The following is a 95203-nucleotide window of genomic DNA, read 5'->3' as shown; positions in this document are numbered from 1 at the left end:
CAACGCCATCAACATCATCGACGGCTTCAACGGCTTGGCGTCCATGTGCGCCATGATCATGCTGGCCGGATTGGTGGTGGTGGCGCTGCAGTTGGGAGACAACTGGATCGCCGCCGCAGGGCTGTTGCTTATCGGCGCGACGCTGGGTTTGTTTACCCTGAACTACCCGATGGGCCTTATCTTCTTGGGGGATGGTGGTTCCTATTTCTTGGGCTTCATGGTGGCCGAGTTGGGCATCTTGCTCATCGGTCGGCACCCTGACGTGTCACCGTTGTTCCCCTTGGTGCTGTGCGCCTACCCGGTGGTGGAGACCCTGTTCACCATGTACCGCCGCAAGGTGCTGCGGGGTCGCCCAGTGCACGCGCCCGATGGCGTGCATTTGCACAGCTTGATCTACCGACGCTTAGTCCGCTGGGCCTTGGGGTCGCGCAATGCGCGGTTGCTGGTGCGTCGCAACTCCTTGACTGCACCCTACCTGTGGGTGGCCTGCAGCCTGAGTGTGGTGCCCGCCATCATTTGGTGGGATTCGTCGGCCGTGCTGGCGGGCGTGCTGTTGGCCTATGTGGCCGGTTACATCGCGCTGTACCGCCGGATCGTGCGCTTTCGCACCCCGCGCTGGCTGTTGCGTCGCTGAGTCGGGCTGTGCTCAGGGCAGAGGCGACAATGGCACCATGATTGACGTTTCCCCGCCGGCTGACAGCGCCGCCCCCGCGCCGCGCTTCGACACCCTCCCGCTCGACCCCAAACTGCTCCGCGCCGTGGCCGACTCTGGCTACACGGCGATGACGCCCATCCAGGCCAAGGCGATCCCGATCGTGTTGGCGGGCAAGGATGTGATGGGGGCGGCGCAGACGGGGACGGGCAAGACGGCGGCGTTTTCGATCCCGCTGCTGCAGCGCATGCTGAAACACGAAAACGCCAGCATGTCGCCAGCCCGTCACCCGGTGCGGGCCGTGGTGCTGGCGCCCACGCGAGAGCTGGCCGACCAGGTGGCGCAGAACGTGTTGGCCTATGCCAAGCACACCAACCTGCGCGTGGCCTGTGTGTTCGGCGGGGTGGACATCAAGCCCCAAGCCGCGCAGTTGAAGGCGGGCGTGGAGGTGTTGATTGCCACGCCGGGTCGCTTGCTGGATCACATCGAAGGCAAAAACTGCGCGTTGCACCAGGTCGAGTACGTGGTGCTCGATGAGGCCGACCGCATGCTGGACATCGGCTTCTTGCCGGACTTGCAGCGCATCCTCAGCTACTTGCCCAAAACCCGCCAGACGCTGCTGTTCTCGGCCACTTTCTCGCCCGAGATCAAGCGCTTGGCGTCCAGCTACTTGCAAAGCCCCGAGCTGGTGGAGGTGGCGCGCCCCAACGCCACGGCCAGCACCGTGGAGCAGCGCTTTTACGCCGTGGGCGATGACAAGAAGCGCGCGCTGCTGTTGCAGCTGTGGCGCGAGCGGGGCAGCACGCAGGCCATCGTGTTCATGAACAGCAAGCTCGGCGCCGCACGCCTGAGCCGTGCGCTGGAGCGCGAGGGCATCAAAGCCAGTGCGCTGCACGGCGACAAGAGCCAGGACGAGCGCCTGAAGACCTTGGCGGCCTTCAAGGCGGGCGAGGTGGACCTGTTGATCGCCACCGACGTGGCAGGCCGTGGCTTGGACATCGCCGAATTGCCGCTGGTGTTCAACTTTGACGTGCCGTTCAACGCCGAGGATTACGTGCACCGCATCGGTCGCACCGGTCGTGCGGGCGCGTCGGGTGTGGCCATCACCTTTGTGTCGCCCAGCGACGCGCGCTTGGTGGCCGACATCGAGAAGCTGATCAAGCGCAAGATGGACTTGGAGCCGGTGTCGGCGGGCCTGGTGGGCGACGACGAGCGGCCGCGCCGGCCCCGCCGCGACGCGGACGAGGCCGGGGAAGCGCCGCGCCGCGAGCGCACGGAACGCAGCGACCGCGGGGAACGAAGCGAAAGGGCCGAACGTGGCGAGCGTGGCGAACGGAGTTGGGGCTCGGCGGCCGGCACGCGGCGCGGCCCGGCCGACCCGTTCTTCGACCGCCCTTACGAGCCACCGGCCCACGCCGGCGAGCCGCCCGCTTGGGAGCAGGCGGCGGCCAAATCGCTGAAGCCCTCGGGGCCGTCGAAGTACATCAAGCCCAAGCGCCAGACCGCGGCCTTGTTCGGGCCGAAGCGCGTGGCCGAACCGTTGCCCGCTTCGCTTCAGCCCGAAGCCGCAGCCAGCCAGGAAAACATCGCCGGCTGATCGGTCGGCAGTTCGCTGGGCTGTTGACGCCACTGCGCCACGGTGGCGCTGCGCGTCCACTCTTGCGGGGTGGTCAACGCCCGGCTCACCGCCAACACCGTGCTCGGTTGCAAAGCCTGCACGAGGGCTTGCAACAGCGCTGGGTTGCGGTACGGGGTTTCGATCAGCACCTGCGTTTGCTGCAGTTTGCGCGATTGGGCTTCCCACTCGCGCAAGCGCTGCAGGCGTGCGGTCGACTCGGTGGGGGCATAGCCGTGGAAGGCGAACGACTGGCCATTCAAGCCGCTGGCGGCCAAGGCCTGCACGATGCTGGAGCTGCCCGGCAGACCGTGAACCGCAAAGCCCGCGCGATGCGCGGCGGCTACCAGCGCGGCGCCCGGGTCGGCCACGGCGGGCAGGCCAGCTTCGCTGAGCAAGCCCAGGTCGTGCCCGGCGCGCAACGGGCTCATGAGAGGGGACAGGTCCACGCTGGTGCGGGCTTGCCCCTTGGGGGGGCGAGGCAGCTCGACGATGGCCAGTTGCTGCAGAGGCAGGGCCAGGGGGATCACCGCGTCCACCCGCTTGAGCAAGGCCCGTGCCGTCTTGGCGTTTTCCACCACCCAGTGCTGCAAGCCGGCGGCTTCCTGGAGCGTGCGTTTCGGCAGCACTTCGTCCAGCGGGGCGCTGGCATCCAGGCCGAAGTCCAACGGCGCTGGCACCAGCAGCAGGCGAGGGCGGCTCATCGCGCGGTTTGCCACAGCGGGTAGCCGGCGGCGCGCAAGAGTCGGCTGGTGGCGATCAGCGGCAGGCCGATGAGCGCGGTCGGATCGTCGGACTCGATGGCTTCCAGCAGGCTGATGCCCAGGCCTTCGCTTTTGGCGCTGCCCGCACAGTCGTAGGGCTGCTCCAGGCGCAGGTAGTGTTCGATTTCGTCGTCGCTCATGTCGCGAAAGCGCACGGTGACCGGCACACGGGCCACCTGCGCAAAGCCCGGGGCCACGACCGCCACCGCGGTTTGGAACACGATGGCGCGGCCCCGCATGGCCCGCAGTTGGGTCACAGCCGCCGCGTGGTGGCCGGGTTTGCCAATGGGGCGTCCCGCCAAGTCGGCCACTTGGTCAGAGCCAATCACCCAGGCCAGCGGGTGCTGGTGTGCCACCGCCTGGGCCTTGGCCAGCGCCAGGCGCTCGGCCAAGGCGGCCGGCCCTTCGCCATCGTTTGGGGTTTCGTCGACGGCGGGCGAGGCAACTTCGAAGGGCACGCGCAGGCGATCGAGCAGCTCGCGGCGGTAGCGGGACGTGGAGGCCAGGATCAAGGGTTGGGCGGGCATCGGGCGATTGTTTCATCGCCCCGGCGGTGGGCCTTCCTACACTCCGGGCATGGCCACCGATCGTTCCATGTCGCCGCGCAGCCTGGATGTGGCTGCTTTTGCCCAAGCGGAGGGCGTACTCGCTGGCGAGTGGCCGGCCAGCGCGTTGGCTCGCTTGGCGGAATCGGGGGCGCCCGAGGCGCCTGTCGCGTCTTGGGATCCGGTGCGCTGGCGCGTCAGCGGCCACCTGCGATCCGTGTTGGGCAGCGAGTCGGAGGTGTGGCTGAACCTGCAAGTGCAGGCCCAGGTGCGTCCCACGTGTCAGCGCTGCTTGCAGCCGGTGTCGATCGAACTCGACATCGACCGGCCTTTCCGCTTCGTGCGCGACGAAGCGCAGGCCGCCGAGTTGGATGCCGAGAGCGAGGACGATGTGCTGGTGCTCAGCCGCCGTTTCGACGTCCAGGAGTGGGTGGAGGACGAGCTGCTGCTGGCTTCGCCCATCGTGCCCTTGCACGACGCCTGCCCCCAGCCGCTACCGGTGTCGGATGCGCCGGCGATCGAAGAGGTCTCAGAGCGCCCCAACCCGTTCGCCGTGCTGCAGGCGCTGAAGGACAAAGCACCCGGCACCGGCTCGACTTGATCGAGCTCGCACCTTTGCACTAGAATCGCGGGCTTTTCCGGCGTTAGCCCTTTGCCACCGCAGCCTGAGCGCTGCCTCGATGTGGGTTTGGAGGGGTTGGCGCGATGGTGTGGTGGGCTGACATCGACAGCGATGGCGCCAGCCGCGCCACCCACCCTCACCGACCTGGAGCCGACCATGGCCGTTCAACAAAACAAGAAGTCGCCGTCCAAGCGCGGCATGCACCGCTCGCACAACGCCCTGACCAACCCGGGCACCGCCATCGAGCCGACCACCGGTGAAGTGCATCTGCGCCACCACATCAGCCCCAACGGCTTCTACCGTGGCCGCAAGGTGCTGAAGACCAAGGCCGACGCTGCCTGATCGGACTGGGTCACGGAACCACGCGTTGGCGTGTTCCAAACCCTGACTGCCAAACACTCCAAAGCCCGGCGCTGCGCTGCAGCCTCGGGCTTTGCTGCTTGAGCCTGCGATGACCTTGCCTGTCTTGCCTCGGGTGCGATTGGCTGTGGATGCCATGGGTGGCGACCACGGTGTGCGCATCACCCTGCCGGCCTGCGAAGCCTTTTTGCGGCGGCACCCCGACGCGGCCTTGTTGCTGGTGGGGCAGCCGGACGCGCTGGCGCCTGCCAAGGCTTGGCCGCGCACCGAGGTGGTGGCAGCCACCGAGGTGGTGGCCATGCACGACCCCGTCGAGGTGGCCCTGCGCAAGAAGAAGGACTCGTCCATGCGCGTGGCCATCGGGCTGCTGAAGGCGCAAGGCGATGCCCCACTGCGTGCCGATGCTTGCGTGTCGGCCGGGAACACCGGCGCTTTGATGGCACTGGCCCGCTACGTGCTGAAGACCATGGAGGGCATCGACCGCCCCGCCATCGCGGCGTCGCTGCCCAACCAGACCGGTGGCTTCACCACCGTGCTGGACTTGGGTGCCAACGTCGACTGCGGACCCGAGCACCTGCTTCAGTTTGCGGTGATGGGCAGCGCCCTGGTCACGGCCGTGACGGAGAACGAAGCCCCCACGGTGGGCCTGCTCAACGTGGGCGAAGAGGTCATCAAGGGCAGCGAGGTCATCAAGCGCGCGGGCGACTGGCTGCGCGCGGCCGATGCCGCCGGCCAGATCCGTTTTCACGGCAACGTCGAAGGCAACGACATCTTCAAGGGCACCACCGACGTGGTGGTGTGCGACGGTTTCGTCGGCAATGTGCTGCTCAAGACGGCCGAAGGCCTGGGCAGCATGGTCAAGGGCAAGCTGAAGGCGGAGTTCACGGCGTCTTGGCTGTCCAAGCTGTCGGCACTGTTGGCGCTGCCCGTGTTGAACCGATTCCAAGCCTCGATGGACCACCGTCGCTTCAACGGTGCGGCCCTGTTGGGCTTGCGCGGCCTGGTGTTCAAGAGCCATGGCTCGGCCGATGCCTTCGCCTTCGAGCGCGCGCTCGAGCGCGCCTACGAGGCAGCCCGCCACCAATTGTTGGACCGCGTGCACGACCGCGTGGCCGCTACCTTGCAGGCCGGTGCGCCGGCTGCGGAGACGTCTGAATGAGCTTGCCTGCGTACTCGCGCATCCTCGGCACGGGCAGTTACTTGCCCGAACGCCGGGTGTCCAACGCCGACTTGGCTGCCCAACTGGCGGCCCATGGCGTGGAGACCTCGGACGCTTGGATCCAAGAGCGGACCGGCATTCAGGCCCGCCACTTTGCTGCCGAGGGGCAGTGCAGTTCTGACCTGGCCCTGCCCGCCGCTCAGGCGGCACTGGCGGCCGCGGGCATCGCGGCCGAGGACATCGATCTCATCGTCGTGGCCACCACCACGCCCGACATGACCTTCCCCTCCACGGCGGCTTTGTTGCAGGCCAAGCTGGGCGTGCACGGTTGCGCGGCGTTTGACGTGCAGGCCGTTTGCTCGGGCTTCCTGTACGCCTTGGGCGTGGCCGACGCCATGATCCGTGCCGGCAGCGCCCGCCGGGCGCTGGTGGTGGGGGCCGAGGTGTTTTCGCGCCTGCTGGATTTCAAAGACCGCACGACTTGCGTGCTGTTCGGCGATGGCGCCGGTGCCGTGGTGCTGGGCGCATCGGACGAGCCTGGCATCTTGGCCACCGCCCTGCATGCCGATGGACGCCAAGCCGGCGTGTTGTGCGTGCCCCAGGGCGACTACGTGCACATGGACGGCCAGGCGGTGTTCAAGCTGGCGGTGGGGGCCTTGGAGAAGGCGGCGCACGAGGTGCTGGAAAAGGCCGGTCGCACGGCCGATGCCATCGACTGGTTGATCCCCCACCAGGCCAATCTGCGCATCATGAAAGGCACCGCCAAGAAGTTGGGTTTGCCCGACGAGCGCATGGTGGTGACCGTGCACGAGCACGGCAACACCTCGGCGGCCTCGGTGCCGCTGGCGCTGGACCACGCCGTGCGCGCCGGCCAGGTGCAGCGCGGCCAAACCCTGATGCTGGAAGGCGTGGGCGGCGGTTTCACCTGGGGTGCCGCCCTCGTCGTTTACTGAGGACTGTTGATGACCACTCCGTTTGCTTTCGTTTTTCCTGGCCAGGGCTCCCAGGCCGTGGGCATGCTCGACGCTTGGGGCGATCACCCGGCGGTGCGCGCCACCCTCCAAGAAGCCAGCGATGCGCTGGGGCAGGACATGGCCGCGCTGATTCACGCGGGCCCCAAAGAACAACTCGACCTGACCACCAACACCCAGCCGGTGATGTTGACGGCCGGCATCGCCTGCTACCGCGCTTGGTTGCAGGAGACCGGCCTGACGCCGGCCGTCGCCGCGGGCCATTCCTTGGGTGAGTACAGCGCCCTGGTGGCAGCTGGCGCCTTGACCCTGGCCCAAGCCCTGCCGCTGGTGCGCTTGCGCGCCCAGGCCATGCAGGAAGCCGTGCCCGTGGGGCTGGGGGGCATGGCTGCCATCCTGGGCCTGGACGGCGAGGCGGTGAAGGCCGGTTGCGCCCAGGCCCGTGCCGAGAGTGGTGAGGTCGTCGAGGCGGTGAACTTCAACGACCCCAAGCAAACCGTCATCGCGGGCTCGAAGGCGGGCGTCGAAAAGGGCATGGAGGTGCTGAAGGCCGCTGGCGCCAAGCGCGCGCTGCCGCTGCCCGTGTCGGCGCCCTTCCACAGCAGCCTGATGAAGCCCGCGGCCGAACGCCTGAAGGTCGCGCTGGCCGAACTGGCGTTCCAGCCGCTGCAGTTCCCCGTCATCAACAACGTCGATGTGGCCGTGGTCGATGCGCCCGAGGCCCTGCGCGACGCCTTGGTCCGCCAGGCCTACCAGCCGGTGCGCTGGGTCGAGCTGGTGCAGGCCCTGGCCGGTCGCGGGTTGACGCATGTCATCGAGTGCGGCCCAGGCAAGGTGCTGGCCGGCATGGTCAAGCGCATCGACGCCAACCTCGTCAGCACCACCGTGTTCGACCCTGCGAGCCTGACCGAAGCCCGCGCCCTGATTGGAGCCTCCGCATGAGCACCCCCACCATCGCCCTCGTCACCGGGGCCACCCGCGGCATCGGCGCTGCCATCGCCGCCCGGCTGGCGGAAGCCGGCCATTTCGTGATCGGCACCGCCACCAGCGCCGAAGGCGCCGCCAAGATCCAGGCGGCCCTGGGCGATCGGGGTCAGGGCGTGGTGCTGAACGTCACCGACGCCGCCGCCAGCGAGGCCCTCGTCAACCAGATCGTGACCGAGCGCGGCGGCTTGCACGTGCTGGTCAACAACGCCGGCATAACCCGCGACACCCTGGCCCTGCGCCTGAAGGACGAGGACTGGGACGCGGTGCTGGACACCAACCTCAAGGCAGTGTTCCGTCTTTGTCGTTTGGCTCTCAAGCCCATGATGAAACAGCGCAGCGGTCGCATCGTCAGCATCACCTCGGTGGTGGGGGCGTCCGGCAACGCCGGCCAAGCCAACTACGCCGCGGCCAAGGCTGGGCTGGCTGGCATGAGCCGCGCCCTGGCGCGCGAGGTGGGCAGCCGAGGCATCACCGTGAACTGCGTGGCCCCTGGCTTCATCGCCACCGACATGACGGCGGTGCTGCCTGAAGCACAGCAGGCTGCGCTGATGGCCCAGATTCCCCTGGGTCGCCTGGGCGAAGCCCGTGAAGTGGCCGAGGCGGTGGCCTTCCTGGCCAGCCCGAACGGTGGCTATGTCACCGGCAGCGAATTGCACGTCAACGGCGGCATGTACATGTGCTGACTGTCACCCGGCGCCCCCAGTTTTAGGGGTGCCGCCCTAAAGCCCGTAGAATGGCGGGCTATTTTGTTTTGAAACCCCTCCCGGAGGAGTCATGAGCGATATCGAAGCCCGCGTCAAGAAGATCGTTGCCGAGCAACTCGGCGTGCCTGAGGCGGACGTCACCAACGAAAAGGCCTTCGTGGCCGACCTGGGCGCTGATTCGCTCGACACCGTGGAGCTGGTGATGGCTCTGGAAGATGAGTTCGGCATCGAAATCCCCGACGAAGAAGCCGAGAAGATCACCACCGTGCAATTGGCGATCGACTACGCGCTGAAGCACCAAAAGGCCTGAGCACCAGGCCCCGAACGCGCCCGGCCTGGGCGCGTTGTTGTTTGTGGCAGGGGCCGAAGCCCGATGCGGCTCGGCGTCCCTGGACTTGCTGAGAGTTCTGCATGACCCGTCGTCGCGTCGTCGTCACCGGCTTGGGCCTCGTCTCCCCGGTGGGCAACACCGTGGCCGAGGGCTGGGCCAACATCCTGGCGGGCCGCTCTGGCATCGCCAAAGTCACCCGGTTCGATGCCTCCATCCTCGCTTGCCACTTCGCGGGGGAGGTCAAGGGCTTCCGCGTGGAAGACTACATGCCGGCCAAAGAAGCCCGGCACATGGACACCTTCATCCATTACGGCATGGCCGCCGGGCTGCAGGCGGTGGCCGACGCCGGCTTGCCGCAGGGCGAGCAGTTGAGCGAAGCCCAGGCCGAGCGCATCGGCTGCATGGTGGGTTCGGGCATCGGTGGCTTGCCTCTGATCGAAGAAACCCACGCCGAGCTGGTGGCCAAGGGGCCGCGGCGCGTGTCGCCCTTCTTCGTGCCGGCTTCGATCATCAACATGATCTCGGGTCAGTTGTCGATTCGCCTCGGCTACCAAGGGCCCAACCTGTCGGTCGTGACGGCCTGCACCACCGGCCTGCACTGCATTGGCCTGGCTGCGCGCCTCATCCAGATGGGCGACGCCGATGTGATGGTGGCCGGCGGCGCGGAGTCCACCGTGTCGCCCCTGGGCATTGGGGGCTTTGCCGCGGCGCGCGCGCTCTCGACCCGCAACGACAGCCCGGAAACCGCGTCTCGGCCCTGGGACAAGGGTCGAGACGGCTTCGTGCTGGGTGAGGGGGCGGGTGTGTTGGTGCTGGAAAGCCTGGAGCACGCTCAGGCGCGAGGGGCCAAGATTTACGCCGAGTTGGTGGGCTTTGGCATGGGGGCCGACGCCTTCCACATGACCGCGCCCAACGTGGACGGCCCCAAGCGTTCGATGCTGGCCGCCTTGCGCGATGCCGGCTTGAACGCCGATGCGGTGCAGTACCTGAATGCGCACGGCACGTCGACGCCGCTGGGCGATGTCAACGAGACCAATGCCGTCAAGAAGGCGTTCGGCGATCACGCCAAGTCCCTGGTCATCAGCTCGACCAAGTCCATGACCGGCCACCTGCTGGGTGGTGCGGGCGGCATCGAGTCGGTCTTCACCGTGCTGGCCCTGCGCGACCAGATCGCGCCGCCGACGATCAACCTGGACGATCCCGATCCCGACTGCGATCTGGACTATTGCGCCAACCAGGCGCGTGAGATGCGCATCGACGTGGCCGCCAAGAACAACTTTGGCTTCGGCGGCACGAACGGCACCCTGCTGTTCAAGCGGTTCGGCTGACATCCGCCGCTGGGCATGACCCGCCGCCTGCCTGCGCTGAGCTGCCCTGTGCAGACCCGGCGCTGGCAGGCGCTTTGTTTTGACGGGGAGGCCTGGGCGTTGCTGCCGACCAACCCCGGGGCCGATGCCTTGCCGCTGTTGGGGCTGGATGTGGTCGCTGACTTTGGCTCGGCCCTGTGGTTGCGAGCACGGTGGCGCGGGGACGCCAGCCGGTGGGGCTGGCGTTGGCCGGCGGAGCAGCACCTGTGGCTGCGCCGGGGGCGAGACGCGGTCGATTGGCCCTTGCTGCGCGCAGCGCTGGCCCAAGGTCGGCGCTGGTTGGGGGATGGTGCACCGACGGACGCGTCAACCCGGGGGTGACTTCCGGTCGTTGAGGGGCCTTGCAATCCACGATAGGGCCCTCATTTCCACCGTGCTTTGTCTGTGGTGCAAGCTCCCTCGTCTTCTTTGGACCTACGAACCATGCGCAACTTGTTCGCTTTCTTGCCTGGGCTGGCCGCTGCCGGCCTGTTGACTGGCGCCCTCTGGGCGGCTGCTCCTGCGGTGCAAGCGCAGCCCCAGCCCCCCAGCGTTGCCCTGCCCGATTTCTCCGAGTTGGTGGAGCGCGTTGGACCGGCGGTGGTGAACATCCGAACCGCCGAGCGGGTGCGCGCCAACCCGTCGGCCGAGATCGACCCGCAGATGCAGGAGTTTTTGCGGCGCTTCGGTCTGCCGGTCCCGCGCCGAGGCGGCCCGCGGGGCGGTGACGACGACGAGGCGCCCCAGCGCCGCGGGGTTGGATCGGGCTTCGTGGTCAGTGCCGAGGGGGTGGTGCTGACCAACGCCCACGTGGTGGACGGCGCCGACGAGGTCACCGTCACCTTGGTGGACAAGCGCGAATTCAAGGCCCGCGTGCTGGGCACCGACCGCCGCACGGACGTGGCGGTGCTCAAGATCGACGCCAGTGGCCTGCCCACCGTCAAGATCGGCGATGTGGGCGCGCTCAAGGTGGGGGCGTGGGTGGTGGCCATCGGCTCGCCCTTTGGCTTTGACAACACGGTGACCGCCGGCATCGTCAGCGCCAAGTCGCGCGACACCGGCGACTTCTTGCCCCTGATCCAGACCGACGTGGCCATCAACCCGGGCAACTCGGGCGGGCCGCTGCTCAACCTCAAGGGCGAGGTGGTGGGCATCAACTCGCAGATCTACAGCCAGAGCGGGGGCTTCATGGGCATCTCCTTCGCGATCCCCATCGACGAGGCCATGCGCGTGGCCACCGAGCTGCGCGCCACCGGGCGTGTGGTGCGCGGTCGCATCGGCGTGCAGCCCGACGTGGTGACCAAGGAGGTGGCCGAAGCGATCAAGTTGCCCAAGGCGCAAGGCGCGCTGATCCGCCGCGTGGAACCCGGCAGTCCGGCGGAAAAGGCAGGCGTCGAGGGGGGCGATGTGATCACCAAGTTCGACGGCAAGACGGTGGAGCGTTTCACCGACCTGGCGCGCATCGTGGGGGCCACCAAGCCGGGGACGAAGGCCACGATGCAGATCTTCCGCAACGGCAGCTTCCGCGACTTGAGCGTGGTGGTGGGCGAACTGCGGGAGCCCGCGTCCGCCGCCAGCGAACCCGGCGAGCCCAAGGCGGCCAATGCCTTCGGTTTGACGCTGGGCGACCTGCCCGCCGACCAGCGCAAAGCCCTGAAGTTGCGCGGTGGGGTGCTGGTGGAGCGCGCCGACGGGCCCGCCGCGCGTGCGGGTTTGCGGTCGGGCGATGTGATCGTGAGCATCGACAACACCGACGCGATCAGCGCCAAGCAGGCCACCGCTTTGCTGGGCAAGCTGGACAAAGCCAAGGTCGTCAGCATGGTGGTCCGGCGAGAAGAGCAGTCCAGCATCGTTTTGGTGCGCCCCGGTAAATAATCATCTATGAGGTTGGAATGGCCGCCTGCTTGGCGGCCATTCTTGTTTTTTGGTCATGGCTGAGGCTTGATGCTGTGGGCCGGCTGTGCGTAGCCTGTGGATAAGTGGCCTGTGGGGCCGCCGCCACGCGGGTTCGACGGCGGAGCGGGGGCTGCTCCCAACGGGTGATTTCGCTACAATCGCCTCCCCAACAAGCAGTTGCCATACGTTTTGTTGGAAGGCGCGTCTGCCCCTTGGACGTGCCTTTTTTTTAGGCTCGGCTCGGCCCTCGCGGCTCCGCTTCTCCAGTGATGGCGCTGACGCGCTGGCGCTGGCAACACGACCCGCCATTTCGTCCGCCTGACTGCGGGCGTGGCACCCAGGCTTGCATGGATCACATCCGCAATTTCTCGATCATTGCCCACATCGACCACGGCAAAAGCACGCTGGCCGACCGACTCATTCAACGCTGTGGTGGCTTGGCCGACCGCGAGATGGAGGCCCAGGTGCTCGACTCGATGGACATCGAGCGCGAGCGCGGCATCACCATCAAGGCCCAAACGGCGGCCCTGAAGTACACGGCACGCGATGGCAAGACCTACAACCTCAACCTGATCGACACCCCGGGCCACGTGGACTTCTCTTACGAAGTCAGCCGCAGCCTGAGTGCCTGCGAAGGCGCGCTGTTGGTGGTGGACGCCAGCCAGGGCGTGGAGGCGCAAACCGTGGCCAACTGCTACACCGCGCTCGACCTGGGCGTGGAGGTGGTGCCCGTGCTCAACAAGATGGACTTGCCGGCCGCCGACCCGGACAACGCGAAGGCGGAAATCGAGGACGTCATCGGCATCGATGCCACCGACGCGATTCCCTGCTCCGCCAAGTCGGGCATGGGCATCGACGAGATCCTGGAGGCCGTGATCACCCGCATGCCGCCGCCGCGAGGCGTGGCCGAAGCGCCGCTGCGCGCCATGATCATCGACAGTTGGTTCGACAACTACGTGGGCGTGGTCATGTTGGTGCGCGTGGTGGATGGGACGCTGCGCAAAGGCGAGCGCATCCGCATGATGGCGACCAACGCCGTTTACCCGGCCGACCAATTGGGCGTCTTCACGCCCAAGAGCGAGGCGCGGGATCAGCTCAACGCGGGCGAGGTGGGCTTCATCATTGCTGGCATCAAGGAGCTGGCGGCGGCCAAGGTGGGCGACACCATCACGCTCGAGAAGAAGCTGCCCAACAACCTGGGGCCTGCGACCGAGGCCCTGCCGGGCTTCAAGGAGATCCAGCCGCAGGTGTTTGCGGGCCTGTACCCGACCGAGGCCAGCGAGTACGACCAGCTGCGCGACGCCTTGGAAAAGCTCCAGCTGAACGATTCGTCGCTGCGGTTCGAGCCCGAGGTCAGCCAGGCCCTCGGGTTTGGCTTCCGGTGCGGGTTCTTGGGCTTGCTGCACATGGAAATCGTGCAGGAGCGTCTCGAGCGCGAGTTCGACCAGGACCTGATCACCACCGCCCCCAGCGTGGTGTACGAGGTGGTGTTGGGCGATGGCACGGTGCTGGAGGTGGAAAACCCCAGCAAGATGCCCGAGCCGGGCAAGATCGAAGAGATCCGCGAGCCCATCGTGACCGTGCACCTGTACCAACCGCAGGAGTACGTGGGCGCCGTGATGACGCTGGCGAACCAAAAGCGCGGCGTGCAGATTGAGATGGCCTACCACGGCAAGCAGGTGCACCTGACCTACGAGATGCCGCTGGCCGAAATCGTGCTGGACTTCTTCGACAAACTCAAATCCGTCAGCCGCGGTTACGCCTCGATGGACTACGAGTTCAAGGAGTACCGGGCCTCCGACGTGGTGAAGGTGGACATGCTGATCAACGGCGATCGCATCGATGCGCTGGCCATCATCGTGCACCGCAGCCAGAGCCAGTTCCGCGGCCGCCAGGTGGCGGCCAAGATGCGCGAGATCATCCCGCGCCAGATGTACGACGTCTCCATTCAGGCGGCCATCGGCGTCAAGATCATCGCCCGCGAGGACATCAAGGCCTTGCGCAAGAACGTGATCGCCAAGTGCTACGGCGGTGACATCACCCGCAAGCGCAAGCTGCTGGAAAAGCAAAAGGCCGGCAAGAAGCGCATGAAACAAATCGGCTCGGTGGAGGTCCCGCAAGAGGCCTTCCTGGCCATCCTTCAGGTGGAAGAATGAGTGCCAACCCCCCGAATGAAGCCCAGGTCGATGGCATCGCGCGGCTGATGAGTTCGCTGACTGCGGCTCTGTTTGCCGCCTTGGCGGTGTACGCCTTCGGCTGGATTCGCGACCTGTGGACCGGCAACTTCGCGCTGCTGCTGTTCGTGTTGTCCTTGGTCACGTTCGCGTATTGGCTGGCCGAGCGTTTTTGCTTTTTGCCGCAACGCCGCCGCGCGGCCGAGGCCCTGGTGGCCGCTGACGCCGAACGCCGGGCCAAGTGGGCGGCTCAGGGGCTGAAGGCCGATGTGACCGACATCGAAGGGGCGCGCCAGGCGCTGCTGCGTCAGCCCTGGTGGCTGGATTGGACGGCGGGCCTGTTTCCCGTGCTGCTGGCGGTGTTCTTGCTGCGATCCTTCGTGTTCGAGCCCTTCCGCATCCCCTCGGGCTCCATGGTGCCCACCTTGTTGGTGGGCGACCTGATCGTGGTGAACAAGTTCCACTACGGCATTCGGCTGCCGGTGATCAACAAGAAGATCGTCGACAACCACCCGGTGCAGCGCGGCGACGTCATGGTGTTTCGCTACCCCAAGAACCCGGCGGTGGACTACATCAAGCGGGTGGTCGCCGTGCCGGGTGACGTCGTGACCTGGCGCAACCAGAAGCTGTACTTGAACGGGCAAGAGGTGCCCACGACACTCCAGGGGCCGTTTTACGACCGCAGTGGGGCGGTCTCGCGCACCCGCTACACCGAGCAGTTGGGGGCCTTGTCCCACGACATCCTGGTGGAGCGGCACCTCCAGCCCCTGATCCCAGGCGATCCCACGCGGCCGCACGCCGACCAGTGCCAGCACACGTTGGAAGGCCTGACCTGCACGGTGCCACCGGGCCACTACTTCATGATGGGCGACAGCCGCGACAACTCCGAGGACAGCCGCTTCTGGGGTTTCGTGCCGGACGAGAACATCGTGGGCAAGGCCTCGGCCGTGTGGATGCACTTCTGGGATTTCAGCCGCATCGGTCCCATCCGCTGAGCGCTTGAGTAAGCTTGTACCTTCTTCAACCGGGAGCGAAGACATGACCATCTCGAACGGGGCGAAAGGCCAACGTGGCATCACGCTGATTGGTTTGTTGTTCTGGGGCGTGGTGATCGCTTTCTTGGCCGTGGTGGGCATGAAGGTCGTGCCCACGGTGTTGGAGTACTTCACCGTTCAGAAGACGGTCAACACGATCGCGCAGACCAACCCGGCGACGGTGGCGGCTGCGAAGGCCGAGTTCGACCGGATCAAGTCGGTCGAGTACTCCATCCTGCTCGACTCGAGCGATCTCATCGTGACCAAGGAAAACGAGAAGGTGGTCATCGAGTTCGCCTACCAGCGCGAGATCCACATCGGGGGCCCGGCCTACCTGGTGATGAAGTACGAGGGCAGGTCGCGCTGATGGCCGGTGCGCCCGAGGCGGTCGCGCAGGCGGTGGGGTACCGGTTCCGCGATCCGCAACTGCTCACCCGGGCGCTCACCCACCGCAGCCATGCGGGCACGCACAACGAACGCCTGGAGTTCCTGGGCGATGCGGTGTTGAACCTGGCGGTCAGCCAGCTCTTGTTCGGACAGGCGTCTGAGGCCGACGAAGGCGAGTTGTCGCGCATGCGGGCGCATCTCGTGCGCGAGGCGAGTTTGCACGCCTTGGCGGTTCAGATTGGCCTGCCCGCCTGCATCCGCTTGAGCGAAGGCGAAGCCCGCTCGGGCGGTGCCCAGCGGGCGTCCATCTTGGCCGATGCCCTGGAGGCCCTGGTGGGCGCCATCCACTTGGACGGGGGCTTCGACGCGGCGCACACCGTCGTCACGCGGCTGTTTGCGCCCTTGGTGGCGGGCGCCCCCAGCGATGCGCGTTGGGCCAAGGACGCCAAGACCGCTTTGCAAGAGTGGCTGCAAGGCCGCAAGCACCCGTTGCCTCAGTACCGCATCGTGGCCACCCAGGGTCAGGCGCACCGGCAGCAGTTCGAGGTGGCGTGCGCCGTGTCGGCCTTGGCGGTGCAAGCCACCGGTCGAGGCACGTCGCGCCGGGCCGCCGAACAAGACGCGGCCGCCCAGGTGCTGGCCGTTCTCAACGCCTCCCGAGAAAGTTCGTCATGAGCCCCGCCCCCGCCGATTCACCCACCGCTGCCCAGCGTTGCGGCCTCATCGCCATCGTGGGCCGCCCCAATGTGGGCAAGTCCACGCTCTTGAATGCCTTGGTGGGCCAAAAGGTGTCGATCACCAGCAAGAAGGCGCAAACCACGCGCCACCGCATCACCGGCGTTCGCACCGTGGGCGAGACGCAGTTCGTGTTCGTCGACACCCCGGGCTTTCAAACCCGCCACAGCAACGCGCTCAACCGCACGCTTAACCGCACCGTGCAAGGGGCCCTGAGCGACGTGGACATGGTGCTGCTGGTGGTCGAAGCCGGCAAGTTCGGGCTGGATGACGCCAAGGTGCTGGCCTTGTTGCCGCGCGACAAACCCGTGGTGCTGGTGGCCAACAAGCTCGATGCCATCCACCGCCGCGCCGACCTGCTGCCCTGGCTGAAGGACATGCAGGAGCGCCACCCCTTCACCGAGTTCGTGCCGCTGAGCGCCCGCAAGGCGGCCGACGTGGAGCGCTTGTTCGGCATCATCGCGCCCCACCTGCCGGAGCAACCCTGGTTCTTCGAGGAAGACGCGCTGACCGACCGCAGCGAGCGCTTCCTGGCCAGCGAGCTCATCCGGGAAAAGCTGTTCCGCCTGACCGGCGATGAACTGCCTTACAGCTGCACCGTCGTCATCGAGAAGTGGGACGAGGAGGCCGAGCCCGACCCCGAGCCCGCGGCCGCGCCGCAAGCCGGGCTGCGTGTGCCCAAGGCCCCGGTGCGGCGCATCGCGGCGGCCATCGTGGTGGAGCGCGAGGCCCACAAGGGCATGGTGATCGGTCAGGGCGGGGAGCGGCTCAAGCGCATCGGCAGCGAGGCCCGGCAAGAGCTGGAGAAGCTGACCGAAAGCCGGGTCTTCTTGGAGTTGTGGGTGAAGGTGCGCGGCGGTTGGGCCGACAACGAGGAACACTTGCGCTCTTACGGCTACGAGTGAACGGCGGGCCATAGGCCTGCTGCGCAACCGCAGGGCGGCCCTCCGGTACTCACCGTACGGGTGTACGGTTCCGTTCCTCCTGCCACCCTGCGGCCGCTCGCGACGGCCCCTGGCCCACAGTTTCGCGGCTTCGACCTGAACCCCATGGTGACGAAATCCCCCGGCCTCCACGCCTTCGTCCTGCACGCCTACGACTGGAGTGAATCCAGCCTCGTGCTGGACGTGTTCACGCGCGAACTGGGGCGCTTGGCGGTGGTGGCGAAGGGCGCGAAGCGACCGACCTCGCAGCTGCGCGCGGTGCTGCTGCCCATGCAGCGCCTGCACTTGCAGCTGGCCAAGACCAAGGCGGACGAGGCGGCCGACATTCACACCCTGCGGCACGCCGAGTGGGGCGCCGAGCACCCGCTGCCTGCCGGCGGCGCTTTGCTCGCGGCCTACTACTTGAACGAACTGTTGATGCGCTTGCTGGTGCGCGCGCAGCCGCACCCGGTGTTGTGGGACGCCTATGCACAAACCGTGCTGGCGCTGTCGCACCCCGGGCAGGCGGCCGAGCCTTGGTTGCGGGCGTTCGAGTTGGCGCTGCTGGAGGATTTGGGCTGGCTGCCGGCGCTGGACGTGGACTCGGTGACGCAGGCAGCGCTTCAGCCGGGTCGGCGCTACGCGCTGTCGCCCGAACTGGGCTTGGTGGGCAGCGACGAAGGGGTGAGTGGGGCGCTGTGGCTGGGCCTGCAGGGCCCTTTGACGCAGCGTGCCGAACTGCTGGCGCACAGCGGCGAGCGATCGCTTTTGAAGAGCGCGCTGCGCGGGGTGCTCCACTACCATTTGGGCCATCAGCCGCTGCGCAGCCGCGCGGTGCTGCACCAGGCGCACGATTTGCTGTCTTCATGAACCCCCTCATCGCCCCTTTCGCCCACGACGCCCGCTGTGCGCTGTCGGTCAACGTCAACAAGGTGGCCCTGCTGCGCAACACGCGGCATTTGGGTATCCCGAGCGTGGTGAAGGCGGCGGAAGCGTGTCTCCTGGCGGGGGCACAGGGCATCACCGTGCACCCGCGGCCCGACGAGCGCCACATTCGCGCTCACGACGTGCACGACCTGGCCGCGCTGCTGAAAGCCTGGCCGCAGGCCGAATTCAACATCGAGGGCAACCCCACGCACAACCTGATGGAACTGGTGCGCGCCACGCGCCCGCACCAGGCCACCTTCGTGCCCGACAGCGTCGAGCAGTCGACCAGCGACCACGGCTGGGACTTGCCCGCCGATGGCGAGCGCTTGCGCCCCTTGATCGCGGAGTGCAAGGCCCTGGGCGTGCGCGTCAGCCTGTTCATGGACCCGCTGCCCGAGGCGATGGCCCATGCCGCGGCGCTCGGTGCCGACCGCGTGGAGCTCTACACCGAGCCCTACGCCGCAGCGCATGGCACCCCCGACCAGGCGGCGCAGTTGCAGCGCTACGCCGCTGCGGCCCAGGCGGCGCTTCAGGTGGGCTTGGGGGTCAACGCGGGCCACGACCTGAACCAACGCAACCTCACCGATTTCCTGCGTGCAGTGCCCGGTGTGCAAGAGGTGTCGATCGGTCATGCGCTCGTCGCCGATGCGCTCGAAGCCGGCTACACCCAAACCGTGCGCGCTTACCTGCGGGCCATCCAGGCGGCCTATGCCTGAGGTGGTCGGTCTGGGCACCGACGTGTGCGAGATCGCCCGCATGACCGAGGCCCTGGCACGCCATGGCGACCGGTTTGCCGACAGGATCCTGGGGCCGCAAGAGCAGGTTCTGTTCCGGGCCCGGCGCGCGGGTGCACCCGCCCGGGGCGCTGCCTTCCTGGCAACGCGCTTTGCCGCCAAAGAGGCTTTGGCCAAGGCCCTGGGCACCGGCATGCGCCCACCCATGGCCTTTCAGGCCTGTGAGCTCTTGCCCAACGACGCGGGACAGCCCACTTGGCAATGGCATGGCGCCTTGGCCGACATGATGCGCACTCGACGCTTGCACGCCTGGGTCAGTGTGAGCGACGAACGCACCGTGGCCGTGGCCACCGTGCTGCTTCAACAGGAGGATTGAATGCTGGAAGCCACTCCCCACGCGCCCTTGGTGCTCGACGTTGCAGGCACCTCGTTGAGCAGCGCCGAGCGCCACCGCCTCAAGCACCCACTGACGGGCGGGGTCATCTTGTTCGCCCGCAACTGCGAAAGCCGGGCGCAGATCACCCAGCTTACCGCGGACATCAAGGCCGTGCGGCCCGACGTGCTCATCGCCATCGACCACGAGGGCGGGCGTGTGCAGCGTTTCACGCGCGATGGGTTCACCCACTTGCCCGCCATGCGCACCCTGGGCGAGGTGTGGATGGACGACCCGATGAAGGCCACCGCAGCCGCCAGCGCGTGCGGCGAGGTGCTGGCCTTGGAGTTGCGCGCCTGCGGCATCGACTTCAGCTTCACGCCCGTGCTTGACCTGGACCATGGCCACAGCGCGGTCATCGGCAACCGCGCGTTCCACCGCGACCCGCGCGTGGTGGCTTTGCTGGCCAAGAGCCTGATGCACGGTCTGTTGCGGGGCGGCATGCAGGGTTGCGGCAAGCACTTCCCGGGGCATGGCCATGTCAAGGCCGACAGCCACCATGCCATCCCGGTGGACCGACGCAGCCTCAAGGCGATCCTGGCCGACGACGCCGCTCCCTACGGTTGGCTGGGGGGCGTGATGGGGGCGGTGATGCCAGCCCATGTGGTCTACCCCAAGGTGTGCGCGCGGCCGGCGGGCTTCTCGTCGGTGTGGCTGCGGGACATCTTGCGCGAGCGACTGCGCTTCCAAGGCGCCATTTTTTCGGACGACCTGGGCATGGCCGGTGCACGGGTCATCGAAGGGCGACCGGTCAGCCATGCCGAAGCCGCCGTGGCGGCTTTGCAGGCGGGCTGCGACTTGGTGCTGCTGTGCAACGAGTCGCCCGTCCAGGCCGGCGCCGCCATCGACGACCTGCTCGTGGGGCTGCAAGCCGCGCATGCCAGCGGGCTGTGGCGCCCGGACGAGGACAGCGAATTCCGGCGCCTGGCCTTGCTGCCAGCCACGCCGCCGCTCGGTTGGGACGAGTTGATGGCCGACCCGGCTTACCACGCTGCGTTGGAGCGCTTGCCTGGCTGACCAGGCGAGAGGCCATCGTTCATGGCCGCTCTCTGCCCCCCAAGCCCCGCACTCGGCGTTGCAAACCCCCGCCGTGGCCCGATTCCCTCCTCCCCTCTGAAGGCTCGGGGCGGCCGCCCACGGCCCGTGGGCCGATGCAGCGGAGCATCGTCTTGGCGTTTACCCGGGATTGACGAAAACCCCTCCCGAATTTGTGGGAAAGCAACGCCTAACTTGCGAACAATTCACGCACCGATCGTGCGAGCTGTCATCCGCCACTCGGGTTCCTTCATCCCTTCATCTTCAGGACCCTCACGATGTTTCGCAAACCCGCCCACGCCCCTTTGATCGCCTGCTTGGTTGCCTTGGGAGCGGCCGCTCATGCCGAGCCGCCCACGGTCGAAGGCCAGGCACGCCTGCACTTGAAAGGTTTCCCTGGCTTCACGTTGGACGATGCCGACCACAGCTACGAGCGTCGCGACACGATCCAGGATGCCGACGGCCAGTCGCACGTTCGCTTCAACCGCCGCGTGAAGGGTTTGCGTGTGATCGGCGGCGACATCGTCATGCACATCGACCCGCGCGGCCAATTCCGTGGCACCACGCACAACCTGCGGTTCAACCCGAAAGCCGACACCGCCGGGCGACTGAACCCCGCCGAAGCGCGGCGTGCGGCACTGGCGGTGCACCCGGGCACCTCGGAGGGCGCGCCAAAGAAGGTGATCTATGCCCGCGGTGCCGCGCCGCGACTGGCTTATGAGGTGGAGGTGCAGGGCGCGAAGGCCGACGGCACGCCGATGGAAAAGCACGTGATCGTGGATGCCTTGACCGGCGGGGTTCTCGAAGCCTGGGACGACATCCACACCGCCTCGGCGCAAGGCACGGGCCGCAGCTTTTTCAGCGGCAACGTGACCCTGACCACCGATCTGGTGAGCGGGAGGTACTACCTGCGTGACCCGTCGCGCGGCAACACCTACACCACGAACATGGCCAACAAGACCAGCGGCTCGGGCACCGTCTTCAGCGATGCTGACAACACCTGGGGCGACAACACTTTGGCCAACACCCAGACCATCGGGGTGGATGCTCAGTACGGGACGGCCACGACCTGGGACTATTACAAGGCCGTGCACGGACGCTTGGGCATCGCCAACGACGGCAGGGGTGCTTACAACAAGGTCCACTACAACAGCAAGTACAACAACGCGTACTGGTCGGACAGCTGCTTTTGCATGACCTACGGCGACGGCGATGGCACGACCTTCAACCCCTTCGACTCGCTCGACGTGGCCGGTCACGAAATGACGCACGGCGTGATCAGCCGCACGGCCAACCTGACCTACTCGGGCGAGTCGGGTGGCCTGAACGAAGCGACCAGCGACATCTTCGGGACCCTGGTGGAGCTTTATGCCCGCAATGCCAGCGATCCGGGCGACTACCTGATTGGAGAAAAGCTCTACAAGAGCGGCGGCGGCAAGGCACTGCGCTACATGAACCAGCCCAGCAAAGACGGCTCCAGCGCAGATTGCTGGTACAGCACCTTGGGTTCGCTGGATGTTCACTACAGCTCGGGCGTCGCCAACCACTTCTTCTTCTTGTTGGCCGAAGGCACCGGCGGCAACGGTTTTGGCGCCAGCAAAACCTGCCAAGCCACCGACACCAAGACCGCCACCGGCACCGGAACCCTGACGGGCATCGGCCGCGATGTGGCCGGCAAGATCTGGTACCGCGCCTTGACGGTCTACATGACGTCGAGCACCAACTACGCCGGGGCCCGCTCGGCCACGCTCAAGGCAGCGGCCGATTTGTACGGTGCGGGTTCGGCCAACGTGAATGCCGTTGCCGCCGCCTGGAAGGCCGTGAACGTCAACTGACGCCCTACTGCTCACGGACACGGGCCCTTCGGGGCCCATGTTTTTTCCGCAGCCCGTCTCATGTCCAATGGACTCGACGCAGCGCTTTCGTGTCGCGGTCGTCCGTGCGTTGCGGCCTCAGGGCTGCTCTGGCCCGAGGCGTGTGGCCGTGGGCATGAAGTCGGCCAGATCGCGGTTTCGCCACGCGGCTTGGATGGCGGGCAGCATCACCAAGCCGCTGAGCACGACCAAGCCCAGCAGCAACGGGCCTCGTTGGGTGATGCCGGCCATCGCCAGCACGGCGCCCATGAGCAGCCACATCAGCACGATGCCCACGGACATCAGCAGGCGTTGCAATGGGCGGGCCTTCCATCCCCGCAACCACACCGCAGCGGGCAGGGCCAGCAGCCAGTACAGCGTCCAGGCCGCAGCCACCTGGCCGGCGGACTGGAGGTTGGCCACACGATCGCCCCAGGGCCACAGGGCCACGACCCCGCCCACCAGCAGCAACAGCACGCAGCCCACGCGCGCATGGGCGGCCGCGCTGTGGGCCAGCACGCGCAGGCCCAAGGCACGGCGCAGCTGCCCCCTCGGGGCCAACCACTGCCGCCAATGCAGGTCGGCGCTGAACAGGTTTTGGTAGGTCAACGTGAAGAAAAGGGCGGCCAAGAAGAGGCTGCCCACCGTTGCGGCGATCGTTTCCCAATTGGCAATGCCGAGGCTTTGGGTGAAGTCGATGGCCCCCAGGCTGGGGTAGGCAAAGCCCCCCACCCACCAGGGGGGGGTTTCGGCTTCGCCGCGCTCCCGGATGCCGCGGTAGCCGCGGCGCCACCCGTGCTGCCACTGTGCCCATTGGTGGGCCCACACCAGGGCGGGGACGACCGCACCGCGCCGGGTGCGTGCGGCCAGCAGCGGCGGAAGCCCGGCCACACCGACCAGCATCGCCAGGGCGTGCATCTGCCAGGGGCAGGCGGTCCACGCGGCCCATAACGTCTGGGGACCGATGGCCAGCGCGGCGACCCCCACCAAGGCGCCGGGTGACAAGGCGAGCCAGGGCAGCCGGCCTTGCCATGCGCCCGCCCAGGCGGCCGTGATCAGCATCAGCGCGGCGAGCAGACCGGCACCCGCCAGGGCGTTGCCGATGTGGCCCTGTGCGGCGCCCAGCAGCAAGAGCGGCAGGGCGGTGACGGCCCCGGCCACCATCAACCCATGGCCGACGGCCGTCGTCACCCGGCGTGCTGCCGACAGCGGGGCCAGGCGGCTGCTCCAGATGCGCTGCACGCGCGCCTGCCGATGCACCGCCCAGGCAGTCACGCACAAGGCGAGTGCCGCGCCCCCCACGCCCAGGGTGCTGAAGAGGCCTTGAACCAGGGTCGCGTCGTGTCGGCTGGCGGCGGCGAACATCAGGGCGAGCCCCCCCGGAAAGGCGAGGATCAGGAGCAGCAAGGGCCAGGCGGGGCCCCACACCGCCTCCAGGCCGCTGCGGGCTGGGGCCCAAAGGGAAGGGGGCTTCATGCGTGCAAAGCCTCGAACAAGTCGTCCATGGCCATGGGCTGGGCGCCGTGCAGCGCGCCGGGCCAGTGGCGCGCGTCCACCACCGCTTGCTTCGCGTTGGCGCTCCAATGCACGAGGCCGGGCGCGGGGCCAGGGTGGGTTTGCAGGGGCAGACGCACCAAGTGCTCGCTCAACTCGTCCCAGGTGCCGAACAACTGCACCCGCCCTTGCCGCAGAAACAGGACGTGGCTGACCACGCGCTCCAAATCGCTGAGCAAATGGCTGCTGATGAGCACGGTGCGTGGCGTGGCCTCAGCGGCCCGATCGGCGAACAAGGCGCGCATGAAAGCGCGGCGGCTCAGGGGGTCCAGGCTGGCCACGGGTTCGTCCATCAACAGCAGGTCGGGGTCGTGCGCCAGGGCCAGCACGACGGCCAGTTTCTGTTGGTCACCCACCGACAGCTTGTCGGCCCGTTGGCCCAGGGGCGATTCCAGGCGCAGCGCCAGCTTCAAGGCGCGCTTCATGTCGAAGTGGGCGTAGACCTGGGCCATCTCGTTGAGGTGATCGTGGCCGTTGAGCCAACCGAACAGGTCGGGCGTTTGCGCCACGTAGCCCAGGCGCTCGAGCACCGAGTCCGTCAAGGCTGTGCTGGGGCAACCCATCAACTGAGCATGACCGCTGTAAGGCACGCTCAGGCCCAGCAAGCAGCGCATCAAGCTGCTTTTGCCGGCGCCGTTGCGGCCCACCAGTCCCACCACGGCGCCGGTGGGGATGCGCACGCTGATGTCGTCCAGCAGCCAGGCGGATCCGCGGCTGAAGTCGGGATGCAGCAGGGACAGCGCGTCGGTTTCGATGGCGAAGGGCGGGTGTGGCTCGGTCATGGCGAGGGGTCGGTGGGGTGACAGGGGTGCGCCAGCAAGTGGCGGTGAAAGCTGGCCAGGGCGGCGTCGGCGGCAATGCCCAGTTGTTGGGCCTGCTGCGCCGCGGCTTCCAGCGCTGGTGCCAGCAGCGCCAGGCGGTCGTCCGAGCTGCTGGCGCGGGCAGCGCCCTCGGCCACGGCCATGCCCACGCCGCGGCGGCGCGTCAGCAGGCCTTCGGCCTCCAACAGGCTGTAGGCCTTGCTCACCGTCATCGGGTTGATGGCATGGCGGTCGGCCACGCTGCGCACGCTGGGCAACTCGTCGCCCGCCCGCAGTTGCCCGCCGGCAATGAGACGGCGCACTTGGTCGACCACCTGGCGGTAGATCGGTGTGGTGCTGCTGGGTTGGATGTCGAACATGGTGCATTAGTGTATTAATAAGATAATACACACCAAGGGACGTGTTGGGGGCAGACGCAAAAAAGCCGCTGGGCCCCGAGGGGCGCAGCGGCTGTGCCGAGGGTTGTCGGACGAACTTACTGGTCGAAGGGCAGCTTGATCTGCGACAGGTCCTTCTTGGTCTCGACCAAGACCAAGGGGCCTTCGTCCAGCACCACCATCGGCGCTCGCTCGCGCGGCACGCGCACGGGGCGGGCTTCGGCGGCGATGGCCGCTTGGGCGGCCGCGACCTTGTCGGCGTCGGAGTGCACCCACGTCAGGCCAGCGCCTTCGGCCAGCGCCTTCAGGTCGCTCAGCGGCAGTTCGAAGGTCGCTGGTGCTGGTGCGGCGGCCACCACGATGGGGTCGGCCGCCTGGGGTGGCGCCAGCGCTTCGGCGCTGGCCGAAGCCGCCGTGGCCTCGGTTGCCTCGGCGCTGGCGTCGGCACGGGCATGGATGGGCTCAGCGTCGGCTGCCGAACTGTCGGCACCCGTTTCCGCGGCGGAAGGCTCTTCGCTTCCACGGTCACGGCGCGGGCCGCGCCGGCGACGGCGGCGCCCCTCTTCCTGGCTGTGGCCCTCGGCAGGCTCGTCGGCCTCGGCGTCGACTGGCAGGGCCTCGGGCAGGTCCGATGGGCGGCTGGCTTCGCTGGCGCCGGTTTCTTCAGAGGCGGGTGAGGCTGAGCCCTCGTCGATCGGTCCCTCGGCTTCGGTGCCGTCGCCCCCGCGGCCACCGCGGCGGCGGCGGCGGCGGCGACCTTGTTTTTCTTCGGCCAAGGCATTGCTGACGGGTTCGCCGTGCAGCGGCTCGATGCGCTCGTTCGCGTCGACCGCGGCATCGCCCACGTAGGCAGGCGGCGCGTTGTGCAGGTCGGTCGGGACGGCGCTGGCGCCCATGAGCTCTTGGGCCTGAGCGGCTTGCTCGTCGCTGTGCTCGCGGCGCGGGGCGCGATCGCTTCGTTCGTTCCGCTCGCCCCGCTCGCTCCGGGAGCCGCGCTCGCCCCGCTCACGGCGGGCGCCTTGGCGATTGTCGGCCTCGGCCCCCTCGGCGCGAGCTGGTTTGTCGGCGCGCTCGGCGCGGTCGCCTCGGGCTTGGCCGTCGCGTTGGCCGTCGCGCTGCCCTTCGGGTTTGCCGTCGCGGCGGCGGCCTTCGCCGCTGCGCTCACCCCGGCGGTTGCCATCGCCCCGTTCACCGCGCTCACCGCGGCGGCCATCGCCCCGGTCACCCCGGTCGCCACGCTCGCTGCGCGGCCGGCGCTCGCCCGGCTTGCCCTCGGCCGGCTTGGCCTCGGCGGGGGCAGGAGCCGCTGGCGCAGGCGCGCTGCCGCCACCGAACAACGACTTGATCCAACCGAAGAAGCCGCCGCCCGCGGCGGGAGCTGGCGCGGCGACGGGGGCGGCCACCACGGGCGCTGGCGCCGGGGCCGGTGGGGGTGGGGCGATGGGCGCCGGCTGGTCGGGCAACACGCCCTTGATCAGGGGCTCCTGGCGCGGCTTGGCCTTCTCGCGGCGGGTGATGCCCACCTCGTCTTCCGGCTCCTCGATCATGGTGTAGCTGGCCTTGAAGGCGTCCAGACGCGGGTCGTCGTGGCGCAGGCGTTCCAGCTTGTAGTTCGGGGTTTGCAGGTGCGGGTTGGGGATCAGCAGCACGTTGACGCGCTGCTTGAGTTCGATCTTGCTGATCTCGGCGCGCTTTTCGTTCAGCAGGAAGGAGGTCACCTCCACCGGCACTTGCACGTGCACGGCGGCCGTGTTGTCCTTCATCGACTCCTCTTGCACCATGCGCAGGATTTGCAGCGCGGAGCTTTCGGTGTCGCGGATGTGGCCGGTGCCGTTGCAGCGCGGGCAGGTGATGTGGCTGCCTTCGCTCAGCGCTGGGCGCAGTCGCTGGCGGCTCAACTCCAGCAGGCCGAACTTACTGATGGACGAAAACTGCACGCGTGCGCGGTCGTGGCGCAGCGCATCGCGCAGGCGGGTCTCCACCTCGCGGCGGTTCTTGCCCTCGTCCATGTCGATGAAGTCGACGACGATCAAGCCGCCCAGGTCGCGCAAGCGGCACTGGCGGGCGATTTCGTCGGCGGCTTCCAGGTTGGTGCGGGTGGCGGTTTCCTCGATGTCGCTGCCGCGCGTGGCGCGGGCCGAGTTCACGTCCACCGAGACCAACGCTTCGGTGTGGTCGATCACGATGGCGCCGCCCGAGGGCAGGTTCACCGTGCGGCTGAAGGCCGTTTCGATCTGGTGCTCAATCTGGAAGCGGCTGAACAGCGCCGCGTCGTCGCGGTAGCGCTTCACGCGGTTGGCCGTTTCCGGCATCACGTGGGCCATGAACTGCTTGGCCTGCTCGTAGATGTCGTCGGTGTCGATCAAGATCTCGCCGATGTCCGCGTGGAAGTAGTCGCGGATGGCGCGGATGACCAGGCTGCTCTCCTGATAAATCAGGTAAGCGCCCTTGCCGCCTCGTGCCGCTTCGTCGATGGCCGTCCAGAGCTTGAGCAGGTAGTTCAGGTCCCACTGCAATTCGGGCGCGCTGCGGCCGATGCCCGCGGTGCGGGCGATCAGGCTCATGCCCTTGGGGTAGTCCAGGCTTTCGAGGTTTTCTTTGAGCTCTTCGCGGTCCTCGCCCTCGATGCGGCGGCTCACGCCACCGCCGCGCGGGTTGTTGGGCATCAGCACCACGTAGCGACCGGCCAGGCTGATGAAGGTGGTCAGGGCGGCACCCTTGTTGCCACGCTCTTCCTTTTCGACCTGCACCAACAGCTCTTGGCCGTTGTGGATGACGTCCTGGATCTTGGCGTCGCGGGCCGAAACGCCTTCCTTGAAGTACGTCTTGGCGATTTCCTTGAAGGGCAGGAAGCCGTGGCGGTCTTCGCCGTAGTCGACGAAGCAGGCTTCGAGGCTGGGCTCCACGCGGGTGACCACCGCCTTGTAGATATTGCCCTTGCGCTGTTCGCGCCCTTCGATCTCGGTTTCAAAGTCGATGAGTTTCTGGCCATCGACCACGGCCAAGCGACGCTCTTCGGGCTGCGTCGCATTGATGAGCATGCGCTTCATCGTCGGTATCTCCTATCGCTTTCAACGGGGCGCCGCCGGCCGGGAGGCCAGTGGCAAACGACGCCGTGCGGTGGAGTGAACCGAAAGGGAAAGGAATCGCCCTGGGTGCAGGGGGCTCAGCGTTGTGGGCTGGCCGGTGGCACGTTGGCACGGGCGCTCGCGAAGCAGTCCCGCCGGCCCGACGACGCGCCGCCCGGCCCGGCCCAGCGGCAACGCCCGGCCCAGCGCCGCGTCATGCGGGCGGCGTGGTCGGGGCGGCGGCTGCAAACCGTGGCGGGACGGGGTAGCGACATGGCGCACAACGGGGCGCTTGGTGGGCGCCAGGCGCGGTTGCCGCCCCGCTTGGGGGCTTCAACCACGCGCAAAAACCTTGTTCGGGGTGTCCGGTCAACCTGCAGCAACGCAGATGGCCTGACGCGGTTCATTCACACTGCAACGCCAGCGGTTCTCGCGGGCCGCGCGCACCACCTGGGGGTGCGGCCTGCCTGCCCAAACCGCCGTGGCATCACGGGGTGCCAGAAGGGTCGGCGCATAAAATCTTGAAGATCAACGACTTACGACACCAATGGCAAGCGGCATTATAGAAGGCAAACCCCAAGCGCCCAGCCGCCTGCCCTCTGGGACAAGCCCCAATGCGGTCGTGCGTCACGCCACGGTGGACGAGGGCAGCGACGGCCAGCGGCTCGACAACTTCCTGCTGCGCGAACTCAAGGGCGTGCCCAAGACCCACGTTTACCGCGTGATCCGGGCTGGCGAGGTGCGCGTCAACAAGGGCCGCGCCCAGGCCGACACCCGCCTGAATGTGGGCGACGTGGTGCGCATCCCGCCCGTGCGTTTGCCCGAGCGCGCAGCCGACAACGCCCCCGCCGCGCCGCCGCGCGAATTCCCCGTGCTGTTCGAAGACGAGCACCTACTGGTGATCGACAAGCCCGCCGGCGTGGCCGTGCACGGCGGCTCGGGCGTGAGCTTCGGCGTGATCGAGCAGCTGCGCCGCGCCCGGCCTCAGGCCAAGTTTCTGGAATTGGTGCACCGCCTGGACAAGGAAACCAGCGGCGTGCTGGTGCTGGCCAAAAAGCGGTCAGCACTCACTCACCTGCAAGACCAGTTCCGTGGGCGCTCCACCGGCAAGACCTACGCCGCCCTGGTGTGGGGCGACTGGCCCGAAAGGCTCAAGGTCATCGACGTGGCCCTGCACAAGTACCTGGACGCCGACGGCGAGCGTCGCGTGCGCCAGGTCACCACCTCGCACGACCCCGCGGCCGAGCAGGCCAAGCGCTCCATCACCCTGGTCAAAGTGGCGCAGCGCCTGGGCTGGGCCAGCCTGCTGGACGTGACCATCAAGACCGGCCGCACCCATCAGATTCGGGTGCACTTGGCCGAGGCCGGCCACCCCATCGTGGGCGACCCGAAGTACGGCGACTTCGCCAAGAACCGCGACCTGGCTCGCGGCCCCAAGCGTTTCGAGCGCATGTTCCTGCACGCGCACCGCCTGGTGTTCGCGCATCCGGTGACGGGGCCCGAGGTGGTGTGCGAGGCCCCATGGCCGGTGGAATGCCGCGCCTTGCTGACCCCGGCTCTTTAGAATGGGGTCCATGCCCAAGGCCTCGATGGACCTCACCAACCAGTTCCTCATCGCCATGCCCGGCATGGCCGACGAGGTGTTCGCCGGCGCGGTCGTCTACCTTTGCGAGCACAACGACCAAGGCGCCTTGGGCTTGGTGATCAACAAGCCCATCGACCTCGACCTGAACGGCCTGTTCGAGAAGGTGGATCTGCGCCTCAACCGCGACGACTTGCACGGCTCGCCGGTGTTCTTCGGCGGGCCGGTGCAGACCGAGCGCGGCTTTGTGTTGCACGAGAAGCTCAACGAAGAGGGCGGGCACTACAACGCCAGCCTGCCGATTCCCGGTGGCCTCGAGATGACCACCAGCCGCGACGTGCTCGAAGCGCTCAGCCACGGCGCAGGGCCGCGCAAGCTCCTGATCACGCTGGGCTACAGCGGCTGGTCGGCCGGTCAGCTGGAAGAAGAGATCGGCCGCAATGGCTGGCTGACCGTCCATGCGACGCCCGAACTCATCTTCGACACCCCGGTCGAAGAGCGCTACCAGCGCGCGCTGGCACTCTTGGGCATCGATCCCCGCATGCTCAGCCAAGAGGCGGGCCACGCTTGAAGCCTGGGGACGTGCAAGCGGCGCTGGCCTTCGACTTCGGGCTGCGCCGCGTGGGCGTGGCCACGGGCGCGCGCCTGGCCGGGGCCCGGCCGCTGACGACGCTGACCGAGCCGGGCAAGGCCGTGTTCCCGGCCATCGAACGCCTGCTGAAAGAGTGGCAGCCCGACGCCCTGGTGGTGGGTGTGCCCCGCCACCCCGATGGCGCGCCGCACGCGATGACGGCGGCGGCCACCCAGTTCGCCGCCACCCTGCGCGGCCGCTTCCACAAGCCAGTGTTCGAGGTGGACGAGCGCTACACCAGCGTGGAGGCCGAATCGATGGGCGCACGCGACGTGGACGCCACCGCGGCCGCCTTGATCCTGGACCAGTTTTACCGAGAGAGTTCGCCATGAGCGCCTTGGCCTTGGACGCCGAAACCCTGTACGCGGAGCTGCTGGCGCAGACCCGCGCCTTGTTGAGCCGCCCCGAGTGGGTGGGCGCCCAGCTGGTGGGCATCTGGAGCGGCGGCGCCTGGTTGGCCGAGCGCCTGCATCGCGACCTGGGTCGCAGCGGCAGCCCGGGTGTGATCAGCAGCCGCTTGCACCGCGACGACTTCGGGGCCCGCGGCCTGTCGGCCACGGCCGACGCGACCAAGCTGACGGAGTCGATCGACGGCGCCCCCGTGCTGCTGGTGGACGACGTGCTGTGGACCGGCCGCACCACGCGCGCCGTGATCAACGAGCTGTACGACTTCGGCCGCCCGGCCCGCGTGGGCCTGGCCGTGCTGGTGGACCGCAACGGCCGCGAGTTGCCCATCGCGGCCGACCTCGCCGCTGCCCGCATCAGCCTGGCGGCGAACCAACGCCTGCACCTGCGTCGCGAGGGCGACGCCTTCACCCTGGACGTGGAGACCGTCTGATGCTCAGCAAACGCCACCCCCAACTCAACAAGCACGGCGAGCTGATCCACCTGCTCTCCATCGAGGGCCTGCCCAAGGCGGTGCTGACGCACATCCTGGACACCGCCAGCACCTTCGTTTCCGTCAGCGACCGCGACGTGAAAAAGGTGCCCCTGCTGCGCGGCAAGTCGGTGTTCAACCTGTTCTTCGAAAACAGCACGCGCACGCGCACGACCTTCGAGATCGCCGCCAAGCGCCTGAGCGCCGACGTGCTGAACCTCGACATCGCGCGCAGCTCCACCGCCAAGGGCGAGACCTTGCTGGACACGGTGGCCAACCTGAGCGCCATGCACGCTGACATGTTCGTGGTGCGGCACAGCGAAAGCGGTGCGCCGTACTTGATCGCCCAGCACTGCGCGCCGCACGTGCACGTGGTGAACGCGGGCGACGGTCGGCACTCGCACCCGACGCAGGGCCTGCTCGACATGTACACGATCCGCCACTACAAGCGCGACTTCACGCAGCTGTCCGTGGCCATCGTGGGCGACATCGTGCACAGCCGCGTGGCCCGCTCCGACATCCATGCACTCAGCATCCTGGGCGTGCCCGACATCCGTGCCGTCGGCCCCAAGACCCTGGTGCCCGGCGACCTGCGCGAGATGGGCGTGCGCGTGTGCCACGACCTGGAAGAGGGCATCAAAGATGCGGACGTGGTGATCACCCTGCGCCTGCAAAACGAGCGCATGAGCGGGGCGCTGCTGCCCAGCTCGGGTGAGTACTTCCAGCACTACGGCTTGACCGAAGAGCGGCTGGCGCTGGCCAAGCCCGACTGCATCGTGATGCACCCCGGCCCGATCAACCGCGGTGTGGAAATCGACTCCCGCGTGGCCGACGGCGCGCACAGCGTGATCCTGCCGCAGGTCAGCTTCGGCATCGCGGTGCGCATGGCGGTGATGGCCATCCTGGCAGGGAACGAAGCATGAGCAACCTTCTGATTCAAAGCGCGCGCTTGGTCGATCCGGCCACCGGTCTCGACCGAGTGGGAGACCTGGCGGTGGCCGACGGCCGCATCGTGGGCGTGGGCGCTGCACCGGCGGGATTCGCTGCCACCGACACGATCAACGCCCAGGGCGCGGTGCTGGCCCCGGGCCTGGTGGATTTGCACGCCCGCTTGCGCGCCAGCGGTGCCTCGCTGGAAGGTGGCATCGAAACCGAGTTGCGCGCCGCTGCGGCCGGGGGCGTCACCACCTTGGTGTGCCCGCCTGACACCGACCCGGTGCTGGACGAACCCGGCCTGGTGGACATGCTGCACTGGCGCTGCGAGCGCGCCGCGCTGGCGCACGTGCTGCCCCTGGGCGCGTTGACGCGGGGCTTGGGCGGCGAGATCCTGGCCGAGATGGGCGCGCTGGTGGAAGCCGGCTGCCTGGGCCTGTCGCAGGCCGAACAGCCCATCCGCAACACGGCGGTGCTGTGGCGCGCGCTGCAGTACGCGGCCAGCTTCGGCCACACGGTGTGGCTGCGCCCCAAGGACTCGTTCCTGGGCGGCGGCGTGGCCGGCAGCGGGCCTTTGGCCACGCGCCTGGGTCTTGCCGGCGTGCCGGCCATGGCCGAGACGATCGCCATGCACACGGTGTTTGAGTTGATGCGCGCCACGGGCGCCCGCGTGCACCTGCAGCGCTTGTCCAGCGCGGCCGGCGTGGCCTTGCTGCGCGCTGCCAAGGCCGAGGGCTTGGCCGTCACGGCCGACGTGTCGGTGCACTCCCTGCACCTCACCGACGTGGACATCGGTCACTTCGACAGCGCCGCCCGCTTGGAGCCGCCCCTGCGCCAAGCCCGCGATCGCGACGCGCTGCGCGTCGCCTTGGCCGATGGCACGATCGACGCGCTGGTGAGCGACCACGCGCCCATCGACGACGATGCCAAGGTGCTGCCCTTTGCCGAAGCGGCCCCCGGGGCCACCGCCGTGGAACTGCTGCTGGGCTTGGCCTTGCATTGGGGCGAGCAGAGCGGCCTGGGCTTGCCCCAGGCCCTGGCGCCGGTCACCCAGCGCGCCGCTCAGGTGGCCGGGCGCCAGGCCCGCTTGATCGAAGGCGCCGCCGCCGACCTCGTGCTGTTCGACCCCGCACAGCGCTGGGCGGTGACGCCCGAGGCGCTGGTCAGTCGCGGCAAGAGCACGCCCTTTGCGTTCGGACGCAGCGGCCTGGAGTTGCCCGGCCGTGTGCTCGGCACCTGGGTGGCCGGTCGGCGCGTGCACGGGTGAGCTCGCTGCGCGCCGTTTGGCGCCTGCTGCGCGTGCTGCTGCATGTGCTGCACGGCCTGCTGGTGCTGGCCCTGCTGTTCCCGCGCCGCGATGCGGTGCAGCGGCAGGGCTTCATCCAGCGCTGGAGCGCGGGCCTGCTGCGGGCCCTGGGCTTGGCCTTGACGGTGCACCAACGCGGTCCGGTGCCGCGTGCCGCCTTGATCGTGGCCAACCATGTGAGCTGGCTGGACATCGCCGTGGTGCACGCCGCGTTGCCGCAGGCCCGCTTCGTCTCCAAGGCCGACGTGCGCGCTTGGCCGCTCATCGGTTGGATGGTGGCCGCGGCAGGCACCTTGTTCATCGAGCGCGAGCGCAAGCGCGATGCGCTGAGGGTGGTGCACCACTGCGCCGAAGCGCTCAAGGCGGGCGACACCGTGGCCCTCTTCCCCGAGGGCACCACGGGCACCGGCCCGGCGCTGTTGCCCTTCCACGCGAACCTGCTGCAGGCGGCTGTCAGCGTGGACGCCCCGCTGTTGCCCTTGGCCTTGCGCTTCCATGCGCCGGGCGAGCGCTTCGCGCAGGCGGCTTGCTACGTGGGGGAGACGACGCTGCTGCAGTCGATTTGGCGCATCGCCAGCGCACGCGGGCTGGCGGCCGAGCTGACGATCTTGCCGGCGATCGACACCCAGGCCCTGGAGCGACGGGTGCTGGCCGACTTGGCGCGCGAGCGCATCCAAGCGGCCTTGCAAGACCCCTGTTGAGTTACTTTTTGCCCTGGTTGGCCACCGCCGCAGCGGCGGCGGCGATGGCGTCCTGGTCGCCCAGGTAGTAACTCTTGATGGGTTTGAGTTGCTCGTCCAGTTCGTAGACCAACGGCACGCCGTTGGGGATGTTCACGCCCACGATGGCGTCGTCGGCGATGCCGTCGAGGTGCTTGACCAGCGCGCGGATGGAGTTGCCGTGCGCGGCGATCAGCACGCGCTGGCCGGCCTTGATGGCCGGGGCGATTTCGCCTTCCCAGTGCGGCAGCACGCGGGCCACGGTGTCCTTCAGGCATTCGGTCAGCGGCACGTCCACGCCGGCGTAGCGCCGGTCGCCGCGCTCGCTGCGGGGGTCGTTGGCTTCCAACGCGGGCGGCGGCGTGTCGTAGCTGCGGCGCCAGATCAGCACCTGCTCGTCGCCATACTGCTTGGCCATGTCGCTCTTGTTCAGGCCTTGCAGCGCGCCGTAGTGGCGCTCGTTCAGGCGCCAGTGGTGGTGGATGGGCAGCCAGGTGCGATCCATCCCGTCCAGGCAGTGCCACAAGGTCCAAATGGCGCGGCTCAACACCGAGGTGTAGGCCACGTCGAAGTCGTAGCCCTCGGCCTTGAGCAATCGGCCCGCGGCCTGCGCTTGCGCCACGCCCGTGGCGGTGAGCGGCACGTCGGTCCAGCCGGTGAAGCGGTTTTCCAGGTTCCAGGTGGATTCGCCGTGGCGGAGCAAAACGAGCTTGGTCATGGTGCGGTGCAGCAAAGTGAAGGCGGCATTCTAGGAAGCGCGATGACCCGCGCCGGAAAGCCAGCATTCGCCGCTCCCTAAAATCCGAGGTTTTCTCGAACACGGTGCACGCGGTGGACTTTCTGATTCAGAACTGGTTTTTGGTCGTGATGGCGGCCGGCTCGGGCTTGATGCTCTTGTGGCCCACCCTCAGCGGCAAGTCGGCCGGGGTGTCGCCCGCCGAGGCGGTGCGGCTCATCAACCGCGAGAAGGCCGTCTTGCTGGACGTGAGCGAGCCGGCCGAGTACGCCGCCGGCCACGCGGTGGGCTCGCGCCACCTGCCCATGGGCCAGATCGAAGCCGGTGCCAAACCGCTGCCCACCAACAAGGCCTTGCCCTTGGTGGTGGTGTGTCCGTCGGGCCTGCGCGCGGGCCGCGCCGCGGGACTGCTGCGCAAGCTCGGCTTCGAAAACGCCGTCTCGCTCAGCGGCGGCCTGGCCGCTTGGCGCGAGGCCAACCTGCCCATCGAAAAGAGCGCCTGACCATGCCGGCGCTCGTGACCATGTACACCACGCAGGTGTGCCCGTTTTGCATCCGTGCCAAGCAGTTGTTGAAGGCGCGAGGGGTGGAGTCGATCGAGGAGATTCGCATCGACCTGGACCCCGCCCAGCGCGACGCCATGATGGCGCGCACCGGGCGGCGCACCGTGCCACAGATCTACATCGGCGACACCCATGTGGGGGGCTGCGACGACCTCGTCGCCCTCGACCAGCGTGGCGGCCTGCTGCCGCTGCTGCAAGGCTGAGACAATCGCGCCGCTCGACCGGCCCGCGTGCACAACGCGGGCCTTTTTTCACCGACCCCCATCCCTTCGCGAGAGCCCCATGGCCGACGAACAAAACCAAGCCGTCCCGACCTTCAACATCCAGCGCATCTACCTGAAGGACCTGTCGCTGGAGCAGCCCAATTCCCCTCAGGTGCTGCTGGATACCTCGCAGCCGCAGGTGGACATCAACCTGACTTTGGCGGGCGAGCCCATCCAAGACGGGGTGTTCGAAGTCTGCGTGACGGCCACGGTGAACACCAAGGTCAGCGACAAGACCTTGTTCTTGGTCGAGGCCAAGCAAGCGGGCATTTTCGAGATCCGCAACGTGCCGCAAGAGCAGGTCGAGGGCATTCTGGGCGTGGTGTGCCCGCAAATGATTTACCCCTACCTGCGCGCCATCGTGAGCGACGTCTGCACCCGTGCCGGTTTCCCCCCGGTGCTGTTGACGGAGGTCAACTTCCAGGCCATGTTCGAGGCCCAGCAGGAGGCGCGTGCCCAACAACTGGCGGGCCAGCAGCCGAACTGAGCGCCCATCGCCCGGTCACAATGAAAGCGCGCCCATCCGGCGCGCTTTTTTCTTGCCCATGCAACTCACCGTTCTTGGCGCCGGAGCCTGGGGCACGGCGCTCGCCATCCAGGCCGCGGCGCGCCACACCGTCACGCTGTGGGCGCGCGACGCCGCCCAGGTGGCCCAGATGCAGTCCGACGGGCGCAACGCCCGCTACCTGCCCGAGGTGGCGCTGCCGCCGGCCCTGCGCTTGACGGCCGACTGGGATGCCGCGTTGGCGGGCGCCGGGTGCATCGTCGTGGCCTGCCCGATGGCGGGTTTGCGCGAGGCGCTGCAGCGCTGCACGGGCGCCACGCCGTTGTTGTGGCTGTGCAAGGGCTTCGAAGCGGGCACGGGCCTGCTGGGGCACGAGATCGCCCGCGCCGTGGGGCGGGAGCGGGTGGGCATCCTCAGTGGGCCCAGCTTCGCGCAAGAGGTGGCCCGGGGTCAGGCCACGGCCTTGGTGGCCGCGAGCGAATGGCCCGAGGTGGCGCAACTGGCGGTGGACGTGTTCCATGGCGAGCGGCTGCGCGTCTACACCAGCACCGACCCAGTGGGGGTGGAGGTGGGGGGGGCCGTGAAGAACGTGATGGCCATCGCCACGGGGGTGGCCGATGGGCTGCGCGAGCGTGCCGAAGCCGCGGACGATTGGGCCCACGCACCCGGGCTGAACGCCCGTGCGGCCTTGCTCACCCGCGGCCTGGCCGAGATGACCCGCTTGGGCCTGGCCCTGGGGGCTCGAGCGGAAACTTTTCTCGGCTTGTCGGGCCTGGGCGACCTGGTGCTGACGGCCACGGGCGATCTCAGTCGCAACCGCAAGGTGGGTCTGCTCTTGGCGCAAGGCTTGCCCTTGAACGAGGTGCTGGCTCGCCTGGGTCACGTGGCCGAAGGCGTTTACAGCGCGCAAACGGTATTGGCTCGGGGCGAGGCTTTGGGCTTGGACTTGCCCATCACCCGCACCGTGGTGGACTTGCTGGCCGCTCGACTGACACCGCCCGAGGCGCTGGCGCGCTTGATGGGGCGCGATCCGCGGGCCGAGGTGGATGCGGCCGGCGTCTCAGCCCGCTGACCCGCTGGCGCACCGACCGGCGGGGCCGAACACCTCGAACGCGGCGGGCTCGCCGTACAGCGCCGCCCAGCCGGGCAGAGCCAGCGGCCGCAGGAATTGCAACTCCAGGTGCTGGAGCGCTTGCCCGCCGGCGCGAGCCCATTCGGCTTCACAACGGGCCATGGTGTGCATGCCGTGGATGATGGGTTGGGCCATGCCCAGGCGTCGCGCGGTCCAGGGCCACAGGTGGATGGGATTGGCGTCGCCAGACATCCAGGCGTAGGCCACGCCGGCATTCGCCGGCAAGTCCCAGCAGGCTTGAAGCTCCGTGTCGGGGGCCGGTTCGGGGGCGCGGTCGCGCAGCGGTCGGGCGCCGGGCTCGCGCGGTGGCCGGTACAGGCTCCAGGCGCGGACCACCGGAACGCCGTGCTGCAGCAGTTCGGCGTTCAAGCGCACGTTGCGCTTGCCCTCCGACCGAGCACTCAACAGCACCTCGAACGGGGCCTCGAGCGTCCACGGCGCCAAGGCGGTGATCGACTGCGCCATGTGCACCATGCCGACCACCCGGTGAGGGAAGGCGGGCCTGAGCATCCACTCCAGTTGGGCGCGTTGTAGCGACAGGTAATGCAGGCACAGGGGCACGGGGGTTTCGGGGCCGTAGCCCAGGTGCCGGTGAAAGGCGGCGACGGTGCTGGGGTTCAGGGCCGGGGCGTGCCAGTGCGCCACGTCTTGGGGCAGCGCCGCCCCCGGCGGTCGCTCGCCCGACAGGCCGGCGCGCAGCACCAGCCACCACGCATGGCGGGGCAGGGGGTTGGAGCTCACACCGCGCCCTCGTAACCGTGCTGTCGCCAGGCTTCGAACACGGCCACGGCCACGGCATTGCTGAGGTTCAGGCTGCGCTGCTGGGGTCGTATGGGCAAACGCAGCCAGCGGGCGACGTCGATCTGGCTCTGGATGTCGGCAGGCAAGCCCGCGCTCTCGGAGCCGAACACCAACCAATCGCCCGCCTGCCAACTCACCCGATGGAAGCCGGTGGTGCCGCGGGTGGTGAAGGCGAAGACGCGCTCGGGTGGCGGCTGCTCGGTCGCCAAGAAGGCGGCCCAATCGTCGTGCACGCGCAGGTCGGCGTACTCGTGATAGTCCAGCCCGGCGCGTTGCAGCAGCTTGTCTTCCAGGCTGAAGCCCAGCGGCCGCACCAAGTGCAGGCGGCAGCCGGTGTTGGCCGACAAGCGGATGGCGTTGCCCGTGTTGGGTGGGATCTCGGGGTGGACGAGGACGATGTTGAACATGCGGAGGGTCAGTCGGTCGGACGCGGGGTGCGCGCCACGCACCATGCCTGGACCGACGCGGCGCCGTGGCGCCGGAGCAGCGCGGCCAAAGCCGACATCGTCGCACCAGTCGTCATCACGTCGTCCACCAATGCCCAATGTTGTCCGGCCACGGAAGCGCCGGCGCGCAGCGCGAAGGCCTCCCGCAGGCGCTGTTGCCGGGTTTGCCGATCGGGCGCCAGTGCCTGCGACGGCGTGTCGGCCAGGCGCTGCACGAGCGGCGATGGCAGGCGCAGACCCAAGGCGCGCGACAGGTGGCGGGCGATCTCGTGCGCTTGGTTGTGCCCGCGCTCGGCCAAGCGCTGGGGGTGCAGCGGCACCGGCAGCAACTGCACGCCGTCCATGGCGACCCCGGAACGCCGCACGGCGGCAGCCAGCAAGTCGGCCAGCGCCATGCCGGCGCTCAGCCGGGCGTGGTACTTCAGGCCATGCACCAGGCCGTCCCAGGGCGCGCCGTAGTCCACCGCGGCCACGGTGGCGTCCAGCGGCAGCGGCTCGCGCAGGCAGTCGGGGCAGGCGCCGGCACGCAGGACCAAGGCGCACCGTGGGCAGCGGTCCAGCGCCGGCGCAAAGCGGGTCACGCAGTCCCGGCACAGCCGGTCTTGCCCCCAGGCCAGGCAGATCTGACAGCCCCCAGGCAAGGGCCACCGGCGGGGGTCGAGCACGGCGCGCAGCATGGCGGCACGATACTGCGTTGCCATGTCCATCCTTGCGCCGTTTTCCGATGCCGACCCCGCGTTGCTGAGCGCGACTCGCTTGCACCCGCAGGCCCTGGCTCGGCAAGCGCGGCGCTGGCAGGCCCTGGGAGAAACGCCTTGGCTGCACGCCCAACTGGCCGAGCGCATGGCCGAGCGGCTGGATTGGATCAAGCTGGCGGTGCATCGGATCGTGCAATGGCAACCGCTGTGGGGCGGTGGCGATGCGGCCTTGCGCCGTCGCTACCCCGAGGCCCAACACAGTTGGGTGGAGGCGCATGCCGATGCGGCACGCCGCCTGCGTCCGGCTTGGTGGCAGCCTTGGCGCGCGCCGCTTGCCACGGTGGTGGCCCCTCAGGCTTTGCCCGAGGGGCAGGCGCAGTTGCTGTGGGCCAACTTGGGCTTGCACGGCGCGGCGAACCTGAGAGCCGCCCTGGCCACTTGGCACCGGGCGCTCGCGGTGGACGGCTTCGTGCTGTTCTCCTGCTGGGGCCCCGACAGCCTGCTGGAGTTGCGCCGCGCCTACAACGCCGAGGGCTGGGGCCCGGTCACGCCCGCTTGGGTGGACCTGCACGACATCGGGGACCTGTTGGTCGAGGCCGGGTTCGCCGAGCCGGTGATGGACCAGGAACGCTTGACCCTGACTTGGCCCGATGCCGATGCGCTGTGGCGCGACTTGGCGGCCTTGGGGGGCAATGTGCACGCCGACCGCCACAAGGGGCTCCGTACGCCACGCTGGCGCCAGCGCTGGCGGGACGCCATGGCGGCGCATTTGACGGGCGCGGACGGCCGCCTGGCGCTGACCTTGGAGTTCGTCGTGGGGCACGCCATCAAGCCGGCGCCACGCGTGGCGGTGGCCCCCGAGACTCGGGTTGGCCTCGACCGATTGCGCGACGAATTGCGCAGGCCGCGCGGCTGAGTTGCGGTAGCGTCGGCGCACGAAAGGACCCGACATGACGCTCGCCCAACCCCTTGCCATTCCGCCCAGCGCGGAGACCTTCTTTGCCAACCACGCGCAGTTGCGGCCGATGCCCGAGGTGGCGGCGCGCTTGATCAAGAGCTTCGACGATCCCAACGTCAGCCTGCGGGCCCTGGCCGATCTCATCGAAAAGGACCCCACGCTCAGCGCACGCGTGCTGCGCCTGGCCAACAGCGCGCGCTTCAATCCATCGCACAACGTGTCCACCCTCATGGACGCCGCCAACGCCTTGGGCCTGACCATGCTGCGCAACCTGAGCATGGCTGCCGCCATCAGCGGACGCTTCCCCGAGGTCCAGGGCTTGGATCGCCGCCACGTTTGGCGGCACGCGGCCATCACCGCCACCTACGCGCGCATCCTGGGCAAGTTGGTGCGTTTGGAGGCCGACGAAGTGTTCGTGGCCGGCATGATGCTGCGTACCGGTCAGTTGTTGATGGCCTTGAGCGCGCCCGAGCAAGTGGCCGAGGTTGAGCGCCTGGCCGGTGAGCCGGGCAGCCGCTACTCGCTCGAGCAACATCGATTTGGCTGCACCCATGCGCACGTCACGGCCTCGCTGGCGGCGCATTGGCACTTCCCCAACGAGATGGTGAGAGCCTTCACGGATGCGAGCGAACCGCTGGAGCGGCGCCCGTTCTCTCGCATGGCGGCCGTGTTGCACTTGGCCGAGGTGTTGGCCGATGCCGCGGTGAAAGGGCTGGACCCCGTGGAGGCCCTGCAGCAGGCCGTGCCTGAATTGGTGGCGCACATGCACCTGGACCTGGACGACCTGCGAGATCGCCTGCTGGCCGCAGGCGACCCGGGTCAGGACGTGGATGCGTTGCTGCACTGAGCCTGAGAACGGCAGTTGACCGCTTCACGCCGCATGCACGTCCAGGTTCCAACCACCATGGGCGCTCCCGAGAGGTTGCATGGCGAAGGGGTGGCCGGACGAAACAGGTGGACCAGGCTGGGCATGCGGCGCGTCTTGCGCCGGCCGGAGCGAGCGCGGCATGCCCCATGGAGGGGCTCCCCTCTCAACCCGAGGAGGGGGCCAGCCGCTGACGTGCAAAACGCACCAGCGCCCGCGCGGCTTCGCTCACCAAGGGGTGCGGCAGGGTCAGGGCCATGAGCTCACTGCCCTCGGCCAAAGGCAGGTGCCAGGCGGGCAGGCGGTTCACCAGGGTGCCGGCTTGCACGTCGTGGGCCACGCAGTAGTCGGGGGCCAGCACCACGCCAAAGCCAGCACGCGCCAAGCCCACCAGGCTGTCCAGGTCCACGCTGAAGGTGCACAGCCGGCCTTCCAAGACCTGCGCCAAGCGGCGCCCGTCGGCGGCCTGCCAGGCCAGGGGGAGTTCGTCGCGGGCTTGTCCCAGCACGAGCAGGGTTCGGCTCGCCAGGGATTCGGGGCTGTCCCAGGGGCCGGTCGCTTCGGGGGCGGAGTAGGCGCCCACGCGCAGGGGCATCAGGCGCTCCGCCACCCAGTCTTCGGGCGGCTGGTGCGTGATGCGAAACGCCACGTCCACCCCTTCGCTGAGCAAGTCCACGCGGCGATCGGTGAACAGCAGCTCGAACTGAACCCCGGGATGCTCGCGCTGGAACGCCGCCAGCAAGGGCACCAACACGGCGCGGCCAAAGCTGGGCACGGCGGTCAGCCTCAGGCGGCCCGCCAACGCCGCACCCGATGCCCGCAGCGCGGCGCGGGCGGCCTCGCTGGCGTCCAAAACCGCCTTGGCCCGCTGCGCCAGGCGCCGACCCGGCTCCGTCAGCCCCAGCGAACGCGTGGTGCGCGCCAGCAATTTGTGCCCGGCTTGCGCCTCGATGCTGGCCATGCGGCGGCTCACCGCCGCGCGCGTCAGCCCCAATTGCCGGGCCGCTTGCGCAAAGCTGCCGGCTTGCACCACCCGGGCAAACAGCTCCAGCGCATTGGCGTCCAGCCCGAGCTGCGGCCGAAACTGCGACAGGCCTGCGGCCATTGGTGAGGTTTTAGAACCGGTGTGTGCCATTTCTCTGTTCTAGTCAACAAAACATTGACTTTCTAGCATGGGCTCCTCGATGTTTTTGCCGGAGTTGCCCCGATGTCTGCCCTGTTGACCGCGCCCCAGTCGCCCAACCTGGTCCAACTGCATGCCAGCCTGGGCTTGGAAGACGATGCCCTGCACGATGAGGTGCCCGCATGGCTGCCCGTGGGGGGACAACACCACCTGGCCCTGCGCTGGTTCGAGCCGCGGCGTGCTTGGCGGGCGGCCGCCCTCATCGCCCCGGCCACGGGTGTTCCGCAGCGCTTTTACGCGGCTCTGGCGCGTTGGATGGCCGCCCGGGGCTACGCCGTCCTGACCCTGGACTACGCCGGCTTGGCCGACTCCCGCGCGGCGATGGCCGAGGGCGCGAGCATGCGGTCGTGGATGCTGCGCGACCTGCCGCTGGCGTTGGACGCCGTGCAGGCGCGGGCGCGCGTGGCTGGGGTGCCGGTGGTGTGGGTGGGTCACTCCCTCGGTGGCCATGCCTTGCCCCTGCAACCGTCGCTGGCGGGCGTCGACGCCGCGCTGTGCGTGGGGGCGCAGTTGCCCTACTTCGAGCACTGGCCCTCGGCCCATCAGCGTTGGGGCGCGCGGTTTTTCTTTCGCCGCTATGTGCCCGCTTGGGTGTGCTGGACGGGGCGCCTGCCCGGCGTGGCGTTGGGCGGTGGCGAGGACCTGCCCGCCGACGCGGCGCTGGATTGGTCGCGTTGGGGGCAGTTGCCCAACTATTACCTGGGTGACCCCGACATGGCCCAACGCCTGTGCACCCGCGACTGGCGCGGCGTGGCGCACTTCTGGTGCATCAGCGACGACTGGGTCTTCGGGCCCGAGCGGGCCGTGCAAGCCTTGGTGGACGCCTTCGCGAGTGCGCCCGGTCGCGCGGAAATGCGCCGCTTGCACCCGCGCGACATTGGTCAGCGCCGCGTGGGGCACTTCGCCCCCTTCGCCCGCCACGTGGGCGAACGCCTGTGGCCGAGCTGGTTCGACGAGTTGGAAGCGGCCGTGCCGGCGCTGCGCGCACGGCGGTGACTCGCGGCTGGCGCGTCCCCCGGCCGCTGCCCTCGCGTGCCACTTGCTTCAGAAACGACAACGCCGCTGATGCGGCGTGGTGGGTCGGGCTTCAAGGGGCCAGCCGGTTCTGGCTGTGAAGGGGTCTGGAGCGGGTGAAGGGAATCGAACCCTCGTATGAAGCTTGGGAAGCTGCCGTTCTACCATTGAACTACACCCGCAGCAGGGCGCGGATTATGCACCGCGCCTGGGCCGCGACGGGTGTGTTTCAGCGGCGGCGGCGCTGGGCCAGGCCCAGCAGGCCGAGCAGCAGCAGACCGGCGGTGGTGGGTTCGGGCACCTCGGCCGTCAGGCGTTGGAAGTTCAGGCCACCAAAGCCGTCCACGCCGGCGGCGTTGCCGTAGGCGAGGTAGGCCTCGCTGAGGTCGAAGAAGCCGGCCATCAGCGTCACACTGGGCATGGCCGAACCGCCGATGGACCGGTAGTCGATGCCCAGAAACTGCCCTGCCGCGAACCAGGCCACGGGCGTGGCGGTGGGGTCGGCGTCACTCAGGCCGAGGTCCAGGCCGAAGCCCATGAACCGAAAGTCGGTGAGCAGGGTCCAGCCGTCGAAATCGGCGGCCACGTCGTCGAAGCGGAACTCGCCTTCGTAGCTGCTGCCGGTCAAGCTGCCGGAGTCGGCGCCGCCGTTGAAGCGGTAGATGGCTTCGGCTTGGGCGCTCGCGCTCGCCAGGGTCAGGACGAGGGCGGCCAAGAGGGTTTTCAGGAGGGACATGGTGCTGGGTCTCGGTGCGTTCAGAAGACGAAGTTGCTGGGGTGCAGCACGGCGCAGGGCTGGCCTTTGATGAGAAGCATGGCGCGGGGCAGGGCGGGTCCGGCGGCATCGGGGTCGAGGCTGATGACGGCGTCGCCCCCACTGCTGCGGCAGCTCAAGTAACCCTGTGCGATGGGCGTTGCGCTGGCGATGCCCAGGGCTTGCAGCACAGCGCGCAGGTGGATGGTGTCGGCACCGGGTTGGAAGTCGGTGAGGGTGGCGCCGCCGGTGAAGCTGGCGCTGAACTGGAACTGGTCGTTGCCGGCGCCGCCCGTCAGGGTGCGGCGGCCAGCGCCGCTGACCAGGATGTCATCGCCCGGCGTGCCGGTGAGGCTGGTGCTGCTGGGGACGGCCACCAAAGTCTTGTAGATGTTCAGGCCGGCGACGATCGGGTCGTGGTCGGAAGAGCGGTAGGGGCCAGCGGCGTACAGGTCCGGCGGGCAGGTCTGGCCGCTGCACAAGGCGGGGGCCTTGTTTTCCAGGTTGTAGTCGGTCCACTCGCCCTCGTCGGCATTGATGTGCCAGTGGGTGGCGCCAGCGGCCTTGGCGGCGAGGCTGGGCGTGGCGATGAGGTGGTCCAACCGGCCCGCGGCGGCGTCGAAGACGTACGAGTAAGCCCCGGGCTCGTAACGCTCGATCAGGTCCACGTAGCCGTTGCTGGTCAGATCGTGGATCGGGTCTTCCATGGCGTAGGCGTTGAAGTCGCCCACCAGCAGCGCGTCCTGGATGCCGGTGGCGGTTTGCACCTCGGTCACGAAGCTGCGCAGACGCTGGGCTTGCTGCACGCGCCGGGCGTTCCAGCAGCCTTGGCCGTCGCCGCTGTCGGTGTTGCCGACGCTGCTGCTGCCCGGGCAGCTGCCCTTGCTCTTGAGGTGGTTGACCACCAGCACGAAGCGCTCGCCGTTGGGCATCACGAAGGGTTGGGCCAGCGGCGGGCGCTCGTGGACGGGGTTGGCGTCGCTGGTGGGTGTGAGGGCCGTCATGCGCGCCGGCTTGTAGATGACGGCGGTGCGGATGGCGTCGGTGCCGGTGCCCTGCGCGGGTGTCGGGGCCACGGCATAGGTGCCTGCGCCCACGCGGGCGTTGAGCGCATCGACGAGGTTTTGCAGCGCCACGGTGCCGTTGTTTTGCACCTCCATCAGGCCGAAGGCGTCGGCATGGATGGCCGCCAGGGCTTCGACGATCTTGCTGCGTTGGCGCTCGAACTCGGCCACGTTGTCGGCCCCGCGGCAGTTGCCGGCGCTGGTGCTGCTGCCGACCGTGCAGCCTTGGCCCGTTTGCCCGGCCACGTTCTGGCCGTTGGTGAAGGTGGTGAAGTAGTTCAGGACGTTGAAGCTGCCCACCTTCACGTTGCCGCCCACGGCCGCGGGCGAGGGCGTGCGCGGGTTGGCGACGCCGAACTGCGGGGCCACGGTGGGGTGCAGCTTGTAGTCGGCGGGGCCGGCGTTGGAGGCGGTGGCCAAGCCGAAGTCGACGACGCCGGTCAACGGGCCCACGAGGACGTCACCGGTGCGCGGCAGGGCGCTGGCGTTCAGGTAAGGGGTGGTTGCGGGGTATTGCGCGCTGCTGCCATCGTCCAGGATGAGGCGCCGCGCCGCGTTGGCTTGGGCCAAGGCCAAGGCTTGGGCGCTGCCGGGGCGGTGGCGGTTGGTGGGGGTCTCCAGTCGCGTTCCAGCGGCCAGGGTGATTTGGCCGTAGCGGGCCTGGAAGGCGTTTTGGCTGATCGTGAACGGCCCTGAGATGCTGACCAGCATGCCTTCGTAACGCTCCAAGTCGCCTTGCCCCAGGGGCAAGGTGATGGGGGTGGGCACCACGCTGCCGGTGCCCAGCAAGCTGACCTCGCTGAGGTTGGTCAACTCGGTCAAGGGGCGGGCCAAGGTTTGGGCGTTGCTGGTGGAGCCGACGTTGAACTCGGTGACGCGGCCGACGACGCGCAGGCGATTCCCCACGACCGCGGCGGGGTAGCTGGTGCTGCCGGTGTACACGAAGATGCCGTCGGACGTCGCGGGGTTGCCGTCACCGGCCGGGTCTTGAAGGAAGAAGCCGTTGCTGATCAGGCGGGTGACCACGCCTTGCACGGCCACGTTTTGCCCTTCCAGCGGGCTCTTGGCGCCCGTGCCTTGCACGGCGGGGATGGAGGTTTCCAGCGGCGCATCGGCAGGCGGAGGGGCCGGCGGCGGGGGCGGGGGCGGAGGCGGCGGTTCGACCGCACCGCCGCAGGCTGGGGCGGCGGTTCCGCTGTGGCGGGGCGCGGGCGTGACGACGCTGAAGTCGCTGCCGTTGACCTGGGTGTCGGTGCAGCCTGCGTTGGCGCGGGTCAGACCCGTGGCGTTGGCCGTGCCCGGGGCGGGGGTGCCGCCTTCGCTGCAGTTGGCGCTGCCGTAGCCCACGAAGTCGAGCACGGTGGCGCTGGGGATGGGGCAGGTGCCGCTCAAAGCGGTGGTGTTGGCGACCAAGGCCAGCTTGCCTGCGGTGCCGCTCATGTTGATGGCGGTGCCGGTTTGGTCGGGCGCCACCGGCAGGGGCGAGCCGTTGGCCCCGCCAGCCAGCTGCACCAAAAAGAAGCCGCCCGCCGGGATGCTGCCGCTCAGGTTGAAGCGGCTCCAGGAGCTGCCGGTGGCCGAGGCGTACTGCAAGGACCAGCCGGTCAGCGTCACCGGGCTGCTGCCCGTGTTGCGCAACTCGACGAAGTCGGCGTTGAAGGGCGCGCCCGAATTGCCGCCGCCCCCGTACAACTGGCTGATGACGACCGCGGCGCTGGCGGGCGCCAGGGCGCCGGCCAGGGTCAGGGACAGGGCCACGGCCAGCGTGGTGCGGGGGCTGCGGGGGGCAGCGCGGAATCGGTTCGGGTGCATGACGCTCCAGCAGGCAAAAACAAGGCCAAGGCGGCCACGAGGCCGTCTCGGCAAGGTCAGGGGGTGGGTGCGGCCCAGAGCGTGCGGGGGTGGGCACGCGGGCAACGGGCTCGCAGCCTACGCAGTTGGGGTGAATGTTTCGTGACATTTGTCGCACTTTCGTCCCAGGGGACAACCCGAGGGCGGGCCAAAGCCTTGCGCCGTGCAGCGGCGCCGGACGCTGGCCAGAATGCAGCCATGCACAACGTTCCTTCTCTGTGGTCTCTGGTGGGTCGGCGTCTGTGGCGAGACGCCCGGGCGGGCGATCTGCGCCTGCTCATCGTGGGGGTGGCCTTGGCGGTGGCGGCCGTCACGGCCGTCGCCTTTCTCGGGGATCGGCTGGACCGCGGGTTGCAACGCGACGCCGCGGCCCTGATCGGCGGGGATCTCGTGCTGCTGACCGACAAGCCGGTTCCCGCCTCGGTGCGCGCCGAGGCCGAGGGCAGCGGTTTGGTGCACAGCGACACGGTCAACTTCCCCAGCATGGTGCGGGCCGACGACGCCCACGGCGGGGCCAGCCGATTGGCGGCCTTGAAGGCGGTGGATGCGCAGTACCCTTTGCGCGGTGAATTGACCTTGCGCGGCGGGGAGCGGGGTCGGTTCCCGGTGCCGGGCACCGTTTGGGTCGACCCCGCCGTGCTGGACAGCCTGAACTTGGCGATGGGCGACACCCTGTGGGTGGGCGAGGCGCCCCTGCGCATCGCCGGGGTGATCAACAACGAGCCCGACCGCGGGGCGGGCTTCCTGGCCTTCGCGCCCCGGGTGATGTTCCACCTGGACGACTTGGCGCGCACGCAGTTGGTGCAACCCGCCAGTCGCGTCAGCTACCGGCTGGCCCTGGCCGGCACGCCCGCCCAGCAAAAAGACGTTCAGGCGCTGGGCGAGCGCTGGCGGGCCGAGATCGACGCCGGACGGCTGCGCGGCGCGCGTGTGGAAAACCTCGAAGGGGGGCGGCCCGAGCTGAGCCAAACCTTGTCGCGTGGGCAGCGATTCCTCAGCCTCGTTGCCCTGTTGGCGGCGGTGCTCAGCGCGGTGGCCGTGGCGTTGGCGGCGCGTGACTTCGCCCAGCGGCATTTGGACGAATGCGCCATGTTGCGTGTCTTGGGCCTGAGCCGGGCCCGTGTGGCCGCGGCCTACGCGATGGAGTTCTTGTTGGTCGGGCTGGGCGCGACCTTGCTCGGTCTGCTGGGCGGCTTGGCGGTGCAAGCCTTGCTGCTGCAACTGCTGCAAGGCCTGGTGTCGGCAAACTTGCCCGCCCCGGGCGCCATGCCGGTGGGCCTGGGCTTGGGCTTGGGCTTGTGCCTGTTGGTGGCCTTTGGCTTGCCGCCGGTGCTGCGTTTGGCGGGAGTGCCGCCGCTGCGCGTGCTGCGCCGCGACTTGGGCGAGGTGGCGGGCGGCGCCTGGTGGGTGGCCTTGCTGGGGCTGGCCGGTTTTGCCGGCTTGCTGATGTTGGTGGCGGGCGACGTGAAGCTGGGCGGCATCACGCTCGCAGGTTTTGCTGTGGCCGCGGCGGTGCTGAGCGGGGTGGCTTGGCTGGCGCTGTGGGTGCTGCGCCGCGCCGTGGGGCGGCACGCCCCCGTTTGGCTACGGCTGGCGGTGCAGCAGTTGGCCTCGCGACCCGGCGCCGCCGTGGCGCAAGTGGCCGCGCTGGGCACGGGCTTGCTGGCGCTGGTGATCTTGGTGATGGTGCGAACCGATCTGCTCGACAGTTGGCGCGCGGCCACGCCCGAGCGTGGCCCTGACCGCTTTGTCATCAACCTGCTGCCCGAGCAAGGCGAGCCGTTTCGCGCCACGCTGGCTGCTGCCGGCGTGCAGCCGATGGACTGGCACCCCATGTTCCGCGGGCGCTTGGTGGCCATCAACGACGAGGCCGTGGCCGGCCGGCGTTTCGCCACCGAGCGCGCGCAGCGCCTGACCGACCGCGAGTTCAACCTGAGCCACGCCGACGCCATGCCCACCCACAACCAAACCGTGGGTGGCACCTGGCGCCAAGGCGGGCTGAGCGTGGAAGAGGGGCTGGCTCAAGAACTGGGTTTGAAGCTCGGCGACCGTCTTGCCTTCGACGTGGCGGGGCAACGCGTGGAAGCCCCCATCACCCACCTGCGGCACGTGGACTGGAGCTCCATGCGGGTGAATTTCTTTGTCATCTTTCAGCAGGCCGAGATGGCCGTGCCCAGCACCTGGATCGCCACCTACCGTGCGCCGCCCGATGCCAGCTTGGACCGGCGGCTGAGTGCGCAGTTCCCCAACCTCACCCTGGTGGATGTGTCGGCACAGATTGCGCAAGTGCAGCGCGTGCTGGGCCAGGTGGCCGATGCGGTGCAGTTGTTGTTCGGCTTCACGCTGGCGGCTGGGCTGGTCGTTTTGGTCAGCAGCGTGACGGCCAGCCGCGAGGTGCGTCAGCGCGAAACGGCCCTGATGCGCGCGATGGGCGCCGAACGCACCCTGCTGGCGCGCATGCAGCGCAGCGAGTTGCTCGGGCTGGGGGCCTTGGCCGGTTTGCTGGCAGGCGCTTTGGCCTTGGTCGTGGCGGCGTTGCTCGCCACGCAAGTGTTCCAGTTCGCCTGGCGGCCGCAGCCTTGGGTGCCCTTGGGGGCGGTGGTGGGCGGCGCCTTGTTGGCGTGGGGTGCGGGTTGGTGGGGCTTGCGCGGCGTCCTGCGCCGCCCCGTGGTTCAAACCTTGCGCGAGGCCAGCGTGGAGTGAAGGTGTCGCTCAACAGGGGCATTCGGCGGAATGCCCGTTTGTTGGCGCCGAACTGCAGCGGCACTGGCCACCACGGTGGCGTCTTGCGCGGCGCTCGCCCCAAGAGCCGGCGGTGAAAGCGGTGCCGGGTGGCCTCAGGCGATGGCGCTGATGAGCCCCATGTCGGAACTGCTCATCAGGCCTTCGATGTCCATGAGGATGAGCATGCGATCGTTGACCGTGGCGATGCCCGTGATGTAGGTGGTGTCCACCGCGGCGGCCGTCATCTCGGGCGCTTGGCGGATCTGTTCCTTGGTGAGTTCGAGCACGTCGCTCACCGAGTCGACCACCGCCCCGACGACCCGGCCTCGCACGTTCAGCACGATGACCACGGTGAAGCTGTTGATCTCGCAGCTCGGGCAATTCAGCTTCACGCGCAGGTCGACGATGGGCACGATGACCCCCCGCAGATTCACCACGCCCTTGATGAAGCCTGCCGCGTTCGCGATGCGCGTGGGGGCTTCGTAAGAGCGAATCTCCTGCACCTTCAGGATGTCGATGCCGTACTCCTCGGTGCCGAGGCGGAAGGTCAGGTATTCGCCGCTGTGGGCCATGGTCAGCATCCGACCGGCTGGGGCTGCTTGCACGAGTTCCATGGGAGTCCTTGTGGGCTAGAGAGGAGAGGGCTCAGTGGCGGGAGCGGCGAACCAGGCTGCCGATGTCCAGGATCAGGGCCACGCGACCGTCGCCCATGATGGTGGCGCCCGAGACGTCGCTCACCTTCCGGTAATTGGCTTCGAGGTTCTTGACCACAACCTGCTGCTGGCCGAGCAACTCATCCACCAGCAGGGCCACGCGCCCGCCTTCGGCTTCCACCACGACCATGATGTTGGAGACGTGTTCGAAATCGAATCGCGGCACGTCGAAGATTTTCTCCAGCTCGATGACGGGCATGAACTCGTCCCGCACCTCCACCATGCGGCCCGAGCCGGCCACGGTCTTGATGGTGTCGGCCTTGACCTGGAACGACTCGACCACCGACGACAGCGGCAGGATGTAGACCTCTTCGCCCACGCCCACGCTCATGCCGTCCATGATGGCCAGGGTCAGCGGCAGGCGCACCGACACCTTCATGCCGTAGCCTTCGGCCGAGTCGATCTCGACGTGCCCGCCCAAGCTGGTGATGTTCTTCTTGACCACGTCCATGCCCACGCCGCGGCCCGACACGTCGGTGACTTGGTCGGCCGTGGAGAAGCCCGGCGCGAAGATCAGGTTCCACACTTCGGCGTCGCTCATGCCGTCGTGCGCATCGATGCCTTTTTCCTGGGCCTTGCTGATGAGCTTTTGGCGATTCAGGCCACGGCCGTCGTCGCGCACCTCGATGACGATGCTGCCGCCTTGGTGGCTGGCCACCAGGGTGATGGTGCCCATCTCGGGCTTGCCCTTGGCCATGCGGTCGGCGGGCATTTCGATGCCGTGATCGCAGCTGTTGCGCACCAAGTGGGTCAGCGGGTCGGTGATCTTTTCCACCAAGCTCTTGTCAAGTTCGGTGGCTTCGCCTTGGGTCACCAGGTCGACCTTCTTGCCGAGCTTGGCCGCCAAGTCGCGCAACATGCGCGGGAAGCGGTTGAAGACGACCGACATGGGGATCATGCGGATCGACATCACCGCTTCTTGCAGGTCGCGGGTGTTGCGCTCCAGGTCGGGCAGGCCGGCCGTGAGCTGTTGGTACAGGCCCGGGTCCACGTCGCGGCTGTTTTGCGCCAGCATGGCTTGGGTGATGACCAGTTCGCCCACCAGGTTGATGAGCTGATCCACCTTCTCGATGGACACGCGCAGGGTGGACTGGTCGGTCGTGGCCGCGGGGCGTGCTTCCGCCCGGGCCGCCGGCTTGGGGGCTGCCACCACGGCCGTGGTCGGTGCGGGGGCGGCGGCGACGGGCGGCTGGACCGGCGCCGGGGCCGCCGAAGAGGCGCCTGGCGCCCCGGGCGCATCGTCGAAGAAGCCGTAGCTCGCGTCAGCGGGCGCCGCTGCGGCCGGCTTGGCGGAGGCCCTGGGCGCGCCAGGGGCACCGTCGTAGAAGCCGTAGCCCTTGCTCAGCGGGATGATCTTGACCTGTTCGCGCGCCACATGGAAGGTGAACAGGTCGAGCAGGTCGTTGTCATTGGCGGTCGTCACGACCTTGAAGCGACGCATGCCGTCGGCGGATTGGCCACCGTCGAGCATGTCGATTTGTCCCAGGTCGGTGATTTCCTTGAACAACTCGATCAGGTTGTCGGCCTGTGCCGGGTTGTTCAGGGGTCCGACCTGCAGTTCGAGGTACCGCTTGCCGTCGTCGGGCAACTGGTCGTCGTGGATCACCGAAGCCGCAGGTGCCGGCGCCGGCGCTGACGTGACCACGGGGGCGCCGCCTTCGAGGGTGCCGCCGTCAACGAGGGTCTTGATGCTGGCCACCAAGCCGGAGCTGTCCAACAACTCGGTGCTGGTGCCGGCGTGCCGGGCCAGGAGGCCGCGCAACGCATCGCCGGATTGCAGCAGGATGTCGACCATCTGGGTGGTGGGCTGCAACTCGTGGCGGCGCAGTTTGTCGAGCAGCGTCTCCATGATGTGGGTCAACTCGGCCACGTCGTTGAAGCCAAACGTGGCCGCGCCGCCCTTGATGGAGTGGGCGCACCGGAAGATGGCGTTCAACTCTTCGTCGTCGGCAGCGTCGACATTCACATTGAGCAGCAACTGCTCCATGTTGTCCAGGTTCTCGCCGGCTTCCTCGAAGAAGACTTGGTAGAACTGGCTGAGGTCGATGCCGGCCCCGAGGTTGCTGCCTTCGTTGGTCATTTCACCCATGGCCTGCTCCGGCTTGACTTACTTGATGACCTTGCCAATGACCTCGATCAGCTTCGCGGGGTCGAAAGGTTTCACGAGCCAGCCCGTGGCGCCGGCCGCGCGCCCGGCCTGCTTCATGGCATCGCTGGATTCCGTGGTCAGGATCAGGATGGGGGTGGTCTTGAACTTCGGGCTCTCGCGCAGCTTCTTGGTCAGGCTGATGCCGTCCATGCGCGGCATGTTCTGGTCGGTCAGGACGAGGTCAAAGTCGCGTTGGCTGGCCTTTTCCCAGGCGTCTTGACCGTCCACCGCCTCGACCACATTGAACCCGGCATTCTTCAGCGTGAAAGTCACCATCTGACGCATGGAGGCGGAATCGTCAACGGCAAGGATGGAAGGCATGTTGGTTTCTCCGTTTCGGGATCAGTTCAGCGTCAGAAAAGTTCGACGGAGCCGGCATCGACTTCGTCTTGGGTCACCGGGTTCGGGCGCAGCGGCGCCTCGACGATCGCGGCCGAGCCGTCGCCGTCGTCGCCAAAAGCATCGCTGGCGAGTCGGTCGGAGCAGCTTCGGATGCGCAGCATGGTGTGGTTGATCAGTTGCGTGGACATGTCTTGGAACTGCATCGCGGTCACGGCGCCAGCGATGTCCTGCAAAACGGGCGCCAGCGAACCGGGGGGCAGGGCCCCGCCATCGCTGATCTTCTCAGCCAAGTCCTGGACGTGCGTTGACGCCGAGAAAAAGTGTGTGGACAAAGACTCACCTGCATCCTCCAAAAGTCGCAACAAGCGTTCCAAGTCGTTGACAACGGACATCAGGTGGTCTTGCAACTCGGCCGACAGCATGAAGTGCATCGCCGGCCCGTTGGGTCCGGCGGCGTCGGCGCCGAAATCGGCGTACGGCGGGTCGTTGTTCGGTGATGGATCCTGCATGGAGCCTCCGTGGCCTTGCTGCTGATTCGCCCCGTGGCGAATCTGCTCAAGGCGGCATTAGCCTATCCCAAGCTTGGCCTTGTCGGCATGGGTCGCCGCTAGGGTAATCCCTCCGGGTTGTGGCCTATGGCGCACCTATGGGGTGCCATTCACGGCTTCGACCCGGCCCGCCGGCGGGCTGTGGGCATACTGCCGCGCATGAATCCCCCACCGCAACGCGCGACCTCGGCCCCCGTTTGGCGGGTGCTTCACGTCGAGGATTCCGAGTTGGACCACCTGATGATCCAGGCCCTGCTGGCCCAGGCCGGTGTGTCGGTGCTCTGGCGGCGCGTGGACACCCTGCCCGAGGTGCTGCAGGCGCTCTCCGAGCCTTGGGACGCGATCGTGTGCGACTACCAGTTGCCGGGCACGTCAGGTTTGGAAGTGCTTCGCGCGCTGCGCGCGGCGCGGGCGTCCATCCCCTTCCTTTTGGTGTCGGGGGAGATTGGTGAAGAAACCGCAGTGGAGGCCATGCGCGAGGGCGCGGCCGACTACCTGCTCAAGACGCACCTGAAGCGGCTGGCCCCGGCCTTGCAGCAGGCCATCCGGGCTGCGCAAGCCCAACAGGCCCGCGACCAGGCCCACGAGGCCCTGCGCGAGAGCCAGCGGCAACTGCAGGCTTTGACCCGCCACCTGCAAGCGCACATCGAGGCCGAGCGTGCCGCGATGGCTCGGGAATTGCACGATGACGTGGGCAGCGCGCTCACGGCCCTGAAGTTCGATTTGGCGTGGCTGGCGCGCCACGGTCAGCCGTCCCAGGCGGCTCGTGCCGAGCAGGCCATGGCGACCTTGGATGTGGCCATCGCGGCAAGCCGCCGGCTGATGTTGAACTTGCGACCCCCCATCCTGCAAGAGGGCCTGGTGCCGGCCTTGCACTGGTTGATCGGGCAGTTCGAACGCCAGCAGGAGGGCATCCAAGCCCAACTGGTGTCGGATGCGGACATCCCCCTGGACGAGGAGCGTGCCCTGGTGGCTTATCGTTTCGTGCAGGAGGCCCTGCACAACGTGGCCAAGCACGCGCGGGCCACGCGGGTGACGGTCGAACTGGCTTGGGCGGGCGGCGTGCTCACCGTGGAGGTGCGCGACGATGGCGTTGGCATGAACGTGGCGGCCTTGCCGCCGACCGCAGGGCTAGGTTTGCGCGGCTTGCGCGAGCGGGCTGCGTCGGTGGGGGCTTGGCTGGACCTGAGCTCGGCCCCGGGGGCGGGCACGCGTTTGTTGTTGTCGTTGCCCGTGCTCGCCGCAGGGAACGACACGGAGATCGACATGGATGCCGAATGGCTGGAGGAAGCCCGATGAGCACCCGCGTGCTGCTGTGCGACGACCATGCCCTCATCCGCCGAGGCATCCGAGACACCCTGAACGACGCGGGCGACTTGCAGGTGGTGGGTGAGGTGGCCGACTACGGGGGCTTGCGCGAGTGGTTGCGCAATGGTGGGCAGGCCGACGTGCTGGTGCTGGACGTCAACCTACCGGGCCGCAGCGGACTGGACGTGTTGCAGTCCCTCAAAGACACGGGCGAAGCCCTGCGCACCCTGGTGGTGTCGATGTACCCCGAGGAGCAGTACGCCATCCGGTGCTTGCGGGCGGGTGCGTTCGGCTATGTCAACAAGGGCGGCGACCCCAGCGATCTGGTCGGGGCGGTGCGCATGGTGGCGCAAGGCCGCAAGTACGTGACGCCCGAGATTGCGCAGATGCTGGTGGAAAGCCTCACCGCGCCGGAGCCCGATCAAGCGCACGACCGGCTGTCGGATCGCGAGTTGCAAACGCTGACCATGATCGCCTCGGGCAAGCGCTTGTCCGACATCGCCAACGAGCTGATGCTGAGCCCGAAGACCGTCAGCGTCTACCGGGCGCGCGTGCTCGAAAAGCTGGAGTTGCGCAACAACGCCGAGCTCACGGTCTACGCCATCCGCCACGGCCTGGTGCCGAGTTGATCAGTTGAACGCCCCCAGCATGCGGTCCAGCACCGCAGCCAGTGGGGTTTGCATCAGCGGCAGCGTGGCCATCAGGCCCAGCAGTCCCACACTCACCGTGATGGGAAAGCCGATGGCGAAGATGTTGAGTTGAGGCGCCACGCGGGCGATCACGCCCAACATCAGGTTGACGAACAGCAGCAGGGCCACCAGAGGCAGGGCCACCCACAGCCCCATGCGAAAGATCTCGGCGCCCCACACCTGCGGCTGGACGGCGCGCAAGAACGCGAAGGGCTCGGCGCCCACCGGGAAGCTGTGAAAGCTGGCGGCCAGCGCTTGGATCAGCAGCAGGTGCCCGTTGGTGACCACGAACAAAAACGCCATCATGGTGCCGAGGAAACGGGCGGTGGCCGTGCCTTGACCGCCCGTGGCTGGGTCGAAGAAACCGGCGAAGTTCAAGCCCATCTGCAGACCGATCACTTCCCCCGCAAACTCCAGGGCCGCGAACGCCAGCCGCACGGCAAACCCCATGGTGAGGCCGATGAGCAACTGCTGCGCCACGAGCATCAGCAGCAGGGGCGGGCTGTCCAGCGGCAGCGGCGGCATGGGCGGCAGGCTCGGTTGGGCCGCGATGGAGAAAAACAGCGCCAAGCCGATGCGAACCGGCAGCGGCACGTTCCGTTGGCTGAACAGCGGCATGCCGGCCAACAGCGCCAGGCAGCGGATGAAAGGCCACAGCAGCGGGTTGAGCCACGCCAGGATGTCGGCTTCGGTGAACCCGATCATGGCGGAGGTCGCTCAGGCGATGGCGCCTGGGATGCCTTGCAGCACGCGCTGGATGTACTCGACCAACTGCGTCACCATCCACGGCCCAGCCAGGGCCAGCACGGCCATGGCCGCCAGGATCTTGGGCACGAAGGACAGGGTGGCTTCGTTGATCTGCGTGGCGGCTTGCAGCACGCTGATGACCACGCCGACCACGAGGATGACGCCCAGCACCGGCGCAGCGACCAGCAGCAGCATCCACAACGCCTGCTGGCCGATGGTGAAAACTTGTTGGGGATCCATAGCGACCTAACGTGACCGAAGGGCGCCGGGCCGCCCCAAGCCCGGAGGGCCCCCTCGGGGGGTGGAGGAGGGACGCAGGCCCGGAGCCTGGGGGCCAAGCGGAAGGGCGCCGGGCCGCCCCAAGCCCGGAGGGCCCCCTCGGGGGGTGGAGGAGGGCCGCAGGCCCGGAGCCTGGGGGCCTGTCATACGGCAAACGACGCCGCCAGCGAGCCGATGAGCAAGTTCCAGCCGTCGGCCAGCACGAAGAGCATCAGCTTGAAGGGCAGGGCCACCAACACGGGCGACAGCATCATCATCCCCAAGCTCATCAATACGCTGGCCACGATCATGTCGATGACCAAGAAGGGGATGAAGATCATGAAGCCGATCTGGAACGCCGTCTTCAGCTCGCTGGTGACGAAGGCGGGCACGAGCACGCGGAAGGGAACGTCTTCGGCTTTGACCGCGTTGTCCACTTTGGCCAGGCGCGAGAACAAGGCGAGGTCGCTCTGCCGGGTTTGCTTCAGCATGAAGGCGCGCATCGGGGCTTGGGCCTTCTCCAGCGCCTGGTCGAAACCGATTTGCCCCGTGGAGTAGGGCTGCCAAGCCTCGGCGTAGACCTTGTCGAGCGTCGGGCTCATGACGAAGAAGGTCAGGAACAAGCTCAAGCCGATGATGACTTGGTTGGGCGGCGCGGCCTGCGTGCCCAGGGCTTGGCGCATCAGGCTCAGCACGATGACGATGCGCGTGAAGCCCGTCATCATCAGCAGCACCGCGGGCAAGAAGCCCAAGGCGGTGAAGAACAGCAGGGTCTGGATGGGCACCGAGTAGCTGGTGCCGCCGCTGCCTTGGCCCACCAGCACGGGCAGGTTACCGGCCGACTGAGCCCAGCCAGCGCCTGCCGCCAAAAGCAGGCCTGCGGCCGTGAGGGTGCGCTTCATGGTTGACCTCCGCGCGCGCGCTGCAGCAGCTTGGCAAAGCTCACCCGCTCGGGCGCGGGCAAGTCCTGCGGCGGCAACTCGGTCAGCAGGTTGATGTGTTGGGCCGTGGCGCCCAGCAGCAGCCAACGGCGTGACGCGCCCTCGCCCAGCTCCACCGTCAGCAGGCGTTGACCCGGACCCAGGCTGGTGACGCCCACCACCCGCAGGCCGGGCTGCAAGCCCGCCAAGGGCAAGGGCGAGCGTTTGAGCAGCCACAGCGCCACTGGGATGAGCGCCAGGATGGCCAGGAACCACAGCGCGGGGAGCCAGGAGGAGGTCGTCATGCAGCCCATTGTGGGCAGCGAGACCTTGGCGAAAACGCCGCTTTTGAGGCCGGGTTCGGGGGCTTATCGAACGATCGAGCGCGCCCTCATTGGCCCTTGGACAGGCGGCGCATGCGCTCGGAAGGGGTCACGATGTCGGTCAGCCGGATGCCGAACTTGTCGTTCACCACCACGACCTCGCCTTGGGCGATCAGGTAGCCGTTGACGAGCACGTCCATGGGCTCGCCGGCCAGCGCGTCCAGCTCGACCACCGAGCCCTGGGCGAGTTGCAGGATGTTCTTGATGGGGATGCGCGTGCGCCCCAACTCCACGGTGAGTTGCACCGGGATGTCGAGGATCATGTTGATGTCGTTGGCCCCGCTGGGCAGCGACGTGGGCGAGAAGTTCGCGAAAGAGGCGGGCGCCACCTGTTCCACCTGGGGAGGTTCATCCACCACCGCGGTATCGCTTCCTCCACCACCCGCGCCAGACTCCGCCAGCGCCGCTGCCCACTCCGCGGCCAGGGCGTCCTGGTCGTCGCTGCCCGTGCTCGGTTCGTCAGGCGTCATTGCGTGCTCCCAGCCAACTGGCCTGCGAGCCGGTCAGCATTTCGTGGATCTTGATGGCGTACTTGCCGTTGCTCGTGCCGTACTGGCAATCGAAGACGGGCACCCCGTCGACCTTGGCCTTGATCATGGCTTCGAGGTCGAGTTCGATGAAGTCCCCGGGCTTGAAGGCCAGCAACTGCTCCACCGTGGCCGGGGCGGTGCCCAGCTCGGCCACCAGCTCGACCTGGGCGGCCTGGATCTGGTTCTTGAGCAGGTTGACCCAGCGGCGATCGGGCTCGGTGCTGTCGCCCTGCGTGGTGCTGTAGAGCACGTCGCGAATGGGCTCCAGCGTGGAGTAGGGGGTGCAGAAGTAGATGGTGCCGGTGGTCTCGCCGACCTCCAGCGTGAACGAACTGGAGACCACGATCTCCGACGGCGTGGCGATGGTGGCGAACTGCGGCTGCATTTCGCTGCGCACGTACTCCAACTCCAGCGGGTAGATGCCGCGCCAGGCCTTGTGGTATTCGGCGGTGATGACTTCGATGAGGCGCTGGATGACGCGTTGCTCGGTGGGCGAGAAGTCGCGCCCCTCGATGCGCGCGTGGAACTTGCCCTGGCCCCCGTACAAGGCGTCGATCACGGCGAACACCAGGGTCGGGTCGCACACCACCAAGCCCGAGCCGCGCAGCGGCTTGACCGCCATGATGTTGAAGTTCGTCGGGACGACGATCTCGCGCAGGAAGTGGCTGTACTTGTGCACCTTGATGCCGCCGATGGCGACTTCGGGGCTCTTGCGGATGAAGTTGAACAGGCCGACGCGGATGTTGCGGGCGAAGCGCTCGTTGATGATTTCCATCGTGGGCATGCGCCCACGGACGATCCGCTCCTGGCTCTCCAGGCGGTACTCGCGAATGCCGCCCTCAGGAACTTCTTCCTGCTCGAGCTTCTGGCTCTCGCCCGTGATGCCCTGAAGCAGGGCATCGACTTCGTCTTGCGAGAGGATTTGTTGGTTCATGGCGAGGCCGAGGCGGCAGCGGTCACTGCACGATGAATTGCGAAAACAGAACCTGGGTCACCGGCAGCGCGGGGGCCTTCTTCTTCTTTTTCTTCTTCTTGGGGGCTTCTTCGTCCTCGTCGGCGGCAGGCGCTTCTTCCGGCTCCAACTCGTAGCCCAGCGGGCGCACGGCCTCTGCCAGGATCTCGTGCTGCAGCTTCTTCTTGCCCTCGTGGCTCAGCAAATCGACCGCGGTTTTGTGCGACAGCACGACGATGACGCCGGAACGGATGGCCGGCAAGTAGGCCTTGAGTTGGTCGGCGGTCTTTTGGTCGACGACTTCGAGCGTGACACCGACTTGGGCGTAGCGGTCGGCGTCCTTGTCGGTCAGGTTGACCGTGAAGGGGTCGAGCGGCAGGTACACGGGGGGCGCGCTGGGTTTGGCTTTGTGCACCTCGGCCGCCGCGGGCGTGCCGTCGGCTTCCTCGTCGCCTTCTTCGGCCTTGGGCTTCTTTTTGAGCAGCATCACGGCCGCGCCAGCACCGATGAGCACGACCACCAGCACGATCACGATGATCATGATCAGCTTCTTTTTGCCGCCTCCAGCGGGAGGGGCAGCGGCAGCGGCTTCAGGGGCAGCGGTGGCCATGGGTTCTCCAGGGTGTGGTTCCGATTATTCGGCGCGACAACGGTAGACCATCGCGAAATCAGGCACGGAAATCAGGCGTAAAGGTCGAGCAAGCCGCGGCCCGCCGGGCGGGGTGGGGGCAGGCCCTCCAAGCCCACGACCGCCTGCTGCGCGCCGCGCGGGCCGCGGTCCCCTGAACGGCGTTCGCTCGGCGGGGACTCGCCGCGCTGTTGGCGGCTTTGCACGTCGGCCCCGCCGAGTTGCAGCCCTTCTCGGGCGAGGGCCTGGGCCAAGTCGGGCAGGGCGGCTTGCAGCGCATCGCGGGTGCTGCCCAGGTCGGCGGTGAAGCGCACTTGGGCTTGCCCGCCTTCCACACCGATCCACACCTGCACGGCGCCCAGGCTGCCGGGGTTCAGACGCAATTCGGCTTCATGCTGGCCATCCCGGGCCCAAACCGCCACTTGCGCCCCCAGCGCGGCCGCAAAGTCGGGATGGTCCAACGGAGGCGCCAACGCAGCGGCGGCCGGTGTGGGGGCCAGCGAGGAGCCGCCCAGGCGCAGGCTGGCGGATGGATCGGCCCCGCTGCTGGCGAGCGGTGTGCCGGCGTTCACCGCTTCGGCGCGCCATCCGCGTTCCGGCAAGGCGTCGCGACCGCCCCGTGCGGCTCGCAGGCCCAGCTCGCCATCGCTCCGCGGCGTGCCTGCCCCCGGCGCCGTGGCCGACGTCGCCATGGCCGCCGTGTCGGTTGGCTCTGGCGTGCCCCGCCCCGCGGCGCGAGGACTGGCACCGCGTCGCATGGGGTCGGGGCGGCCCAAGCCCTGAGCGTCGTCGAGGTCGGCGGCGGACGAGGGCGGCTCGGGCGGTGCGTGGCCCTCCGCTGCCGCTCCGGTCGACGTCGGTCCCCTGGCGCGTCCCGAGGCGGCCCAAGGGTGGAGCGAGAGGGAGGCTGCTGTCGCCTCCGCATCGGTCGTCACGTCGCTGGCCGTGGCGGATGCTGCGGCCGCCGGCAGCGCCAGGCCGGTGGGCTGGCCGGCTTCTGCCGATCGTGGTTGGGGCACGTCGGAACTGAAGGCCTGGATCGCGGGCTCTGCATGGTCGGCGCTGAGCGGTTTCGTGCCCGAGGCGTCTTCAGCGGGCTCGGGGGCCTCGTCGGGGCCTTCGGTGCCCAGCGCCGCAGCTACGTTCGCGGCGTGCATGGGGGCGCGCTCGGGTTCGTCGGCGGCGTGGTTGAACGGTTCGTGGGGCCGCTGCGCGGCGCGGCTGTCGGGGGAGCGCGCAGGCGGGCTCGCGGGCTGGGGCGAGGGGTTGGCGCGTTCGGCACGCTCAGGCCTTGGGGGCTGTTGGGCCGCAGCGGGTGGGCGCACCGGTTCGGGGCGCGCGCGCGCCAGCCAATCGGCGAAGCCGGGGCCACGGTCGGTGCTCACGGTCGTGCCTGGAAGCGTGGCCCGTGGGTTCGGGGCGCCACCCAGGGGCAGCAGGGGATCGGGGCGGTTGGCGATGGGCATGGTGGACGGCGCTCAGGGGCGCAGGGCGGCGCCTGGGGCGCCCAGGCGGCGTTGGCCGAATTCGTCGTTGGCTTTTTGCTCTTGCCGAGCGGCCAGTCGCTGGGCCTCGGCCCAGCGCCGCTCGATGAGTTTGCGGATGGCCGCGACGCGCATTTCCTTGTCTTGAAGGGCTTGACGGGCCAAGTCCAGGCGACCTTCGAGCACGGTGGCCAACTGGCCCTGCTGGGCGATGGCCTCGCCCAGTCGGTCGCCGAAGCGGCGGTAGTTCTGCAGGGTTTCGATGCCGGTGTTGCTGTGCTGGAACTGCTGGTGCCAGCGGGCGTCGTACTCGCCCTGGTAGCGATGCAGGTCTTGCGCCTGGGCACGCGCTTGGTTGGCCCGGGCTTGGGCTTGCAGCATCAGGGCCTGGGCTTGGTCGCGCTCACGCTCGGCCTGCCGCAGCACCAGTTGCAGGGTGTCCAGGTTGGCCATCTCAAGCGCCGGTGGCCGTGCTCAGCACAGCGCTCATCTGGGCGACGGACACGGCCAGCGGTGCCGCGGTGTGCATGTCTTGCTGCAGCAGCTGGTTCATGGCGGGCAACAGGCGCACGGCCAAGTCCAGTTCGGGGTCGCTGCCAGGAGCGTAGGCGCCAATCTGAATCAGGTCGCGCGCTTTGTTGTACTTGGCCAGCAATTGGCGAAAGCGCCGTGCCTGCTCGACATGGATGGAGGGGGCCACCGCCGTCATCACGCGGCTGATGGAGCGCTCGACGTCGATGGCCGGGTAATGGCCGGCCTCGGCCAACTCGCGGCTGAGCACGAAGTGGCCATCCAAGATGCCGCGGGCCGCGTCGGCGATGGGGTCTTGCTGGTCGTCGCCTTCGCTGAGCACCGTGTAGAAGGCCGTGATGCTGCCGCCGCCAGCCACGCCGTTGCCGCTGCGCTCCACCAGCATGGGCAGCTTGGCGAAGCAGCTGGGCGGGTAGCCCTTGGTGGCGGGCGGCTCGCCGATGGCCAAGGCGATCTCGCGCTGCGCTTGGGCGTAGCGGGTGAGGCTGTCCATCAGCAGCAGCACGTGCAGGCCTTGGTCGCGGAAGTGCTCGGCGATGGCCGAGGCGTACGCGGCGCCCTGCATGCGCACCAATGGGGGCGCGTCGGCCGGGGCGGCGACGACCACGCTGCGGGCCAGGCCTTCTTCTTCCAGGATGTCTTCGATGAACTCTTTGACTTCGCGGCCGCGTTCGCCAATGAGGCCGACCACGATGACATCGGCCTGCGTGTATCGGGCCATCATGCCCAGCAGCACCGACTTGCCCACGCCGGTGCCGGCGAACAGGCCCAGGCGCTGGCCGCGGCCGACGGTGAGCAAGGCGTTGATGGCGCGCACGCCGGTGTCCAGCGGGGTGCGCACCGGGTCGCGGTCCATGGCGTTGATGGGGCGGCGGGCCATGGGGGCGCGCTCGACATGCTCCAACGGCCCGCGGCGGTCCATGGGGTGCCCGAAGGCGTCCACCACGCGGCCCAACAGGCCGGCGCCCATGGGCAGGTGCAAGCCGCGGTCGGCGTCGCGGCGCCAAGGGTGGCGCGGCTCGCCCAAGCGTGGCGGGCGGGGCGGCGTGCTGCGCACGCGCACGCGAGCACCGCTGGACAGGCCTTGCAGCTCGTCCGTGGGCATGAGGAAAGCGCGGTCGTTGCCGAAGCCCACCACCTCTGCCCGGGCAGCGCGCTCGCCCGGGCGGGCATCGGGGCGGTGGATCTCGCACAGGGCGCCCACCGGGGCGTTCACGCCGCTGGCTTCCAGCACCAAGCCGGCCACCCGGGTGAGCTTGCCCTCGGCCTCCAGCGCCAGGGGTTCGCTGGCGTGCGCCTGCAGGTCGGCCAAAAACAGTCGCCACCGGGCCGTGCGCTCAGCGGTGCTCATGGGGGCGCCGGGGGCGGTCACGATTCGTCCGGCTCCACCAGGCTGTCGCCCGTGGGTGCGGGGCCCCACGGGGTATTCTGGCCCAGTTGGGCGGCGGCTTGCTGCCAGCGGTGGGCGATGAGGGCGTCGACGCTGGCGATGTCGCTGTCCACGCGGCAGCCACCGCGCTCCAAGGCGTCGTCCGCCACCAATTGGGCCCCGCGGCTGCGCAGGGTGTCGGCAGCGCCGTCTTGCACCAAGGGGAGGTCGTCCGGGTGGACGTAAACGCGCACATGCCGGGCGTTGAGCATCAGGGTCTCGACGGCCTCGTGCGCCACGCGGGCGATGTGCTCGGGGTGCTGCTGAAGCTCGGCCCGCACCACCTGTTGGGCGAGCTCCACCGCGGCGCGGGTGAGCGCATCGGCCATGTGCTGTTCGATCTGGCTCAGCGCTTGATCGAAGCTGGCCACGAGCGCACCGATTTGAGTCGCCACCTGCCGCGCGTGCACCTGCTTGAAGGCGTCGGCGCTGGCTTGGCCATCGCGCAAGCCATCCTGGTAGCCGGCTTGTCGGGCGGCAGCCAGCAACTCGCGGGGGTCGGGCGGCGGCGGCGTGGGGGCGGCTGCCGGGGCTGGGGCTGCTGGCGCGGCGGGGGCAGACAGGGGCGGTCGTGGCTTGCCGAGGCCGCCGAGCGCGTCGGGTCGCCAGGGTTGAACCTGCTCGATCTCCTCGCGCGGGATAAAGCGCCCGTAGGTGCTGGCAGGCTTGTGGGTGCCACCCTGGGGAGGGGGCACGTTCTTGACGGGCTTGGCGCTCATGGGGGAGAACCCAGGCATGGTTCAGACGTCCGCACCTTACAGGAACTGGTCGTCGCCGCCGGTGGCCAGCACGATCTGGCCTTCGTCGACCAAGCGGCGAACGATCTTGAGCATTTCCTTTTGCTCGGCTTCCACCTCGGACAGGCGCACCGGACCGCGGCTTTCGAGGTCTTCGCGCAGGGTTTCGGCCGCCCGCGTGGACATGTTGCGGAAGATCTTCTCGCGCAGGTCGGGGCTGGCGCCCTTGAGGGCCAGCACCAGCGACTCGGACTGCACCTCCTTGAGCAGGGACTGGATGCCCTTGTCGTCGACCTTTTCCAGGTCGTCGAACGTGAACATGTTGTCCATGATCTTCTGCGCCAACTCGCTGTCGAGCTCGCGGATGTAGTCCAGCGCCGAGGCCTCCACGCTGGAGCCCATCATGTTGATGATTTCCGCCGCGCTCTTGACGCCGCCCAGGCTGCTGCGCTTCATGCGGTCTCCGCCCGACAAGATTTGGCTCATCACCTCGTTGAGGTCCTTCAGGGCCGTGGGTTGCACGCCATCGAGGGTGGCGATGCGGATGAGCACCTCGTTGCGGTGTCGCTCCGTCCACTGCTTGAGCACGTCGGCCACTTGATCGAACTCCAGGTGCGACAAGATGGCGGCCACGATTTGTGGGTGTTCGTTGCGCAGCAATTCGGCCACCGACACCGGGTCCATCCACTTCAAACTCTCGATGGACGACACATCGCTGCCTTGCAGGATGCGGTCCAGCAGCAGGTTGGCCTTGTCTTCCCCGAGGGCCTTGCGAAGCACCTGGCGCACGTACTCGTCGGTGTCGCTGACCAGCATGCTTTGCGTGCCGGCCACTTTCTCGAAGCGTTCCAGCACGTCTTCCACGCGGGTGCGCGGCACCACCTTGAGCTTGGCGATGGTTTCGCCCAGCTTTTGCACCTCTTTCGGTGCCAAGTGCTTGAACACCTCGGAGGCCTCCTCCTCGCCCAAGGTCATCAAGAGGATGGCGGCGTCTTCGACCCCTTTGTCGTCCATGTTCTGCTCCTCAGCCGACGGTCGGCTCTTCGCCGTTCATCCAGGCGCGCACGATGTTGGCCACCGCCAGGGGGTTACCCTGCGCCATCATGCGGGCGCGCTCGAGTTTGGTGGCGTCGATGGGCGCTTCCAGTGCGGGCAGGCCCAATTCGGCTTTCGGGCCCTCCAGTTGGGGCGTGTCGCCCACCACCTCGCTCAACTGTGCACCCGCGGGGACGGTCTTGACCAGATCTTTCGGATCATCGGGGTAGGCGGCCTTGATGGCCGGGCGCACCATGCCGAACACCACGATGAGCGCCACCAGCACCAAGGCCAGCGGAACCGCCCCGGAGCCGACCAGGTCGCGCACCCAGGGTTGCTGCAGCAGCGGGACGTTCACCTCCTCGATGTCGGGCTTCACGAAGGGGGCGCTGAGGATTTGCAGGCTGTCGCCGCGCTGCGCGTTGTAGCCGATGGCTTCGCGCACCAAGGCGGTCAGGCGCTCGACCTCGGCCTCGGGAACGGGCTCCGTGGTGGTCTTGCCCTTGGCGTCCACCTTGGTGCGGTGGTTGAGCACCACCGCGGTGGACAAGCGGCGCACACCGCCGCTGGCTTGCCGCACCACGCGCACCGTCTTGTCGAGTTCGAAATTGGTCACGCTGTCGCGGCGGCTGGAGCTGTTGGCACCCGCGCCTTGGGCCGCCTGCAGCGGGGCGCTGGCGCCGGTGATGGGCGCTTGCGCCGGCACGGGAGGCTGGTTGCTGACCGCCCCAGGCACGCCGGTGGGGGTGGCGTTGCCGTTGCCGCTCAGCGATTCGTTGGTCTGTTGGCTGCGCACCGCTTGGGGCGCGCTGGCGCCTTGGTTGGGCACGTAGGCTTCGCTGGTTTGCTCCACCTGCGAAAAATCCAAATCCGCCACCACGGTGGCGCGCAGGTTGTTCGGGCCCACGATGGGCTCCAGCAAGGCGTGGATGCGTTGGCTGAGCCCCGCTTCGAACTGCGCCTTGTAGGTTTGCTGCTGCGCTTCCATCCCCAAGCCGACGCCGTCGTCGTTGCTGCCGCTGAGCAGCTTGCCGGTTTGGTCCAACACGCTCACCGCGCTGGGTCGCAGTTCGGGCACGCTGGCCGAAACCAGGTGCACGATGCCCGCGATCTGTCCGCGGTCGAGCGCTCGGCCCCCCCGCAGGTGCAGCATCACGCTGGCGCTGGGCTTTTGCTGCTCGCGGAAGAAGCCGGTCTGTTGGGGGATGGCCAGGTGCACGCGGGCGTCGGCCACGTCGGCCAGGGCCGTGATGGTGCGGGTCAGCTCGCCTTCCAGGGCCCGCTGGAAGTTCAGCCGCTCGTTGAACTGGGTCTGGCCCATGCTCGGTTTGTCCAGCAGTTCAAAGCCCACCAGGCTGCCCTTGGGCAGTCCGGCGCTGGCCAGTTTCATGCGGACGTCGTACACCTGCGCCGCGGGCACGAGGATGGTGCCGCCGGGCTCGTTCTTGTAGGGCACCTGCATTTGGGCCAGTTGCGCGATGACGGCGCCGCCGTCTTTGTCGGACAAGCCGGTGAACACCGGCCGGTAGTCCCCTCCCCGGCCCCAGAGCGCCAGCAGCACCAGCACGGCGACGATCAAGGCCAGCCCCGCCATGAGGCCGATTTGGTTGCGTCGGGGCATGGCCTGCAGGCGGTCGGCCAGGCGGACCGGCTCCGTCACGACGACGGCGCCAGAAGCAGGGGCAGCAAGGGTGGTGTCCATGGCGAGCGATTATTTGGACCTCACCCCTCAAGCGTGCGCCAAACAAGCCGATAAAGCGGCCCTTACTTTGCGCCATGGGTCGGTGGTGGACGGCCTAGGCTTCGTCCCGTCATGAATCCGGTGCAGCTCAAACCCTTCGACTTCGCCAGCGCGGTGGCCCGTGCCGGCCTGTCCGCGCCGCAAGGCTTGGCGGGCTCAGCGAAGGCGGCGCCGGTGGCGGGTGCGAGCTTTGCGGACGCCATGAGCCAGGCATTGCAGGGCGTCAGCCGCAGCCAGCTGGAGGCATCCCGCTTGCAGCGCGAGGTCCAGATGGACAACCCCACGGTGAGCCTGGAGGAGACCATGGTTGCCATGCAGAAAAGCCAAATTGGCTTTCAAGCCGTGCTGCAAGTTCGCAACCGCCTGGTCTCGGCCTACTCCGAGATCATGAACATGCAGGTCTGACGCCCTCGGAGGGTGTGTCGGCGATGCGGCGTTTTTAGCTTCAGCGCCCCTGCAACTGCCGCTTCAGCCCGCTGATGGCGCGCTGCACTGCGCTCGATTCCGCCAATTCGGTCGCCAGGCCCTCGGCCCGCAGCCGTTCCAAGGCGCGGCGGGTCATCGAATGCGCACCGCCAGCCAGGGGCGAGGTGAACATGAAGAAACGGCCGTTGTCGCTGCGCCAAGCCATGCGTGCGGTCGTCCACTGCCCCTGCAAGAACAGCTTGCAGCGCGTGCCCGGCCGCAGGCCATCCATCCAGCGGTTCACGGCGAGGGCCGCTTCCTCGGTGTCCAAGGCCATGGGCACCGTCGGCAATTGGCCGACGTTGCTTTCCCCACCCGTCCAGGTGTTGCTGGGCCGGGTGTCCACGCCGTCATCCGGGAGCGGGTCGTCCAGGGGGCGCTCGGTCAACGACGCGTCGCTGGCGCGCCAGTCGATGTCCGTGTCGGGCCCGCTGCTGCTGACCTCGGGGCTGGGCGTGGATGTGCTGTTCGAGAACAGCACCCGACGGTGGGTGCCCATCAAGTCGTTGAGCACCCGCTCGCGATGCGGTTGCGGCAAGTCGACTAGCTCCATGCCTTGCTGCACCCGCTCGATGAGCTTGGGCAAGCCCCGCATGATGCGCACCCGCTCGGCATCGTTGGCCGGCACCTGCAGGCTGGCCAGCAATTCGTCCACCGTGCCCACCAGGGCCTGGGTTTCGGCCGATTCATCGCCCTGCACGGCCATGGCGCGCGCCAGGATCTCGGTCCAAGGTCCCGTGAGGAAGGTGTGCAGGGTTTGGCTGATGGCCGGCGCCTTGGCCAATTGGATGTCGACCTGCTGACGCAGCAGCGGGATCAACGCCTTTTCCTGATCGGCGCGGCGCAGCACTTCGCGGGCAGGCGCGGTCCGTGCCTCTTGGCGGGCCTCGTCGTCGGCGATGTAAGCCTGCACGTCGGCCAGCGCGGACTCGAAATCTTGGCGCCCCCCCCCTTGAGCCAAGCGCTCGACCACCGGCTCGACGAAGCCCATGAAGTCGGTGCCGATCGGATCGTGTGCCGCTGGGTGGTCGCCGGCGTGCGCTGCGATGCGGTTGATCAGTGCCCAGGTCGGGTGGTCGTCGTTGGTCAGCAGCGTGGGGTCGACTTGGGCCAGCCGCGTCACGACCTGCTCCAGCTTGGCGATGGAGCGCCTGACTTGGCGGTCGAGTCGCGGGTCTTGGACGATCTGCCCGAACAGGCCCTGGACGACGGCATGCTGACGGTCGACAGGGCTTGCGCCCGCCGCGCCCGCTGCGGGCGCCTTTGCGGACTCGGACGGAATGCCGGCCAGCATGTCGGCCAGGCGTTGCAGATCGGCCCCGTGGCTGGTCGGCGGGTCGTCCGCGCGCGTGACCGAGGCCAGGCGGTCCAGCCCGGCGCGGAAGGTGAGTGACACCGGTTCGACCGCTTCCGCCGGTGGGGCTGGCGTCGAAGGCGGCAGGCCGGCGGCACCGCTGAGGCTGGCTCCAGAGACGGTCGACAAACCGCTGTGGCCGCTCAGCCCACTCAGCCCGCTCAGCCCACTGAGCCCACTGAGCCCACTGAGCCCGGTGAATCCCGTGAAGCCCGTCGTGCCCGAGACGGTGGCGACACCCGAAACGGTCGGGGCCCCCAAGGCCCCAGGCGACATCCCTGGGGGCGCCCCCGCCGCCCCCCCTGCTGCGCCCGAGGTGGGGGAGGTGACGATGGCGCCGTACGCCGCGTCGGTGGCCCCCCAGCGTCGCAACTGTTCGCTGCATTGCAGGTAGAACAGGCGCAACTCGCCCGCCGTGACCGCGGCTGCGGCGCGCATGGCGCCAGAGCGTGCTTCAGCGCTCGGGGCCAGCTCTTGCACCGCCTGGCCAAAGGACCGGCCCACGGACGCCGGGCTGGCCGGGTGATCGTCGGCGAGCAGGGGGCCGTCGCCCAAGGGGTCGCGCTGCAAAGCACGAATCTGGCTCATCAGCTCGCGCCACTCCCATTCGGCTTGCAAGTCGACGGCCTGCACCACGCGCGAGATTTCGATGTCGCGCACCGCCTGGTCTTCGTCGACGAGCGCGAGGTCCTTCAACTCCAGCAGGGCCAGCGGCCGAGCTGCGGTCGGCGCAGCGGGTCGGCTGGGTTGGTCCATGTTCTGCTGCCAGTGCCGAGCAAAGGCGGCCGAGAGGCGGCCGGCCGACCCCTTGAGCCAAGCCACGGCCGACAGCGTCTGCGCGCGGATGGCGGGGTCGAGGCTGAGGTGGGTGGGGTCCTGCAGGCGCGAGAGCAAGGACTCGACCACGCGCTGGCACAAAGCCGGTGCCGAGGTGGACACAGCCACCAAGTGGCGGCGAATGAGGTCTGCGTCAGACATGGGGCGCGGAGGACCGCTCTGCGAAAGAGCGCATGGGTCAAGGAACCGTGGGGCCCGAACGGGCCGGGACGTCCGCAGACTCTAGCCCAGGCGCCCAGCCCTCAGCGCAGCCCTGGGGGCACTGTCGGGGTCTCAGCGTGCCAATGTGCCGCCCCCGTCGCTGGCCGCGCTCGCCTCTGCCCGCAACCGCCACGTGCTGGCGTCGCGCGGCCACCCGAGGGTTGAACCCGCTCGTGAGCGTCCAGGGTGTGGGGAACCAGGATTGGCGTGAGGGGTGAAGCGGTCAACTGCCGTGTTGAGGCTCAGTGCAGCGAAGGGCTGCCGGGCGCGACCCAGCGGCCCAAATCGTCCAACCAAGGCTCGGCCAAGGCGCGGATCTCGGCATCGTTCACCAAGATCCGCTGCATGATCCGCGCCTTCAGCGGCGCCTCGTCGGGGCCCAGGCTTTGGTCGCTGGCGGCGTGTTTGAGCTGGGCGATGAGCAGGGCGCAGGCGCCCTCAAGCTTGACCACCTCGTCCCAATTGCCGGCGCGGGCGCACTGCAGCATGTCGGCGCTGGCCTGCTCGATGGCTTCGTAGTAGCTGAGGAGTTGGGCGTTCACGGCGGTGTGTCCCTGAGCTGAATGGGTGGGCAAGGGCCTCAGGCGGCGGCGGCGTTGGACGGGGCAATCTGCGCCCAAGCGTCGCGAACGGGCGCCAGGATTTGGCGCACTTCCTGGATGGCCCTCAGGTCGTCTCGCAAGTTCGCTTGCGTCAGGCGAAGGCTCGCGTAGGCGTACAAGTCGCGCAATTGCAAGGCCAGCGGACCGCCGTTCTCCGGGTCGAGTCCTGCTTTCAGCCCCTCATCGAGGATGCGAACGGCTTTCGACAGGGCGCGCGCTTTGATGTCGCGTTGGTCGGCCTGCAAGGCGCCTTCGGCACGCGCCAAGGCATCGAAGAGCCCGTCCCACAGCATTTGGATCAGGCGATGCGGGCTGGCACCGTCGACCTCGGTTTCCAGGCCGATTCGGCTGTAGACGTGCGCCGGCCGGCTGTGGCGGGGTGCGAAAGGCGATGAAGGGTTGAACATCGGGACACCTGGGCGCTGGAGAGTTACCTAGGTTTTCGACGCCTGCCCCGGCAACTTGAGCTCGCACAGCCCCGGGATTGCCGCCCCACCGCGGGGCAATTCACGCTTTCGCCGGGGGCCGGGCGCCGCCCGCGCTCATCAGCCGAATTGCTGATTGACGTACGCGGCCAAGTTGTTCGATTTGCTCATCGTGGCATCCAAGGCCGTGTACTGCTGGCGCAACCGCTTCTCCATCAGGCTCAGCCGACGCTCCAGCTCTTCGCCGCGCTTGTCGTTGTTGCTGATGCGCGATTGGATGCCCTTTTGACGAGAGTCCAAGCGACCGTCGGTGTTCAGCAGCGTGTCCACCGCCCCCTTGAACTGCAAGGCCAGGCCGCTGTTGCTGGCGTTGCCTGTGTCCTCGCCGGCGAACAAGGCCCGCAGGCTGGTGCTGTTGCCCAGGGCGGCGTCCAACTTGGTGTTGTCCACCTTCAGCGTGCCATCGGTTTGGGGTTCCAGTCCGATGGCCGCCAGCCGGTCCAGGCTGCCCCCGAGCGTCGTGCTGGCCCCAGCCAGGGCGCGCAACTGAAACTGGATGCCGTTCACCGTGCTGTCGCCCTTCAAGGGGCCGCCTCCGCGGGTGGCGGGGTCGACACGGCTTTGTTCGCGCAGCAGGGTGATGGTGCCGTTGTAAGCCGTGACGAAATCGGTGATGGCTTTCTTGATGGCCTCTTTGTCTTGCCCCACGTTCACGGTGGTGCTGGCGCCGGCCTTGCGCAGGTTCAGTGTCACGCCTTCGATGGCGCCGGTGATTTCGTTGGTGGCCGACTCGATGTCGATGCCATCGATGTTGACGCGGGCGTTCAGCGCCGCTTGCTTGGACAGCCCGGGGTTCACCCCGGCGGTGGGGTCGTAGGCCAACGACGACAGGCCACTGCCGTCGGTGTTGTTGCCGTCGGCATCGCTCACCTCGACCTTGAAGCCGTTGGCTTGGCCGGAGTTGCTGCCGCGCATGACCAGTCGCGAGCCGTTCACGTCACTGACCACGCTGGCCACGATGCCGGCCTTCAGTGCATTGATCTGGTCCCGCACCTTTTCCAGTTGGTCTTGCCCGGAAATGATGGGAATGACCAGCGAGGTGCGGGTCGGGTCGGTGTCGAAGCTGCTCAGGTCGTCGTTGTAGCGGCCGAAGGTGATCGTCATCGTGCCCGCTCCCACGCCTGTGCCGCTGGGGATGGCGTTGGACGCCAGCGACTGTGCCGCCGCCAAGCGGTTGACGTTGACGGTGTAGGCGCCGGCGGCCGCACCGGCCGTGGCCGTGGCCGTTGTCACGGTGGCATCGGCTGCGGCGACGGTGGCTGCGGTGAACGTGTCGGCGCGGGTCAGCTTGGTGGCGGCATCGCGCAAGGTGGACAGCTGGGACTGCAACTTGCCGAAGGCCGACAGCTGGGTTTTCAAGCCATCGGTGTTGCGTTGCAGCTGGGTGATGGGCGTGCGCTCCGCGGCGACGAGGCGCGAAATCAGCGTCTCGACGTCGATCCCACTGCCGATGCCGGCGGACGAGATGGTGGCCATGGTGCGTTCTCCTCAAAAATCCCCATGCGAGTACAGCGGCCGGCCCCCAGGGGGCCTTCCGCCCCAGGGTCTTCGGCCGCTTTCGAGAGGACTTGAGGGTGGCAGTGTGAAAAATTTCACGCCGCCTTCGCCCGGTTGTCAGCCCCGCAGCAGCTGCAGCACCTGCTGCGGCAGCTGGTTGGCCTGCGCAACCATGGCGGTGCCCGCTTGCTGCAGGATGTTGGCGCGGCTGAGCGCCGAGGTCTCTTGCGCGTAGTCGGCGTCCATGATGCGGCTGCGGGCCGCCATCTGGTTTTCGTACGAGATCTGCAGGTTGCTGATCACCGCGTCGAACCGGTTTTGCTGGGCGCCCAGGATGGCCCGGTCACCGTTGATCTTGTCGAACGCGGCGTCGATGTTGGCAATCACGGTGGCGATCTGCGTGATGTCGGTCGTGCCGTCGATGGTGGCCCGACCCGAGCCCGTGGCGTCGGTGCCGCTGATGACGGTCACCAGGGCGTCAGCGGCCAGGTTGGTGGTGGTGAACTCGATCACGTCGTTGTCGGTCGTGTTGGCGCCCACCTGGAAGACCTGCGTACCGGCGGCGTCGGCCAGGATGGGCTTGCCGTTGAAGGTGGTGCCGCGGATGTTGCGCTGGATTTCTTTGGCCAGCTCACCGAACTCTTTGTCCAGCGCGTTTTTGTCGCTGGGGCTGTTCGTGGCGTTTCGGGCCTGGATGGCCAGCTCTCGCATGCGTTGCAGGTTGTCGGTGACCCGCGCCAGGGCGCCTTCGGCCACCTGGGCCAGCGAGATGCCGTCGTTGGCGTTTCGCATGGCCACGGCAAAGCCGCGAGCCTGGGCGTGCATGCGCTCGGCGATGGCCATGCCGGCGGCATCGTCTTTCGCTGAGTTGACCCGCAGGCCCGAGGACAGGCGTTGGGTCGCCACCTGCAGCGCCCCCTGGGACATGTTCAGGTTGCGCTGCGCGTTCAGCGAAGCGATGTTGGTGTTGATGATCTGCGGCATCACGCACTCCTTGCGAATCTGCGCCGGGGCCGACGGGCCAAACCGGATGAGGCAGATTCTTGGAGCAGGGCGTGCGCCGCAAAGCGCCGAAAAGCGGCCGGTTTGGCCGCCATTCCGTCAGTGAGAGGACCCGGCGCCGCAGCGGGCGCCGGGTTGGGGCGTCAGCCGCGCAAGAGGGCCAGCACACCTTGGGGCAGGGCGTTGGCCTGCGCCACCATCGAGTTGCCCGCCTGCTGCAGGATATTGGCGCGGCTGAGGTTGGCGGTTTCGACGGCGAAGTCGGCGTCCATGATGCGGCTGCGGGCGGCGGTTTGGTTCTCGTAGGCCACCATCAGCGCGCTGATCACGGCTTCGAACCGGTTTTGCACGGCACCGTAGGTGGCGCGTTCGCCGTTGACCTTGTTAAGGGCCGTGTCGATGTTGTCGATCACGGTCTTCAGCGCCGCGGCGTCGCCGTTGAGGTTGGCGCCCGTGACGGCCGTGACGTCGCCGTCGGTGGCGAAATTCAGCGTCGTTATGGTGATTTCATCGTTGGTCGAGGTGTTGGCGCCCACTTGGAACAACTGCGCGCCGGCGTCGGCGCCCACGATGGCGCGGCCGTTGAAGGTTGTCCCCGCAAGCACCCTCTCAATCTCGTCGCCCAACTGTTCGAATTCCTTGCTCAGCGAGGCCTTGTCGGTGGTGGTGTTGGTGGCATTGCGGGCCTGCACGGCCAGTTCGCGCATGCGCTGCAGCGCGTCGCCCGCTTTGGACAGGGCGCCTTCGGCCGTTTGAGACAGCGAGATGCCGTCGTTGGCGTTGCGGATGGCGACCATCATGCCGCGTGCCTGGGAACTCATGCGTTCGGCAATGGCCAGGCCGGCGGCGTCGTCCTTGGCGGAGTTGACGCGCAAGCCGCTGGATAAGCGTTGAACCGAGGTTTGCAGCGACGCTTGGCTCATCGCCGTGTTGCGCTGCGCGTTCAACGACGCGATGTTGGTGTTGATGATGGCGGGCATGTCGCGGTCCTTTCAGAACGGGTGACGGTTTCAGGGACGAGGCAGCGTGCGCTGCTGGACGGCATGCAGCACTGCACTCGGTCACCTCGGGAGAGGTCACCGGGCCGCGTGGCCTGCGATCCCGTTGGAACCGTTTTCGACGGGGCGGAGCGCGACTTGAAGGCGTGGGCGGTTTTCAATCCTCAGAAAAGGGGCGGAAAAAACCGCCAGTTGGCGCGAACACAACTGGCGGTCAGGGGGCTTGGGCTGGTGGGCTCAAGTAGCTCGCTTCTTGGGCCGGCGGAGGGCCCCGATTGCCGCCGGTGGCGACTTCGCTTGAGGTCAGCGAAGTCGGCCAGGCGTCATCGAAGGAGCGACAGGACCTGCTGGGGCAACGCGTTGGCTTGGGCGATCATCGAATTGCCCGCCTGCTGAAGGATCTGCGCCCGGCTCAGGTTGGCGGTTTCGACGGCGAAGTCAGCGTCCGTGATGCGGCTGCGCGCGGCGGCTTGGTTTTCGACCGAGACCATGAGGTTGCTGATGACCGCGTCAAAGCGGTTTTGCACGGCACCGTAGGTGGCCCGTTCACCGTTGACCTTGTTCAACGCGGTGTCGAGGTTGTCGATCACGGTCTTGAGCGCGGCCGCGTCACCGTTCAGGTTGCCCCCCGTGACGGCGGTGATGTCGGTGTCGGTCACGAAGTTCGTCGTGGTCACCGTGATCTCGTCATTGGCCGAGGTGTTGGCGCCCACTTGGAAGAGTTGGGCGCCTGCGTCAGCACCCACGATGGCCTTGCCGTTGAACGTCGTACCCCCCAGCACCCGTTCAATTTCGTCGCCGAGCTGTTGGTACTCCTTGTCCAGCGAGGTTTTGTCGGCGGTGGTGTTGGTGGCATTGCGAGCTTGCACTGCCAGCTCGCGCATCCGCTGCAGGGCATCGCCGACTTTGCCGAGTGCGCCTTCCGCGGTCTGGGCCAGCGAAATGCCGTCGTTGGCATTGCGAATGGCCACATTCATGCCTTTGACCTGGGCATTCATGCGTTCGGCGATGGCCAGGCCGGCGGCGTCGTCCTTGGCGGAGTTCACGCGCAGGCCCGAGGACAGGCGCTGCACGGCGGTGGTCAGCGACGCCTGGCTCATGGCCGTGTTGCGTTGCGCGTTCAGCGACGTGATGTTGGTGTTGATGATGGCGGGCATGGTCGTTTCCTTTCAGCGGGTGAAAAAGGCCCGGCGGGGCCGAAGAGAAGAGCCTTGCGGCCCCGCCCGACACCCCTTGGTCTGGGTGGCTCCTGGTGGAGCGCCCCGGGCCTCGCGAGCCGGACAACGCGATCCGCAGATCCGTTGAGAAGGTTGTCGGCGCGCGGCCGAGGGAACTTGAGGCCGGCTTGTCAAGGCCAGGCATCTTTTGAAAAGAGGGGGAGGCAACGCCCTGTTTGGCGTGAAGCCCGTCACGCCGGAAGCTGGGGGGCGATGGGCGCCCAACTCTCGGGTTTGATGGCGTGGCGAAATTTCTAAAGTCAGGCTTCTTGCTGCCGATCGCGCGCTCGCGCACGCCATTTGGTGGTTTGTGTCCCCCTCGCCGAGCGAGCTTGGCCCACGGAGCTGTCCATGTCCCTGCAGATGCAAAACCCCTCCCAGGATTGGGCCCGCCGTGCGGCGGCCAGCGGCGTGATGGCCGCGCCCGGTCAATCGATCACCGAAGCCATGGCCTTGCTGGCGGCGGCGCGCAGTTCGGCCTACGCCGAAGCGGCCCGCGGCGAGCTGGGCCGCAGCGTGAGCCTGCTGTTGAGGGCGCTGAACACCCAGCCGATGAGCTTTGAGCTGCAGAGCGACATGGCGGCCATGCTGCTCAGCGCCGGCGAGTACGCCCACGCGGCCCGCTATGCGCGCGACGCGCTGCAACTGCAGCCCCACCATGGCCCGAGTTGGTACGCGCTGGGGTTCGCCCTGAGCGGCTTGGGCGAGGCCGTGGAGGCCAGCAGCGCCTTGCGCAAGCTGCTGCGCGGCAAGGCCAAGCAAAGTTTGATGGCCGAAGCCCCCGACTTGCTGCCGCTGGTCAAGACGGAGCTGGCTCGGATTCAGCGCCTGACACGGCAGACGCAGAAGGCGGTCTGAGGTCAGTGAGGGGTCTTGTCAGGCTTTTTCTGACAGGACCTCGGTGAGCCGCCCAACGGGTGGTGCAGCCAGCGTCTGATTTCGGGGCGGAGTCGGTCTTCCAACAATGGGCTCCATCGCACCCAACCCGGAGCAGCGCCCATGACCCCCGATCAAATCCTGACCGAAATCCGCGAAACCAACCTGTCCTACCTGATGCTGGCGCAAAGCCTCATCCGTCAGGACCGCGAACAGGCCTTGTTCCGGCTGGGCATCAGCGAAGAAACGGCCACGCTGCTGGCCACGCTGAGCCCGGCCCAGGTGATGAAGTTGTCTGGCAACGCGACGCTGCTGTGCCGCTTCCGCATGGAAGACGATTTGGTGTGGAGCTTGCTGACCAGCAGCCACAAGCCCAGCGTCAACGAGCAATCGGCTCAGCTGCACGCGCAGATCCTCCTGGCCTCGCAGGCCGCTTGAGGAGCTTGCCATGGCCCGCATCAAGAGCATCGTCGACGAGGCCCGCCAGATCGAGCGTGCCGTCACCCTCATCCACCTGGGCGCACGCCTGCAAGTGCTGGAGAGTGAGACCGATCTGAGCTACGAGCGCCTGTTGCGCCTCTACAAAGAGGTGGCCGGCCGCAGCCCGAGCAAGGGTCAGCTGCCGTTCAGCACCGACTGGTTCATGACCTGGCAGCCCAACATCCATGCCTCGCTCTTCGTCAACATCCACGAGTACCTGAACAAGGCCTCGGCGATGGACGAGATCGATGCGGTGATCAAGGCCTACCAGCTCTACTTGGAGCAGACCCACAGCCTGGCCATCGAGCCCTTGCTGTCGGTCACGCGCGCTTGGCGCTTGGTGAAGTTCATCGACAACGGCATGCTCACCTTGACGGCCTGCAAAAAGTGCGGTGGCCACTTCGTGACGCACCCGCACGAGATCAGCCGCCAGTACGTCTGTGGCTTGTGCAACCCGCCGGCCCGGGCGGGCAAGGGGCGCACGACGCCAGTGACACTGGCCCACTGAGGCCAGCGGCTCGGGAGGCCCGAGCGCGGTGCAATCGACCAGGGAGCGACGATGGGGCGCTGGAGTCCGAAGGCGCAAGCGCCGAAGTACATGGAGGCCTTCCAATGCGTGGGAGCGGCCTGTCCCGAGAACTGCTGCACCGGCTGGACGGTGTCGGTCGACAAGGCCACGTACAAGCGGTACCGCGAAGTCACCCTGCAGCCCTTGGCCGAGGTGCTGCACCGTCACGTGCAGCGCACGCAAGGCGGCGGTGACAGTTACGCTCGCATCGTGATGAAGCCCGACGGGGCCTGTCCGGTGCTGGACGAGGCAGGCCTGTGCCAGATCCACAGCCAATTGGGGCCCGAGGCCCTATCCCGCACTTGCACGGACTACCCACGGCAATACAGCCAGGACGGAGACCGACTGGGTGTGCGCGCCACCCTGAGCTGCCCCGAGGCCGCCCGCTTGGCCCTGACCCAAGCCGATGCGCTCGACCCCATCGAGTTGACCTTGCCCTTCACCAACGCCAGTTTGGTGCCCCTGCACGCGCGGCGCGGCCCGCCGCCGTCGGACGCCGACCCCGTTCGGCGCAACGGCGCTTTGTTGGGGCAGGTGATCGGGGTCGCCCTGCGTTCGCCAGGATTGACCGCCGTGGAGGCGCTGGTGGTGCTGGGCCTGATGCTGCGACGCGTGGCGCGAGACTGCCAGGGGCCGGAAGGCTCGGACGTGGCCCTGGCCGAAGCCGTGGAGCACTACCTGTCGGACGAGCACCTGCAGCGGGCGCCGGCCTTGATCCAAGCCTTGCCGGTGTCCAAAACGTTGCAGCTGGACCTGCTGCTGGGCACGACGCAGCGCTTTGTGCGCACCGAGCCGGTTCGGCCTTTGTTCAAACAGCTGTTGGAGCAGGTGGGTGCTGGCCTCGGCGAGGGGCAGGGCCTGGACGCCATGGCCGCGCGCTTGGCCGCCGTGGAGCGAGAGCAGTTCCAGCCCTTCGAGGATCGCCACCCCTTCGTTTGGAAAAACCTGCTGTTGAACGAGTTCGCCTACGCCATGTTCCCCAAGGGCGGGGCGGCGGACATCGAGCGCGAGCTCATGGGCATCGTGGTCAAGTTCGCCTTGATCAAGCTGTACGCTTGTGGCCTGATGGCCCATCGCGGCGCCGATTTCTCCTTGGACGATGTGGTGCGGGTGACGTACGTCTTGTCCCGCGCCATTACGCACAACCGACGCTTCTTGCCCAACTTGCTCCAAACTTTGCAAGACCACGATGCCCTGCGCCTGGACGTCATGACGCAGTTCGTCTTGTAGGCGGGCCGTGGCAGCCCTAGGTTCGACGTGATCGCTTGGCTGGATGCGCGATGGCCCTTGGGTGCCCTGCTCGGCTGGGGAGCCGCCTGGGTGGCTTGGCAGCTGGGGGCGAGCCTCGGTTGGGCGTCGCCTTGGCCTTTGGTGCTCAGTTTGTTGGTCGCAGCCCTGGTGGCGAGCGGGCACGGTCGTTGGTGGCGACGTGCGGTGGTGGTGCTGGGCTGGCCTTTGGCCTTGGCCTTGCAAGCGGTGTCGCTGCCGCCCTGGATTTGGGTCGGGTGCGTGCTGCTGCTGGTGCTCCTGTACCCGCGGCGCCTGTGGCGCGACGCCCCGCTGTTCCCGACCCCGCTCGGCGCCCTGGACGATCTGGCGCGCCATGCCTCGCTGCCGCCCGGTGCCCGCGTGCTGGATGCCGGCTGCGGCGCGGGCCATGGCCTGCGTGCCCTGGCCCGAGCCTACCCGCAGGCGCAACTCGAAGGCGTTGAAGCCAGCCGCTTGCTGGTGTGGTGGGCGCGTTGGCGCTGCCCGCGAGCGCGGATTCGGTGCGCCGACCTTTGGTCAGAGTCCTGGTCGGACTTGGACATGGTCTACCTGTTCCAGCGTCCGGAATCCATGCCCGACGCCCTGCGCAAGGCGCGGGCGGAGCTGCGACCGCGCGCTTGGCTCGTCAGCTTGGACTTCCCGTTGCCCGATGTGAGGCCCCAGCAGCAATGGCCCCACGGCCGTCACACCGTTTTTGTGTATCCGGCAAAAAGCCTGAATTGACCGTGGCTCGCCGGCTGTCTTTGGTCGGTCGGCCCAGCAAAACTCTGCACAATCAGCCGCAATCGGTCTGCCCCTGCGAGGGGCAGGTGCCCGGCGTCCACTCGCCTCCAGCAGCAACACACCATGTTCGTCATCGTCGGCTGGGTCCTCATGATTGCTTGCATCTTCGGCGTGTACATCGTGCACGGCGGCAACATGGGGGTGATCCTGAAGGCGCTGCCCTTTGAGCTGACCACCATCTTTGGTGCGGCGATTGGGGCCTTCTTGGCCAACAACCAGATGCCGGTCATCAAAGGTGCAATTGCTGGCTTGGGTTTGTGCTTCAAGGGCAGCAAGTACAGCAAAGACCGCTTCATGGAGTTGCTGGCGCTGCTTTACGACATCTTGCAAAAGGCTCGGAAAGAGGGCTTGATGTCCATCGAGAAGGACGTGGAGGACCCACACAACTCGCCCTTGTTCCAGAAGTACCCGAACGTGGGGCACGACCATCACGTCACCGAGTTCATCACCGACTACCTGCGCATGATGGTCAGCGGCAACTTGAATGCGCACGAAATCGAGTCTTTGATGGATGCGGAAATCGAGACCCATCATCAAGAGGCTCATGCGCCCGTCGCCGCACTGGCTCGTTTGGCCGGTGCGCTCCCGGCGTTCGGCATCGTGGCCGCCGTGTTGGGGGTGGTGAACACCATGGGTTCGGTGGGCCAACCGCCTGCGGTCCTGGGGGGCATGATCGCTTCGGCCCTGGTGGGGACCTTCTTGGGCATTTGGCTCGCCTATGGTTTTGCCGAGCCGCTGGCCGGCTTGTTGGAGCAAAAGCTCGACGAGGGGCACAAGGAACTGATCTGTATCAAGACCACGTTGTTGGCCAGCATGCAGGGCTACGCGCCCCAGGTGGCGATCGAGTTCGGGCGCAAGGTCTTGTACTCCAACGTGCGGCCGACCTTCATCGAGCTCGAAGCGCACGTCAAGAAGAAGTGAGCGAGCGCTAACACCCGCAGGAGCTGCCCATGGCCGGCGACGCCAAGAAGCTACAGCCGATCATCGTCAAGAAGGTCAAGAAGGGCGGTCATGGTGCCCACGGTGGCGCCTGGAAGATCGCTTACGCCGACTTCGTGACGGCCATGATGGCCTTCTTTCTGCTGATGTGGCTGCTCGGCTCGACCACCGAGGGCGACAAGAAAGGCATCGCCGATTACTTTCAATCGCCCTTGAAGGTGGCCTTGTTCGGGGGCTCGGGTTCGGGCGATGCGTCGTCCGTCGTGAGGGGCGGCGGGGACGACCTCACCCGCCAGGGTGGTCAGGTCAAGCGCGGCGACGTGAAGGCCGACGAGAAGAACTACAACCTGCTGGCCCTCAAGGCCGAGCAGCGCCGTGCCGAGCGCTTGCGCATGGAGCAGCTCAAGGAAAAGGTGGAGAAAACGATTGCCGCGAACCCGCGCTTGGCGGCCTTGGGCGGGCAGATCAAGCTGGAGATGACCAAGGAGGGTCTGCGCATCCAAATTGCGGACGAGAGCAATCGGCCGATGTTCGACAGCGGCTCTGCGGTGGTCAAACCCTACATGCGCGAGCTGTTGCAAGAGTTGGGCATGGTGCTGGCCGAGGTGCCCAACCGGTTGACCGTCGAGGGCCACACCGATGCCCAACCCTTCAGTGCCGGGGACCGTGGGTATTCCAATTGGGAGCTGAGTGCCGATCGCGCCAATGCGTCGCGCCGTGAGCTTGTCACGGGGGGTTTGCCCGAGTCGCGCATGCTGCGTGTACAGGGCTTGGCTTCGAGTAAGCTGTTAGAACCCCAGGCGCCGGAAAGTCCGATGAACCGCCGCATCAGCATCATCGTGATGAACCGCGACGCCGAAGACGCCATTTTGAAGAATTTGCCCGAGGAAGAACCCGAGGCATCCGCGCCGCCGGTGGCGGCGTCGGGTTGACATTGGAAGGAATGAAGGATCGCCATGAGCACGGATATGCGCTTCCTGATCGTTGACGACTTCTCGACCATGCGCCGCATCGTTCGCGGCCTGCTCAAGGAGATCGGCTACACCAACGCCGAAGAGGCGGAAGACGGTGTGGATGCCCTGGCCCAGTTGCGCGCGTCGAAGTTTGACTTCGTGGTCAGCGACATCAACATGCCCAACATGACGGGCTTCGAGTTGCTCAAGGCCATCAAGGAGGACGCCAGTCTCAAGCACCTCCCGGTGCTGATGGTGACGGCCGAAGCCCGCAAGGAAGACATCGTGCTGGCGGCGCAGAGCGGGGCGGCCGGTTACATCGTCAAGCCCTTCACCAAGGCCACGCTCGAAGAAAAGGTCTTGAAGATCATCCAGAAGATGCAAGGGGCCTGAGGCCAGGAGGCGCGCAATGAGTTCCCAGATGGACGAACTGGCCAAGCTGGCCCAAGGGCAGCCCTTGTTGGTCGACCCAGCGGTCTTTCAGCAGTTGGGGTCGATCACCCGCTTGCTGCACGACACCATGCAGCAACTGGGGGTGATGCCCAAATTGCAGACGGCCACGGAGGGCCTGCCCGATGCGCGCAGCCGCCTGTCCTACATCGCCGACAAGACCGCCAACGCCGCCAACAAGGTGCTGAATTCGGTCGATCAGGCCAAGGCAGAGCACCAAGCCATCAGCGAGTCCACCCGGCAGTTGGCCGAGCAGTTGGTGGCCGACCCGGTGCGCGCGGTGGCCAGCGGTGCGGTGCTGAACTTTGTCGAACTGGTCGAGGCCAAAACCTCCAACATCGACCACCACCTGACCGACATCATGATGGCCCAGGACTTCCACGACCTGACGGGCCAGGTGGTCAAGAAGGTCGTGCAACTGACCAGCGACTTGGAAGACAGCCTGGTGAAGCTTCTGGTGCAAGTGGTCCCACCCGAGCAGCGCGAGAAGGTGGCGCCCGAGGTGTTGCACGGCCCGGTGGTCAACGCCGAAGGGCGCACCGACGTGGTGACCAACCAGGGTGAGGTGGACGATTTGTTGGCTTCGCTCGGGTTCTGAGCGGCACCGCCTGACATGCACGGGGAGGCTGACGCCTCCCCGTTGTGTTTTCAGGGCCGGATCAGCGGGGTGTTGTCCCGGCTTATCCGGCTCAAGTCGGCCCCTCCCCTGAGAAGAATCGGCTCAGCGCTCCGCTCCATTCGGCGGGGGCTGCAGCCATGGCCGACAAAGACGCCCAAGACCACAACTTACCCGCCTCGCAGCGCAAGATCAAGAAGGCGCGCGAGGAAGGTCAACTGCCGCGATCGCGCGACTTGCCTCACGCTTTCGTGATGGGGGCTTTGACGCTCCTGGCCTGGGGCTTGATGCCCAAGGCGGTGGCTTATTGGGAGGGCCTGTTTCGACAGGGTTTGCGATTCGACGCGCAGACCTTGGCCACCCCCGGTGCCATGTCGGCGCTGTTGAGCCAGCAGGCGGCCCACTTGGGGGTCACGGTGCTGCTGGTGGGCGGGGTGCTCACCGCTGCGGCAGTGTTGGCCAATTGGGCCGGCGGTGGTTGGAACTTCACCTGGAAGGCCTTGGGCCCGAAGTGGACGCACCTCAATCCTTTGCAGGGCATCCAACGGCTGTTCAGCGGGGAGAACCTGGGCCACGCCGCCAAGGCCTCCTTGCTGGCCCTGGCGCTGGTGGCCGTGGGCTCGCTGGCGCTGTGGGACGCGACGCCGCACTACGTGGCGCTGATGTCGGTGCCGCTGGACGGCGCCCTGGCGGCCGCTGGCCGTTTGGTGCTGACCGGGGTGGTGGCCTTGCTGCTCACGCTGGCGGTTTTTGCCGCCATCGACTGGCCGCTGCAGCGTCAGTTGTACTTGCGCCGCTTGCGGATGTCGCGCACGGAGGTGAAGCAGGAGCACAAGGAAACCGAAGGCTCGCCCGAGATCAAGGCACGGCAGCGCCAGCGCATGCGCGAAATGACCAAGCGCCGCATGATGGCCGCGGTGCCGAAGGCCGACTTGGTGGTGATGAACCCCACGCACTACGCCGTCGCGCTGCGCTACGACGAGGCCAAGATGGGGGCTCCCATGGTGGTCGCCAAAGGGGCGGACCTGTTGGCCCTGCGGATTCGCGATGTGGCCCAGGAGAACCGCGTGCCGGTGCTGCAAGCCCCTGCCCTGGCCCGCGCCTTGTATGCCCATGCCAAGCTGGATCGCGAGGTGCCCATGAGCCTGTTTGCCGCCGTGGCCCAGGTGCTGGCCTACGTGTACCAACTGCGCGCCGCCCTGGGCGGACGCGGCTTGCCAGAGGCCCCCAACCCCGAGGTGCCGGCGGGCCTGGACCCGCACGAGCGGGATGCCCAAGCGCCCAGCGATGAGGAGGCCTTCGCATGAACGCCCTGACGCAACGTTTGCAAGGCTGGCTGGGCCCCTACGGCGCCATGTTGCAGGCCATGGGGGCGCCCATCGCCGTGCTGCTGGTGCTGTCGATGATGGTGCTGCCCCTGCCACCGATGGTGCTGGACTTGCTGTTCACCTTCAACATCGCCATGGCGCTGATGGTGGTGATGGTGGCCTCGCAAATGATCCGGCCGCTGGACTTCGCCGCCTTTCCCACAGTGCTGCTGCTCACGACGCTGCTGCGCTTGAGCCTGAACGTGGCGTCCACGCGGGTGGTGTTGATGGAGGGCCACACGGGCCCCGGGGCCGCCGGGCAGGTGATCGAGAGCTTCGGTCACTTCTTGATCGGTGGCAATTTCGCGGTTGGCCTGATCGTGTTCGCCATCCTGGTGGTCATCAACTTCATCGTGGTGACCAAGGGCGCCGAGCGCATCGCCGAGGTGTCGGCGCGCTTCACGCTGGATGCCCTGCCCGGCAAGCAGATGGCGGTGGATGCCGACCTGTCGGCCGGCCTGATCGACGACAAAGAGGCGAAGCGGCGCCGTGCCGAACTGGGCGACGAAGCCGACTTTTTTGGTTCGATGGACGGTGCCAGCAAGTTCGTGCGCGGCGATGCCATCGCCGGGATCTTGATCCTGTTCATCACGGTGGTGGGCGGTTTCATCATCGGCATGGCCCAGCACGGCATGGGTGCCGGCGCGGCGGCCGATGCCTACATCCTGTTGGCCGTGGGCGACGCGCTGGTGGCGCAGATCCCGGGGCTGCTGATTTCTGTGGCGTCGGCCATGGTGGTCAGCCGGGTGGGCAAGGAGCGCGACATCGGCAGCATGATCGGTCAGCAGATGTTCGGCAGCTGGCGTGCTCTGGCCGTCACGGCGGCCGTGGTGTTGGTGTTGGGCCTCATCCCGGGCATGCCGCACGTGGTGTTCCTGACGATGGCGGCGATTTTGGGCGGCTTGGCTGGGTGGCTGCGCCGCAAGGAGCAACTGGCGAAGCTGGCCCCGCCGCCGGCCCCGGCGCAGGTCAAGACGGATGGCGAAGCCAGCTGGGACGACCTGGTGCCTGTGGACACCCTGGGGCTGGAGGTGGGCTACCGCCTGATCACCCTGGTGGACAAGACCAAGGATGGCGACCTGCTCGGACGCGTCAAGGGCGTGCGCAAGAAATTCGCCCAGGACGTGGGCTTCCTCCCGCCCAGCGTGCACATCCGCGACAACCTGGAGCTGCGACCCAGCCAGTACCGCATCCTGCTGCGCGGCGCGGTGGTGGGCGAGGCCGAGGCCTACCCGGGCTTGTGGTTGGCCATCAACCCGGGCCACGCCACCCAGCAACTGCCAGGCACCCGCACCACCGACCCCGCGTTCGGCCTGCCCGCGGTGTGGATCGAGGAGCGCCAGCGCGAAGCCGCACAAATGGCGGGTTACACGGTGGTTGATTGTTCGACCGTCGTTGCCACCCACCTTTCACACTTGATGCAAGTCCATGCGGCCAAGTTGCTCGGCCGCACGGAAACCCAGTCCCTGGTCGAGCACCTGACCAAGCTGGCCCCGAAGTTGATGGAAGACGTGGTCCCCAAGATGGTTGCCATCCCGCTGCTGCAACGCGTGCTGCAGGCCCTGCTGGAAGAGGGCGTGCACATCCGCGACATGCGCTCGATCGTCGAGGCGCTGGCCGAGCACGCCAGCACCATCACCGACCCCCAGGAGTTGGCGCGGCGCATCCGGGTGAGCTTGTCGCCGGCCATCGTGCTGCAGATTTACGGCCCGGTGAAGGAGCTGGACGTGATCGCGCTGGATCCCGAGCTGGAGCGCCTGGTGTCTCAAGCCCTGAACAGCCCGCACGGGGCGGCTTTGGACCCTGGCGTGGCCGACCAACTGGCTCGCCGCGCCGCCGAAACCAGCAACCAGCAGGAAGAGCGCGGTGTGCCCGCTTGCCTGCTGGTGCCCGACGCCATCCGCGCCCCCATGGCGCGCCTGCTGCGCCGCACCGCGCCCCGTCTGAAAGTGATCTCGCACAGCGAGGTGCCTGAAACCCACTCGATCCGCATTGGCTCCGTCATTGGAGGTGCCGCATGAACCCCGGAACCATGAAGCGCTTTGCCGCCCCCACCACCCGCGAGGCCATGCAGCGTGTGCGCGCTGCCTTTGGCGACGACGCCGTGGTGCTGTCCACCAAGCCCTGCCCCGAAGGCATCGAGATCCTGGCCATGCCGCCGCAGGCCGTGGCGGCCGTGCCCAAGGCCACCGGCGGCAGCGTGGGTCAGGACGTGAACACCCTGGCGATGAGCACCTTGTCGTTCCAGGACTACGTGCGCGAACGCATGCTGCGCCGGCGCGCTGCCGAGCAGCAAGGCCAGCCCGACCCGGTGATGTCGGAAGCACCGCCTTCGCGTATCAACGACCAAACGCAAGAGCGGGCCCGTCGCGCCGTGGCCCAGATGCAGACCCTGCGCGCCCAGCGCGTGGAGCCCACGCTCGAGGCACCGCAACCCGCCCCGATGCCGTCTCGCCCCTTGCCGGAGCGCCCCGTGTCGCGCGAGCCCAGCCACGCGGCCGCGCGTTGGGCCGCCGCCGGCCTGGGTGAGCCCGCTCCGCGCGCGCCCGCTCAGCACGACCCGGTGCTCACACAAGCCCGTGGCCCGCAGCCCAACGCTCGCGACGCGGCTCGCGAACGGGTGCGGCCCACGCCGGAGCTGCACCGCGCGCCACCCGTGCTGCGCGACGAGGTGGCGCTGCCGGCCCCGCCCGCCCTGGACTACGGGGTTCAAGCCGCACGGCAGGCCCGCGAGACGGCCGACATCGCGCAAGAGCTGCGCGCCATGAAGGGCCTCATCGAGGCCCGGTTCGGGGCACTGGCCTTCATGGAGAAGTTGCAGCGTCAGCCGGCCCAGGCCCAACTCGCGCAGCGTCTGATCGGCATGGGCTTTTCACCCGCCATGGTGCGCAAGCTGGTGGACGCCTGTCCCAGCAGCTTTGTGCAAGGCGCGGACGAACAGCAGTGGGCCCAAGCGGTGCTCGCGCGCAACCTGCAGGTGGCCGAGCTGCCGCTGGAGGATCGGCAGGGCGTGTTCGCCCTGATCGGCTCCACCGGCGTGGGCAAGACCACCACCACGGCCAAGATCGCCGCCAACTTCGCGGCCAAGCACGGGGCGGCCCAGCTCGGGCTGATCACCTTGGACGCTTACCGCATCGGCGCGCACGAACAACTGCGCGGCTATGGTCGCATCCTGGGTGTGCCGGTGCACACGGCGCACGACCGCGCCTCGCTCGATGACTTGCTGGACCTGCTGGCCAACAAGAAACTGGTGCTGATTGACACCGCTGGCATGGCCCAACGCGACGCCCGCACCCACGAGCTGCTGGACATGCTGGCCCATCCGGCCATTCGCAAGCTGTTGGTGATCAACGCCAGCGCGCAGGGCGAGACCAACGACGAGGTGGTCGCCGCATGGCGCGCCGCCGACTGCGAGGGCGTGATCTTGTCCAAAGTGGACGAGGCCGTGCGCTTGGGTCCCGCGCTGGACAGCCTCATCCGCCACCGCCTGCGCGTGCATGGGCTGGCCAATGGCCAAAGGGTGCCGGAGGATTGGTTGCGCCTGCCGGCCGATGAATTGATGAAGCTGGCCTTCAAACCCCAGGCGGCGGCCAGCCCCTGGCGCATGGACGCCCAGGACTTGACCCTGTTGTTTGCCGGCACGCCCACCGAGCCCGCCACCACCCACTGAAACGCGAGTTGCACCCCATGCGCGACCAAGCCGAAGGCCTGCGGCGCTTGTTTTGCACCGAGGCACCGCGAAACCCGCCTCGCCTCGTGCCCGTGGTGGCACCTGCTGAGCCCTTGGGGGCAGGGGATTACCTGCTGGATCAATTGGTGGGCGCTTACCTGGAGCGCGGGCTCAAGGTGCTGGTGGTGGACGCCGGCCCGCGGGCGCAGCCCGCCCCGGACTTGGCCCGCGTCGATCTGGCGGCTTGCGTGCAACGCTTGTCGGCCGATGTGCGCTGGCTCGATGCCAAGGGCTTGGTCGCCCACCACTTGGACGCCCGCGGCCAGGCCACGGCCCTGCGGGAACGCTTGGTCGAGGCCGCGCCCGAGGCCGACGTCATCGTGCTGCACGCCCCGGTGTCCGAGATGGCTCGGGTCCTGCCCGGCGCGCCCGCCTGCCGCCCGGTGCTGTTGGCCGACTTGGCGCCCAGCAGCATCACCGCCGCTTACGCGGCCATGAAGTGGCTGCACCAGCGCGCCGATGTGGCGGTTTTCTCGGTGCTGGTGGGCGCGCACCCCAAGGTGGCGCTGACCCAACGCGTCATGCGTCAACTGGCCGACACGGCCGAGCGCTTCCTGGGCGTGGCCGTGGCCGACACCGTGGCCATCGAGCCGAGGGCGGGCCTGCGCAGCGAGGTGGCGCCCGCCTTGCGTCGATTGGCCCGCGACAGCCTGAGGCCCTTGACCGCAGGGCGTGAAGCCTCGGTGCTGCCGGCGCAGAATGGGGGCCTGTCCGCGGCAGCGGGGGCGGCCTTCCATGCTTGACCTTGCCGACCGGAACGACCACGGAGCCGTTGAACCGATGTACACCGCCAAGGGCAAGCTCGACACCAGCGCCCTGATCCGCCAGTACCAACCTCTGGTGCGCCGGCTCGCGCACCAGATGATCGCGAAGTTGCCCGCCAACGTGGAGCTCGACGACCTGGTGCAGGTGGGCATGATTGGGTTGACCGACGCGCTCAGCCGCTTCGATGTGGGGCAGGGCGTGCAGTTTGAAACCTTTGCCACGCAGCGCATCCGCGGTGCCATGCTGGACGAATTGCGCGGCACCGATTGGTTGAGCCGCGGCACGCGCAAGCAGCAGCGCGAGATCGAAGAAGCCATCCACCGCGCCGAGCAAAAACTCGGCCGCGCCCCTTCCGAGAGCGAAGTGGCCGAGCAGATGGGCCTGAGCCTGGCCGCCTACCAAGACACCTTGAACAAGGTCCGCGGCACGCAACTGGTCTACCTGGAAGACATCGGCGGCGGTGACGACGGCGACGATTACCTCGATCGCCACGTGGTCGATACCGACGCCAACCCATCCGTGTTACTCCAAGACGAGCGCATGCGCCATGCGCTGGTCGAGGCCATCAAGGGCCTGCCCGAGCGGGAGGCCTACGTGATGAGCATGTACTACGAGCACGACATGAACCTCAAGGAGATCGCTGCCGTGCTCAAAGTCACCGAAAGCCGGGTGTGTCAGTTGCACAGCCAGGCCATCGCGCGCCTCCGGGTCAAGCTCCGGGACCACTAGCATCCGTTGCCCAGCCGCGCGGCGCGCCGCCGCGCCGCTCAGATCACGTCGCCCAAGCCCGATTCCCGAAACAGACTGAGCGCGTGCTGCTGCCGCCGCTCGCGGAAGCGCTTGCGGGCGAACAACTTGGCTTGGGCGTTTTCGGGCAGGTCGGTCACGGCGATGACGTTGCGAGCCATCAGGGCCTCGATCACGTCTTCCAGCACCCGAACGAAGTCGGCGTCCAGCCGGTCGAACGCCTCGGCCGAGGGGGCGATCGTGGCCATGAACGCCTGCAACTCGGGGTGGTGGGGCTCCAAGAATTCGGCGCCGCCCGGGTCGTCGCGCAGCACGCCGCTGAGGGCGCCGCTGGGGTCTCGTGTCACGAAGGGCATGGCCTGCTCCCTCAGGGGCCAACGCCCAGCTTGCCGCGGTGCAGCAGCTCTTGCAGGATCTGGTCGTCGGTGGCGTTGCTGGCGAGGCCCAGCGCGGTGCGCAGATCGATGCCCTGCAGCGTGATGCGCTGGTCTTCGGCGCTGGCGTTGTACGCCCCTTGCGCAAAGCCGCCCGTGCTGCTGATGCGCACGATGGTGTTGCCGGTGGCAGCGTCGTACTGGAAGTCCAGGTAATGCGACAGGTTGCCCGGCGTGTTGCCAGCCCCCAGGGCTTCGCCCTGCAACAAGTCGCGCAGGTCCAGCACATCGCCGCCAGCGCTGGCGTCGAAGTCGGTCAGGGTGTCCAGGGCTGGGCTGCCCGCACTGCCCCGGTCGGCCAGGGTCCAGCGGAACACGTCGGCCCCAAGGCCGCCGGTGAGCACGTCGTTGCCCGTGCCGCCGATCAACAGGTCGGCGCCGTTACCTCCGTTCAAGCCGTCATTGCCCGGACCACCATCCAGCACATCGGCCCCATTGCCACCGGTGAGCACGTCATCGCCGGCGCGGCCGAAGAGCACGTTGCTGGCGTTGGCACCGGTGAGGGTGTCGGCCCCCGTGGTGCCCGACACGGCGCCCGTCACGTCGGCGATGTCGGTCACGGTCCAGGGGCTGCCCACGTGCAGGGTGAGCACGCCATCCACGCTGCTGCTCGCGCCGGTGCTGGCCTCGGTGGACGTGGCACGAACACCGATGACCAGATCCCCGGTCACCGATGTTGGCAAGCGCAGCTCTGCCGTGGCGAGTTCGGCCGCGCTGAGGGTGATGCTGCCGCCGACGGGTGAGTAGCCGAGCGGTTGACTGGCGGTGACGATGAGCGCACCGGCGGCGAGCCCCGTGAAGGTGTAGCTCAGGCTCTCGGAGCCATCGGTGTCCGTCAGGGCACCGCTGACGTAGCTGGAAAGGGAGAACGCCGTGTAGGTTCCACCGTTGCCCGCCATCACCCCTTGCACAGCCGTCATCCGCATGTCGTCGATGAAGGCGCCGCGGCCGAAGGGGTCGACGGCGGTGGCATCGGTCCGGATGGTGATCGTGTGGCTACCGCCGTCGCCCGCAAAGCGGAAGACCAGGTTCTTCCAATCCGCGGCGCTTTGCGGGCTGGTGCTGCTGTACTGCTGCGCCAGCACGCCGTCGATGTAGATGCCGATGCGCGTGAAGCCCTCCGCGTAGCTCGGCCGGCCCGCGTAGTCGAACGACAGCTCGTAAATCTTGCCGGCTTCCGTGCTCACGCTACGGCTGATTCCCAACGTCTGGCCAAGGCTGCTCGAATCGTTGAGCTCCAGGTAGGTGTCGCCGTTGCCGGGCGCGACGTTGACGGGGATGAAGGCGCCGTCTTGCCGGGCCTGCGTGTCGCCCAAGGTCCAAGTTTCGAAGGCGTTGATGCCGCCCGCCAACTCGCCCGGCCGGCTGTCCACGCGGGTCCAGCCTTCCAGGGTGGTCACCGTGTGCACGGTGCTGCTGGTGTCGGGGTTCGGGCTGGACTCCCAGCTGTTTTGGAACACCACGGTGGCGGGCGTGGCCACCAGGGTCAGGGTAGGGGCGTCGGGCACCGCGAGCACCTGCACGGTGGCCACGGCGTTGGTGAGGCCGCCCTGGCCATCGGACACCGTGTAGGTGAACGAGGCCGTGCCGCTGAAATTCGCGGCTGGCGTGAACACGACGTTGCCGCCCACCAGAGCGACGCTACCGTTCACGGCCCCCGACACCGCCGTGATGCTGAGCGTGTTGCCCTCGACGTCGCTGTCGTTGGCCAGCAGGCTGGCCACCGTCACGGTCAGGGGCGTGTCCTCTGGCGTGCTCAGGGTTTCGCCTTGCGTCACTGGGTCGTCGTTGACCGCACTGACCGAGATGGTTTGGGTGGCTGGGGTGGAGGAGGCGCCCTCGTTGTCGGTGGCGGTGAAGGTGAAGGAGGTCGAGCCGTTCCAGTTGGCGTTGGGCACAAAGCTCAAGCCTGCGGCATTGGCCGTGGCCGGGATCACCTGGCCGAGCGTGACCGGGCTGCCGGCGAACCACAGCGTGCCGTTGGCCGGCAGCGAGCCGATGGTGAACGAGGCCACGCTGCCGTCGACGTCAGCGCCCGACAGCGAGATGGGGATGCCGGCGCTGTCTTCGGTGCCTGAGGCCGGGGTGACCGAGACCGTGGGCGCCTCGTTCGCGCCGTTGACCGTGACCGTGACCGTGCTGGTCGTGCCATCGGCCGTGGTGACCGTGAACGACTCCACCGGCGCATCGGCGCTGGTCAAGGCTTGGACGTTGGCGTCGCCATTGCGCAGCGTGTACGTCCACTGGCCGGCGGCGTTGATCGTGAAATCCCCGTACGTGCCGGCCACGGAGCCGGGCACCACGGTGGTGGCGCTGTCGACGTCCGAGACGACCAGCGTGCCCGAGGCCAGCACCGTACCGTCTTCGGTGACCGAGCCCGTGGCCACGCCCGTGACCACGGCGGCATCGTTCGTGCCCGTGATGGTGATCGTCAGCGTGGCGATGGACGTGGCGCCCTGGTCGTCGGTGACCGTGTAGGGCACCGTGATCGTTCGCGTCTGGCCGGCGGCCAGGCCGTTGTAGGCCGGGTCGGCCGGGTTGAAGCTGTACGTGCCGTTGGCGTTGAAGGTCAGGCCCGCGGGGGCTGGGCCATTGAGCGAGAACGACAGCACCGCGTTTGCGTCGGTGTCGGTGGCCGTCACCGCACCCGTCACCACCGGGCCGCCCTCGGTGGCGGAGGCGGTGGCATCGGCGGCCACCGGCGCGTCGTTGGTGCCCGTGATCGAGACTGTCACCGTGATGGACGAGCCATCGGCCGACGTCACCGTGAACGTCTCGGCCGGCAAGGCCTGACCGGCGCCCAGCGCCTGCACCGCCGGATCGGCGTTGTTCAACGTGTAAGTCCACAGGCCGGCGGCGGTCACCGAGAAGGTGCCATGGGCACCCGCGACATTGGTCTGCGGCACGAACACCGCCTCACCCGTGTCGGGGTCGACGATGGTGAGCTGGCCCGAGGCCGAGGTCGTGCTGTCTTCGACGGTAGCGCCCGAACTCACGCCGCCGAGCACGGCGGGATCGGCCACCGGCGTGACGTTGAGCGTGATGGTGTTGGGCGCGGTGTCGAAAGCGCCCGAGCTGTCCTGCACCGAGAACGTGAAGCTGGCGTAGCCGGTGCCGTGGGCGTTGGCGGCCGGGGTGAAGACCAGGTTGGCCAGGTCGGCGGCGTTGATCACCTGACCGGCGACGACGGGGGTGCCGTTGAGGCTGAGCGTGCCCGCGCCGGGCAGGGTGTCGATGCGCACGGCGGCCAAGGTCTGGCCGGCGTCGGCGTCGGCAAAGCCGAAGCTGGCGGCGGAGAAGGCGTGCGAGCCGTCTTCGGGCAGGGTGACGGTGGCGTCGGTGCCGGTGGGCGGGGTGTTGCTGCCGACGTTGACGGTGAGCGTGCCGGTGGCGGAGCCGCCTTGGCCGTCGCTGATCGTGTAGTTGACGACGACGGGGCCGGTGACGTTGGTGGCCGGGGTGAAGTTCAGCGTGCCGTCAGGGTTGACGGTGACGGTGCCCAGGGCGGGGTTGGCCAGGGTGGCGCCGGTGACCGACAGGGGGTTGCCGTCGACGTCGGTGTCGTTGGCCAGCACGGCGATGTTGTTGACCGCGGTGTTGATCGGCGTGGAGGCCGTGTCGGCGTTGGCCACCGGTGCGTCGTTGACCGGGGTCACGTCCAGCGTGAGGGTGTTGGGCGCTGCGTCCCAGTCGCCCGAACTGTCTTGCACCGAGAAGGTGAAGGCGGCGTAGCCATTGCCATTGGCGTTGGCGGCCGGGGTGAAGACCAGGTTGGCCAGGTCGGCCGCGGCGATGACCTGGCCGGCGGTGACGGGGTTGCCGTTCAGGGTGAGGCTGCCGGCGCCCGGCAGGGTGTCGATGCGCACGGCGGCCAGGGTGTCGCCGTCGGTGGCGGTGAAGCCGAAGCTGGCGGCGGAGAAGGCGTGCGAACCGTCTTCGGCCAAGGTGACGGTGGCGTCGGTGCCGGTGGGCGGCGCGTCGTTGTCCACGATGCTGCCGGTGCCGGTGACGGTGCCCACGCTCAAGGGCACGGTCTCGGTGGACTCGGTGCGCGTGTCGGCCGTGGTGGGCACGGTGACGCTGAAGCTGGTCACGCCCGCGGGCACGGTGATGGTGCCGGTGGCGGCGTTGTAGGTCACGCCGTTGGTGAAGCTTGGCGTGCCGAAATCCCCGGCCGTCGCGCTGCCGCCGCCCAGGTTGAAGCTGTGCGTGGTGTCCGTGGCCGAGGGGTTGGTGAGCACGACGTCGAAGACGAGGTCGTTGCCCTCGGTGGCGCTGGGGCTGGACACCGAGGCGATGCTGGACGCGCCGTCGTCGTCCAGGATGCTGCCGGTGCCGCTGACCCCGCCCACGCTCAGCGGCAGGGTTTCGGTCGGTTCGGAGGTGCTGTCCTGCGTGGTGCCGACGGTGACGCTGAAGCTGGTCACGCCCGCGGGCACGGTGATGTTGCCGGTGGCGGCGTTGTAGGTCACGCCGTTGCTGAAGCTCGGGCTGCCATGGTCGGCCGCCACGGCGGTGCCCCCGCCGAGGCTGAAGGCGAAGGTGGTGGCGCTGGTGGACGGGTTGCTCAGCGCCACGTCGAACACCAGGTCAGCGCCCTCGGTGGCGCTGGGGCTGCTCACCGAGGCGATGGATGGCGCGCCATCGTTGTCCAGCACCGTCGCGGTGCCGGTGCCTTGCGCGATGGTGGCGTTGGTCGGGCTGGTGAGCACCAGGCGGAAGGTCTCGCTGCCTTCGGCCAGGTTGTCGTCCGTGAGCGCCACGGTGACGGTTTGCGTCGTCGTGCCCGGGGCGAAGGTCAGCGCGCCGCTGCGCGCGCTGTAGTCGCTGCCGGCCGTGGCCGTGCCATTGGCGGTGCCGTAGTTGACCGTGACCGTCTGGCCCGTGGCCGAGGACAGGCTGACGGTGAAGGTGACGGTGCCGGCCGCCTCGTTGACGGTCACGTCGTTGACCGACAGCGCCGGGGCGGCGTCGTCGTCCACGATGGTGCCGGTTCCACTGACGCCCCCGATGGTCAGGGGCACGGTTTCGTTGGCCTCGTCGGCGCTGTCTTGCGTGGTCGGGACGTTCACCGCGAAGCTGGTGACGCCCGGCGGCACGGTGATCGTGCCGGTGGCGGCGTTGTAGGTCACGCCGTTGGTGAACGTGGGCGTGCCGAAGTCGCCCGCGCTGGCCGTGCCGCCGCCGAGGCTGAAGGCGTGGGTGGTGGCCACGCTGGAGCTGCCGCTGAGGCTGACCGCGTAGACCAGGGTCGCGCCTTCGGTGGCCGTGGGCGACGAGATGGCGCTCACGGTGGGCGCGGCGTCGTCGTCCAGGATGGTGCCGGTGCCACTGACGCCGCCCACGCTCAAGGGCACGGTTTCGTTGGGCTCGTCGGTGGTGTCGGGCGTGGTCGGGACGGTGACGGAGAAGCTGGTGACGCCGGCGGGCACGGTGACGGTGCCGGTGGCCGGGTTGTAGGTGACGCCGTTGCTGAAGGTGGGCGTGCCGAAGTCGCTGGCGTCGGCCGAGCCGCCGCCCAGGGTGAAGGCGTGGGTGGTGGCGACGCTGGAGGCGTTGGTCAGGTTGACGGCGTAGACCAGGGCCGAGCCCTCGGTGGCCGTGGGCGAGGAGACGCTGGCCACGGTGGGGGCGGCGTCGTCGTCCACGATGGTGCCGGTGCCAGTGACGCTGCCGATGCTCAGCGGCAGGGTTTCGTTGGGCTCGTCGGTGGTGTCGGGCGTGGTGGGCACGACGACCGAGAAGCTGGTGACGCCGGGCGGCACGGTGACGGTGCCGGTGGCCGGGTTGTAGGTGACGCCGTTGGTGAAGGTCGGCGTGCCGTAATCGTTG

Annotated in this window: 92 protein-coding genes, 1 tRNA gene and 1 pseudogene; 54 read left to right on the top strand and 40 right to left on the bottom strand. The window is 68.0% G+C overall.

Annotated elements, in window-relative coordinates:
* Both O9335_RS05530 and O9335_RS05525 read left to right on the top strand, forming a co-directional pair.
* A partial coding sequence (locus O9335_RS05530; protein ID WP_298384758.1) for a glycosyltransferase family 4 protein occupies positions 1-634 on the top strand: 634 nt, incomplete at its 5' end.
* A 37-nt stretch (positions 635-671) separates the two neighbouring features.
* Positions 672-2249: a DEAD/DEAH box helicase gene (locus O9335_RS05525; protein ID WP_298384754.1), complete on the top strand. Its 1578-nt coding sequence runs from the start codon at positions 672-674 to the stop codon at positions 2247-2249.
* On the opposite strand, the gene O9335_RS05520 is transcribed toward O9335_RS05525, so the two are convergent.
* Positions 2207-2971: an SAM-dependent methyltransferase gene (locus O9335_RS05520; RefSeq protein WP_298384751.1), complete on the bottom strand. Its 765-nt coding sequence runs from the start codon at positions 2969-2971 to the stop codon at positions 2207-2209. The two genes, O9335_RS05525 and O9335_RS05520, sit on opposite strands and share 43 nt — an antisense overlap.
* On the bottom strand, positions 2968-3558 hold the full coding sequence (locus O9335_RS05515; protein WP_298384748.1) for a Maf family nucleotide pyrophosphatase: 591 nt from the start codon (positions 3556-3558) through the stop codon (positions 2968-2970). The genes O9335_RS05520 and O9335_RS05515 overlap by 4 nt, the downstream gene beginning before the upstream one ends.
* Positions 3559-3607: 49 nt before the next feature.
* Here O9335_RS05515 and O9335_RS05510 point away from each other — a divergent pair, with 49 nt between their 5' ends.
* The 20 genes from O9335_RS05510 (at position 3608) to O9335_RS05415 (ending at position 22169) form a co-directional block, all read left to right on the top strand.
* The gene (locus O9335_RS05510) at positions 3608-4177 is read left to right on the top strand and encodes a YceD family protein (RefSeq protein ID WP_298384745.1); all 570 of its coding nucleotides are present in this window, start codon (positions 3608-3610) and stop codon (positions 4175-4177) included.
* A 177-nt stretch (positions 4178-4354) separates the two neighbouring features.
* Entirely contained in the window at positions 4355-4540 is a 186-nt protein-coding gene (gene rpmF, locus O9335_RS05505) for a 50S ribosomal protein L32 (RefSeq protein ID WP_298384743.1), read from the top strand.
* Between the two features lie 109 nt (positions 4541-4649).
* Positions 4650-5717, top strand: a complete 1068-nt coding sequence (gene plsX / locus O9335_RS05500; protein WP_298384739.1) for a phosphate acyltransferase PlsX — start codon at positions 4650-4652, stop codon at positions 5715-5717.
* 2 nt (positions 5718-5719) lie between these two features.
* Positions 5720-6670, top strand: a complete 951-nt coding sequence (locus O9335_RS05495) for a beta-ketoacyl-ACP synthase III (RefSeq protein WP_298384763.1) — start codon at positions 5720-5722, stop codon at positions 6668-6670.
* Between the two features lie 9 nt (positions 6671-6679).
* Entirely contained in the window at positions 6680-7630 is a 951-nt protein-coding gene (fabD, locus tag O9335_RS05490; RefSeq protein ID WP_298384736.1) for an ACP S-malonyltransferase, read from the top strand.
* Positions 7627-8358 carry a 3-oxoacyl-ACP reductase FabG gene (gene fabG, locus O9335_RS05485; RefSeq protein WP_298384733.1) on the top strand — a complete coding sequence of 244 codons (732 nt, stop codon included), beginning with the start codon at positions 7627-7629 and terminating at the stop codon, positions 8356-8358. The genes fabD and fabG overlap by 4 nt, the downstream gene beginning before the upstream one ends.
* A gap of 91 nt (positions 8359-8449) precedes the next feature.
* Positions 8450-8689 carry an acyl carrier protein gene (acpP, locus tag O9335_RS05480; protein ID WP_298384728.1) on the top strand — a complete coding sequence of 80 codons (240 nt, stop codon included), beginning with the start codon at positions 8450-8452 and terminating at the stop codon, positions 8687-8689.
* A gap of 101 nt (positions 8690-8790) precedes the next feature.
* Positions 8791-10038, top strand: coding sequence for a beta-ketoacyl-ACP synthase II (gene fabF, locus O9335_RS05475; protein WP_298384725.1), 1248 nt, complete (start codon positions 8791-8793; stop codon positions 10036-10038).
* A gap of 15 nt (positions 10039-10053) precedes the next feature.
* Positions 10054-10398 (top strand): hypothetical protein, encoded by a 345-nt coding sequence (locus O9335_RS05470; RefSeq protein WP_298384723.1) that lies wholly within the window; start codon positions 10054-10056, stop codon positions 10396-10398.
* A 102-nt stretch (positions 10399-10500) separates the two neighbouring features.
* Positions 10501-11931 (top strand): Do family serine endopeptidase, encoded by a 1431-nt coding sequence (locus tag O9335_RS05465; protein ID WP_298384720.1) that lies wholly within the window; start codon positions 10501-10503, stop codon positions 11929-11931.
* Positions 11932-12299: 368 nt separating this feature from the next.
* Positions 12300-14108 (top strand): translation elongation factor 4, encoded by a 1809-nt coding sequence (gene lepA, locus O9335_RS05460; protein WP_298384718.1) that lies wholly within the window; start codon positions 12300-12302, stop codon positions 14106-14108.
* Entirely contained in the window at positions 14105-15121 is a 1017-nt protein-coding gene (gene lepB, locus O9335_RS05455; protein ID WP_367185401.1) for a signal peptidase I, read from the top strand. The genes lepA and lepB overlap by 4 nt, the downstream gene beginning before the upstream one ends.
* Positions 15122-15164: 43 nt before the next feature.
* Positions 15165-15527, top strand: a complete 363-nt coding sequence (locus O9335_RS05450; protein WP_298384715.1) for a DUF4845 domain-containing protein — start codon at positions 15165-15167, stop codon at positions 15525-15527.
* Positions 15527-16222, top strand: coding sequence for a ribonuclease III (gene rnc, locus O9335_RS05445; RefSeq protein WP_298384712.1), 696 nt, complete (start codon positions 15527-15529; stop codon positions 16220-16222). The genes O9335_RS05450 and rnc overlap by 1 nt, the downstream gene beginning before the upstream one ends.
* Positions 16219-17187 (top strand): GTPase Era, encoded by a 969-nt coding sequence (gene era, locus O9335_RS05440; RefSeq protein WP_298384708.1) that lies wholly within the window; start codon positions 16219-16221, stop codon positions 17185-17187. Before rnc ends, era begins: the two co-directional genes overlap by 4 nt.
* Before the next feature lie 144 nt (positions 17188-17331).
* On the top strand, positions 17332-18075 hold the full coding sequence (gene recO, locus O9335_RS05435) for a DNA repair protein RecO (protein WP_298384705.1): 744 nt from the start codon (positions 17332-17334) through the stop codon (positions 18073-18075).
* Complete coding sequence (locus O9335_RS05430; protein WP_298384702.1) at positions 18072-18848, top strand: pyridoxine 5'-phosphate synthase; 777 nt, start codon at positions 18072-18074, stop codon at positions 18846-18848. Before recO ends, O9335_RS05430 begins: the two co-directional genes overlap by 4 nt.
* Positions 18841-19242 carry a holo-ACP synthase gene (gene acpS / locus O9335_RS05425; RefSeq protein ID WP_298384699.1) on the top strand — a complete coding sequence of 134 codons (402 nt, stop codon included), beginning with the start codon at positions 18841-18843 and terminating at the stop codon, positions 19240-19242. Before O9335_RS05430 ends, acpS begins: the two co-directional genes overlap by 8 nt.
* Positions 19243-20316, top strand: a complete 1074-nt coding sequence (gene nagZ / locus O9335_RS05420) for a beta-N-acetylhexosaminidase (RefSeq protein WP_298384694.1) — start codon at positions 19243-19245, stop codon at positions 20314-20316. It begins immediately after the preceding gene.
* Positions 20317-20612: 296 nt separating this feature from the next.
* Positions 20613-22169, top strand: a complete 1557-nt coding sequence (locus tag O9335_RS05415) for a M4 family metallopeptidase (protein ID WP_298384690.1) — start codon at positions 20613-20615, stop codon at positions 22167-22169.
* 117 nt (positions 22170-22286) lie between these two features.
* On the opposite strand, the gene O9335_RS05410 is transcribed toward O9335_RS05415, so the two are convergent.
* The 4 genes from O9335_RS05410 to O9335_RS05395 form a co-directional block, all read right to left on the bottom strand.
* On the bottom strand, positions 22287-23663 hold the full coding sequence (locus O9335_RS05410; protein WP_298384688.1) for a hypothetical protein: 1377 nt from the start codon (positions 23661-23663) through the stop codon (positions 22287-22289).
* Positions 23660-24523, bottom strand: a complete 864-nt coding sequence (locus O9335_RS05405; RefSeq protein WP_298384685.1) for an ABC transporter ATP-binding protein — start codon at positions 24521-24523, stop codon at positions 23660-23662. Before O9335_RS05405 ends, O9335_RS05410 begins: the two co-directional genes overlap by 4 nt.
* Entirely contained in the window at positions 24520-24921 is a 402-nt protein-coding gene (locus O9335_RS05400) for a GntR family transcriptional regulator (RefSeq protein WP_298384682.1), read from the bottom strand. Before O9335_RS05400 ends, O9335_RS05405 begins: the two co-directional genes overlap by 4 nt.
* A 116-nt stretch (positions 24922-25037) precedes the next feature.
* Positions 25038-27989: an Rne/Rng family ribonuclease gene (locus O9335_RS05395; protein ID WP_298384679.1), complete on the bottom strand. Its 2952-nt coding sequence runs from the start codon at positions 27987-27989 to the stop codon at positions 25038-25040.
* A 640-nt stretch (positions 27990-28629) separates the two neighbouring features.
* Between O9335_RS05395 and O9335_RS05390 the strand changes: the two genes are divergently transcribed.
* From O9335_RS05390 to O9335_RS05360, 7 genes and pseudogenes are all read left to right on the top strand, one after another.
* Positions 28630-29571, top strand: a complete 942-nt coding sequence (locus tag O9335_RS05390) for an RluA family pseudouridine synthase (RefSeq protein WP_298384676.1) — start codon at positions 28630-28632, stop codon at positions 29569-29571.
* Position 29572: 1 nt separating this feature from the next.
* Positions 29573-30160, top strand: a complete 588-nt coding sequence (locus O9335_RS05385; protein ID WP_298384673.1) for a YqgE/AlgH family protein — start codon at positions 29573-29575, stop codon at positions 30158-30160.
* Positions 30157-30552 carry a Holliday junction resolvase RuvX gene (ruvX, locus tag O9335_RS05380; protein ID WP_298384669.1) on the top strand — a complete coding sequence of 132 codons (396 nt, stop codon included), beginning with the start codon at positions 30157-30159 and terminating at the stop codon, positions 30550-30552. Before O9335_RS05385 ends, ruvX begins: the two co-directional genes overlap by 4 nt.
* Entirely contained in the window at positions 30549-31058 is a 510-nt protein-coding gene (gene pyrR / locus O9335_RS05375) for a bifunctional pyr operon transcriptional regulator/uracil phosphoribosyltransferase PyrR (RefSeq protein ID WP_127681809.1), read from the top strand. The genes ruvX and pyrR overlap by 4 nt, the downstream gene beginning before the upstream one ends.
* Before the next feature lie 8 nt (positions 31059-31066).
* Positions 31067-32020, top strand: a pseudogene (locus O9335_RS05370) (aspartate carbamoyltransferase catalytic subunit); the annotation flags it as partial.
* Positions 32017-33297: a dihydroorotase gene (locus O9335_RS05365; RefSeq protein WP_298384660.1), complete on the top strand. Its 1281-nt coding sequence runs from the start codon at positions 32017-32019 to the stop codon at positions 33295-33297. The pseudogene O9335_RS05370 and the gene O9335_RS05365, both read left to right, overlap by 4 nt.
* Positions 33294-34037, top strand: a complete 744-nt coding sequence (locus O9335_RS05360) for a 1-acyl-sn-glycerol-3-phosphate acyltransferase (protein WP_298384657.1) — start codon at positions 33294-33296, stop codon at positions 34035-34037. The genes O9335_RS05365 and O9335_RS05360 overlap by 4 nt, the downstream gene beginning before the upstream one ends.
* A gap of 1 nt (position 34038) precedes the next feature.
* Here O9335_RS05360 and gpmA read toward each other — a convergent pair whose 3' ends face one another.
* On the bottom strand, positions 34039-34773 hold the full coding sequence (gene gpmA / locus O9335_RS05355; protein ID WP_298384656.1) for a 2,3-diphosphoglycerate-dependent phosphoglycerate mutase: 735 nt from the start codon (positions 34771-34773) through the stop codon (positions 34039-34041).
* 113 nt (positions 34774-34886) lie between these two features.
* Between gpmA and O9335_RS05350 the strand changes: the two genes are divergently transcribed.
* The 4 genes from O9335_RS05350 to O9335_RS05335 all read left to right on the top strand — a co-directional run bounded on the left by O9335_RS05350 (position 34887) and on the right by O9335_RS05335 (position 37194).
* A complete protein-coding gene (locus O9335_RS05350) occupies positions 34887-35294 on the top strand; it encodes a rhodanese-like domain-containing protein (RefSeq protein WP_298384653.1) in 408 nt (135 codons plus the stop codon).
* 2 nt (positions 35295-35296) lie between these two features.
* Positions 35297-35557: a glutaredoxin 3 gene (gene grxC / locus O9335_RS05345; RefSeq protein WP_298384650.1), complete on the top strand. Its 261-nt coding sequence runs from the start codon at positions 35297-35299 to the stop codon at positions 35555-35557.
* Between the two features lie 79 nt (positions 35558-35636).
* Positions 35637-36104: a protein-export chaperone SecB gene (gene secB, locus O9335_RS05340; RefSeq protein ID WP_298384647.1), complete on the top strand. Its 468-nt coding sequence runs from the start codon at positions 35637-35639 to the stop codon at positions 36102-36104.
* 58 nt (positions 36105-36162) lie between these two features.
* The gene (locus O9335_RS05335; RefSeq protein WP_298384644.1) at positions 36163-37194 is read left to right on the top strand and encodes an NAD(P)H-dependent glycerol-3-phosphate dehydrogenase; all 1032 of its coding nucleotides are present in this window, start codon (positions 36163-36165) and stop codon (positions 37192-37194) included.
* On the opposite strand, the gene O9335_RS05330 is transcribed toward O9335_RS05335, so the two are convergent.
* The 3 genes from O9335_RS05330 to O9335_RS05320 are packed head-to-tail and all read right to left on the bottom strand — an operon-like array spanning position 37183 to position 39202.
* Complete coding sequence (locus tag O9335_RS05330; protein ID WP_298384641.1) at positions 37183-37995, bottom strand: MaoC/PaaZ C-terminal domain-containing protein; 813 nt, start codon at positions 37993-37995, stop codon at positions 37183-37185. The genes O9335_RS05335 and O9335_RS05330 overlap by 12 nt on opposite strands.
* The gene (trmL, locus tag O9335_RS05325) at positions 37992-38462 is read right to left on the bottom strand and encodes a tRNA (uridine(34)/cytosine(34)/5-carboxymethylaminomethyluridine(34)-2'-O)-methyltransferase TrmL (RefSeq protein ID WP_298384639.1); all 471 of its coding nucleotides are present in this window, start codon (positions 38460-38462) and stop codon (positions 37992-37994) included. Before trmL ends, O9335_RS05330 begins: the two co-directional genes overlap by 4 nt.
* An 8-nt stretch (positions 38463-38470) precedes the next feature.
* Positions 38471-39202: a ComF family protein gene (locus tag O9335_RS05320; RefSeq protein WP_298384636.1), complete on the bottom strand. Its 732-nt coding sequence runs from the start codon at positions 39200-39202 to the stop codon at positions 38471-38473.
* Between O9335_RS05320 and O9335_RS05315 the strand changes: the two genes are divergently transcribed.
* Complete coding sequence (locus O9335_RS05315) at positions 39201-40115, top strand: biotin synthase (RefSeq protein WP_298384634.1); 915 nt, start codon at positions 39201-39203, stop codon at positions 40113-40115. The genes O9335_RS05320 and O9335_RS05315 overlap by 2 nt on opposite strands.
* Before the next feature lie 34 nt (positions 40116-40149).
* Positions 40150-41004, top strand: coding sequence for an HDOD domain-containing protein (locus tag O9335_RS05310; RefSeq protein WP_298384631.1), 855 nt, complete (start codon positions 40150-40152; stop codon positions 41002-41004).
* 184 nt (positions 41005-41188) lie between these two features.
* On the opposite strand, the gene O9335_RS05305 is transcribed toward O9335_RS05310, so the two are convergent.
* Positions 41189-42127 (bottom strand): LysR family transcriptional regulator, encoded by a 939-nt coding sequence (locus tag O9335_RS05305; protein WP_298384628.1) that lies wholly within the window; start codon positions 42125-42127, stop codon positions 41189-41191.
* Between the two features lie 102 nt (positions 42128-42229).
* Here O9335_RS05305 and O9335_RS05300 point away from each other — a divergent pair, with 102 nt between their 5' ends.
* A complete protein-coding gene (locus O9335_RS05300) occupies positions 42230-43201 on the top strand; it encodes an alpha/beta hydrolase (RefSeq protein ID WP_298384625.1) in 972 nt (323 codons plus the stop codon).
* 126 nt (positions 43202-43327) lie between these two features.
* Here the strand turns inward: O9335_RS05300 and O9335_RS05295 are convergent.
* The 3 genes from O9335_RS05295 to O9335_RS05285 form a co-directional block, all read right to left on the bottom strand.
* Positions 43328-43401 (bottom strand) — tRNA-Gly (locus O9335_RS05295).
* 47 nt (positions 43402-43448) lie between these two features.
* Positions 43449-43955 (bottom strand): PEP-CTERM sorting domain-containing protein, encoded by a 507-nt coding sequence (locus O9335_RS05290; protein WP_298384623.1) that lies wholly within the window; start codon positions 43953-43955, stop codon positions 43449-43451.
* A 20-nt stretch (positions 43956-43975) separates the two neighbouring features.
* Positions 43976-46849 (bottom strand): ExeM/NucH family extracellular endonuclease, encoded by a 2874-nt coding sequence (locus O9335_RS05285; RefSeq protein WP_298384620.1) that lies wholly within the window; start codon positions 46847-46849, stop codon positions 43976-43978.
* Between the two features lie 237 nt (positions 46850-47086).
* Here O9335_RS05285 and O9335_RS05280 point away from each other — a divergent pair, with 237 nt between their 5' ends.
* Complete coding sequence (locus tag O9335_RS05280) at positions 47087-49591, top strand: FtsX-like permease family protein (RefSeq protein WP_298384617.1); 2505 nt, start codon at positions 47087-47089, stop codon at positions 49589-49591.
* 134 nt (positions 49592-49725) lie between these two features.
* Here the strand turns inward: O9335_RS05280 and O9335_RS05275 are convergent, their stop codons facing one another.
* The 4 genes from O9335_RS05275 to O9335_RS05260 are packed head-to-tail and all read right to left on the bottom strand — an operon-like array spanning position 49726 to position 53325.
* The gene (locus O9335_RS05275) at positions 49726-50226 is read right to left on the bottom strand and encodes a chemotaxis protein CheW (protein ID WP_298384614.1); all 501 of its coding nucleotides are present in this window, start codon (positions 50224-50226) and stop codon (positions 49726-49728) included.
* A 31-nt stretch (positions 50227-50257) separates the two neighbouring features.
* Positions 50258-52414, bottom strand: coding sequence for a chemotaxis protein CheW (locus tag O9335_RS05270; protein ID WP_298384611.1), 2157 nt, complete (start codon positions 52412-52414; stop codon positions 50258-50260).
* A gap of 18 nt (positions 52415-52432) precedes the next feature.
* The gene (locus O9335_RS05265) at positions 52433-52795 is read right to left on the bottom strand and encodes a response regulator (protein WP_298384609.1); all 363 of its coding nucleotides are present in this window, start codon (positions 52793-52795) and stop codon (positions 52433-52435) included.
* Positions 52796-52827: 32 nt separating this feature from the next.
* Positions 52828-53325, bottom strand: coding sequence for a hypothetical protein (locus O9335_RS05260; protein WP_298384606.1), 498 nt, complete (start codon positions 53323-53325; stop codon positions 52828-52830).
* Positions 53326-53523: 198 nt separating this feature from the next.
* Between O9335_RS05260 and O9335_RS05255 the strand changes: the two genes are divergently transcribed.
* On the top strand, positions 53524-54663 hold the full coding sequence (locus tag O9335_RS05255; RefSeq protein WP_298384603.1) for a response regulator: 1140 nt from the start codon (positions 53524-53526) through the stop codon (positions 54661-54663).
* Positions 54660-55301: a response regulator transcription factor gene (locus tag O9335_RS05250; protein WP_298384600.1), complete on the top strand. Its 642-nt coding sequence runs from the start codon at positions 54660-54662 to the stop codon at positions 55299-55301. Before O9335_RS05255 ends, O9335_RS05250 begins: the two co-directional genes overlap by 4 nt.
* Here the strand turns inward: O9335_RS05250 and fliR are convergent, their stop codons facing one another.
* The 13 genes from fliR to fliF all read right to left on the bottom strand — a co-directional run bounded on the left by fliR (position 55302) and on the right by fliF (position 66697).
* Positions 55302-56066, bottom strand: coding sequence for a flagellar biosynthetic protein FliR (fliR, locus tag O9335_RS05245; protein ID WP_298384597.1), 765 nt, complete (start codon positions 56064-56066; stop codon positions 55302-55304).
* Between the two features lie 12 nt (positions 56067-56078).
* Positions 56079-56348: a flagellar biosynthesis protein FliQ gene (fliQ, locus tag O9335_RS05240; RefSeq protein ID WP_298384594.1), complete on the bottom strand. Its 270-nt coding sequence runs from the start codon at positions 56346-56348 to the stop codon at positions 56079-56081.
* A 182-nt stretch (positions 56349-56530) separates the two neighbouring features.
* The gene (gene fliP, locus O9335_RS05235; protein ID WP_298384591.1) at positions 56531-57268 is read right to left on the bottom strand and encodes a flagellar type III secretion system pore protein FliP; all 738 of its coding nucleotides are present in this window, start codon (positions 57266-57268) and stop codon (positions 56531-56533) included.
* On the bottom strand, positions 57265-57591 hold the full coding sequence (locus O9335_RS05230) for a flagellar biosynthetic protein FliO (protein WP_298384588.1): 327 nt from the start codon (positions 57589-57591) through the stop codon (positions 57265-57267). The genes fliP and O9335_RS05230 overlap by 4 nt, the downstream gene beginning before the upstream one ends.
* Before the next feature lie 86 nt (positions 57592-57677).
* On the bottom strand, positions 57678-58139 hold the full coding sequence (fliN, locus tag O9335_RS05225; protein WP_298384585.1) for a flagellar motor switch protein FliN: 462 nt from the start codon (positions 58137-58139) through the stop codon (positions 57678-57680).
* Positions 58129-59133: a flagellar motor switch protein FliM gene (gene fliM, locus O9335_RS05220; RefSeq protein ID WP_298384582.1), complete on the bottom strand. Its 1005-nt coding sequence runs from the start codon at positions 59131-59133 to the stop codon at positions 58129-58131. The genes fliN and fliM overlap by 11 nt, the downstream gene beginning before the upstream one ends.
* Before the next feature lie 22 nt (positions 59134-59155).
* A complete protein-coding gene (fliL, locus tag O9335_RS05215; RefSeq protein ID WP_298384579.1) occupies positions 59156-59761 on the bottom strand; it encodes a flagellar basal body-associated FliL family protein in 606 nt (201 codons plus the stop codon).
* Positions 59762-59832: 71 nt separating this feature from the next.
* Positions 59833-61245 (bottom strand): flagellar hook-length control protein FliK, encoded by a 1413-nt coding sequence (locus tag O9335_RS05210; RefSeq protein WP_298384576.1) that lies wholly within the window; start codon positions 61243-61245, stop codon positions 59833-59835.
* Positions 61246-61257: 12 nt separating this feature from the next.
* Positions 61258-61716: a flagellar export protein FliJ gene (gene fliJ / locus O9335_RS05205; RefSeq protein ID WP_298384573.1), complete on the bottom strand. Its 459-nt coding sequence runs from the start codon at positions 61714-61716 to the stop codon at positions 61258-61260.
* Between the two features lies 1 nt (position 61717).
* The gene (gene fliI, locus O9335_RS05200; RefSeq protein ID WP_298384570.1) at positions 61718-63145 is read right to left on the bottom strand and encodes a flagellar protein export ATPase FliI; all 1428 of its coding nucleotides are present in this window, start codon (positions 63143-63145) and stop codon (positions 61718-61720) included.
* A gap of 17 nt (positions 63146-63162) precedes the next feature.
* On the bottom strand, positions 63163-63942 hold the full coding sequence (locus O9335_RS05195; RefSeq protein ID WP_298384568.1) for a FliH/SctL family protein: 780 nt from the start codon (positions 63940-63942) through the stop codon (positions 63163-63165).
* Between the two features lie 36 nt (positions 63943-63978).
* Positions 63979-64974, bottom strand: a complete 996-nt coding sequence (fliG, locus tag O9335_RS05190) for a flagellar motor switch protein FliG (protein WP_298384566.1) — start codon at positions 64972-64974, stop codon at positions 63979-63981.
* 10 nt (positions 64975-64984) lie between these two features.
* Entirely contained in the window at positions 64985-66697 is a 1713-nt protein-coding gene (fliF, locus tag O9335_RS05185; RefSeq protein WP_298384562.1) for a flagellar basal-body MS-ring/collar protein FliF, read from the bottom strand.
* A 111-nt stretch (positions 66698-66808) separates the two neighbouring features.
* Between fliF and fliE the strand changes: the two genes are divergently transcribed.
* Entirely contained in the window at positions 66809-67141 is a 333-nt protein-coding gene (fliE, locus tag O9335_RS05180) for a flagellar hook-basal body complex protein FliE (RefSeq protein ID WP_298384558.1), read from the top strand.
* 40 nt (positions 67142-67181) lie between these two features.
* Here fliE and O9335_RS05175 read toward each other — a convergent pair whose 3' ends face one another.
* The 7 genes from O9335_RS05175 to O9335_RS05145 form a co-directional block, all read right to left on the bottom strand.
* The gene (locus O9335_RS05175) at positions 67182-69533 is read right to left on the bottom strand and encodes a DUF1631 family protein (RefSeq protein WP_298384555.1); all 2352 of its coding nucleotides are present in this window, start codon (positions 69531-69533) and stop codon (positions 67182-67184) included.
* Between the two features lie 302 nt (positions 69534-69835).
* Positions 69836-70135: a flagellar protein FliT gene (locus O9335_RS05170; RefSeq protein ID WP_298384551.1), complete on the bottom strand. Its 300-nt coding sequence runs from the start codon at positions 70133-70135 to the stop codon at positions 69836-69838.
* A gap of 38 nt (positions 70136-70173) precedes the next feature.
* The gene (gene fliS / locus O9335_RS05165) at positions 70174-70602 is read right to left on the bottom strand and encodes a flagellar export chaperone FliS (protein WP_298384548.1); all 429 of its coding nucleotides are present in this window, start codon (positions 70600-70602) and stop codon (positions 70174-70176) included.
* 138 nt (positions 70603-70740) lie between these two features.
* On the bottom strand, positions 70741-72156 hold the full coding sequence (gene fliD / locus O9335_RS05160) for a flagellar filament capping protein FliD (protein ID WP_298384545.1): 1416 nt from the start codon (positions 72154-72156) through the stop codon (positions 70741-70743).
* 138 nt (positions 72157-72294) lie between these two features.
* Complete coding sequence (locus O9335_RS05155; RefSeq protein WP_298384542.1) at positions 72295-73161, bottom strand: flagellin; 867 nt, start codon at positions 73159-73161, stop codon at positions 72295-72297.
* 161 nt (positions 73162-73322) lie between these two features.
* Positions 73323-74159: a flagellin gene (locus tag O9335_RS05150; protein WP_298384539.1), complete on the bottom strand. Its 837-nt coding sequence runs from the start codon at positions 74157-74159 to the stop codon at positions 73323-73325.
* Positions 74160-74500: 341 nt separating this feature from the next.
* Positions 74501-75334: a flagellin gene (locus O9335_RS05145; RefSeq protein ID WP_298384536.1), complete on the bottom strand. Its 834-nt coding sequence runs from the start codon at positions 75332-75334 to the stop codon at positions 74501-74503.
* Between the two features lie 411 nt (positions 75335-75745).
* Here O9335_RS05145 and O9335_RS05140 point away from each other — a divergent pair, with 411 nt between their 5' ends.
* From O9335_RS05140 to O9335_RS05075, 14 genes are all read left to right on the top strand, one after another.
* A complete protein-coding gene (locus tag O9335_RS05140) occupies positions 75746-76252 on the top strand; it encodes a tetratricopeptide repeat protein (protein WP_298384532.1) in 507 nt (168 codons plus the stop codon).
* 141 nt (positions 76253-76393) lie between these two features.
* The gene (gene flhD, locus O9335_RS05135; protein WP_298384529.1) at positions 76394-76708 is read left to right on the top strand and encodes a flagellar transcriptional regulator FlhD; all 315 of its coding nucleotides are present in this window, start codon (positions 76394-76396) and stop codon (positions 76706-76708) included.
* Positions 76709-76718: 10 nt separating this feature from the next.
* Complete coding sequence (gene flhC, locus O9335_RS05130) at positions 76719-77258, top strand: flagellar transcriptional regulator FlhC (RefSeq protein ID WP_298384526.1); 540 nt, start codon at positions 76719-76721, stop codon at positions 77256-77258.
* A 51-nt stretch (positions 77259-77309) separates the two neighbouring features.
* Entirely contained in the window at positions 77310-78548 is a 1239-nt protein-coding gene (fliB, locus tag O9335_RS05125) for a flagellin lysine-N-methylase (RefSeq protein ID WP_298384523.1), read from the top strand.
* Between the two features lie 27 nt (positions 78549-78575).
* On the top strand, positions 78576-79310 hold the full coding sequence (locus O9335_RS05120; protein WP_298384520.1) for a class I SAM-dependent methyltransferase: 735 nt from the start codon (positions 78576-78578) through the stop codon (positions 79308-79310).
* Between the two features lie 123 nt (positions 79311-79433).
* Positions 79434-80291, top strand: coding sequence for a flagellar motor stator protein MotA (motA, locus tag O9335_RS05115; RefSeq protein WP_298384517.1), 858 nt, complete (start codon positions 79434-79436; stop codon positions 80289-80291).
* Between the two features lie 29 nt (positions 80292-80320).
* Positions 80321-81241 (top strand): flagellar motor protein MotB, encoded by a 921-nt coding sequence (motB, locus tag O9335_RS05110; RefSeq protein ID WP_298384514.1) that lies wholly within the window; start codon positions 80321-80323, stop codon positions 81239-81241.
* 24 nt (positions 81242-81265) lie between these two features.
* Positions 81266-81655, top strand: coding sequence for a chemotaxis response regulator CheY (cheY, locus tag O9335_RS05105; RefSeq protein WP_298384511.1), 390 nt, complete (start codon positions 81266-81268; stop codon positions 81653-81655).
* A gap of 16 nt (positions 81656-81671) precedes the next feature.
* Positions 81672-82310 carry a protein phosphatase CheZ gene (locus O9335_RS05100; protein WP_298384508.1) on the top strand — a complete coding sequence of 213 codons (639 nt, stop codon included), beginning with the start codon at positions 81672-81674 and terminating at the stop codon, positions 82308-82310.
* A 158-nt stretch (positions 82311-82468) separates the two neighbouring features.
* The gene (locus tag O9335_RS05095; RefSeq protein WP_298384505.1) at positions 82469-83635 is read left to right on the top strand and encodes a flagellar biosynthesis protein FlhB; all 1167 of its coding nucleotides are present in this window, start codon (positions 82469-82471) and stop codon (positions 83633-83635) included.
* On the top strand, positions 83632-85716 hold the full coding sequence (gene flhA, locus O9335_RS05090) for a flagellar biosynthesis protein FlhA (protein ID WP_298384502.1): 2085 nt from the start codon (positions 83632-83634) through the stop codon (positions 85714-85716). The genes O9335_RS05095 and flhA overlap by 4 nt, the downstream gene beginning before the upstream one ends.
* Positions 85713-87365 (top strand): flagellar biosynthesis protein FlhF, encoded by a 1653-nt coding sequence (gene flhF / locus O9335_RS05085; protein ID WP_298384499.1) that lies wholly within the window; start codon positions 85713-85715, stop codon positions 87363-87365. The genes flhA and flhF overlap by 4 nt, the downstream gene beginning before the upstream one ends.
* A gap of 17 nt (positions 87366-87382) precedes the next feature.
* Positions 87383-88168 (top strand): hypothetical protein, encoded by a 786-nt coding sequence (locus O9335_RS05080; RefSeq protein ID WP_298384496.1) that lies wholly within the window; start codon positions 87383-87385, stop codon positions 88166-88168.
* Positions 88169-88205: 37 nt separating this feature from the next.
* The gene (locus tag O9335_RS05075) at positions 88206-88919 is read left to right on the top strand and encodes an RNA polymerase sigma factor FliA (protein WP_298384493.1); all 714 of its coding nucleotides are present in this window, start codon (positions 88206-88208) and stop codon (positions 88917-88919) included.
* A 38-nt stretch (positions 88920-88957) separates the two neighbouring features.
* Here the strand turns inward: O9335_RS05075 and O9335_RS05070 are convergent, their stop codons facing one another.
* Together O9335_RS05070 and O9335_RS05065 are read right to left on the bottom strand one after the other, a co-directional pair.
* A complete protein-coding gene (locus O9335_RS05070; protein WP_298384491.1) occupies positions 88958-89293 on the bottom strand; it encodes a hypothetical protein in 336 nt (111 codons plus the stop codon).
* A gap of 11 nt (positions 89294-89304) precedes the next feature.
* Positions 89305-95203: Ig-like domain-containing protein (locus O9335_RS05065; RefSeq protein WP_298384488.1), on the bottom strand; the 5899-nt coding region annotated here is incomplete at its 5' end.

It is taken from the genome of Inhella sp., assembly GCF_027532025.1.
Taxonomy (GTDB): Bacteria; Pseudomonadota; Gammaproteobacteria; order Burkholderiales; family Burkholderiaceae_C; genus Inhella.
Note: the sequence above shows the minus strand (reverse complement) of the source record. Positions and strands in the feature narration are given on the sequence as shown.

Excerpts from the sequence above, each read along its gene's own strand:
- O9335_RS05525 (WP_298384754.1), top strand. The coding sequence starts at position 672 with ATGATTGACGTTTCCCCGCCGGCTGACAGCGCCGCCCCCGCGCCGCGC.
- O9335_RS05520 (WP_298384751.1), bottom strand. The coding sequence starts at position 2,971 with ATGAGCCGCCCTCGCCTGCTGCTGGTGCCAGCGCCGTTGGACTTCGGC.
- O9335_RS05515 (WP_298384748.1), bottom strand. The coding sequence starts at position 3,558 with ATGCCCGCCCAACCCTTGATCCTGGCCTCCACGTCCCGCTACCGCCGC.
- O9335_RS05510 (WP_298384745.1), top strand. The coding sequence starts at position 3,608 with ATGGCCACCGATCGTTCCATGTCGCCGCGCAGCCTGGATGTGGCTGCT.
- rpmF (WP_298384743.1), top strand. The coding sequence starts at position 4,355 with ATGGCCGTTCAACAAAACAAGAAGTCGCCGTCCAAGCGCGGCATGCAC.
- plsX (WP_298384739.1), top strand. The coding sequence starts at position 4,650 with ATGACCTTGCCTGTCTTGCCTCGGGTGCGATTGGCTGTGGATGCCATG.
- fabD (WP_298384736.1), top strand. The coding sequence starts at position 6,680 with ATGACCACTCCGTTTGCTTTCGTTTTTCCTGGCCAGGGCTCCCAGGCC.
- fabG (WP_298384733.1), top strand. The coding sequence starts at position 7,627 with ATGAGCACCCCCACCATCGCCCTCGTCACCGGGGCCACCCGCGGCATC.
- acpP (WP_298384728.1), top strand. The coding sequence starts at position 8,450 with ATGAGCGATATCGAAGCCCGCGTCAAGAAGATCGTTGCCGAGCAACTC.
- fabF (WP_298384725.1), top strand. The coding sequence starts at position 8,791 with ATGACCCGTCGTCGCGTCGTCGTCACCGGCTTGGGCCTCGTCTCCCCG.
- O9335_RS05470 (WP_298384723.1), top strand. The coding sequence starts at position 10,054 with ATGACCCGCCGCCTGCCTGCGCTGAGCTGCCCTGTGCAGACCCGGCGC.
- O9335_RS05465 (WP_298384720.1), top strand. The coding sequence starts at position 10,501 with ATGCGCAACTTGTTCGCTTTCTTGCCTGGGCTGGCCGCTGCCGGCCTG.
- lepA (WP_298384718.1), top strand. The coding sequence starts at position 12,300 with ATGGATCACATCCGCAATTTCTCGATCATTGCCCACATCGACCACGGC.
- lepB (WP_367185401.1), top strand. The coding sequence starts at position 14,105 with ATGAGTGCCAACCCCCCGAATGAAGCCCAGGTCGATGGCATCGCGCGG.
- O9335_RS05450 (WP_298384715.1), top strand. The coding sequence starts at position 15,165 with ATGACCATCTCGAACGGGGCGAAAGGCCAACGTGGCATCACGCTGATT.
- rnc (WP_298384712.1), top strand. The coding sequence starts at position 15,527 with ATGGCCGGTGCGCCCGAGGCGGTCGCGCAGGCGGTGGGGTACCGGTTC.
- era (WP_298384708.1), top strand. The coding sequence starts at position 16,219 with ATGAGCCCCGCCCCCGCCGATTCACCCACCGCTGCCCAGCGTTGCGGC.
- recO (WP_298384705.1), top strand. The coding sequence starts at position 17,332 with ATGGTGACGAAATCCCCCGGCCTCCACGCCTTCGTCCTGCACGCCTAC.
- O9335_RS05430 (WP_298384702.1), top strand. The coding sequence starts at position 18,072 with ATGAACCCCCTCATCGCCCCTTTCGCCCACGACGCCCGCTGTGCGCTG.
- acpS (WP_298384699.1), top strand. The coding sequence starts at position 18,841 with ATGCCTGAGGTGGTCGGTCTGGGCACCGACGTGTGCGAGATCGCCCGC.
- nagZ (WP_298384694.1), top strand. The coding sequence starts at position 19,243 with ATGCTGGAAGCCACTCCCCACGCGCCCTTGGTGCTCGACGTTGCAGGC.
- O9335_RS05415 (WP_298384690.1), top strand. The coding sequence starts at position 20,613 with ATGTTTCGCAAACCCGCCCACGCCCCTTTGATCGCCTGCTTGGTTGCC.
- O9335_RS05410 (WP_298384688.1), bottom strand. The coding sequence starts at position 23,663 with ATGAAGCCCCCTTCCCTTTGGGCCCCAGCCCGCAGCGGCCTGGAGGCG.
- O9335_RS05405 (WP_298384685.1), bottom strand. The coding sequence starts at position 24,523 with ATGACCGAGCCACACCCGCCCTTCGCCATCGAAACCGACGCGCTGTCC.
- O9335_RS05400 (WP_298384682.1), bottom strand. The coding sequence starts at position 24,921 with ATGTTCGACATCCAACCCAGCAGCACCACACCGATCTACCGCCAGGTG.
- O9335_RS05395 (WP_298384679.1), bottom strand. The coding sequence starts at position 27,989 with ATGAAGCGCATGCTCATCAATGCGACGCAGCCCGAAGAGCGTCGCTTG.
- O9335_RS05385 (WP_298384673.1), top strand. The coding sequence starts at position 29,573 with ATGGGGTCCATGCCCAAGGCCTCGATGGACCTCACCAACCAGTTCCTC.
- pyrR (WP_127681809.1), top strand. The coding sequence starts at position 30,549 with ATGAGCGCCTTGGCCTTGGACGCCGAAACCCTGTACGCGGAGCTGCTG.
- O9335_RS05365 (WP_298384660.1), top strand. The coding sequence starts at position 32,017 with ATGAGCAACCTTCTGATTCAAAGCGCGCGCTTGGTCGATCCGGCCACC.
- gpmA (WP_298384656.1), bottom strand. The coding sequence starts at position 34,773 with ATGACCAAGCTCGTTTTGCTCCGCCACGGCGAATCCACCTGGAACCTG.
- grxC (WP_298384650.1), top strand. The coding sequence starts at position 35,297 with ATGCCGGCGCTCGTGACCATGTACACCACGCAGGTGTGCCCGTTTTGC.
- secB (WP_298384647.1), top strand. The coding sequence starts at position 35,637 with ATGGCCGACGAACAAAACCAAGCCGTCCCGACCTTCAACATCCAGCGC.
- O9335_RS05335 (WP_298384644.1), top strand. The coding sequence starts at position 36,163 with ATGCAACTCACCGTTCTTGGCGCCGGAGCCTGGGGCACGGCGCTCGCC.
- trmL (WP_298384639.1), bottom strand. The coding sequence starts at position 38,462 with ATGTTCAACATCGTCCTCGTCCACCCCGAGATCCCACCCAACACGGGC.
- O9335_RS05315 (WP_298384634.1), top strand. The coding sequence starts at position 39,201 with ATGTCCATCCTTGCGCCGTTTTCCGATGCCGACCCCGCGTTGCTGAGC.
- O9335_RS05320 (WP_298384636.1), bottom strand. The coding sequence starts at position 39,202 with ATGGCAACGCAGTATCGTGCCGCCATGCTGCGCGCCGTGCTCGACCCC.
- O9335_RS05310 (WP_298384631.1), top strand. The coding sequence starts at position 40,150 with ATGACGCTCGCCCAACCCCTTGCCATTCCGCCCAGCGCGGAGACCTTC.
- O9335_RS05305 (WP_298384628.1), bottom strand. The coding sequence starts at position 42,127 with ATGGCCGCAGGCCTGTCGCAGTTTCGGCCGCAGCTCGGGCTGGACGCC.
- O9335_RS05300 (WP_298384625.1), top strand. The coding sequence starts at position 42,230 with ATGTCTGCCCTGTTGACCGCGCCCCAGTCGCCCAACCTGGTCCAACTG.
- O9335_RS05290 (WP_298384623.1), bottom strand. The coding sequence starts at position 43,955 with ATGTCCCTCCTGAAAACCCTCTTGGCCGCCCTCGTCCTGACCCTGGCG.
- O9335_RS05285 (WP_298384620.1), bottom strand. The coding sequence starts at position 46,849 with ATGCACCCGAACCGATTCCGCGCTGCCCCCCGCAGCCCCCGCACCACG.
- O9335_RS05280 (WP_298384617.1), top strand. The coding sequence starts at position 47,087 with ATGCACAACGTTCCTTCTCTGTGGTCTCTGGTGGGTCGGCGTCTGTGG.
- O9335_RS05275 (WP_298384614.1), bottom strand. The coding sequence starts at position 50,226 with ATGGAACTCGTGCAAGCAGCCCCAGCCGGTCGGATGCTGACCATGGCC.
- O9335_RS05270 (WP_298384611.1), bottom strand. The coding sequence starts at position 52,414 with ATGGGTGAAATGACCAACGAAGGCAGCAACCTCGGGGCCGGCATCGAC.
- O9335_RS05265 (WP_298384609.1), bottom strand. The coding sequence starts at position 52,795 with ATGCCTTCCATCCTTGCCGTTGACGATTCCGCCTCCATGCGTCAGATG.
- O9335_RS05260 (WP_298384606.1), bottom strand. The coding sequence starts at position 53,325 with ATGCAGGATCCATCACCGAACAACGACCCGCCGTACGCCGATTTCGGC.
- O9335_RS05255 (WP_298384603.1), top strand. The coding sequence starts at position 53,524 with ATGAATCCCCCACCGCAACGCGCGACCTCGGCCCCCGTTTGGCGGGTG.
- O9335_RS05250 (WP_298384600.1), top strand. The coding sequence starts at position 54,660 with ATGAGCACCCGCGTGCTGCTGTGCGACGACCATGCCCTCATCCGCCGA.
- fliR (WP_298384597.1), bottom strand. The coding sequence starts at position 56,066 with ATGATCGGGTTCACCGAAGCCGACATCCTGGCGTGGCTCAACCCGCTG.
- fliQ (WP_298384594.1), bottom strand. The coding sequence starts at position 56,348 with ATGGATCCCCAACAAGTTTTCACCATCGGCCAGCAGGCGTTGTGGATG.
- fliP (WP_298384591.1), bottom strand. The coding sequence starts at position 57,268 with ATGAAGCGCACCCTCACGGCCGCAGGCCTGCTTTTGGCGGCAGGCGCT.
- O9335_RS05230 (WP_298384588.1), bottom strand. The coding sequence starts at position 57,591 with ATGACGACCTCCTCCTGGCTCCCCGCGCTGTGGTTCCTGGCCATCCTG.
- fliN (WP_298384585.1), bottom strand. The coding sequence starts at position 58,139 with ATGACGCCTGACGAACCGAGCACGGGCAGCGACGACCAGGACGCCCTG.
- fliM (WP_298384582.1), bottom strand. The coding sequence starts at position 59,133 with ATGAACCAACAAATCCTCTCGCAAGACGAAGTCGATGCCCTGCTTCAG.
- fliL (WP_298384579.1), bottom strand. The coding sequence starts at position 59,761 with ATGGCCACCGCTGCCCCTGAAGCCGCTGCCGCTGCCCCTCCCGCTGGA.
- O9335_RS05210 (WP_298384576.1), bottom strand. The coding sequence starts at position 61,245 with ATGCCCATCGCCAACCGCCCCGATCCCCTGCTGCCCCTGGGTGGCGCC.
- fliJ (WP_298384573.1), bottom strand. The coding sequence starts at position 61,716 with ATGGCCAACCTGGACACCCTGCAACTGGTGCTGCGGCAGGCCGAGCGT.
- fliI (WP_298384570.1), bottom strand. The coding sequence starts at position 63,145 with ATGAGCACCGCTGAGCGCACGGCCCGGTGGCGACTGTTTTTGGCCGAC.
- O9335_RS05195 (WP_298384568.1), bottom strand. The coding sequence starts at position 63,942 with ATGAGCGCCAAGCCCGTCAAGAACGTGCCCCCTCCCCAGGGTGGCACC.
- fliG (WP_298384566.1), bottom strand. The coding sequence starts at position 64,974 with ATGGACGACAAAGGGGTCGAAGACGCCGCCATCCTCTTGATGACCTTG.
- fliF (WP_298384562.1), bottom strand. The coding sequence starts at position 66,697 with ATGGACACCACCCTTGCTGCCCCTGCTTCTGGCGCCGTCGTCGTGACG.
- fliE (WP_298384558.1), top strand. The coding sequence starts at position 66,809 with ATGAATCCGGTGCAGCTCAAACCCTTCGACTTCGCCAGCGCGGTGGCC.
- O9335_RS05175 (WP_298384555.1), bottom strand. The coding sequence starts at position 69,533 with ATGTCTGACGCAGACCTCATTCGCCGCCACTTGGTGGCTGTGTCCACC.
- fliS (WP_298384548.1), bottom strand. The coding sequence starts at position 70,602 with ATGTTCAACCCTTCATCGCCTTTCGCACCCCGCCACAGCCGGCCGGCG.
- fliD (WP_298384545.1), bottom strand. The coding sequence starts at position 72,156 with ATGGCCACCATCTCGTCCGCCGGCATCGGCAGTGGGATCGACGTCGAG.
- O9335_RS05155 (WP_298384542.1), bottom strand. The coding sequence starts at position 73,161 with ATGCCGCAGATCATCAACACCAACATCGCTTCGCTGAACGCGCAGCGC.
- O9335_RS05150 (WP_298384539.1), bottom strand. The coding sequence starts at position 74,159 with ATGCCCGCCATCATCAACACCAACATCGCGTCGTTGAACGCGCAGCGC.
- O9335_RS05145 (WP_298384536.1), bottom strand. The coding sequence starts at position 75,334 with ATGCCCGCCATCATCAACACCAACATCACGTCGCTGAACGCGCAACGC.
- O9335_RS05140 (WP_298384532.1), top strand. The coding sequence starts at position 75,746 with ATGTCCCTGCAGATGCAAAACCCCTCCCAGGATTGGGCCCGCCGTGCG.
- flhD (WP_298384529.1), top strand. The coding sequence starts at position 76,394 with ATGACCCCCGATCAAATCCTGACCGAAATCCGCGAAACCAACCTGTCC.
- flhC (WP_298384526.1), top strand. The coding sequence starts at position 76,719 with ATGGCCCGCATCAAGAGCATCGTCGACGAGGCCCGCCAGATCGAGCGT.
- fliB (WP_298384523.1), top strand. The coding sequence starts at position 77,310 with ATGGGGCGCTGGAGTCCGAAGGCGCAAGCGCCGAAGTACATGGAGGCC.
- motA (WP_298384517.1), top strand. The coding sequence starts at position 79,434 with ATGTTCGTCATCGTCGGCTGGGTCCTCATGATTGCTTGCATCTTCGGC.
- motB (WP_298384514.1), top strand. The coding sequence starts at position 80,321 with ATGGCCGGCGACGCCAAGAAGCTACAGCCGATCATCGTCAAGAAGGTC.
- cheY (WP_298384511.1), top strand. The coding sequence starts at position 81,266 with ATGAGCACGGATATGCGCTTCCTGATCGTTGACGACTTCTCGACCATG.
- O9335_RS05100 (WP_298384508.1), top strand. The coding sequence starts at position 81,672 with ATGAGTTCCCAGATGGACGAACTGGCCAAGCTGGCCCAAGGGCAGCCC.
- O9335_RS05095 (WP_298384505.1), top strand. The coding sequence starts at position 82,469 with ATGGCCGACAAAGACGCCCAAGACCACAACTTACCCGCCTCGCAGCGC.
- flhA (WP_298384502.1), top strand. The coding sequence starts at position 83,632 with ATGAACGCCCTGACGCAACGTTTGCAAGGCTGGCTGGGCCCCTACGGC.
- flhF (WP_298384499.1), top strand. The coding sequence starts at position 85,713 with ATGAACCCCGGAACCATGAAGCGCTTTGCCGCCCCCACCACCCGCGAG.
- O9335_RS05080 (WP_298384496.1), top strand. The coding sequence starts at position 87,383 with ATGCGCGACCAAGCCGAAGGCCTGCGGCGCTTGTTTTGCACCGAGGCA.
- O9335_RS05075 (WP_298384493.1), top strand. The coding sequence starts at position 88,206 with ATGTACACCGCCAAGGGCAAGCTCGACACCAGCGCCCTGATCCGCCAG.
- O9335_RS05070 (WP_298384491.1), bottom strand. The coding sequence starts at position 89,293 with ATGCCCTTCGTGACACGAGACCCCAGCGGCGCCCTCAGCGGCGTGCTG.